The organism is Streptomyces sp. NPDC016677 (assembly GCF_055562815.1).
This window is the reverse complement of the sequence record NZ_JBVHEO010000009.1, coordinates 113,106-225,900: the sequence shown is the minus strand read 5'-3', so window position 1 is coordinate 225,900 and position 112,795 is coordinate 113,106. Positions and strand designations below refer to the sequence as shown.

102 protein-coding genes, 7 tRNA genes and 2 pseudogenes (2 of these 111 only partly in view) are annotated in these 112,795 nt (G+C 72.4%); 80 read left to right on the top strand and 31 right to left on the bottom strand.

Annotated elements, in window-relative coordinates; all coding sequences use genetic code 11:
- The 3 genes from ACZ3IG_RS24200 to ACZ3IG_RS24190 form a co-directional block, all read left to right on the top strand.
- Positions 1-1,001, top strand: the 3' portion of a protein-coding gene (locus tag ACZ3IG_RS24200) for a PP2C family protein-serine/threonine phosphatase (protein WP_467434606.1). The gene continues 46 nt to the left of window position 1, outside the view; 1,001 of the gene's 1,047 nt are visible here — the last part of the coding sequence; the start codon falls outside the window, past its left edge; it ends in the stop codon at positions 999-1,001.
- A gap of 251 nt (positions 1,002-1,252) precedes the next feature.
- The gene (locus tag ACZ3IG_RS24195) at positions 1,253-2,593 is read left to right on the top strand and encodes a transcriptional regulator (protein ID WP_467434604.1); all 1,341 of its coding nucleotides are present in this window, start codon (positions 1,253-1,255) and stop codon (positions 2,591-2,593) included.
- Positions 2,594-2,725: 132 nt separating this feature from the next.
- Entirely contained in the window at positions 2,726-3,271 is a 546-nt protein-coding gene (locus ACZ3IG_RS24190) for an NUDIX domain-containing protein (RefSeq protein ID WP_467434603.1), read from the top strand.
- Between the two features lie 27 nt (positions 3,272-3,298).
- Here ACZ3IG_RS24190 and ACZ3IG_RS24185 read toward each other — a convergent pair whose 3' ends face one another.
- Both ACZ3IG_RS24185 and ACZ3IG_RS24180 read right to left on the bottom strand, forming a co-directional pair.
- Positions 3,299-3,556 carry a hypothetical protein gene (locus ACZ3IG_RS24185; protein ID WP_403540969.1) on the bottom strand — a complete coding sequence of 86 codons (258 nt, stop codon included), beginning with the start codon at positions 3,554-3,556 and terminating at the stop codon, positions 3,299-3,301.
- Positions 3,557-3,748: 192 nt separating this feature from the next.
- Positions 3,749-4,621: a 3-hydroxybutyryl-CoA dehydrogenase gene (locus ACZ3IG_RS24180; RefSeq protein WP_467434602.1), complete on the bottom strand. Its 873-nt coding sequence runs from the start codon at positions 4,619-4,621 to the stop codon at positions 3,749-3,751.
- 182 nt (positions 4,622-4,803) lie between these two features.
- On the opposite strand from ACZ3IG_RS24180, the gene ACZ3IG_RS24175 reads away from it, so the two are divergent.
- On the top strand, positions 4,804-6,072 hold the full coding sequence (locus ACZ3IG_RS24175; protein WP_467434668.1) for a glycoside hydrolase family 10-like protein: 1,269 nt from the start codon (positions 4,804-4,806) through the stop codon (positions 6,070-6,072).
- A 6-nt stretch (positions 6,073-6,078) separates the two neighbouring features.
- On the opposite strand, the gene ACZ3IG_RS24170 is transcribed toward ACZ3IG_RS24175, so the two are convergent.
- Both ACZ3IG_RS24170 and ACZ3IG_RS24165 read right to left on the bottom strand, forming a co-directional pair.
- Positions 6,079-6,273: a DUF1918 domain-containing protein gene (locus tag ACZ3IG_RS24170; RefSeq protein ID WP_215169742.1), complete on the bottom strand. Its 195-nt coding sequence runs from the start codon at positions 6,271-6,273 to the stop codon at positions 6,079-6,081.
- A 79-nt stretch (positions 6,274-6,352) separates the two neighbouring features.
- A complete protein-coding gene (locus ACZ3IG_RS24165) occupies positions 6,353-7,273 on the bottom strand; it encodes a DMT family transporter (RefSeq protein WP_467434600.1) in 921 nt (306 codons plus the stop codon).
- On the opposite strand from ACZ3IG_RS24165, the gene ACZ3IG_RS24160 reads away from it, so the two are divergent.
- The 3 genes from ACZ3IG_RS24160 to ACZ3IG_RS24150 all read left to right on the top strand — a co-directional run bounded on the left by ACZ3IG_RS24160 (position 7,272) and on the right by ACZ3IG_RS24150 (position 9,872).
- A complete protein-coding gene (locus ACZ3IG_RS24160) occupies positions 7,272-8,744 on the top strand; it encodes an aminotransferase-like domain-containing protein (RefSeq protein ID WP_467434599.1) in 1,473 nt (490 codons plus the stop codon). The genes ACZ3IG_RS24165 and ACZ3IG_RS24160 overlap by 2 nt on opposite strands.
- A gap of 40 nt (positions 8,745-8,784) precedes the next feature.
- A complete protein-coding gene (locus ACZ3IG_RS24155) occupies positions 8,785-9,225 on the top strand; it encodes a GNAT family N-acetyltransferase (RefSeq protein ID WP_467434597.1) in 441 nt (146 codons plus the stop codon).
- A gap of 71 nt (positions 9,226-9,296) precedes the next feature.
- On the top strand, positions 9,297-9,872 hold the full coding sequence (locus ACZ3IG_RS24150) for a histidine phosphatase family protein (RefSeq protein ID WP_467434596.1): 576 nt from the start codon (positions 9,297-9,299) through the stop codon (positions 9,870-9,872).
- On the opposite strand, the gene ACZ3IG_RS24145 is transcribed toward ACZ3IG_RS24150, so the two are convergent.
- On the bottom strand, positions 9,869-10,327 hold the full coding sequence (locus ACZ3IG_RS24145; RefSeq protein WP_467434595.1) for a DUF6314 family protein: 459 nt from the start codon (positions 10,325-10,327) through the stop codon (positions 9,869-9,871). The genes ACZ3IG_RS24150 and ACZ3IG_RS24145 overlap by 4 nt on opposite strands.
- 144 nt (positions 10,328-10,471) lie before the next feature.
- On the opposite strand from ACZ3IG_RS24145, the gene ACZ3IG_RS24140 reads away from it, so the two are divergent.
- The 7 genes from ACZ3IG_RS24140 (at position 10,472) to ACZ3IG_RS24110 (ending at position 18,283) form a co-directional block, all read left to right on the top strand.
- Positions 10,472-12,958, top strand: a complete 2,487-nt coding sequence (locus tag ACZ3IG_RS24140) for an alpha-L-arabinofuranosidase C-terminal domain-containing protein (protein ID WP_467434594.1) — start codon at positions 10,472-10,474, stop codon at positions 12,956-12,958.
- 26 nt (positions 12,959-12,984) lie between these two features.
- The gene (locus ACZ3IG_RS24135; protein WP_467434592.1) at positions 12,985-13,296 is read left to right on the top strand and encodes a hypothetical protein; all 312 of its coding nucleotides are present in this window, start codon (positions 12,985-12,987) and stop codon (positions 13,294-13,296) included.
- 61 nt (positions 13,297-13,357) lie between these two features.
- On the top strand, positions 13,358-14,386 hold the full coding sequence (gene argC / locus ACZ3IG_RS24130) for an N-acetyl-gamma-glutamyl-phosphate reductase (protein WP_467434591.1): 1,029 nt from the start codon (positions 13,358-13,360) through the stop codon (positions 14,384-14,386).
- A gap of 85 nt (positions 14,387-14,471) precedes the next feature.
- Positions 14,472-15,626, top strand: coding sequence for a bifunctional glutamate N-acetyltransferase/amino-acid acetyltransferase ArgJ (argJ, locus tag ACZ3IG_RS24125; protein ID WP_467434590.1), 1,155 nt, complete (start codon positions 14,472-14,474; stop codon positions 15,624-15,626).
- Complete coding sequence (gene argB, locus ACZ3IG_RS24120) at positions 15,623-16,534, top strand: acetylglutamate kinase (protein WP_467434588.1); 912 nt, start codon at positions 15,623-15,625, stop codon at positions 16,532-16,534. The genes argJ and argB overlap by 4 nt, the downstream gene beginning before the upstream one ends.
- A complete protein-coding gene (locus ACZ3IG_RS24115; protein ID WP_467434587.1) occupies positions 16,531-17,730 on the top strand; it encodes an acetylornithine transaminase in 1,200 nt (399 codons plus the stop codon). The genes argB and ACZ3IG_RS24115 overlap by 4 nt, the downstream gene beginning before the upstream one ends.
- A gap of 7 nt (positions 17,731-17,737) precedes the next feature.
- Positions 17,738-18,283, top strand: a complete 546-nt coding sequence (locus ACZ3IG_RS24110) for an arginine repressor (RefSeq protein ID WP_189418791.1) — start codon at positions 17,738-17,740, stop codon at positions 18,281-18,283.
- Positions 18,284-18,310: 27 nt separating this feature from the next.
- Here ACZ3IG_RS24110 and ACZ3IG_RS24105 read toward each other — a convergent pair whose 3' ends face one another.
- The 8 genes from ACZ3IG_RS24105 to ACZ3IG_RS24070 form a co-directional block, all read right to left on the bottom strand.
- Positions 18,311-19,048 carry an FAD:protein FMN transferase gene (locus tag ACZ3IG_RS24105; RefSeq protein WP_467434667.1) on the bottom strand — a complete coding sequence of 246 codons (738 nt, stop codon included), beginning with the start codon at positions 19,046-19,048 and terminating at the stop codon, positions 18,311-18,313.
- A 43-nt stretch (positions 19,049-19,091) separates the two neighbouring features.
- The gene (locus ACZ3IG_RS24100; RefSeq protein WP_467434585.1) at positions 19,092-19,562 is read right to left on the bottom strand and encodes an FMN-binding protein; all 471 of its coding nucleotides are present in this window, start codon (positions 19,560-19,562) and stop codon (positions 19,092-19,094) included.
- Between the two features lie 33 nt (positions 19,563-19,595).
- A complete protein-coding gene (locus tag ACZ3IG_RS24095; RefSeq protein WP_467434584.1) occupies positions 19,596-20,978 on the bottom strand; it encodes a ferredoxin reductase family protein in 1,383 nt (460 codons plus the stop codon).
- 92 nt (positions 20,979-21,070) lie between these two features.
- The gene (locus ACZ3IG_RS24090; RefSeq protein ID WP_467434583.1) at positions 21,071-21,694 is read right to left on the bottom strand and encodes a hypothetical protein; all 624 of its coding nucleotides are present in this window, start codon (positions 21,692-21,694) and stop codon (positions 21,071-21,073) included.
- Positions 21,694-22,107 (bottom strand): hypothetical protein, encoded by a 414-nt coding sequence (locus tag ACZ3IG_RS24085; RefSeq protein WP_467434581.1) that lies wholly within the window; start codon positions 22,105-22,107, stop codon positions 21,694-21,696. Before ACZ3IG_RS24085 ends, ACZ3IG_RS24090 begins: the two co-directional genes overlap by 1 nt.
- Entirely contained in the window at positions 22,100-27,091 is a 4,992-nt protein-coding gene (locus ACZ3IG_RS24080; RefSeq protein ID WP_467434580.1) for an HD domain-containing protein, read from the bottom strand. Before ACZ3IG_RS24080 ends, ACZ3IG_RS24085 begins: the two co-directional genes overlap by 8 nt.
- A gap of 107 nt (positions 27,092-27,198) precedes the next feature.
- On the bottom strand, positions 27,199-27,891 hold the full coding sequence (locus ACZ3IG_RS24075; RefSeq protein WP_467434579.1) for a L,D-transpeptidase family protein: 693 nt from the start codon (positions 27,889-27,891) through the stop codon (positions 27,199-27,201).
- A gap of 3 nt (positions 27,892-27,894) precedes the next feature.
- Positions 27,895-28,482 (bottom strand): pyridoxamine 5'-phosphate oxidase family protein, encoded by a 588-nt coding sequence (locus tag ACZ3IG_RS24070; protein ID WP_467434577.1) that lies wholly within the window; start codon positions 28,480-28,482, stop codon positions 27,895-27,897.
- Between the two features lie 212 nt (positions 28,483-28,694).
- On the opposite strand from ACZ3IG_RS24070, the gene argH reads away from it, so the two are divergent.
- From argH to ACZ3IG_RS24050, 4 genes are all read left to right on the top strand, one after another.
- A complete protein-coding gene (gene argH / locus ACZ3IG_RS24065) occupies positions 28,695-30,122 on the top strand; it encodes an argininosuccinate lyase (RefSeq protein WP_467434576.1) in 1,428 nt (475 codons plus the stop codon).
- A gap of 156 nt (positions 30,123-30,278) precedes the next feature.
- Positions 30,279-31,232: an aldo/keto reductase gene (locus ACZ3IG_RS24060; protein ID WP_467434575.1), complete on the top strand. Its 954-nt coding sequence runs from the start codon at positions 30,279-30,281 to the stop codon at positions 31,230-31,232.
- 89 nt (positions 31,233-31,321) lie between these two features.
- Entirely contained in the window at positions 31,322-31,873 is a 552-nt protein-coding gene (locus ACZ3IG_RS24055; RefSeq protein WP_467434574.1) for a TetR/AcrR family transcriptional regulator, read from the top strand.
- Positions 31,870-33,444: an MFS transporter gene (locus tag ACZ3IG_RS24050; RefSeq protein WP_467434572.1), complete on the top strand. Its 1,575-nt coding sequence runs from the start codon at positions 31,870-31,872 to the stop codon at positions 33,442-33,444. Before ACZ3IG_RS24055 ends, ACZ3IG_RS24050 begins: the two co-directional genes overlap by 4 nt.
- 120 nt (positions 33,445-33,564) lie before the next feature.
- On the opposite strand, the gene ACZ3IG_RS24045 is transcribed toward ACZ3IG_RS24050, so the two are convergent.
- Positions 33,565-34,197 (bottom strand): lysophospholipid acyltransferase family protein, encoded by a 633-nt coding sequence (locus ACZ3IG_RS24045; RefSeq protein ID WP_467434666.1) that lies wholly within the window; start codon positions 34,195-34,197, stop codon positions 33,565-33,567.
- Positions 34,198-34,691: 494 nt separating this feature from the next.
- Here ACZ3IG_RS24045 and ACZ3IG_RS24040 point away from each other — a divergent pair, with 494 nt between their 5' ends.
- The 3 genes and pseudogenes from ACZ3IG_RS24040 to ACZ3IG_RS24030 all read left to right on the top strand — a co-directional run bounded on the left by ACZ3IG_RS24040 (position 34,692) and on the right by ACZ3IG_RS24030 (position 37,061).
- Positions 34,692-35,873 (top strand): glycerophosphodiester phosphodiesterase, encoded by a 1,182-nt coding sequence (locus ACZ3IG_RS24040; RefSeq protein WP_467434571.1) that lies wholly within the window; start codon positions 34,692-34,694, stop codon positions 35,871-35,873.
- Between the two features lie 77 nt (positions 35,874-35,950).
- Positions 35,951-36,506, top strand: a pseudogene (locus ACZ3IG_RS24035) (RNA polymerase sigma factor).
- A gap of 57 nt (positions 36,507-36,563) precedes the next feature.
- The gene (locus tag ACZ3IG_RS24030) at positions 36,564-37,061 is read left to right on the top strand and encodes a GNAT family N-acetyltransferase (RefSeq protein ID WP_467434570.1); all 498 of its coding nucleotides are present in this window, start codon (positions 36,564-36,566) and stop codon (positions 37,059-37,061) included.
- A 26-nt stretch (positions 37,062-37,087) separates the two neighbouring features.
- Here ACZ3IG_RS24030 and ACZ3IG_RS24025 read toward each other — a convergent pair whose 3' ends face one another.
- Complete coding sequence (locus tag ACZ3IG_RS24025; protein ID WP_467434569.1) at positions 37,088-37,504, bottom strand: hypothetical protein; 417 nt, start codon at positions 37,502-37,504, stop codon at positions 37,088-37,090.
- A gap of 1 nt (position 37,505) precedes the next feature.
- Positions 37,506-37,865 carry a hypothetical protein gene (locus tag ACZ3IG_RS24020; RefSeq protein WP_467434567.1) on the bottom strand — a complete coding sequence of 120 codons (360 nt, stop codon included), beginning with the start codon at positions 37,863-37,865 and terminating at the stop codon, positions 37,506-37,508.
- A 70-nt stretch (positions 37,866-37,935) separates the two neighbouring features.
- Here ACZ3IG_RS24020 and ACZ3IG_RS24015 point away from each other — a divergent pair, with 70 nt between their 5' ends.
- The 9 genes from ACZ3IG_RS24015 (at position 37,936) to ACZ3IG_RS23975 (ending at position 50,365) form a co-directional block, all read left to right on the top strand.
- Positions 37,936-38,586, top strand: coding sequence for an HAD family hydrolase (locus ACZ3IG_RS24015; protein ID WP_467434566.1), 651 nt, complete (start codon positions 37,936-37,938; stop codon positions 38,584-38,586).
- 322 nt (positions 38,587-38,908) lie between these two features.
- A complete protein-coding gene (locus ACZ3IG_RS24010; protein WP_467434565.1) occupies positions 38,909-39,997 on the top strand; it encodes a methionine ABC transporter ATP-binding protein in 1,089 nt (362 codons plus the stop codon).
- Entirely contained in the window at positions 39,994-40,731 is a 738-nt protein-coding gene (locus tag ACZ3IG_RS24005) for a methionine ABC transporter permease (RefSeq protein WP_403540908.1), read from the top strand. Before ACZ3IG_RS24010 ends, ACZ3IG_RS24005 begins: the two co-directional genes overlap by 4 nt.
- Positions 40,732-40,798: 67 nt before the next feature.
- Complete coding sequence (locus ACZ3IG_RS24000; RefSeq protein WP_467434564.1) at positions 40,799-41,626, top strand: MetQ/NlpA family ABC transporter substrate-binding protein; 828 nt, start codon at positions 40,799-40,801, stop codon at positions 41,624-41,626.
- Positions 41,627-41,780: 154 nt separating this feature from the next.
- Complete coding sequence (locus tag ACZ3IG_RS23995; RefSeq protein ID WP_467434563.1) at positions 41,781-42,419, top strand: GNAT family N-acetyltransferase; 639 nt, start codon at positions 41,781-41,783, stop codon at positions 42,417-42,419.
- Between the two features lie 86 nt (positions 42,420-42,505).
- A complete protein-coding gene (cbiE, locus tag ACZ3IG_RS23990; protein ID WP_467434562.1) occupies positions 42,506-43,726 on the top strand; it encodes a precorrin-6y C5,15-methyltransferase (decarboxylating) subunit CbiE in 1,221 nt (406 codons plus the stop codon).
- A 344-nt stretch (positions 43,727-44,070) separates the two neighbouring features.
- Positions 44,071-48,129 (top strand): nicotinate-nucleotide--dimethylbenzimidazole phosphoribosyltransferase, encoded by a 4,059-nt coding sequence (cobT, locus tag ACZ3IG_RS23985; protein WP_467434560.1) that lies wholly within the window; start codon positions 44,071-44,073, stop codon positions 48,127-48,129.
- Positions 48,130-48,300: 171 nt separating this feature from the next.
- Positions 48,301-49,551 (top strand): uroporphyrinogen-III C-methyltransferase, encoded by a 1,251-nt coding sequence (gene cobA / locus ACZ3IG_RS23980; RefSeq protein ID WP_467434559.1) that lies wholly within the window; start codon positions 48,301-48,303, stop codon positions 49,549-49,551.
- Position 49,552: 1 nt separating this feature from the next.
- The gene (locus ACZ3IG_RS23975; RefSeq protein WP_467434558.1) at positions 49,553-50,365 is read left to right on the top strand and encodes a TrmH family RNA methyltransferase; all 813 of its coding nucleotides are present in this window, start codon (positions 49,553-49,555) and stop codon (positions 50,363-50,365) included.
- A 73-nt stretch (positions 50,366-50,438) separates the two neighbouring features.
- On the opposite strand, the gene ACZ3IG_RS23970 is transcribed toward ACZ3IG_RS23975, so the two are convergent.
- Positions 50,439-51,956: a serine/threonine-protein kinase gene (locus ACZ3IG_RS23970; protein WP_467434664.1), complete on the bottom strand. Its 1,518-nt coding sequence runs from the start codon at positions 51,954-51,956 to the stop codon at positions 50,439-50,441.
- A gap of 197 nt (positions 51,957-52,153) precedes the next feature.
- On the opposite strand from ACZ3IG_RS23970, the gene ACZ3IG_RS23965 reads away from it, so the two are divergent.
- The 4 genes from ACZ3IG_RS23965 (at position 52,154) to ACZ3IG_RS23950 (ending at position 54,430) form a co-directional block, all read left to right on the top strand.
- Positions 52,154-52,402 carry a hypothetical protein gene (locus ACZ3IG_RS23965; RefSeq protein WP_215168669.1) on the top strand — a complete coding sequence of 83 codons (249 nt, stop codon included), beginning with the start codon at positions 52,154-52,156 and terminating at the stop codon, positions 52,400-52,402.
- 237 nt (positions 52,403-52,639) lie between these two features.
- Complete coding sequence (locus ACZ3IG_RS23960; protein WP_467434557.1) at positions 52,640-52,849, top strand: hypothetical protein; 210 nt, start codon at positions 52,640-52,642, stop codon at positions 52,847-52,849.
- Between the two features lie 263 nt (positions 52,850-53,112).
- Complete coding sequence (locus ACZ3IG_RS23955) at positions 53,113-54,045, top strand: phosphotransferase family protein (RefSeq protein ID WP_467434556.1); 933 nt, start codon at positions 53,113-53,115, stop codon at positions 54,043-54,045.
- A 100-nt stretch (positions 54,046-54,145) separates the two neighbouring features.
- Positions 54,146-54,430: a TFIIB-type zinc ribbon-containing protein gene (locus tag ACZ3IG_RS23950; RefSeq protein ID WP_215168666.1), complete on the top strand. Its 285-nt coding sequence runs from the start codon at positions 54,146-54,148 to the stop codon at positions 54,428-54,430.
- A gap of 59 nt (positions 54,431-54,489) precedes the next feature.
- Here the strand turns inward: ACZ3IG_RS23950 and ACZ3IG_RS23945 are convergent.
- The 5 genes from ACZ3IG_RS23945 to ACZ3IG_RS23925 form a co-directional block, all read right to left on the bottom strand.
- Positions 54,490-54,564: transfer RNA gene (locus ACZ3IG_RS23945), tRNA-Val, on the bottom strand.
- Positions 54,565-54,585: 21 nt separating this feature from the next.
- Positions 54,586-54,657 (bottom strand) — tRNA-Val (locus ACZ3IG_RS23940).
- 35 nt (positions 54,658-54,692) lie between these two features.
- Positions 54,693-54,764: transfer RNA gene (locus ACZ3IG_RS23935), tRNA-Val, on the bottom strand.
- Position 54,765: 1 nt separating this feature from the next.
- Positions 54,766-54,839, bottom strand: a tRNA-Cys gene (locus ACZ3IG_RS23930).
- A 38-nt stretch (positions 54,840-54,877) separates the two neighbouring features.
- Positions 54,878-54,950 (bottom strand) — tRNA-Gly (locus ACZ3IG_RS23925).
- Positions 54,951-55,128: 178 nt separating this feature from the next.
- On the opposite strand from ACZ3IG_RS23925, the gene ACZ3IG_RS23920 reads away from it, so the two are divergent.
- The 3 genes from ACZ3IG_RS23920 to ACZ3IG_RS23910 all read left to right on the top strand — a co-directional run bounded on the left by ACZ3IG_RS23920 (position 55,129) and on the right by ACZ3IG_RS23910 (position 57,881).
- Entirely contained in the window at positions 55,129-56,175 is a 1,047-nt protein-coding gene (locus ACZ3IG_RS23920) for a chorismate-binding protein (RefSeq protein WP_467434555.1), read from the top strand.
- On the top strand, positions 56,172-56,993 hold the full coding sequence (locus ACZ3IG_RS23915; RefSeq protein WP_467434554.1) for an aminotransferase class IV: 822 nt from the start codon (positions 56,172-56,174) through the stop codon (positions 56,991-56,993). Before ACZ3IG_RS23920 ends, ACZ3IG_RS23915 begins: the two co-directional genes overlap by 4 nt.
- Before the next feature lie 63 nt (positions 56,994-57,056).
- Positions 57,057-57,881: a GNAT family N-acetyltransferase gene (locus tag ACZ3IG_RS23910; protein WP_467434553.1), complete on the top strand. Its 825-nt coding sequence runs from the start codon at positions 57,057-57,059 to the stop codon at positions 57,879-57,881.
- Between the two features lie 21 nt (positions 57,882-57,902).
- Here the strand turns inward: ACZ3IG_RS23910 and ACZ3IG_RS23905 are convergent, their stop codons facing one another.
- Positions 57,903-58,427 carry a DsbA family protein gene (locus ACZ3IG_RS23905; protein ID WP_467434551.1) on the bottom strand — a complete coding sequence of 175 codons (525 nt, stop codon included), beginning with the start codon at positions 58,425-58,427 and terminating at the stop codon, positions 57,903-57,905.
- Between the two features lie 209 nt (positions 58,428-58,636).
- Between ACZ3IG_RS23905 and ACZ3IG_RS23900 the strand changes: the two genes are divergently transcribed.
- A complete protein-coding gene (locus ACZ3IG_RS23900; protein ID WP_467434550.1) occupies positions 58,637-59,095 on the top strand; it encodes a hypothetical protein in 459 nt (152 codons plus the stop codon).
- 164 nt (positions 59,096-59,259) lie between these two features.
- A complete protein-coding gene (locus tag ACZ3IG_RS23895; RefSeq protein WP_403541070.1) occupies positions 59,260-59,472 on the top strand; it encodes a hypothetical protein in 213 nt (70 codons plus the stop codon).
- Positions 59,473-59,587: 115 nt separating this feature from the next.
- Here ACZ3IG_RS23895 and ACZ3IG_RS23890 read toward each other — a convergent pair whose 3' ends face one another.
- Together ACZ3IG_RS23890 and ACZ3IG_RS23885 are read right to left on the bottom strand one after the other, a co-directional pair.
- Positions 59,588-60,148, bottom strand: a complete 561-nt coding sequence (locus ACZ3IG_RS23890) for a CGNR zinc finger domain-containing protein (protein WP_467434549.1) — start codon at positions 60,146-60,148, stop codon at positions 59,588-59,590.
- A gap of 355 nt (positions 60,149-60,503) precedes the next feature.
- On the bottom strand, positions 60,504-60,917 hold the full coding sequence (locus tag ACZ3IG_RS23885; protein ID WP_004002642.1) for an SsgA family sporulation/cell division regulator: 414 nt from the start codon (positions 60,915-60,917) through the stop codon (positions 60,504-60,506).
- A gap of 191 nt (positions 60,918-61,108) precedes the next feature.
- Here ACZ3IG_RS23885 and ACZ3IG_RS23880 point away from each other — a divergent pair, with 191 nt between their 5' ends.
- The 9 genes from ACZ3IG_RS23880 to ACZ3IG_RS23840 all read left to right on the top strand — a co-directional run bounded on the left by ACZ3IG_RS23880 (position 61,109) and on the right by ACZ3IG_RS23840 (position 69,242).
- The gene (locus ACZ3IG_RS23880) at positions 61,109-61,561 is read left to right on the top strand and encodes a TIGR02611 family protein (RefSeq protein WP_467434547.1); all 453 of its coding nucleotides are present in this window, start codon (positions 61,109-61,111) and stop codon (positions 61,559-61,561) included.
- Between the two features lie 100 nt (positions 61,562-61,661).
- Positions 61,662-61,733: transfer RNA gene (locus tag ACZ3IG_RS23875), tRNA-Val, on the top strand.
- 344 nt (positions 61,734-62,077) lie between these two features.
- Complete coding sequence (locus ACZ3IG_RS23870) at positions 62,078-63,379, top strand: ABC transporter substrate-binding protein (protein WP_467434546.1); 1,302 nt, start codon at positions 62,078-62,080, stop codon at positions 63,377-63,379.
- 14 nt (positions 63,380-63,393) lie between these two features.
- Positions 63,394-64,350 (top strand): carbohydrate ABC transporter permease, encoded by a 957-nt coding sequence (locus ACZ3IG_RS23865; RefSeq protein WP_467434545.1) that lies wholly within the window; start codon positions 63,394-63,396, stop codon positions 64,348-64,350.
- On the top strand, positions 64,347-65,219 hold the full coding sequence (locus ACZ3IG_RS23860) for a carbohydrate ABC transporter permease (RefSeq protein ID WP_467434544.1): 873 nt from the start codon (positions 64,347-64,349) through the stop codon (positions 65,217-65,219). Before ACZ3IG_RS23865 ends, ACZ3IG_RS23860 begins: the two co-directional genes overlap by 4 nt.
- A 10-nt stretch (positions 65,220-65,229) precedes the next feature.
- On the top strand, positions 65,230-65,823 hold the full coding sequence (locus tag ACZ3IG_RS23855) for a hypothetical protein (protein WP_467434542.1): 594 nt from the start codon (positions 65,230-65,232) through the stop codon (positions 65,821-65,823).
- A gap of 97 nt (positions 65,824-65,920) precedes the next feature.
- Entirely contained in the window at positions 65,921-68,656 is a 2,736-nt protein-coding gene (locus ACZ3IG_RS23850; protein ID WP_467434541.1) for an exo-rhamnogalacturonan lyase family protein, read from the top strand.
- Positions 68,657-68,684: 28 nt separating this feature from the next.
- On the top strand, positions 68,685-69,131 hold the full coding sequence (locus ACZ3IG_RS23845) for an SRPBCC family protein (RefSeq protein WP_467434540.1): 447 nt from the start codon (positions 68,685-68,687) through the stop codon (positions 69,129-69,131).
- Positions 69,132-69,170: 39 nt separating this feature from the next.
- Positions 69,171-69,242, top strand: a tRNA-Val gene (locus tag ACZ3IG_RS23840).
- 57 nt (positions 69,243-69,299) lie between these two features.
- On the opposite strand, the gene ACZ3IG_RS23835 is transcribed toward ACZ3IG_RS23840, so the two are convergent.
- The gene (locus ACZ3IG_RS23835) at positions 69,300-70,025 is read right to left on the bottom strand and encodes an exonuclease domain-containing protein (RefSeq protein WP_467434538.1); all 726 of its coding nucleotides are present in this window, start codon (positions 70,023-70,025) and stop codon (positions 69,300-69,302) included.
- A gap of 170 nt (positions 70,026-70,195) precedes the next feature.
- Between ACZ3IG_RS23835 and ACZ3IG_RS23830 the strand changes: the two genes are divergently transcribed.
- From ACZ3IG_RS23830 to ACZ3IG_RS23815, 4 genes are all read left to right on the top strand, one after another.
- Positions 70,196-70,762 carry a DUF4365 domain-containing protein gene (locus ACZ3IG_RS23830; protein WP_467434537.1) on the top strand — a complete coding sequence of 189 codons (567 nt, stop codon included), beginning with the start codon at positions 70,196-70,198 and terminating at the stop codon, positions 70,760-70,762.
- Positions 70,759-71,976: a serine/threonine-protein kinase gene (locus tag ACZ3IG_RS23825; protein WP_467434535.1), complete on the top strand. Its 1,218-nt coding sequence runs from the start codon at positions 70,759-70,761 to the stop codon at positions 71,974-71,976. Before ACZ3IG_RS23830 ends, ACZ3IG_RS23825 begins: the two co-directional genes overlap by 4 nt.
- Before the next feature lie 102 nt (positions 71,977-72,078).
- The gene (gene thrS, locus ACZ3IG_RS23820; protein ID WP_467434534.1) at positions 72,079-74,058 is read left to right on the top strand and encodes a threonine--tRNA ligase; all 1,980 of its coding nucleotides are present in this window, start codon (positions 72,079-72,081) and stop codon (positions 74,056-74,058) included.
- Positions 74,059-74,140: 82 nt separating this feature from the next.
- Positions 74,141-74,689: an HIT family protein gene (locus ACZ3IG_RS23815; protein ID WP_467434532.1), complete on the top strand. Its 549-nt coding sequence runs from the start codon at positions 74,141-74,143 to the stop codon at positions 74,687-74,689.
- Positions 74,690-74,722: 33 nt separating this feature from the next.
- Here the strand turns inward: ACZ3IG_RS23815 and ACZ3IG_RS23810 are convergent, their stop codons facing one another.
- Complete coding sequence (locus ACZ3IG_RS23810; protein ID WP_467434663.1) at positions 74,723-76,381, bottom strand: hypothetical protein; 1,659 nt, start codon at positions 76,379-76,381, stop codon at positions 74,723-74,725.
- A 186-nt stretch (positions 76,382-76,567) separates the two neighbouring features.
- Complete coding sequence (locus ACZ3IG_RS23805) at positions 76,568-78,766, bottom strand: elongation factor G-like protein EF-G2 (protein ID WP_467434531.1); 2,199 nt, start codon at positions 78,764-78,766, stop codon at positions 76,568-76,570.
- 215 nt (positions 78,767-78,981) lie between these two features.
- Here ACZ3IG_RS23805 and pgsA point away from each other — a divergent pair, with 215 nt between their 5' ends.
- The 15 genes from pgsA (at position 78,982) to relA (ending at position 94,290) form a co-directional block, all read left to right on the top strand.
- On the top strand, positions 78,982-79,710 hold the full coding sequence (gene pgsA / locus ACZ3IG_RS23800; RefSeq protein ID WP_467434662.1) for a phosphatidylinositol phosphate synthase: 729 nt from the start codon (positions 78,982-78,984) through the stop codon (positions 79,708-79,710).
- Entirely contained in the window at positions 79,707-80,615 is a 909-nt protein-coding gene (locus ACZ3IG_RS23795; protein ID WP_467434529.1) for a phosphatidylinositol mannoside acyltransferase, read from the top strand. Before pgsA ends, ACZ3IG_RS23795 begins: the two co-directional genes overlap by 4 nt.
- On the top strand, positions 80,612-81,775 hold the full coding sequence (locus tag ACZ3IG_RS23790) for a glycosyltransferase family 4 protein (protein WP_467434528.1): 1,164 nt from the start codon (positions 80,612-80,614) through the stop codon (positions 81,773-81,775). Before ACZ3IG_RS23795 ends, ACZ3IG_RS23790 begins: the two co-directional genes overlap by 4 nt.
- A gap of 110 nt (positions 81,776-81,885) precedes the next feature.
- Positions 81,886-82,428, top strand: a complete 543-nt coding sequence (locus tag ACZ3IG_RS23785) for a LemA family protein (RefSeq protein ID WP_467434527.1) — start codon at positions 81,886-81,888, stop codon at positions 82,426-82,428.
- A 113-nt stretch (positions 82,429-82,541) separates the two neighbouring features.
- Complete coding sequence (gene pdxS / locus ACZ3IG_RS23780; RefSeq protein ID WP_467434526.1) at positions 82,542-83,453, top strand: pyridoxal 5'-phosphate synthase lyase subunit PdxS; 912 nt, start codon at positions 82,542-82,544, stop codon at positions 83,451-83,453.
- Between the two features lie 5 nt (positions 83,454-83,458).
- The gene (pdxT, locus tag ACZ3IG_RS23775) at positions 83,459-84,067 is read left to right on the top strand and encodes a pyridoxal 5'-phosphate synthase glutaminase subunit PdxT (protein WP_467434525.1); all 609 of its coding nucleotides are present in this window, start codon (positions 83,459-83,461) and stop codon (positions 84,065-84,067) included.
- 49 nt (positions 84,068-84,116) lie between these two features.
- A complete protein-coding gene (locus tag ACZ3IG_RS23770) occupies positions 84,117-84,869 on the top strand; it encodes a YebC/PmpR family DNA-binding transcriptional regulator (RefSeq protein ID WP_215168641.1) in 753 nt (250 codons plus the stop codon).
- A 108-nt stretch (positions 84,870-84,977) separates the two neighbouring features.
- On the top strand, positions 84,978-85,517 hold the full coding sequence (gene ruvC, locus ACZ3IG_RS23765; RefSeq protein ID WP_467434524.1) for a crossover junction endodeoxyribonuclease RuvC: 540 nt from the start codon (positions 84,978-84,980) through the stop codon (positions 85,515-85,517).
- Positions 85,514-86,119 (top strand): Holliday junction branch migration protein RuvA, encoded by a 606-nt coding sequence (ruvA, locus tag ACZ3IG_RS23760; protein WP_467434522.1) that lies wholly within the window; start codon positions 85,514-85,516, stop codon positions 86,117-86,119. Before ruvC ends, ruvA begins: the two co-directional genes overlap by 4 nt.
- Positions 86,120-86,191: 72 nt before the next feature.
- Positions 86,192-87,274 carry a Holliday junction branch migration DNA helicase RuvB gene (gene ruvB / locus ACZ3IG_RS23755; protein WP_467434521.1) on the top strand — a complete coding sequence of 361 codons (1,083 nt, stop codon included), beginning with the start codon at positions 86,192-86,194 and terminating at the stop codon, positions 87,272-87,274.
- 208 nt (positions 87,275-87,482) lie between these two features.
- Complete coding sequence (gene yajC / locus ACZ3IG_RS23750; RefSeq protein ID WP_467434519.1) at positions 87,483-87,968, top strand: preprotein translocase subunit YajC; 486 nt, start codon at positions 87,483-87,485, stop codon at positions 87,966-87,968.
- 129 nt (positions 87,969-88,097) lie between these two features.
- Positions 88,098-89,894, top strand: a complete 1,797-nt coding sequence (gene secD / locus ACZ3IG_RS23745; protein ID WP_467434518.1) for a protein translocase subunit SecD — start codon at positions 88,098-88,100, stop codon at positions 89,892-89,894.
- A 3-nt stretch (positions 89,895-89,897) separates the two neighbouring features.
- Positions 89,898-91,022, top strand: coding sequence for a protein translocase subunit SecF (gene secF, locus ACZ3IG_RS23740; RefSeq protein ID WP_467434516.1), 1,125 nt, complete (start codon positions 89,898-89,900; stop codon positions 91,020-91,022).
- The gene (locus ACZ3IG_RS23735) at positions 91,019-91,561 is read left to right on the top strand and encodes an adenine phosphoribosyltransferase (RefSeq protein WP_467434515.1); all 543 of its coding nucleotides are present in this window, start codon (positions 91,019-91,021) and stop codon (positions 91,559-91,561) included. The genes secF and ACZ3IG_RS23735 overlap by 4 nt, the downstream gene beginning before the upstream one ends.
- Before the next feature lie 191 nt (positions 91,562-91,752).
- Positions 91,753-94,290, top strand: a complete 2,538-nt coding sequence (relA, locus tag ACZ3IG_RS23730) for a GTP pyrophosphokinase (RefSeq protein WP_467434514.1) — start codon at positions 91,753-91,755, stop codon at positions 94,288-94,290.
- Positions 94,291-94,357: 67 nt separating this feature from the next.
- Here the strand turns inward: relA and ACZ3IG_RS23725 are convergent, their stop codons facing one another.
- Together ACZ3IG_RS23725 and ACZ3IG_RS23720 are read right to left on the bottom strand one after the other, a co-directional pair.
- Positions 94,358-95,587: a DUF349 domain-containing protein gene (locus tag ACZ3IG_RS23725; RefSeq protein WP_467434513.1), complete on the bottom strand. Its 1,230-nt coding sequence runs from the start codon at positions 95,585-95,587 to the stop codon at positions 94,358-94,360.
- Positions 95,588-95,722: 135 nt separating this feature from the next.
- A complete protein-coding gene (locus tag ACZ3IG_RS23720; protein WP_467434512.1) occupies positions 95,723-96,541 on the bottom strand; it encodes a peptidylprolyl isomerase in 819 nt (272 codons plus the stop codon).
- Between the two features lie 180 nt (positions 96,542-96,721).
- Between ACZ3IG_RS23720 and ACZ3IG_RS23715 the strand changes: the two genes are divergently transcribed.
- The 5 genes from ACZ3IG_RS23715 to rpsD all read left to right on the top strand — a co-directional run bounded on the left by ACZ3IG_RS23715 (position 96,722) and on the right by rpsD (position 102,230).
- Positions 96,722-97,429, top strand: a complete 708-nt coding sequence (locus tag ACZ3IG_RS23715; protein ID WP_467434511.1) for an MBL fold metallo-hydrolase — start codon at positions 96,722-96,724, stop codon at positions 97,427-97,429.
- A gap of 13 nt (positions 97,430-97,442) precedes the next feature.
- Positions 97,443-98,705 carry a histidine--tRNA ligase gene (gene hisS, locus ACZ3IG_RS23710; protein WP_467434510.1) on the top strand — a complete coding sequence of 421 codons (1,263 nt, stop codon included), beginning with the start codon at positions 97,443-97,445 and terminating at the stop codon, positions 98,703-98,705.
- Positions 98,706-99,212: 507 nt separating this feature from the next.
- Entirely contained in the window at positions 99,213-99,875 is a 663-nt protein-coding gene (locus ACZ3IG_RS23705) for a vitamin K epoxide reductase family protein (RefSeq protein ID WP_467434508.1), read from the top strand.
- A 93-nt stretch (positions 99,876-99,968) separates the two neighbouring features.
- Positions 99,969-101,324: a replication-associated recombination protein A gene (locus tag ACZ3IG_RS23700; RefSeq protein ID WP_467434507.1), complete on the top strand. Its 1,356-nt coding sequence runs from the start codon at positions 99,969-99,971 to the stop codon at positions 101,322-101,324.
- A gap of 291 nt (positions 101,325-101,615) precedes the next feature.
- Positions 101,616-102,230: a 30S ribosomal protein S4 gene (gene rpsD, locus ACZ3IG_RS23695; protein WP_215168626.1), complete on the top strand. Its 615-nt coding sequence runs from the start codon at positions 101,616-101,618 to the stop codon at positions 102,228-102,230.
- Here the strand turns inward: rpsD and ACZ3IG_RS23690 are convergent.
- A pseudogene (locus ACZ3IG_RS23690) lies at positions 102,218-104,433 on the bottom strand (ATP-binding protein). The gene rpsD and the pseudogene ACZ3IG_RS23690 sit on opposite strands and share 13 nt — an antisense overlap.
- A 202-nt stretch (positions 104,434-104,635) precedes the next feature.
- Here ACZ3IG_RS23690 and ACZ3IG_RS23685 point away from each other — a divergent pair.
- The 8 genes from ACZ3IG_RS23685 to ACZ3IG_RS23650 all read left to right on the top strand — a co-directional run.
- Positions 104,636-105,079, top strand: a complete 444-nt coding sequence (locus ACZ3IG_RS23685) for a DUF948 domain-containing protein (RefSeq protein ID WP_215168624.1) — start codon at positions 104,636-104,638, stop codon at positions 105,077-105,079.
- 7 nt (positions 105,080-105,086) lie between these two features.
- Entirely contained in the window at positions 105,087-105,449 is a 363-nt protein-coding gene (locus ACZ3IG_RS23680; RefSeq protein ID WP_437088669.1) for a hypothetical protein, read from the top strand.
- Complete coding sequence (gene alaS, locus ACZ3IG_RS23675; RefSeq protein WP_467434505.1) at positions 105,449-108,121, top strand: alanine--tRNA ligase; 2,673 nt, start codon at positions 105,449-105,451, stop codon at positions 108,119-108,121. The genes ACZ3IG_RS23680 and alaS overlap by 1 nt, the downstream gene beginning before the upstream one ends.
- Entirely contained in the window at positions 108,121-108,585 is a 465-nt protein-coding gene (gene ruvX / locus ACZ3IG_RS23670) for a Holliday junction resolvase RuvX (protein WP_437088671.1), read from the top strand. The genes alaS and ruvX overlap by 1 nt, the downstream gene beginning before the upstream one ends.
- 123 nt (positions 108,586-108,708) lie before the next feature.
- Entirely contained in the window at positions 108,709-110,499 is a 1,791-nt protein-coding gene (mltG, locus tag ACZ3IG_RS23665) for an endolytic transglycosylase MltG (protein ID WP_467434504.1), read from the top strand.
- Positions 110,480-111,319 carry a shikimate dehydrogenase gene (locus ACZ3IG_RS23660; RefSeq protein WP_467434503.1) on the top strand — a complete coding sequence of 280 codons (840 nt, stop codon included), beginning with the start codon at positions 110,480-110,482 and terminating at the stop codon, positions 111,317-111,319. The genes mltG and ACZ3IG_RS23660 overlap by 20 nt, the downstream gene beginning before the upstream one ends.
- A gap of 142 nt (positions 111,320-111,461) precedes the next feature.
- Positions 111,462-112,646 (top strand): chorismate synthase, encoded by a 1,185-nt coding sequence (aroC, locus tag ACZ3IG_RS23655; RefSeq protein ID WP_467434502.1) that lies wholly within the window; start codon positions 111,462-111,464, stop codon positions 112,644-112,646.
- Positions 112,643-112,795, top strand: the start of a protein-coding gene (locus ACZ3IG_RS23650) for a shikimate kinase (RefSeq protein WP_467434500.1). 363 nt of this gene lie beyond the right edge of the window; 153 of the gene's 516 nt are visible here — the first part of the coding sequence; the start codon lies at positions 112,643-112,645; the stop codon falls past the right edge of the window. The genes aroC and ACZ3IG_RS23650 overlap by 4 nt, the downstream gene beginning before the upstream one ends.

The window sequence follows — 112,795 nt, the reverse complement described above, 5'->3', positions numbered from 1 at the left end:
GAAGCCCGTTACGCCGGGTGCTCGCGCTGGGGCTGCCCACCGCGTGGGGCGCCACCGCCATCACGTACAAGCTGGCCTGCCCGCTCGCCCAACAGGACGGGCTGGGCGCCCGGCTCGTCTCCAGCGCCGTCTTCTTCGCCGTCGGCACCGGGCTCGTCCTGCACGTCCGGCGGACCCTGCTGCGCGAGCTGCGGCAGGCCCGCCGGATCGCGGGCGTCGCCCAGAGCGCGCTGCTGCGCCCGCTGCCCCCGAGGGTCGGCGGGCTGAACGTGGCCGCCGCCCAGCTCTCCGCCGAACGCGGCGCCGCGATCGGCGGCGACCTGTACGAGGTCGTCGGCACCGAGCACGGTGTGCGGGTGGTGATGGGCGACGCCCGGGGGCACGGCCTCGCCGCGGTCGGGACGGCCGCCGCCGTCCTCGGCAGCTTCCGCGAGGCGGTGCACGACGGGGACGACCTCGGCGACGTCCTGCGCCGCCTGGACCGCGCCCTCGCCCGGCATGTGCGCGAGCGGCCCCGGGACGGCACGGCGGGCGAGGAGTTCGTCACCGTCCTGCTGCTGGAGATCGGGCCCGACGGCGAGGTGCGGACGCTGAACTGCGGGCATCCCTGGCCCTGCCTGATCACCGCCACCGGCATCGAGCCGCTCTCCCGGACCGCCCCGCTGCCGCCGCTCGGCCTCTTCCCGCTCCCCGACGAGCTGCCGGCCGAGCGGCACGGGCGGCTGCTGCCGGGCCAGGCGCTGCTGCTCCACACGGACGGCGCCGAGGACGCCCGGGACAACCGCGGCCGGTTCTTCCCCCTGCGGCAGACCCTGGCCGACGCGGTACGCGAACAGCCGCTGTGCCCCCGGGCCGTACTGCACCGGGTCCTCGCCGCGCTGCTGCGCCACACCCACGACAGCCCGCCCGACGACGTCGCCCTGCTGATGCTGCACCGCGACGGCACCCGCGCCCTCGACGACATGTCCCTGGCCGGTCATGGCGCCGACTCGCTCCCCTGAGCCGGCGCCCGCCGCCCGCCCCGCCACGGAATGTCGGGCAGACGGCCGGGCGGGCGGCGCGGCAACGGGCCACCGCACTGTACGAGGGGGAGCCGGCGGCCCGGCCGGCCTCTGTTGCGAGGTGTTCCAGTCAAGCGGGCGAGAACTCTCCGCGACAGCGCGCACACGGTGCGGATTCGCGTACTCGGTTCACACCCCGTGTGAAGACACACCCACTACTCTCTACGACACCGAGCCACCGGGGGCCCGACATGCAGCCCAACACTCTGCTCGACGCGATCCTGGACGAGGCGGGCATCTCGCACGCCGGTCTGGCCGCACACGTCAACCAGGCGGGACGAGGCCGCGGACTCGCCCTGCGGTACGAACACACCGCCGTGGCGCGGTGGCTGAAGGGACAGCGCCCGCGCGGCCAGGTGCCCGACCTGATCTGCGAGGTGCTCGCGGCCCGGCTGCGGCGTCCCGTCACCCTCGACGACATCGGCCTCGGCGTGCCCGGCGAGCCGGCCGCCCCGCACACCGGCTCGCTGTCCGGGTTCGTCGAGCGCGCCACCGCGCTGTGGCGCTCGGACCAGCAGCAGCGCCCGCACATCCTCGGCGCGCCCGCGCTCACCGGCACCCCCGCCGTGATGCCCGTGTGGGAGTGGGAGAACCCGCCCGAGGACGTGGACGTCTCCCGCGGCGGCCGGCACCCGGTCACCTCGGCCGACCTGGACATGCTGCGTTCGGCACGGGCCCACTACGAGCAGATGTACCGCAAGGCCGGCGGCGTGGCGACCCGCTCCCGGATCGTCGGCTTCCTCAACGCCGAGGCGGCCCCGCTGCTGCGCGGCAGCTACACCGACGCCACCGGCCGCCAGCTGCACCGCGCCACCGGTGGCCTGGTCGCGGTGGCCGGCATCTGCGCCTACGACTCCGACGCGCACGGCCTGGCCCAGCGCTACTTCCACCAGGCCCTCAGGCTCGCCAAGGCCAGCGGCGACCGGGGCCTGGGCGCGTACATCATCGCGCTCCTCGTCAATCAGGCGCTCTACCTGCGGGAGTACCGCCAGGCCGTCGCCTTCGCCGAGGCCGCGCTGCGCACCGCGGGGCGGCACATCACCCCGGCGCTCGCCTCCGACCTCTACGCGATGCAGGCCAAGGCGTACGCCCACCTCGGCGACGGCACCAGCGCCCTGTCCTGCATCCGGCGGGCCGAGCAGGCAGCCGACCGCATCCGGCGCGGGCACGAGCCCGACGAGACCGGCTATGTGCAGCCGGGGCTGGTCAACGTACAGGTGGCCGAGGCGCTCCTCAGCCTCGGCGAGGTCGCCGCCGCCGCCGAGCACGCCGCGGCGGCCGTCGACACCCCGGCGCACGACCGGGGCCGGGTGCACCGGCTGGCCATGCTCAGCACGATCGAGCTGCGGCAGGGCAACGCCGACAAGGCCGTGGCGACCGCCGTGCGGATGACCGAACAGGCCCGGGGGATGGAGTCCCAGCGGCTGCGGGACAGACTCCGCGCGGTGCGCGAGCACCTGGTGCGCAGCGGTGGCGCGGGCACCGCCGAGGCCGCCGAACTCATCGACGGAGCACTGCGCGTACCGCTGTGACCCCGGTGCCCCGTGTGCACCCCGGAACGGCACCGCATGCCCGCCGTCGCCCCGCGCACGGCGGACGTGCGCCTCCTGCGGCACGGAGTCGGCTGTCATATTGCCACCTACTCAACGAAAGGTGGCATAACCGTGCAGTGGACGAAACGGTATGAGCAGGTTGTGTACTCAAATCGCTGGTTCAGCGTCAACCTCGCGGACGTCGAGCTGCCGGACGGCCGGCATCTCGACCACTTCCTCATACGGATGCGCCCGGTGGCCGTGGCCACGGTGGTGAACGAGGCCAACGAGGTGCTGCTGCTGTGGCGGCACCGCTTCATCACCGACAGCTGGGGCTGGGAGCTGGCGGCCGGTGTCGTCGAGGACGGCGAGGACCTCGCGGCGGCGGCCGCCCGGGAACTGGAGGAGGAGACGGGGTGGCGGCCGGGCCCCCTGCGGCACCTGATGAGCGTGGAGCCGTCCAACGGCCTCACCGACGCCCGGCACCACATCTACTGGGCCGACGAGGGCGAGTACGTCGGGCACCCCGTGGACGACTTCGAGTCCGACCGCCGGGAGTGGGTGCCCCTCAAGCTGGTTCCCGACATGGTCGCGCGCGGGGAGGTCCCGGCCGCCAACATGGCGGCCGCGTTACTGCTGCTGCACCACCTCAGGCTCGGGCAGGACGTCATGCCCTGACCCGCTGCGGCGCCGGTCCGTGGACCCTCAGCGGCCGAACGCCTGCCAGACGGCCACGACGAGCGCGCCCACGGCCGTGATCGCCGCGATCGAGGGCAGTGGCCAGCGGGCGTGCTCCAGGGTGGTCAGACGGGTGCTCAGTTCGTCCACCGTCTTGGCGGTCTCCTCGGTGCGGTGGTTGAGCAGCGTCAGTCCGCCCTCGACGCGGGCGTAGGCGACGTCGAGCCGGCGCCGCAGGTCGGCCAGTTCTCCGTTCACGACGGGCTGCTCGGAATCGGCGGTCACGAAACCGCTCCTTTCCGTGATCGGACGAGCGCGCACGCATCCCTTGCGTGCGCGTGAAGAGTCAACCGTCCGGCGGAGCGCGCGGGGAGCGTGTGCGCGGGGCATATGCGAGCCCGGCGTACACACGGTGTGTGAAAGCGGTGGGCCCGGCACCCTTGCCGGGTGCCGGGCCCACCAGGAGCGAGTGCCCGCTCAGCCGTACGAGTAGAACCCCGAGCCGCTCTTGCGGCCCAGCCGCCCCGCGTCGACCATCCGCTGGAGCAGCGGGGGAGCGGCGTAGAGCGGCTCCTTGTACTCCTCGTACATCGACGAGGCCACCGAGGCGACGGTGTCCAGGCCGATCAGGTCGGACAGCTTCAGCGGGCCCATCGGGTGGGCGCAGCCCAGTTCCATGCCGTTGTCGATGTCCTCGCGGCTGGCGATGCCCGACTCGAACATCCGGATCGCGGAGAGCAGGTACGGGATCAGCAGCGCGTTGACCACGAAGCCGGAGCGGTCCTGGGCCCGGATCGAGTGCTTGCCGAGTACCTTCTCGGTGAACAGCTGGGCCCGGCTGAGCGTGCCCTCGGAGGTGGTCAGCGCCGGGATCAGCTCGACGAGCTGCTGCACCGGGGCCGGGTTGAAGAAGTGGATGCCGATCACGTGGTCGGGCCGCGAGGTGGCGACCGCGAGGCGGACCAGCGGGATCGAGGAGGTGTTGGAGGCGAGGATCGCGTCCGGGCGGGTGACGACCTGGTCGAGGACCTGGAAGATCTCCGTCTTGACCTGCTCGTTCTCGACGACGGCCTCGATCACCAGGTCACGGTCGGCGAACTCGCCGAGGTCGGTGGTGAAACCGAGCCGGGCCTGCGTGGCCTCCCGCTCCTCCTCGGTGATCTTCCCGCGCTCGGCGGCCTTGGCCAGCGAGTTGAACAGCCGGGTACGGCCTATCTCCAGGGCCTCTCCGGTGGTCTCGGCGACCATCACCTCCAGACCGGCGCGGGCGCACACCTCGGCGATGCCCGCACCCATCTGACCGCAGCCGACCACGCCGACGCGCGCGATATCTCCCGAGAAGACGGTCACATCGTCCCTTTCGCTGTCCTACGGCACCGGCAGCGCGCCGGGGGTCCCGGCGTCTGCTCCGATCGTGCACGTTACCCTCGCCGTGACGTCGATCGGTCCTCCGGGTCGGGCATGCTGTGCCCCTGGGACGATCCGTGACCGAGCGGATCCGGAGCGTTTTGGGGTCTTTCATGAGTCTTCCCGTGCGCCGGCTGTCACGCCGGGCGTTCGCGGTGGCGGCGGTGTCCGCACTCACGATGGCGCCGCGTGCCTCGTCGGCACCGGGCAGCCGGGGCACCGGCACGGCGGAGGGGGCCGCGGGGGCCGGCGGCGGGGCCGCCGGTACGACCGCGATGCGGGGCATGTGGCTGGCCACCGTCGCCAACCGGGACTGGCCGTCCCGGCCGGGGCTGTCCGGCGCCGAGCAGCGCGAGGACCTGGTCGAGTACCTCGACACCGCGGTGAGGTACGGCCTGAACACGGTCTTCTTCCAGGTGCGGCCCGCCGCCGACGCGCTGTGGCCCTCCGCGTACGAGCCGTGGTCGGAGTGTCTGACCGGCGTCCAGGGCCGCGACCCGGGCTGGGACCCGCTGGGCACGGCCGTGGCCGAGGCGCACGCGCGCGGCCTGGAACTGCACGCCTGGTTCAACCCCTACCGGGTAGCCAACCACACCGACCGGTCCAGGCTGGCCGCCTCCCACCCCGCCCGCAAGCACCCCGGCTGGGTGGTGCCGTACGGCGGCAAGCTGTACTACAACCCGGGGCTGCCCGAGGTGCGCGCCTTCGTGCAGGACGCGATGTTCGACGCGGTGGGCCGGTACGACGTGGACGGCGTCCACTTCGACGACTACTTCTACCCGTATCCGGTGGCCGGACAGAGCTTCGGCGACGCGAAGACCTACGCCGCCTTCGGCGGGGGTTTCGAGTCGAAGGCCGCGTGGCGGCGGGACAACATCGACCGGCTGGTGCGGGAGACGGCGGCCCGGGTCAAGAAGGTCCGCCCCGCCGCGCGGTTCGGCGTCAGCCCCTTCGGCGTGTGGCGCAACTCCACCACCGACCCCCGCGGCTCGCGCACACAGGGCGGCGTCCAGACCTACGACGACCTGTACGCGGACACCCGTACATGGGTGCGGGAGGGCTGGATCGACTACATCGTGCCGCAGCTGTACTGGCACATCGGCATGGCCGCCGCCGACTACGCCGAGCTGCTGTCCTGGTGGTCCGCGACGGCCGCGGGCAGCCGCACCGAGCTGTACATCGGCGAGGCGCTCTACAAGGCCGGCGACAAGGCGCAGCCCGCGGCCTGGCAGAAGCCGGGCGAACTGTCCCGGCACCTGACGCTGGGCAAGGACCACCCGCAGGTGCGCGGGCACGTCTTCTTCGGCGCGCGGGACGTGGCCGCCGACCCCATCGGGGCGATGTCGCGGGTGGCCGCCGACCACTACGGGCAGCCGGCGCGCGCCACCCGCTGATCGCTCCTACAGCTGGGTCTCCCGGTGCCGGATCTCGGTGTCCGGGCCGGGTGAGCACACGGCCTCGTGCCCGTCCTCGAAACGGACGCGGTACGGGGGCGTGCCCGCCCGGCCCAGCACCTCGACGATCTCGGCCTTCTTGTCCTGCTGTCCGACCACCCTGCCGTGCTGGACAAGCTGGTCACCGACGTTCGCACGCATGGGCGCGGCCTCCTCACCGTCGCGGGGCAGCGGTCCGTGCTGTCGAGTCTACGGCGATGCGCTCCGGGTGGAGACCCGGTCAGCCCCGCGCCCGCTGGGTGACGGCGATGCACACCAGCACCGCCACGGCCGTGACCGGCGCGGCCACCGGCAGGTGCTCGCCCAGCAGCAGCACCGACCACACCAGGGTCAGCAGCGGCTGCGCCAGCTGCAACTGGCTGGCCTTGGGGATGCCGATGGCGGCCATGCCCCGGTACCAGACGACCAGACCGAGGAACTGCGAGCCCACCGCGACCCACAGCAGCCCGGTCACACTGTGCGCGGTCAGCTGCACGGGCTCCAGGGACAGCGCCACCGCCGTCGCGGGCACCGTCAGCGGCAGGCACAGCACCAGCGCCCAGCCGATCACCTGCCAGCCCGGCATGACCCGGGCCAGCCGGCCGCCCTCGGTGTACCCGGCCGCGCACACCAGCAGGGCCGCGAACAGATACGCGTCGGCCGCCGTCAGCGCCCCGCCGCTCTGCTGCACGGTGAAGGCGACCACCGCCGCCGCGCCCACCAGCGCCGCGACCCAGAACGTGCGCGAGGGGCGGGTCCCCATGCGCAGGGCGGACAGCAGCGCGGTGGTCAGCGGCAGCAGACCGACCACGACGGCGGCGTGCGCGGTGGTCGAGGTCCGCAGCGCCAGCGTGGTCAGGAGCGGGAAACCGAGGACGACGCCCGTGCCGACGACCGCCAGCCCCGCCCAGTGCCGCCGGTGCGGCAGCGGTACGCGCAGCCCCAGCAGACAGCTCCCCGCGATCGCGGCCGCGAGGACGCTGCGCACGGCGACCAGGGACCAGGTCCCGAACCCCTCCAGGCCCCAGGCGGTGGCGGGGAAGGTGAGGGAGAAGGCGACGACGCCGAGCGCGGCCTGGAGGGTGCCCGCCGCCGCGGAGACCTTGGCCGGGTCCCCGGCCGCTATCGCCGCCGTACTGGTAGCGCTACTCTGTGCTCTCATGCAAGAGCGTAGCAGTGTCGACGAGCTGGCGAATCTGCTGCGGCAGGAGCTGAACCGCTACTCGCCAGGTGGAAAGCTGCCGTCGAGCCGGGCGCTCGTCGAACGGTTCCGGGTGAGCCCGGTGACCGTCTCGCGGGCCCTGGCGAGGCTGGCCGCCGAGGGGCTGGTGGTCACCCGGCCCGGCGCCGGCGCCTTCCGCGCCGAGCGGCACGCCCCGGCCCCGGCCGCCGGGGACACCTCCTGGCAGGAGGTCGCGCTCAGCGCGGACGGCGCCACCGACCTCGTACCGCGCTCGGTGGACGCCTCGGGCGTGCTCGCGTCGCTCGCCGCGCCGCCGCCGGGTGTCATCGAGTTCAACGGGGGCTATCTGCACCCCTCGCTCCAGCCGGAACGGGCGCTGGCCGCCGCCCTGTCCCGGGCCGGCCGGCGGCCCGGCGCGTGGAGCCGGCCGCCGATGGAGGGGCTGTGGGAGCTGCGCGAGTGGTTCGCGCGCGCCATCGGCGGACCCGGCGGAACCGTCACGGCCGCCGAGGTCCTGGTCACCGCCGGCGGCCAGTCCGGGCTGACCACGGCGCTGCGCGCGCTCGCCCCGCCGGGGGCGCCGGTCCTCGTCGAGTCGCCGACGTACCCCGGCATGCTGGCCGTCGCCCGCTCCTCGGGACTGCGCCCGGTCCCGGTCCCGGTGGACGCCGACGGGGTCCGCCCGGCCCTGCTCGCCGACGCCTTCCGGGCCAGCGGCGCCCGCGTCTTCGTCTGCCAGCCCCTGTTCCAGAACCCGACCGGCGCGGTGCTCTCCGCCGGCCGGCGCGGCGAGGTGCTGCGCATCGCCCGGGAGGCGGGCGCGTTCGTGATCGAGGACGACTTCGTACGGCGCCTGGTGCACGAGGACGCCGGGCCGCTGCCGCCGCCGCTGGCCGCCGACGACCCGGACGGCGTGGTCGTCCACGTCTGCTCGCTGACCAAGGCGGCCTCGCCCAGCTTCCGGGTGAGCGCGCTGGCCGCGCGCGGCCCGGTGCTCCAGCGGCTGCTGGCCATCCAGGTCGTCGACAGCTTCTTCGTACCGCGCCCGCTCCAGGAGGCCGCCCTCGAACTCGTCGGCTCACCCGCCTGGCCACGCCATCTGCGGGCGGTCTCGGCGCGGTTGCGCACCCGCCGGGACACGATGACCGCCGCGCTGCGGCTGCGTCTGCCCGAACTCGCCCTCCCGCACGTCCCGTCGGGCGGCTACCACCTCTGGCTGCGGCTGCCCGACGGCGTCCCGGAGGCCGCGCTGACCGCCGCCGCCCTGCGCGCGGGCGTCGCGCTCACCCCCGGCCGCCCCTACTTCAGCGCCGAGCCGCCCGCCGGGCACCTGCGGCTGAGCTTCGCGGCGGTGGCGGGCCCGGGGGAGATCACCGAGGGGGTTCGGCGGCTGCGGGCGGCGCTGGACGAGGTGCCCGGCGGATCACCGGACGGTGTGCCCGGCCGATAACCCCTCGACGTCCGGGGACCTGACCTGCGAGCCTCCCCGCATGACCGGCACCCCGCCCCTCCCCGAGGGCTACGAGATCTCCACCGACCCCGCCCGCCTCGACGCCGACCGCGTGCACCGCTGGCTGTCCACCGACGCGTACTGGGCGACCGGCCGCCCCCGCGACAAGCACGACCGCGCGGTCGCCGGATCGCTCAACTTCGGCGTCTACGACGCGATGTCCGGCGAGCAGGTGGCGTACGCCCGGGTGGTCACCGACCGGGCGACCTTCGCGTACCTGTGCGACGTGTACGTCGATCCGTCGGTACGCGGCAAGGGGATCGGCACGGCGATGGCGGCGGCCGTGCGCGAGCACCTGCGGCCGTACGGGCTGCGGCGGATCGTCCTCGCCACGCGGGACGCGCACGGCGTGTACGCGCGGCTCGGGTTCACGCCGCTGGACAGGCCCGAGGAGTGGATGCTGTTCGCCTTCGGCCAATGAGCCCCGGTCACCTTCGGTGACCTCAGGTGACACCTCTTGACCCGTGTACGGCCCGGGCCGACGATCGGCGCATGCCGCTTCGCGTCACGTTCGTCGCGGCCGCCCGCGGCTCACCCCTGCGCGCGGAGCGGTTCGAGGACGACAGGCCGCTGGACCGGGAGGGCTGGGAGCAGGTCCAGCGCGCCGCCCCGGGGCTGCTGCCGCTCGCGGCGGCCGAGCTGCGCTACTGCTCCCCGACGCCCCGCAGCCGGGCCACCGGCGACGGACTCGGCTACACCCCGCTCGTCCAACTCGCCCTGCGCGACTGCGACATGGGCCGCTGGCGCGGGCTGACCCCGGGCGAGGCGATGGCCCGGGAACCACAGGCGGTGGACGCCTGGTTCACCGACGCCCGGGCCACCCCGCACGGCGGGGAGTCGCTGCTCGGCTTCATCGGCCGGGTCGGCGGCTGGCTCGACACCCGGCCCGCGCAGGACGGCGACCGCGTCGTCGCGGTGGCCGAGCCCTCCGTGATCCGCGCCGCCCTGGTGTACGCCCTGGGCGCGCCGCCCGCGGCGTACTGGAACATCGACGTCCACCCGCTGGCGACGGCCGTTCTCACCGGGGGCGCGGGGCGGTGGGTGGTGCGGTTCGGGGGCGGGCCCTAGGCGTTCCGCAGGGCCTGTCGTACGTACTCCGTCGTCAGCAGCAGGTCCTTCGCCGGGCCGGCCACCCGCCACACCGTCCGCCAGCGGTCCCGGTCCCGGACGGTGAACTCGCCGCGGTACAGGTCGGCCGCGCAGGGATGGTCGGCCACGTACCGGCCCGTGGTCAGGTCCAGGTCGTGGAAGGGGCGGCCGTCGGCGAAGCGCACGTCCGCCGTGCCGGGCGCGGAGCCCGGCAGGAAGCGCAGCGTCCGCTCGGCCGGCCGGGTCACGCCCTGCCAGGTGAACGCGCCCGACTCCAGGTGCAGCAGGCCACCGCCGTCCGCCAGCGGCCGGAACACCGTCGTGCCCTCGAACCGCCCCTCGTCGCCGCCCGCGAGATCCCGCACCGACCGCTCCACCCGCCACTCCCCGGCCAGGTGGGCCAGTACATCGGGTACCGGCCAGAACTCGTCCACCGAAATCCTCCTCCGTCCCGCCCGTCGTTGCGCGACCCATTGACGCTGCCCGGTCACCTCCCTATCTTGCCGTTCGAAGTGCTGATCAACATCCGATATTTCGAACACGGCTGGATCCGGTCCAGCCAGAGCCGCGGAGTATCCATGTCACGCAGGCACCGCAGCCGTCTCAGACTCGGTCTGACCGCGACGGCCCTCCTGACCGCCACCGCCCTGATCCCCGTCCCCGCGCACGCCGAGGCGGTCACCGACTACGCGATCACCGTCGACCCGGCCGCCGCGGGCGCGGCCATCGACTCCACGATGTACGGCGTCTTCTTCGAGGACATCAACCGCGCGGCCGACGGCGGCCTCTACGCCGAACTGGTGCAGAACCGATCCTTCGAGTACTCCACCGCCGACAACGCCGCGTACACCCCGCTCACCTCCTGGGCGGCCGACGGCGCCGCCGAGGTCGTGGACGACGCCGGGCGGCTCAACGAGCGCAACCGCAACTACCTGAAGCTGGGCGCCGGTTCGTCCGTCAGCAACGCCGGTTACAACACCGGCATCCGCGTCGAGCAGGGCAAGAAGTACGACTTCTCGGTGTGGGCCCGCGCCGAGTCCGGCACCACCCTCACCGTCGGCCTCAAGGACGCGGCGGGCACCCTCGCCGGCGCCCGCCAGGTCGCCGCGCAGGGCGGCTGGCGCAAGTACACCGCCACCTTCACCGCCACCCGCACCAGCAACCGGGGCCGGCTGGCCGTCGCGACCACCTCCGCCGCCGCCCTCGACATGGTGTCCCTCTTCCCCCGCGACACCTACAAGCGGCAGGACAACGGCCTGCGCAAGGACCTCGCCGAGAAGATCGAGGCCCTGAACCCCGGCTTCGTGCGCTTCCCCGGCGGCTGCCTGGTCAACACCGGCTCCATGGAGGACTACAGCGAGGCCAGCGGCTACCAGCGCAAGCGCGCCTACCAGTGGAAGGACACCGTCGGCCCGGTCGAGGAGCGCGCCACCAACGCCAACTTCTGGGGCTACAACCAGAGTTACGGCCTCGGCTACTACGAGTACTTCCGCTTCGCCGAGGACATCGGCGCCATGCCCCTGCCCGTCGTCCCCGCGCTGGTGACCGGCTGCGGCCAGAACAAGGCCACCGACGACGAGGCGCTGCTGGAGCGGCACATCCAGGACACCCTGGACCTCATCGAGTTCGCCAACGGCCCGGCGACCTCGCGATGGGGCGAGGTCCGCGCCGAGATGGGCCACCCCAGGCCCTTCGGCCTCACCCACCTCGCGGTCGGCAACGAGGAGAACCTGCCCGAGCGGTTCTTTGCCAACTTCCAGCGCTTCCGCGCCGCCGTCGAGGCGGAGTACCCGGACATCACCGTCATCTCCAACTCCGGCCCGGACGACTCCGGCACCACCTTCGACACCGCCTGGAAACTCAACCGCGAGGCCGGTGTCGACATGGTCGACGAGCACTACTACAACAGCCCGCGGTGGTTCCTCCAGAACAACGACCGCTACGACGGCTACGACAGGAACGGCCCCGCCGTCTTCCTCGGCGAGTACGCCTCCCAGGGCAACGCCTGGGAGAACGCCCTCTCCGAGGCCGCCTACATGACCGGCCTGGAGCGCAACGCGGACATCGTGAAACTCGCCTCCTACGCCCCGTTGCTCGCCAACGAGGACTATGTGCAGTGGAGCCCGGACATGATCTGGTTCAACAACCGGGCCTCCTGGAACTCGACGAACTACGAGGTCCAGAAGCTGTTCATGAACAACACCGGCGACCGTGTCGTCCCCTCGACGGCCACCACGACCCCGGACGTCAGCGGCCCGATCACCGGCGCCGTCGGCCTGTCGACGTGGGCGACCAGCGCCGCCTACGACGACGTGCGGGTGACGTCGGCCGACGGGACGGAGCTGCTGAGCGACGACTTCTCGGGTGACGCGTCGCGGTGGACCCGGGGCGGCACCGGCAGCTGGAGCGTCCAGGACGGGCAGTACGTGCAGACGGACGAGGCCGCCGAGAACACCCTGGTCACCGCGGGCGACCCGGCCTGGCAGAACTACGACCTGCACGTGAAGGCCACCAAGAAGTCCGGCAAGGAGGGCTTCCTCGTCGCCTTCGGCGTCAAGGACACCGGCAACTACTACTGGTGGAACCTGGGTGGCTGGAACAACACCCAGTCCGCCGTCGAGCAGGCCGTCGACGGCGGCAAGTCCACGCTGCTGTCCAAGGCGGGGTCGGTCGAGACGGGCCGCGCGTACGACATCGACATCAAGGTCCGGGGCCGCCAGGTCACCCTCTTCCTCGACGGCCAGGAGTGGGGTTCCTTCACCGACGACAAGCCGGCCGAGCCGTTCCGGCAGGTCGTCACCGAGGACGAGCGGACCGGCGACCTGATCGTCAAGGTCGTCAACGCCCAGGACGCGGCGGCCCGCACGGCGGTCGACCTCGGCGGCGCGAAGGTCGCTTCCCGGGCCCGGGTCACCACCCTGGCCGCCGACCAGGACGCGGTGAACACCGAGACGGACACTCCGGTCACGCCGGTGACGTCGACCTTCTCGGGGGTGGCGGCGGAGTTCACGTACACCTTCCCGGCGAACTCGGTCACCTTCCTGCGGATCAAGCAGCGGTCATGATCACGCGGGGCTAGGCTGCCCTGCCCATGAGTGTCATACGGCTGTGGAGACGGGTGCGACGGGCCGACCGGCCGGTCGCACCCGTCGTCGGTGCGGCGAACGTCCTGCTGAGCTTTCTGCTCTTCCTGCTGGCCATCGGCGTGCTCACCGCTCCCGCCACCGGAGAGCAGGAGAACGCCGCCGAAGGGCCGGCCCTGCGGGTCTTCTGCTGCTGGCTGCTGGGCGGGCTGGTGCTGTTCGCGGTGCTGGGCATGGCCCGGACCCTGCTCGGGCACCTCGTCACCCTGCTCTTCCCGCCGCTGCTGATGACCGCAGCCCTGCTGGCCCTGGGATCCTGAGGGCACATTGCATAAACGTGCAGGGAAACGTATAGTCATGCCATCAGGAGGAGGGTAATCCATGGTGGTACGTGCGGCGGTGGCCGGAGCGAGCGGATACGCGGGCGGAGAGCTGCTGCGTCTGCTCCTGGCCCATCCCGAGATCGAGATCGGCGCCCTGACCGGCAACTCCAACGCCGGGCAGCGCCTCGGCGCGCTCCAGCCGCACCTGCTGCCGCTGGCCGACCGGGTCCTGGAACCGACCGCCCCCGAGGTCCTCGCCGGGCACGACGTCGTCTTCCTCGCGCTGCCGCACGGGCAGTCCGCCGCCGTCGCCGAGCAGCTCGGCCCCGACGTGCTCGTCGTCGACATGGGCGCCGACTTCCGGCTGGCGGACGCCGGTGACTGGGAGGCGTACTACGGGTCCCCGCACGCCGGGACCTGGCCCTACGGCCTGCCCGAGCTGCCCGGTGCCCGCGCCCGGCTCACCGGGTCCAAGCGGGTCGCGGTCCCCGGCTGCTACCCGACCGCCGTCTCCCTGGCGCTGTTCCCGGCGTACACGGCCGCGCTCGCCGAGCCCGAGGCCGTGATCGTCGCCTCCTCCGGCACCTCCGGCGCGGGCAAGGCGCCCAAGCCGCACCTGCTGGGCAGCGAGGTCATGGGGTCGATGTCCCCGTACGGCGTCGGCGGCGTCCACCGCCACACGCCCGAGATGATCCAGAACCTCTCCGCCGCGGCCGGCGAGCGGGTCTCGGTCTCCTTCACGCCGACCCTCGCGCCGATGCCCCGCGGCATCCTCGCCACGTGCAGCGCGAAGGCGAAGCCCGGGGTGAGCGCGGAGTCGGTGCGCGCCGCCTACGCCAAGGCGTACGCCGACGAGCCCTTCGTCCACCTGCTGCCCGAGGGCCAGTGGCCCGCGACCGCGTCCGTCCACGGTTCCAACGCCGTTCAGATCCAGGTCGCGTACGACACCGCCGCCGGCCGCATCATCGCCATCAGCGCCATCGACAACCTGGCCAAGGGCACCGCGGGCGGTGCCGTCCAGAGCATGAACCTCGCCCTGGGTCTCGACGAGACCACGGGACTGACGACGATCGGAGTCGCGCCGTGAGCGACGCACGTGCAGCCGCCGGGCCGCAGACGACGAAAGCCGCACCTCTGCGCCGCACGGGCGGAGAAGCGAACAAGGAGACGCAGTGAGTGTGACGGCAGCCAAGGGATTCACGGCGGCGGGCATCGCCGCCGGGATCAAGGAGAACGGCAACCCCGACCTGGCCCTCGTGGTCAACACCGGCCCCCGCCGCGCCGCCGCGGGCGTCTTCACCTCCAACCGCGTCAAGGCCGCCCCGGTCCTCTGGTCCGAGCAGGTGCTCAAGGGCGGGCAGGTGAGCGCCGTCGTCCTCAACTCCGGCGGCGCCAACGCCTGCACGGGACCCAAGGGCTTCCAGGACACCCACGCCACCGCCGAGAAGGTGGCCGAGGTGCTCGGGGACATCGGCGCGGGCGAGGTCGCCGTCTGCTCGACCGGCCTGATCGGCGTCCTGCTCCCGATGGACAAGCTGCTCGCCGGTGTCGAGACCGCGGCGGCCAAGCTGTCCGAGCACGGCGGTGAGAAGGCCGCCATCGCCATCAAGACCACCGACACCGTCCACAAGACGTCGGTCGTGACGCGCGACGGCTGGAGCGTCGGCGGCATGGCCAAGGGCGCCGGCATGCTCGCCCCGGGCCTGGCCACCATGCTCGTCGTCCTCACCACTGACGCCGACCTGGAAGCCGAGGCCCTGGACCAGGCACTGCGCGCCGCCACCAAGGTCACCTTCGACCGGGTCGACTCCGACGGCTGCATGTCCACCAACGACGCCGTGCTGCTGCTCGCCTCCGGAGCCAGCGGGGTCACCCCCGGGCACGCCGCCTTCGCCGAGGCCGTACGCACCGTCTGCGACGACCTCGGGCAGCAGCTCATCCGGGACGCCGAGGGCGCCAGCAAGGACATCAAGGTCGAGGTCGTGAACGCCGCGACCGAGGACGACGCCGTCGAGGTGGGCCGCTCCATCGCCCGCAACAACCTCCTCAAGTGCGCCATCCACGGCGAGGACCCCAACTGGGGCCGCGTCCTGTCCGCCATCGGCACCACCAGGGCGGCCTTCGAGCCCGACGCGCTGAACGTCGCCATCAACGGCGTGTGGGTGTGCAAGAACGGCGGTGTCGGCGAGGACCGCGACAAGGTCGACATGCGCTACCGCGAGGTCCACATCGTCGCCGACCTGGCGGCCGGTGACGCCACGGCCACCATCTGGACCAACGACCTCACCGCCGACTACGTCCACGAGAACAGCGCGTACTCCTCATGAGCAGCCCCACGCGGAAGCACACCGCGCTCCCCAAGGCCCGGATCCTCGTCGAGGCGCTGCCCTGGCTGGTGCGGCACGCCGGCAAGACGGTCGTCATCAAGTTCGGCGGCAACGCCATGGTGAACGAGGAGCTGAAGTCCGCCTTCGCGCAGGACGTCGTCTTCCTGCGGCACGCCGGCCTCAGGCCCGTCGTCGTGCACGGCGGCGGCCCGCAGATCAGCGCCGCCCTCGACCGGCACGGCATCGTCAGCGAGTTCAAGGCGGGCCTGCGCGTCACCACCGAGGACGCCATGGACGTCGTACGGATGGTGCTGGCCGGGCAGGTGCAGCGCGAACTGGTCGGGCTGCTCAACCGGCACGGCCCGCTCGCCGTCGGCATCACCGGCGAGGACGCGCACACCATGACCGCCACCAAACACCGGCCCCGCATCGACGGCGAGCTGATCGACATCGGACGGGTCGGTGAGATCACCGAGATCGACACCGGCGCGATCGAGGCGCTGCTCGCCGACGGCCGTATCCCGGTCGTCTCGTCGATCGCCCGTTCCCAGGACGATCACCATGTCTACAACGTCAATGCTGATACGGCTGCTGCGGCACTCGCTGCGGCGCTGGGTGCCGAGACCCTCATGGTCCTCACCGACGTCGAGGGCCTCTACGAGGACTGGCCGAACAGCGACGAGGTGATCAGCCGCCTCACCGCCACCCAGCTGGAGAAGCTGCTGCCCGAGCTGTCCAGCGGCATGGTGCCGAAGATGGAGGGCTGTCTGCACGCCGTCCGCAACGGCGTCACCACCGCCCGCGTCATCGACGGCCGGGTCCAGCACTCGATCCTGCTGGAGATCTTCACCGACGAGGGCATCGGCACGATGGTCGTGCCGGACGAGACCGAGGGGGACCAGTCGTGACCGCCAACCAGGAGCTGACCGAGCGGTGGCAGGGCGCGCTCATGAACAACTACGGCACCCCGCGGCTGCCCCTGGTGCGCGGTGCCGGCGAGCGCGTGTGGGACGCCGACGGCAAGGAGTACCTGGACTTCGTCGGCGGCATCGCGGTCAACGCGCTCGGCCACGCCCACCCGGCGGTCGTCGAGGCCGTCCGCACGCAGATCGCGTCGCTGGGCCACGTCTCCAACCTGTTCATGGCCGAGCCGCCCATCGCGCTCGCCGAGCGGCTGCTCCAGCGCTTCGGCCGGGACGGCAAGGTCTTCTTCTGCAACTCCGGCGCGGAGGCCAACGAGGGCGCCTTCAAGATCGGCCGGCTGACCGGGCGGTCGCACATGGTCGCCACCGAGGGCGGCTTCCACGGCCGCACCATGGGCGCGCTGGCCCTCACCGGCCAGCCCGGCAAGCAGGAGCCGTTCCGGCCGCTGCCGGGCGACGTCACCCACGTCCCGTACGGCGACGCGCAGGCACTGGCCGCCGCGGTCACCGAGGACACCGCCCTGGTGATCATCGAGCCGATCCAGGGCGAGAACGGCGTGGTCGTGCCGCCCGCCGGCTATCTGAAGGCGGCCCGCGCGATCACCGCGGCCACGGGCGCGCTGCTGGTCCTGGACGAGGTGCAGACCGGCGTCGGCCGCACCGGGCACTGGTTCGAGTACCAGGCCCACGAGGGCGTCCTGCCCGACGTCGTCACCCTCGCCAAGGGCCTCGGCGGCGGGCTGCCGCTGGGCGCGACGGTCGCCTTCGGGCGGGCCGCGGAGCTGCTCCAGCCCGGCCAGCACGGCACCACCTTCGGCGGCAACCCGGTCGCCTGCGCCGCCGGGCTCGCCGTCCTGGACACCATCGCGGACGAGGGGCTGCTGGAGAACGTCAAGCGGCAGAGCGAGCGGCTGCGCGAGGGCATCGAGGCGCTCGGCCACCCGCTGGTCGACCATGTCCGGGGCGCGGGCCTGCTCCTGGGTATCGTGCTCACCGAGCCGCTCGCGCCGCAGGCGCAGCAGACGGCTCAGGACGCCGGAATCCTGGTGAACGCGCCCGCACCCGATGTCGTACGGCTCATGCCGCCGCTGACCCTCGGCGACGACGCGGTGGACGCGTTCCTCGGGGCGCTGCCCGGCATCCTGGACGCGGCAGGCGGGGACACACGATCCGGAGAATGAGACGACGATGAGCCAGGCGCAGGACCACGAGAGCGCGGGGGCCGCGGGGCCCGCCGTGCCGCAGACCCGCACCGCCCGCCACCGCCGGATCGTGGACATCCTCAACCGGCAGCCGGTGCGGTCGCAGAGCCAGCTCGCGAAGCTGCTCGCCGACGACGGGCTGACCGTCACCCAGGCGACGCTCTCCCGGGACCTGGACGAGCTGAACGCGGTCAAGATCCGCAACACCGACGGCGACCTGATCTACGCGGTGCCCAGCGAGGGCGGTTTCCGCACGCCCCGGGCGCCGCTGGGCGGGTCGGCGAAGGAGGAGCGGATGCGGCGGCTCTCCGCGGAGCTGCTGATCTCCGCGGAGGCGTCCGCCAACCTCGTGGTCCTGCGCACTCCTCCGGGGGCGGCGCAGTTCCTCGCCTCGGCCATCGACCAGGCGGAACTGCACGACATCCTCGGGACGATCGCCGGGGACGACACGGTGATGCTGATCAGCCGGAATCCCACGGGTGGTCAGGCGCTGGCGGATCATCTGCTGCGGTTGGCGCAGAACGGGCATTGAGGGTTCGTTGCCGGGACGTACCTCCGCTCACCCGAGCCGGGAGGCGAGGCCGTCCGTGCATCTCACCTCGTCGCCCGCCGTGATCAGGATGGCCTCCACGCCCTCCAGGGACTCCAGCCACCGCAGCCCCTGCCTCGACCCCATCGCGAAGGCCGCCGTCGCCCAGCAGTCCGCCCAGGTCAGGCTGTCGGCCACCACCGTGACCGAGACGAGGTCGGTGACGGCGGAGCGGCCCGTGCGCGGGTCGACGACATGGGCGCCGCGCTCGGCGGAGCCGGAGGTGGCGACGGCCAGTTCCGTCGCCCCGGCGGCGGACAGGACGGCCGCCAGCGTCCCCGGACGCAGCGGGTCCGACACGCCGACCCGCCACGGCCGGTCGGCCCCCGGCGCGCCGAGCAACTGCACGTCCCCGCCCCCGTTGACGCTGACGCCGTCCGGCCCGGCCGCCGCGATCCGCCGCGCGGCCCGCTCCACCGCCCACCCCTTCACGATCCCGGTGGGGTCGAGCCGGCCCTCGTACGACGTGCTGAACCAGCCCTCGCTCACCCGTTCCGCCTCGGCCGCCAGCTCCAGCACCCGGGCGACCTCGGGCGCGCACTCCCCGGTGGTCAGCTCGCCCCGGGCCAGCCGGGAGATCTGGCTGTCGCCGCGGTAGGTGCTGAACACCTCGTCGGCCCGGTGCAGCCCGGCGACCGCCTCCCGGAGGGCCGCCCGTACGGCGGCCGGTTCCCCGCCGCGGACGTCGAAGGAGAAGACGGTGCCCATCGCCTCCTCCGCGTGACGCACCGCGCCGGGACCCCCGCTGGGTTCAGCCACCGGCCTTGTCCAGGGCGGACTGGAGGGACTGTTTGTATCCGGCGCTGGTGTAGGTGGCTCCGGTGACGGTGTCGATGTCGGCGGTACCGGTGGTGAGGGCGGCCCGGTCGAGTCGGGGGACGGCGTCGGCGGTGACCTGGCTGCTGCGTCCGCCTTCGGGAGCCTGGACGGCCTCCACTTCGGTGATCCTGCCGTCGGTGAGGGTCAGGCGGACCTGGACGGGGCCGTACTGGGTACGGACCGCGTCGCCGAGGACCGTGCCGGCGGTGGTGTCCCGGCCACCGCCCTGTGCCGACCCCTGTGCCGACCCTTGCGCTGATCCCTGTGCTGTTCCCCGCGGAGACTGGGCGGCGGCGGGGGCGGCCGGGTCGGACGCCGGTTTCAGCGACAGCAGCAGCACGACGCCGGTCACCGTCGCGGCGCCCGCGAGCACGGCACGCCGTACGGGGTGGGTCTTCCTCATCTCGCGCGCTCTCCTTCGGCTCGTGACGTGCGCTCACATCGCGAACGACTCGTGATGGATACGGCGGGCCGGGACCCCGGCGCCGCGCAGTGCCTCGTAGACCGACCGCGCGAAACCGGGCGGCCCGCACAGGAAGACGTCGTGACCGGCCACGTCCGGGATCTTGCGGGCCAGCGACTCCGCGGAGATGTCCGGCCGCACCCCGTCGGGGCCGTTCACCGCGTACATCAGGCGGGCGCCGCGCGCGTCGGCGATCGCGGCCAGTTCGTCCCACAGCGCGAGGTCCTGGGTGCTGTTGGCCCGGTAGAGCAGCGTGATGTCACCGGACGAGCCGGGCAGCGTCTCGAACAGCGCCCGCATCGGCGTGATCCCGACCCCGCCCGCCACCAGCAGCACCTTGCCTCGGCTGCGACGCTGGGCGGTCAGCGCCCCGTAGGGCCCCTCCGCCCACACCCGGGTGCCCGGCGCCAGCTCCCGCAGCCGGGCGCTGTGGTCGCCGATCGCCTTCACCGTGATCCGCAGCATCTCCGGGCGGGGCGCCGCCGACAGCGAGTACGGGTGGGAGCTGAACCGCATGCCGGGCGCCATGAACCGCCACCGGAAGAACTGGCCCGCCTCCGCCCCCATCCGGTGCAGCTTCCGCCCGCCGATCAGCACCGACACGATGCCGGGCGTCTCCTCGACGACCGCCTCGACCCGCATCCGGTGCCGCAGGTTCAGCCTGAGCGGCGTGACGATCCGGTACCAGACCACCAGCGCCGTCACCGACCCGTACAGGGCGTACCAGACGGTCCGCGCGACGGGCTCCACGACGAAGTCGTTCCCGGCGGTCAGCTGGTGCCAGAAGGTCAGGAACACCGCCGCGTACGTCAGCAGGTGGACGTGGTACCAGAAGTCGTAGGGGACGCGGCGGCGCACCGGGCCGGCCGAGAGCAGGCCGATCAGCAGGAGCAGACCGGTGCCGACCGTGGCCTTGCCGAGGTCCGGGAGGCCGGTCACCGACTCCACCGTCTGCGCGGCCAGGCCGCCCAGGCCCCGTCCGGACTGGAGCGCGTACCCCCACATGACCAGGAAGACGTGCGCGAGGACCAGGCAGAGCGTGTAGCGGCCGGTCATGGCGTGCCAGCGGGCCACCCGGTCCGAGCCCACCCGCCGCTCCAGGGCGGGCACCCGGGCCATCTGGAGGACGACCAGCGCCATCAGGTAGCCGGCGAGCAGCCCGGTGATGCGGCCCGCGCCCAGGACCCGGGCGGTGCCGTCGGAGATGGCGGGCGTGTTGCGCCACCACAGCCACAACACGCCCGCCGCGCCCGCCCACACGGCGAGCAGCAGGGGGACGGCCGGGGAACGGCGCGGACGGATGCGGCGCATCGTCTGGCGGCGGGCGGCACGTCCGCCGGCGAGCGTGGTGGTCACGGTTCCTCCGTGGGGGACAAGACCCTTGGCCCACAGGTACGTGCCGTGCCCGCCGAGTGTTCACGGCCGGGCCGGATCCTGTGACCGGCCGCTCACCCCTGAGCCGGACAGGAGGAGACGGGCGTCACCGACGTCACGACGGAATCGGGCAGCGTGACCCGCTCGGTGCCGCCGCCGTCCGCCGCCTCGACGCCGAGGACGACCGCGTCGGGGCCCGAGGGCAGGAAGGCGCCGCAGCGCTCCCCGGCGGTCGTCCCGACCCGGACCAGATGGCCGGGGGCGGACTCGGTCGTCGACCAGGCCACCGCGAGAGCCGCCGCGGCGCACAGGACCCCGGCACCGCAGCAGAACGCGGCCCGGCGCAACGACCGGGTCAGCCGGTCCACCTCGCGGGCGGTCCAGCGGCGCAACGCCTGCCCGCCCATCAGCCGGGACCGCTCGTCCATCCGCCCGTGCGCCGCCCGGGTGGCCAGCACCGAACCGGTCACCAGGAGCAGGAACGCCAGCGCGACCAGTACGGAGGCGACGGCGCGCGCGGTCGCCGGCAACTGGGCCAGGTCGTCACGGCCCTTGAGGACCACGAGCACGGAGAGCAGAGCCGCCAGGCCGGTGAGCCCGGTGCGCCATCCTTCCGCCTGTTTCCGCAACTCACCCAGCTGGGTGAACTCCAGCTCGTCGGCGAGCTGGTCCCACCGCCGGTCGGACTCCAGGCTCATCAGGCGCCGCTCCCGTCGCCCGCGTCGCCCTGGTCGCTCCTGACGAGCACCCCCAGCGTCCAGCTGGCGCCGCACCCGACCCGGCCCGGATACGTCTCCGAGGGCCGGTTCGGGTGCGGGTGCCCGCACGCGCAGAAGTACCTCTCCGCCCTCAGCACCTCCTCGTCGGTCTCCGGCTCCGGCCGGGGAGCGTCGCGGCGCAGCCAGGAGGGCAGGCCCTTGGCGCCCGTGCCCGGCAGGACGCGCCGTATCTCCCGTGCCGTCCGGCCGCGGCACTGCGGGCAGTGGCCCTCGACGACGACGCCGAGCCCGTCGTCCGTGTCGCGCCAGGTGAAGCGGGTCGTCGCGCGTCCCTTGTCGAGGTCGGCGTAGACGGTGTCGAAGTCGTGGCCGCGGGCGGGTCCGTCAGACATCGTCCTCCTCCAGTCGCAGGTCGAACATGGCGGCGTACAGGCGCAGGCGGCCCCGGACCCACTCCTCGCTCCTCCCGGTGGCGTCGGAGGCGAGCGCGATGTGCCGGGCGCTCACCGTCCCCGCCACGGCGGGCAGCCGGCCGTCGAAGTGCCTGCTCAGCAGCGCGAGGTCCGGCCACAGCGGAACGATGCCGGGCACCGGAGGCAGCGTGGTGGGGACGGGCCACAGTGGAAGGTAGGGCTCGATGCGCCGCACGGTGTCGGGCAGCGGCTCACCCAGCTGGCCCGCGAGGCTGAGCAGGTCGAGCGGTGAGAGCGGGCCGTCCGGCGGGCTCACCCGGTAGTCGGGGTCCAGGGCCGTCAGGTCGTACGGCGTGGGCGGCGACGCGGGCAGCGCCGCGACCGCGGCCTCGGAGAGGTCCGGCACCAGGGCCCCCAGGGCACGGAAGACCGCGAGGCGGGCGTAGGCCGCGCTCGGGGAGATCTCCAGCTCCCTGGCGAACTTGGCCAGGACGACGGGCGTGACCGGCTGCCACACACTGGGCAGGTATTCGCCGTCCACCTCCGGCTGCACCGTGAGGACGTCGCACTCCTCGACGGACGGACGGTGCTCGGCCAGCTCCGCGGGCAGTGCGGGCACCGTCAGTGCGAACCGGGGCGCTTCCCGGTGCGCGATGCTCCAGATCGCGCCCAGGCTGTCGTGCAGGAACCCGGCGGACTGGAAGAGCGATGCCGTGGTCAGCCGGTCGGTGGGACTGTTCTCCCCGGACTCGGTCGCCTCCTTCCCGGACAGTACGAAGCGGGTGGGCAGCGGGAGCGTCGGCCAGGCCGCGATGAGCGTGGTGTCGGGCAGCGCGACACCGGCGGTCCTGAGCTGCTCCACCGCCTCCAGGCGCGCCCCCATGTCCGCCGTCCCCGCGGTCACCGCGCGGCCCAGGGTCTCCAGCGCCACGCCGTCCTCCAGCCGGCGGCCCTGGTCGGTGAGATGTCTGATGAGCCGGGTCAGCTCGCCGGTGGGGGTGATGCGGGCGGACGCGTGGTCCGGGGCGTGGTGGCGCTCGTGGGCCAGACCCAGCCGCGTCGCGGCCTGTGCCACGGCCTCCTCGGCCTCGGCGAGGCCGGTCCGGCGCGTGGCCGCCAGTTCGAACGTCGCGCTCCAGGGGAGGGTGCCCGGCCCGTCGCCGTCGCGCACGAGATGATCGTCGACGAGTGCGCGGACATCGGGGTCGAGTTCCTGCCAGGCGGCGACCTGTTCGACGGTGAACACCGGCCAGCCCAGCCACGCGAAGCGGGCGTGCGTCGAAAGGATCTCCTCGACCGGCAGCCCCAGACGCTGGACGACGGAGAGCACCTGGACCGGCGTCTGCACCCGTTCGTACGTGGAAGTGCCGTAGCTGCTGTGCGTGATCAGCAGCCGGTCGAGGTCCTCGGCCGTGCAGACGTACTCCTCGTGGTGGGCCGGTACGTCGGGCCAGGGCGCGGACCGGCCCAGCACGGCGTAGGGAGCGCACCGCCGGACGACCGTCCCCAGGGGGAGGGCGAGGTGCTCGGAGACGAGGATCAGGCGGAACAGGTCGTCCGCCTCCGGCCAGTCCTCATCCACGCCATGCTCCTCGAACCGGGAGATCGCGTCGATGATCACGTGGTCGTCCTGGTCCGGGACGCTGTCGGTGACCTCTTCGGCGACGGCGGGCGGCGTCTGCCGCGGATGGGCGATACGCATGCCACGAGCACGCCTGAGCACTTCGCTCACCGGCATGCCGGTCCGCGCGGCGAAGCGGGCGATGTGCCACCAGCTGTGGCCGAGGCCCGAGATGGCGGCGTCTCCCGGCCGGGCCACGGGATAGCCTTCCAGGCTCAGCGGACGGGGCAGGGGCGGCCGGCCGGGAGACAGGCCGAGCGCGGCAACCCGCCACGGCCTGACCTTGCCGCCAGACGAGCTGCTGGCCATGTACTGCTCGGATTCGTCCGTCCCCCGCTGGGCGGCCTGGTCGTGGTGGAACCAGCCCTGGCTGTCCAGGTCGTGCAGCGACGACGCGGTCCTGCGGACCTTCAGCCCCTTGCCCTGCCACTCCTGGTGCAGCACCGCAGCGGCGGTCAGATCCCGCTCCTCCAGCTGCCACAGCCACGACATGCTCAGCCGCGGCCACTCGGCGAGCGCCGCCGCCCCCTCGCGCCAGACCTGCTCGACGTACTCCTGGTCGTACTCCTGCAGTTCCTTGCGGTTGACACTGAGCCGTCCGGCGTGCGCACCGGTCAGGTTGACCACGTAACCGAAGCGCTCCTGGTCGGTGGCGACACCGTCGCACAGCAGGGCTCCGCGGTCAGGCACCCACCACAGTGCGTTGGGCACCGCCTCCAGTGCGTCGGCGACCACTCCGGTCTCCGGCAGATGCAGCTCGCGGGGGGCCCAGGTGTGGGTCAGCCCGGAGGCGTCGCCCACCTGGAGGTCGAACTCGCTGACCAGGACGAGGGAACGGAGCGTCTTGACGCACGACAGCCGGTCGGCCACCGGCCCGTCGCGCAGATAGAGCCGGATGCGGGTGCCGCCGTGCGGCAGGCCGCCCCCCGACCCGTCATGGCGCTTGATCCGGAACAGGCCCCCGCTGCTGGAGATGTCCACCTGGAGCGCCTGCTCGTCGGGGAAACCCTCCGGGTTCACCTGACGGGTCACGATGGTCATCTCGTCGGCGAGCATGAAGTAGCTGAAGACCCCGATCCCGAACCGGCTGTTGGGGTAGAGCCGCAGTTCCGGGTCGTGGCGCAGCCAGCGCGACTGCTCGCGGCGGAACGCCTTGGACTGCTCGAAGCGGCTGCCGGCGCGGGTGAACGTGTACTTCAGCTGCTCGTCGCTCATGCCGACGCCGTTGTCCTGGCACTCGACGTACCGGCCGCGGGAGTCCTCGCCCTGGCTGATGGTGATGCGGCCGGTCCAGGGGGCCGGGGGCGCTCCCGCCTTGCTGGTGAGGTACCTCCAGCGCATGGCCCGGTAGCGGCACGCGTCCATGGCGTTCTGGTACAGCTCGCGCAGCGCCAGTTGCGGTTCGCCGCCGTAGAGCTGCTCACCCATCAGCAGTTCACGGACCTCGGTCTGCGCCAGGTGGAAGCGCAGCGGCGGGGTCTCGTACAACGGCAGGCTGCCGTCGCGGGGCACCCGCACATGGCGTGCGGTGACCTTCTTCGGCACCGCCGTCAGCAGGGCCGATTCGGCCGCGGGCAGCTTGTCGGCCAGGGTGGCGATGTCCTCCGCCACCTGGTGGGTGTGTTCCGCCACCTCGGTGAGGGCCGCGTACAGGGCGGGATGCGGACACGGCACCTCCAGATGGAGGGCGTCGCGGTCCCGCTCCCAGCTGAGCTGGCGGGCGATGCCGATCACCTGGTGCGGCTCCACCGAGTCGCTCACCGCCAGGTGCTCGGCCACGATCTCCGGGAAGACGCGCACGTCCACGGCGAGCGCGCCCGCCAGCCGCAGCAGTGCGGCGAGCGGCTGTATGCGCAGCGTCTGGTGGTCACCGTCGAGCAGCACCTTGGCCGGGGCGGTGGGCGCGTCCTCCGGGAAGTGCAGCCCTCCGACGGCGGCGGCCGCGGCGCAGAGCACCGCGGACAGCTCGTGCGCCCGCGCGTCCGTCGGCTCCCGCCCGATGAGCAGCGCGGCCAGCTCGGCGGCACGGGCCGTGGGCACCGGCTCGCTGTCGGTCTCGAAACGCTCCGCGATCCACCGGTGCACCAGCCACATCGTCACCGACGTCGCGTCCTGGGTGTGCCGGGCGTCCCGGGCGTTGAGCGGATTGCGCGCGCGAGCACGGCACTCCGCCACCTTGCGGGCCATGCGGCCGTACTGCTCGACGATCTGCTCGTAGTGCCTGCGGTCCTCGTTCGGCCGGGTCTGCCGGACGAGCGTGAAGGGGTCGGCCTCGGTGGCGCGGCTCAGCCGGTCCGCCCAGGCGGCCTCGTGCAGGAAGGGAGCCGCGACGAGCACGGCCGCCTCGATGGCCGACAGCGTGTCGGTGTCCGGCAGCAGCCGGGGCAGCCGGCCGGCCAGCAGCCGGACGGGGAACAGGTCGTCGATCCACGGGTCCGGCGCCGGCAGCCGTCGGCGGGCCGTGTGCAGGGTGTCGGCACAGCGCTTCACCCAGGTCTCCAGCGACTCGCGCAGTCGGGGCACACCGGCCCGCTGCCCGTGTGCGACGCGGTCCCACAGCGGGCAGTCGCGGACGGCGTCACGCCAGGCGTCGAGCAGTTCCTGCCCCTCGCAGACCTCCGCGGCCCTGGTCTCGGCCTCCCGGTTGGTTCCGTAGCGCTTCATCGCCAGCTGGCGTGCGCCATGGCGTTCGGCCTCCGCCAGCGCGGTCAGCCGGGCCGTCTCGAAGACGTCCTCGACGGTGCGCGCGGAGGTCATCGCGTCGAAGGCGTCGACGAGTCCGGCGGTGAAGAAGCTGCCCTGGGACGCGAAACCGCTGAGCTGGCCGGGGGAGCACCCGGTCATGACGACGTATCCGCCGTGCGGCGGGCCGTTGTCGATGCCGTTGCCGAAGGGCACCCCGTCGTCGGGCAGCTCCGCCCGGCAGGCGTCGATCAGCCACAGCACCGTCGCCGCCCGGCAGTTCTTGAGCAGTGGACTGATCTTCGCCGACAGAAGGGAGCCGCTGTACGGCTCCTCCCACACCCCGTCCTCCGGCGGGGTGACGTCCCACGGGACCAGGAAGTCCTCTTCGCCCACCCGGATGCCGTGGCCGGTGAAGTACAGCAGCAGGGTGCCGCCCTCGGGTGCGGCGCGGGCCACCTCGCTGATGGTGGTCCGGATACGGGACCGGCCGGCCTGCGCGTTGTGCAGGGTCCGCACGTCGTAGTGCGAGGCACGGAGCACCGTCTCCATACGGGACAGATCGGCCGCGACCGCCGCGTCGAGCGAGTCCGCTCCCGGCGGTGTCGCCGGCGTGTCCCCGACCCCGATCAACAGTGCCGTGCGTCCCGGACGCCCCATGTCCGCCCCCTTTCCCCGGACCGACATCATGGCATCACCCGAGGACAGCCGGGGGAGCGAACGCGACGCGGGCCCGGGCCGGAGTGGCCGGTACCGCTTGATACCACTCAGTAGCGCGAGATCGCCGTCTCCCCGCCCGACGTACCGATCGCGATGTGCGGACGCTCGGCCGGGTCCGCCCAGGCGAGGATCTCCCGCATCGCGGCCCTCGGCACCGACACGCACCCGGCCGTCGCCCCCTCCCCGTTCACGTGCAGGAAGATGCCCGCGCCGCGCCCCCGTACCGGACGGTGGTAGTTGAAGCCGACGACCAGGGCGTGCGCGTACTGGGTCCCGTATGTGATCAGGTGCTCGGCCTCGGTGGCGGCGCAGTCGGCGGGGCGGGGCTCGGTCCAGCGGTTGTAGGAGCGGGAGCTGTTGTCCTGGCACCACCAGGAGTCCTGGCGCACGGGACGGTAGCGGTACGCGGTCCCGGGCGGCGCCGGTTCGATGCCGAAGGCGTAGGGGAGGCCGTACAGGCCGGTCGGGGTGGTGTTCGTGCCCTGCTTGCGGGTCGTCCCCTCCGTCAGCCCGCCCGCCCCGAACCGGGCGGGCGCCGAGCCGGCCCGCACCCAGCGGCCGCGCTCGCGGTCCCACCAGGTGACGGTGCCGGTGGTCGAGGCGGTGTCCGGGGCGACGGCGGTGATCAGCTGGGTGCCGCCGCCGGTGTCCGCCATCCGCGCGGGCAGTGGCTCCGGGGGAGCGGAGAAGGCCGGGAGCAGGAAGGACGCGAGGACGAGGGCGACGACACCGGGGCGCATGGGTCAGACCGTAGAGGGCGGCAACGGCAACGGCAGTCCGGGAAGTCCGTCCAGGCTGGTCGCGACGTGCTCCTTCCTGGTGAAGTAGGCGTCGAGCGAGGCGTCGTCCTCGCGGGCGAACCGCTTGGCGTGCAGATCGCGGTCGCGCCCGTACGCCATGAGGGGCACGGCGTACCCGCAGGTGTCGCGGATCAGTTCGGCCGTCACGACGATGACGGCGCGCAGGCCGTGCGCGGTGGCGTCGATGTCCGGGAAGCGGGCGAGCAGGCCGGGGAAACGGGGGTCGTCGCGGAAGACCGGCTCGCCGCGGCCGTGCACCCGGACGATGTTCGGCGGGCCCTGGAAGGCGCACCACATCAGCGTGATCCGCCCGTTCTCGCGCAGGTGGGCGATGGTCTCGGCGTTGGAGCCGGCGAAGTCGAGGTAGGCCACGGTGTGCTCGTCGAGCACCGCGAAGGAGCCCGTGAGTCCCTTGGGGGAGAGGTTGACCGTGCCGTCGGCGCCGAGCGGAGCGGTGGCGGTGAAGAAGACGGGCTGGGACTCGATGAAGGTGCGGAGTCTGCCGTCTATGCGCTCATAAGTCTTTCCCATGCCTAACGATTATGGGTGTCCGCGCGCCCCCTGTCCGGGGGTTCGCGCAGGCGCCGGCAGCCGTCCCGGCCGGCGCGAACGGGACGGCCCCGGCGCCCGGAGATACGCGGGCGCCTCCGTGTGTGTTCACGCGCCCACCAAAATTGACGAATCATGCAGCGCTCTGCATACTCATGCAGAACAGCGACCGACCGGCCCGAGGAGCGACGCAAGTGAGCAGCAACAGCGGTGACGTACGGCTCTGGGGCGGCCGTTTCGCCGACGGTCCCGCCGAGGCCCTGGCGAAGCTGTCCGCGTCCGTCCACTTCGACTGGCGGCTCGCGCCCTACGACATCGCCGGTTCGCGTGCCCACGCGCGCGTGCTGCACAAGGCGGGACTGCTCACCGAGGACGAGCTGACCCGCATGATCGCCGGGCTCGACCGGCTCGAAGCCGACGTGGCCTCCGGGGACTTCGTGGGCACCATCGCCGACGAGGACGTGCACACCGCCCTGGAGCGCGGCCTCCTTGAGCGGCTCGGCCCCGACCTCGGCGGCAAGCTGCGCGCCGGCCGGTCCCGCAACGACCAGGTGGCCACGCTCTTCCGGATGTACCTGCGGGACCACGCCCGCACCCTCGGCGGTCTGGTCGCCGACCTCCAGGACGCGCTGATCGGCCTCGCCGAGGCCCACCCGGACGTGGCGATGCCCGGCCGCACCCACCTCCAGCACGCCCAGCCGGTGCTCTTCGCCCACCACGTCCTCGCCCACGTCCAGGCGCTCTCCCGGGACGCCGAGCGGCTGCGCCAGTGGGACGAGCGGACCGCCGTGTCGCCGTACGGCTCCGGCGCGCTGGCCGGTTCCTCGCTCGGCCTGGACCCGGAGGCGGTCGCCGCCGACCTCGGCTTCGAGCGCGGCAGCGCCGCCAACTCCATCGACGGCACGGCCTCCCGGGACTTCGTCGCCGAGTTCGCCTTCATCACCGCGATGATCGGGGTGAACGTCTCCCGGATCGCCGAGGAGATCATCATCTGGAACACGAAGGAGTTCTCCTTCGTCACCCTGCACGACGCGTTCTCCACCGGCTCGTCGATCATGCCGCAGAAGAAGAACCCGGACATCGCGGAGCTGGCCCGCGGCAAGTCCGGCCGTCTGATCGGCAACCTGACCGGCCTGATGGCCACCCTCAAGGCCCTCCCGCTCGCGTACAACCGCGACCTTCAGGAGGACAAGGAGCCGGTCTTCGACTCCATCGACCAGCTGGAGATCCTGCTCCCCGCCTTCACCGGCATGATGGCCACCCTCACCGTGCACCGCGAGCGGATGGAGGAGCTGGCCCCGGCCGGGTTCTCGCTCGCCACGGACATCGCCGAGTGGCTGGTCCGCCAGGGCGTGCCGTTCCGCGTCGCGCACGAGGTCGCGGGCGAGTGCGTCAAGGCCGCCGAGTCCGAGGGCAAGGAACTGGACGAGCTGACCGACGAGCAGTTCGCCAAGATCTCCCCCCACCTCACCCCCGAGGTCCGCTCGGTCCTCGACGTCCCCGGCGCCCTGGCCTCCCGCGACGGCAGGGGCGGCACGGCCCCGAGCGCGGTGGCGATCCAGCTGGCAGAGGTGAAGCGGGACGTGGCGCAACAGCGCGGCTGGGCGCGGGCGAAGGCTTGAGGGGCGCGGGGCTGTGCCGATGTGCGGCTCCGCCGCGTGAGCGCGACAAGCCGCAGCGATCCCCCACCCGCCGCCCCCCGAACCCGCCCCTGATGCGAAGGTCAACGCGGGTTACGTTGGTCGAACTCGAACAGAGGCCGACCGAACGGACCCGCGATGCCCCTCTCTCTCCCTGAAAAGACCCTCGGCTTCGGCCTGGCCGCAGTGGCCCGCCCCGGCTACATCACCCTCGGCCGCGACGAAGACCTCGGAGAGAACCGCAGCGTCGAAACGCTGCGCGCCCGCACCCACACCCTCCTCGACACCGCCTACGCGGCCGGCGTCCGCTACTTCGACGCCGCCCGCTCCTACGGCCGCTCCGAGGAGTTCCTGGCCGGCTGGCTGACCGCCCGCCCGGAGATCGACGACGTCACCGTCGGCAGCAAGTGGGGCTACACCTACACCGCCGACTGGTCCACCGACGCCGAGAAGCACGAGGTCAAGGACCACTCCCTCGCCACCTTCGAACGGCAGCGCGCGGAGACCGACGCCCTGCTCGGCGACCGGCTCGACCTCTACCAGATCCACTCCGTGACCCCGGACAGCCCGGCCCTCACCGACAGGAACCTGCACGCCCGGCTCGCGGAACTGGCCGCGACCGGCGTCGCCGTCGGCTTCTCCACCAGTGGCCCCGCCCAGGCCGACGCCATCCGCGCCGCGCTCGCCGTGACCGTCGACGGCGCCCCTCTCTTCCGTACCGTCCAGTCGACGTACAACGCGCTGGAGACCTCCGCGGGGCCGGCGCTGGCCGAGGCGCGTGACGCCGGGCTCTCCGTGATCGTCAAGGAGGGCATGGCCAACGGCAGGCTCGCCGCCCCGCACGCGCCGGACGCGCTGCGGGCCGTCGCCGAGGAGACCGGCCTCGGCTGCGACGCGGTCGCCCTCGCGCTGGTCCTGCGGCAGCCCTGGGCGGACGTCGTCCTCTCCGGTGCCGCGACCGTCGCGCAGCTCGGCTCCAACCTGGACGCCGCGACAGCCGTCCTCGACGACGGCCAGGCGGCCCGCCTGGCCACGCTCGCCGAGGACCCGCGCGCCTACTGGGAGCGACGCGGGCAGCTGCCCTGGCACTGAGCCCTTCACCGCGCGACGTACGGCCGGGGTGAGGTCGTGCACACTCAGTGAATGAGACATCAATGTCTCATTCGGGTTATGGTTGTCTCATGGCTGTACATCGTGACCATGTGCTGCGCGCCGCCGCGGCCCTGCTGACCCGGAAGTCCACCGCGACCATGGACGAGGTCGCCCGTGCGGCCGGGATCAGCCGGGCCACGCTGCACCGCCAGTTCGCCGGACGGGACGCCCTGGTGCGGGCGCTGGAGGCGCTGGGCATCGCCGAGTGCGAGGCGGCCCTGGACGCCGCGCGCCTCGACGAGGGCCCGGCCGCCGACGCCGTACGCCGCACGGTCGGCGCGCTGGAACCCTCCGCCGCCCTGCTCGCCTTCCTGTACAGCGAGAACCAGCTCTTCGAGGGCGACCAGGTCGACGAGGGCTGGACCCGGCTCGACAGACGGCTCGCCGCCCTCTTCCGGCGGGGCCAGGAGAGCGGCGAGTTCCGCATCGACCTGCCCGCGGTCTGGCTCACCGAGGCGCTCTACGGGCTGCTGGCCTCCGGCGCCTGGGCGGTGCTGGACGGCCGCGTGGCACGCAACGACTACACCCACCTGATCGTCGAGCTGCTGCTCGGCGGCGCGCTCCGGAGGGAGGAAGCATGACCAGCACCCTTCGACCGGCCGGTCCGGACGAAGCGGTGACCCGCCCCGGCCGCTGGCTGGCGCTCGCCGTCCTCGTCCTGGCCGTGCTGCTGGTGGCCGTCGACGCGACCGTCCTGGGTCTCGCCACCCCCTACATCAGCGAGGACCTCGCGCCCTCCGGCACCCAGTTGCTGTGGATCGGTGACGTCTACTCGTTCGTCATCGCCGGTCTGCTCGTCACCATGGGCAGCCTGGGCGACCGCGTCGGCCGCAAGCGGATCCTGCTCGCCGGTGCCACGGCGTTCGGCGCGATATCCGTGCTCAACGCCTACGCGCACACCCCCGAGGTGATGATCCTCGCGCGGGCGCTGCTCGGCGTCGCGGGCGCCACCCTGATGCCCGCCACCCTGGCCCTGATCCGCAACCTCTTCCACGACCCGCGCGAGCGCAGCCTCGCCGTCGGCGTCTGGGGCGCCGCCGCCTCCGCCGGCGCGGCGGTCGGCCCGATGCTGGGCGGGTTCCTGCTCGAACACTTCTGGTGGGGTTCGGTCTTCCTGATCAACCTGCCCGTGATGGCCGTCCTGGTCGTCGTCGGCGTCAAGCTGCTGCCGGAGTCCAAGAACCCGGCCCCCGGGCCGTTCGACCCGCTCAGCGTCGTCCTGTCGCTGGCCGGCATGGTCGGTGCGGTGTACGCGGTCAAGGAGGCCGCCGCGCACGGGTTCGCCTGGGGCACGCTCGCGGCCGGCCTGCTGGGCGCCGCCGCGCTGTACGGGTTCGTCCGGCGCCAGCTCACCCTGCCGGTGCCGCTGCTCGACATGCGGCTGTTCCGCAGCCGGGGCTTCAGCGGGGCGGTGCTGGCCGACCTGCTGACCGTCCTGGGCCTGTCGGGGCTGGTGTTCTTCCTCTCCCAGTACCTGCAACTGGTGCAGGGCAGGCGGCCGTTCGAGGCCGGGCTGGCCGAACTGCCCGCCGCGCTCGGTGCGGTGGCGGCCGGTCTGGTCGCCGGCCGCGCGGCCCGGCGCTTCTCGGTACGGGCCGTGGTCGCGGGCGGTCTGGCCGCAGTCGGCCTCGCGCTGGCCGCGCTCACCGTCATCGGCCGGGACACCGGCTACCCGCTGCTCGGCGCGGCCCTGCTGGTGGTCGGCCTCGGCGCCGGGTTCGCGTTCACCGTCACCGCCGACGTGATCCTCTCCAGCGTGCCCCGCGACCAGGCGGGCACCGCCTCCGCGGTCTCCGAGACGGCGTACGAACTCGGCGCCGCGCTCGGCATCGCGCTGCTCGGCTCCATCGTGACCGGCGTCTACCGGGACTTCACCGGCCCGGCGGGCACGCCGCCCGAGGCGCACGAGTCCCTGGGCGGCGCCGTGGAGTCCGCCGCCCACCTGCCCACCGAGGCGGGCGCGGCGCTGCTGGACGCCGCCCGGCAGTCCTTCGTCGACGGGCTGGCACTCGCCGCGGGCATCGGCGCGGCCGTCCTGCTCGCCGCCGCGGTGGCGGCCTGGTTCCTGCTGCGCGGGCAGGTCCTGGAGGGCGGCGCGGGCAAGGAGCGGGACCCGTCACCGCAGACCGCCGGACACGAGGAGGGGCCGTAACCCGCCGGGCGCACCGGGCACGACGACGGCGGGCCGTCCGGGAAACGGCCCGCCGTCGTCGAAGCGCTGCCGGGTCAGGAAAGCCGGGACAGGGAACCGCCCCCGGCCCGGCGGGGCCGCCTACGCGGCCTTCCTGGCCTTCGTCGCGTACATGTCGACGTACTCCTGCCCGGACAGCCGCATGACCTCGGTCATCACCGAGTCCGTCACCGCCCGCAGCACATAACGGTCCCGGTCCATCCCCTCGTACCGCGAGAACTCCATCGGCTCGCCGAACCGGACGGTGACCCGGCCGGGACGGGGCAGGCCCCGGCCCCCCGGCTGAAGCTTGTCCGTGCCGATCATCGCGAACGGCACGACCGGCGCGCCGGTCATCAGCGTCAGCCGGGCACAGCCGGTGCGGCCCCGGTACAGGCGGCCGTCGGGGGAGCGGGTGCCCTCCGGGTAGATGCCGAACATCCGGCCCTCCTCCAGCACCCGGCGCCCGGTCATCAGCGCCGCCACACCGCCGCTCGCGCCGTCCCGGTCCACCGGGATCATGCCGACGCCGGTGAAGAACCAGGCCATCAGCCGTCCCTTGACGCCCTTGCCGGTGACGTACTCGTCCTTGCCGATGAAGAAGACCTGCCGCTTGGTGACGATCGGCAGGACGATGGAGTCGATGAACGTGAGATGGTTGCCGGCCAGGATCACCGGGCCGTCGCCCGGGATGTTCTCCGCACCTTCCACCTGTGGGCGGAACATCAGGCGCATGATCGGACCGAGCACTGCCTTGATGAGCGCGAAGCGGGACAACGGACCCTCCGGTGTCGGTGTGACGTGGGACGTCGGGGCATGCGGTATCAGTCTGTGCAGGTGAGGACATTACTCGCGGCCCCCAGGATCGCGCACGTCGGGCCACCGGGGTCTTACGTGTCGGTGACACGTGTTCACCTGGTGGGGCGCGGCGCCGCCCGCCGGAAACCCGGCCGGAACACATGCGACACCGTCCGCACCCGTCGAGCGGGGAGCCCGTGTGCCGTCCTCACCGTGTGCCACCGGCCGGGTACCCGCGCCGCCCGCCGGGAAGCCGGCGCGGCGTCAACCGTTCAGCCCCTCCAGGCCCTCCCGCCCCCTCCTCCCATATGACCCATACGACATCCCGTGTCGCCCCCGCGTTCGACGCGAGGTCTCCCTCCGGACACGTACGCGCCCCTACGATCGGCCCGCATCCGACCAGGCGACGGCCAGACGAACAAGGGGCGCTCATGGGAACGCGGGAGTCGAACGAGCACAGCGGCGGTACCGGACGGCGGGCCCTCCTCGGCGCCGCCGTGCTCGGCGCGGGCGGGGCGGCCCTGGGCCTGTCCGGCACGGCGAGAGCCGCCGGGTCCGGCCGGGGGAAGGGCAGCGGGAACGGCGGGGGCGTGCGGAGCCTGCCCGTGCCGACCATCGTCGGACACCGCGGGGCCAGCGGGAACCGGCCCGAGCACACCCTGGGCTCCTACCAACTCGCCCTCGACATGGGCGCCGACATCGTCGAGGCCGGCGACCTGGTGCCCACCAAGGACGGTCACCTCGTCTGCCGGCACGAACCGGAGATCGGCGGGACCACGGACGTCGCCGACCACCCCGAGTTCGCCGGCCGCAGGACCACCAAGGTCCTCGACGGCGTCTCCACCACCGGCTGGTTCACCGAGGACTTCACCCTCGCCGAGCTGAAGACGCTGCGCGCCACCGAGCGCATCCCGGCCAACCGCCCGCACAACACCCTCTACGACGGCCGCTGGGAGATCCCCACCTTCGAGGAGGTGCTGCGCTGGCAGGACGAGCAGACCCGCAGGACGGGGAAGCAGGTCTGGATCTACCCCGAGCTGAAGCACCCCACCTACTTCCGGGGGCTCGGCCTGCCCACCGAGGAGCGCCTCGCGAAGCTGCTGCGCAAGTACGGCAAGGACAAGAAGAACTCCCCGGTCATCGTCCAGTCCTTCGAGCCCACCAGCATCCAGCGGATGAACAAGCTGGTCGGCAACCCACTCGCCGTGCTGCTCTCCGGCGCCGGCTCGCGCCCCTGGGACTTCGTCGAGAGCGGCGACCCCCGCACCACGGACGACCTGATCACGCCCGAGGGGCTCGCGGAGATCGCCTCCTACGCCCAGGGCATCGGCCCCACCCTCGACCTGGTCATCCCGCGCGACTCGGCCGGCCGGCTCACCGCACCGACCACCCTGGTCCGCGACGCCCACCGGGCGGGCCTGATCCTGCACCCGTACACGATGCGCAACGAGAACCCCTTCCTCCCCGCCGACTTCCGCAAGGGCACCGCCCCCGATGCCTACGGCGACGCCTTCGGCGCCTTCCAGGCGTACTTCGCCACCGGCATCGACGGCGTCTTCACCGACAACCCCGACACCGGCCTGCTGGCCCGCGAGGACTTCCTCGCCGGCTGACGCGTCAACAGCCGAGCGCAACACCCCGGTTGGGGTGACATCCGACCGCCCGGGCCACCACCGCCCGGGCGGCGGTCGTGTCTCCGCATACGACGCACGACCCGCTCACCCTCCTGGGCCGCTGCTGACCGCCGAGGCATATGCGTCCGGAGTCGAGCCCGGTGACCTGGAGCAGGCGGTCTGACTGCGCCTCCTGGAGCGTCTGGAGCGCCTGGACGCCGACGACCCGCCCGCGGACCCGCGCCGCCGGCTGCGCGGCGCCGTGCGCGCCGAGGCCCGCCGCACCCGCCGTGCCGCCCGCGCCGAGCGCCCGTACGGCAGCGTCCCGGCCGGCGTCGCCGGCCGCGGCCCGGAGCAGCGCGCCCTCGTCGCCGCCCGCCACCGCGCCCTGCGCGACGCGGTGCACCGGCTGCCCGGCCGCTGCCCCCGGCTGATGACGGCGCCGCTGTCGCCGGAGGACCTGACCTGCCGCGAGAGCGCGGAGGACCTGACCTACCGCGAGATCGCGGGGACCTGACCTACCGCAAGATCGCGGGGCAGTTGGGTATCTCACAGGGCGGTCTTGGACCGGAACGCTCCCGATGTCTGGGATGTCTGCGCCGATTGCTGACGCCGGAGGTTGCGGGTGACTGACGGCGGGGATAGGAGTGAGGAACAACAGGCGATCAGGTGAGCGGGAGGCATGCGCACATGGGCATGAGCGTGACCATCTCGGCGGCGACCGAGCAGGATGCCGAGCAGATCTTCCGGCTGCAGTACCTCTGCTTCCAGAGCGAGGCGGCGTTGTACGGCAACTACCGCATCGACCCGCTCGTCCAGACCCTCGACTCCGTCCGCGAGGAGGTCGCCGAGGACTGCGTCTTCGTGGCGCGGCTCGGCGACGAGGTGGTCGGCTCGGTGCGCGGCCGGGAGACCGACGACGGCTCCGCGGCCATCGGCAAACTCTGCGTCCACCCCCGTCTCCAGGGGCACGGCATCGGCGCCCGCCTGCTGAAGGCGGCCGAGGCGGCCCTCACCGAGGAGCACGGCGCCACCCGCTTCCGCCTGCACACCGGCCACCGCAGCGAGAGCAACCTGCGGCTGTACCGGCGGGTCGGCTACGAGACGGTGGGCACCGCGCGGGGCGCGGACGGCGTCCCGATGATCATCCTGGAGAAGCAGGCCGGGGCGTACGCGACCACGGCGTGAGCGCCGCGCCGGGCGCCCCGCGGGGCTCACGCGGTGCGCGCCCGGCGCAGCCAGTACAGGGCGGACAGCGGCAGCAGCACCGGGATGAAGACGTACCCCATCCCGTAGTCCGACCACACGGTCGAGTCGGGGAAGGCGGACGGCTCCACCAGCGTCCAGGTGCCCACGATCAGCACCCCCGCCAACTCGGCGGCACAGCAGATCCGCGCCGCCCTGCGGGCCGTCTCCCCGCCGCGCACCAGGGTGTAGGTGATGAAGCCGTAGACCACGCCGGCCACCGCGGACAGCGTGTACGCGAGCGGCGCCCGGTCGAACTCGGTGGCGATCTGGTAGACGGACCGCGACACCGCGCCGACGACCATCACGCCGTACAGCCACACCAGCAGGATGCCGGGCCCGCCGATCAGCCGTGTCCGCTCCGGCTCGCTCCCGGCCGTCACCATCTCAGCCTCCCCAGATGTCATAGAGCCGCACCTGAAGGACGGCGAGGACGATTCCGCCGGCGGCCACCGTCACCGAGCCCCAGCGGGTCCGCTCGGCCAGTGACATGAACCCCGCCGCCGGGACGCACGCGAAAGCGCCGATCAGATAGGATACGAAGATCACCGTGCCCTGCTCCGGCTCCTCGCCCCGCGCCAACTGGACGACCCCGGTCACCAGCTGCGCCAGCGCCAGCACGGTCACCACGGCCATGCCGATGAAGTGCCAGTCCTTCGTCGGCTGGTCACGGTAGGCGGCCCAGCCGCACCAGGCGGCGAGCAGCAGCGCGGCGACGGCGGTCACCAGCGTCAGGACGTCAAGCATGCCAGTGACCTTATTACGGCCGAAACGGCCCGATGCGGCCGACCCCGGCGGGCACCGTAGGGTCGACGGCATGAAGATCCGCGCGCAGGCCCTGCTGTTCGACAACGACGGAACCCTCGTCTCCTCCCTGGAGTCCGTGAACCGCTGCTGGACCCGGTGGGCCCAGGAGTACGGGATCACCGCCGAGGAGTTCGGGAAGGTCGAGCTGCACGGGCGGACCGCCGCCGAGGTCGCCGCCGACCTGCTGCCCGCCGACGTCGTGCCCGGGGCCGTCGCGCGGATCGAGGACCTGGAGGTCGAGGACGTGCCCGGCGGGGGCGTGCGGCTGCTGCCCGGCACGCGCGACCTCCTCGGCGCGCTGCCCGCCGACCGCTGGGCCGTCGTCACCTCCGCCACCCGGCGCCTCGCCGAGGCCAGGCTGGCGGCCGTCGGCATCCTGCCCAAGACCCTGATAGCGGCCGACGACATCACGCGCGGCAAGCCCGACCCCGAGCCGTACCTGCTCGGCGCCCGCGCCCTCGGCGTCGACCCGGCCGCCTGCGTCGTCTTCGAGGACGCCCCCGCCGGACTCCGCTCGGGCCGCGCCGCCGGCATGGCGACCGTGGCGTTGGCCACAACCCACCTTGCCGGCGAACTGGACGCCGACCTCGTCGTCGAGGATCTGTCGGCCCTGTCCGTACTGGTCACCGACGGGGGAGTGGAGATCTCCGTACGCGACTGACGCGCGGCGCCCGCGTCCACCGCCGTATCACCACCGTCCACTATGCGGACAGTGGTCTCCTGGTCGAACGTATACGTCTGCTTTACTACTCGCATGACCACGACGAGCGACCGCACTGCTGCGACCGAGGCGACCATGACGCCCGGTGCTCGTTGTACGGGTCGAATGCGCGCCTGCTAGAGGGCCCCCGCACCACCGAGCCTCGCGCCCCGAAGCGAGGGCCGGCTCCGGTCGCCGCAGGCGGCCGAGCCCCGGCCGCGCGCACATGTCTCCTGTCGGTTCCACCGCCACCGCGAGAACCGTGCCGCGTCCTTCGAACCGCATGCACCCGTGCCCGGGCCCACCCGCGCCCGCGCACTCGACAGTGACGGAAACCCACGTGATCACCACCTCCGGCCTGACAAAGGTCTACCGCTCACGCGGTCGTGAGGTCACCGCCCTCGACGGCGTCGATCTGCATGTCCGCGAAGGCGAGGTCTACGGCGTCATCGGCCAGTCCGGCGCCGGCAAGTCCTCGCTGATCCGCTGCGTCAACCTGCTGGAGCGCCCCACCTCCGGCACGGTCACCGTCGCCGGACAGGACCTCACCGCCCTGGCCGGCCGCGGGCCCCGCGCCGGCAGGGAACTGCGGCAGGCGCGCAGCCGTATCGGCATGGTCTTCCAGCACTTCAACCTGCTCTCCACCCGGACCGTGCAGGACAACGTCGAGCTGCCGCTGGAAATCCTCGGCAAGTCGGGAAAGGAACGTTCCGCCAAGGCGCTGGAACTGCTCGACCTGGTCGGCCTCGCCGACAAGGCGAAGTCCTACCCCGCCCAGCTCTCCGGCGGCCAGAAGCAGCGCGTCGGCATCGCCCGCGCCCTGGCCGGCGACCCCAAGGTGCTCCTCTCCGACGAGGCCACCAGCGCCCTCGACCCCGAGACCACCCGCTCCATCCTCCAGCTGCTGCGCGACCTGAACCGGCAGCTCGGCCTGACCGTGCTGCTCATCACGCACGAGATGGACGTCGTCAAGAGCATCTGCGACTCGGCCGCCCTGATGGAGTCGGGCCGGATCGTCGAGTCCGGCACGGTGAGCGAACTGCTCGCCACCCCCGACTCCGAGCTGGCCGCCGCGCTCTTCCCGGTGACCGGCGAGCGCACCGGCCAGGACCGCACCGTCGTCGACGTCACCTTCCAGGGCGAGGCCGCCACCCAGCCGGTCATCTCCCAGCTCTCCCGCACCTACAACATCGACATATCGATCCTGGGCGCCGCCATCGACACCGTCGGCGGCCTCCAGGTCGGCCGGATGCGCATCGAACTGCCCGGCCGCTACGAGGACAACGTCGTGCCCGTCGGCTTCCTGCGCGAACAGGGCCTCCAGATCGACGTGGTGGACGGCTCCGAACCGGTGAAGGAAGGTGCGCGATGACCTGGTCCGAGATGCAGCCCCTGCTGGAGCAGGCGTGTCGGGAGACGCTGGTCATGGTCGGCTGGTCGACCCTGATCGCGGTCGTCGCCGGCCTGCCGATCGGCGTCCTGCTGGTCCTCACCGACCGGGGCGGCCTGCTCCAGAGCACCCCGGTGAACAAGGTCCTCGGGCAGATCGTGAACATCGCCCGCTCGATGCCGTTCATCATCCTCATGGTCGCCCTGATGAGCTTCACCCGCTGGATCACCGGGACCACCATCGGCTCCACCGCCGCGATCGTGCCGCTGGCCATCGGCGGCATCCCGTTCTTCGCGCGGCTGGTCGAGACGGCGGTGCGTGAGGTCGACGGCGGACTGGTCGAGGCCGTGCAGGCGATGGGCGGCAACACCTGGACCGTCGTCCGCAAGGTCCTGGTCCCCGAGGCCCTGCCCTCCCTGATCGCCTCCACCACGACCACGGTCATCGCCCTCATCGGCTACTCCGCCATGGCCGGCACCGTCGGCGGCGGCGGGCTCGGCGACCTCGCCGTCCGCTACGGCTACCAGCGCTTCGAGACCGGCCTGATGTGGATCACCGTGGCGGTCCTCGCCGTCGCCATCTCCGTCATCCAGTTCGCCGGCGACTACGCCGCCCGAGCCCTGCACCGGCGCGGCGCCCGCTCCGGTCCCGGCCCGAAGCTGAGGCTGCTGAAGGCGAAGGAGCCCGCGGCGGCCGACATCAGCAAGGTCGCCTGACCCGGCGCCCGTCCCCAAGAACGCCCCTCACCCGGGGCCGCTCCACCCTGAAGGAAAGGCACTTTTCGTGCGTAACACCGCCAAGTTCACCACCGCCGTCCTCGCCGCCGGAGCCCTCACTCTCGGGCTCACCGCCTGCGGCTCGGGCAGCGACTCCGCCTCCGACACCTCCGGCCCGCTGGTCGTCGCCGCGACGCCCGTGCCGCACGCCGAGATCCTGAACTACGTCAAGGACAACCTGGCGAAGAAGGCCGGCCTCGACCTGGAGGTCAAGGAGTTCACCGACTACGTCACGCCGAACACGGCGACCGAGGACGGCTCGGTGGGCGCCAACTACTTCCAGACCGAGCCGTACCTGGAGGACTTCAACAAGAAGAACGGCACCCACCTGAAGTCCGTCGCCTCCGTCCACCTGGAGCCGCTCGGCCTGTACTCGAACAAGGCCGACAAGGCGAGCGACCTCAAGAACGGCGCCACCATCGCCGTCCCCAACGACACCGTCACCGAGGCCCGCGCCCTCCAGTTGCTGGCCGACAACGGGCTGCTCACCCTCAAGGACGGCGTCGGCACCTCGGCCACCACCGCCGACATCACCGAGAACCCCAAGGACCTCAAGTTCAAGGAGCTGGAGGCGGCCCAGACCCCGCGCTCCCTGGACGACGTGGACGCCGCCGTCATCAACGGCAACTACGCGCTGGAGGCCGACCTCAAGCCGGCCGAGGACGCGCTGGTCCTGGAGTCCGCCGAGAACAACCCGAACGTCAACCTGCTGGTGGTCAAGGAGGGCAACGAGGACGACCCGCGGGTCGAGAAGCTCGCCGAGCTCCTCACCTCCGACGAGGTCAAGAAGTTCATCGACGAGAACTACTCCGGTTCCGTCATCGCCTCCTTCTGATCCCGCCGGCACCCGCACCACGGGGTCCGCTCCTGCCCGGAGCCGACCCCGTGGTGCGGTTCCGTGGCCGCATGCTGCATGCTGGGCAGTTCAGTGAGGCCCCTGACGGTGAGGCCCTGACGGTTTCGACGGTTCGAAGGTTACGGAGCGGCGCATGACGAGCAGCACCTTCCCCAACATCTCCATCAGCACGGAGCGGTTGGTGCTGCGTCCCCTCGACGAGGACGACGTCCCCGCCCTCGCCGCCATGATGAACGACGAACAGGTCGGCGCCTGGACCGACGTCCCGCAGCCCTTCAGCGAGGCGGGCGCCCGCACCTGGATCACCGAGCACGCTCCCGCCGAACGCGCGGCCGGCCGCGGACTCGACCTCGCCGTCACCGAGTTCCTCACCCAGCGCCTGGTCGGCATCGTCCAGCTCACCAGGACCAACTGGCACGTACGCTCCACCGAGCTGTCGTACATCGTCGCCCCCTGGGCGCGCGGCGAGGGCTACGCCTCCGAGGCCGCGCTCGCCACCGCCCAGTGGCTCTTCGGCGACCAGAAACTCGAACGCATCGAACTGCGCACCGCCGCCGACAACACCGCCTCCCAGCAGGTCGCCCAGAAGATCGGCTGCATCAGCGAGGGCGTCCTGCGCAACGCCTGCATAGCCCACGTCCGCGCCGAGGACGGCACCTGGTCCGACGTACGCACCGACTTCATCGTGTGGAGCCTGCTGCCCGAGGACCTCGAAGGCGCGGCCGAGCACCTGGCCGACACCGGCTTCACCACCTTCACCGACTGGAGCTGACCCGCTCCGTCGGCGGGTACGCTCACTGAGCTCCCTCGGGGACCAGCCCTCTACCACGACCTGCGAAAACCTGGAGACTGACGACGATGGCCGACCGCGTCACGGTGATCGGCTGGGACGGCTCGCCGCTGACCGCCGCGGCACGCTCCGCCCTCGGGGCCGCCACCCTGGTGGCCGGTGCCGGACACCATCTGGCGCTGCCCGAAGTACCCCCCGCCGCCGAGCGCGTCCGCCTCGGCAGCGTCGCCCTCGCCGCCCGCCGCATCGCCGCCCACCGGGGCACGGCGGTCGTGCTCGCCGACGGCGACCCCGGCTTCTTCGGCGTCGTACGCACCCTGCGGGCACCCGAGTTCGGCCTGGAGGTCGAGGTCGTCCCCGCGGTCTCCGCCGTCGCCGCCGCCTTCGCCCGCGCCGGGATGCCCTGGGACGACGCCCAGGTGGTCGTCGCCCACCCCCGCACCCTGCGGCGCGCGGTCAACGTCTGCCGGGCCCACACCAAGGTCGCCGTCCTCACCTCCCCGGGCGCCGGACCCGCCGAACTCGGCCTGCTGCTGGAGGGCGTGCACCGCACCTTCGTCATCTGCGAGGAACTCGGCACCACCCGGGAGCGGGTCGCCGTCGTCACCTCCGACAAGGCCGCCGACCACACCTGGCGGGACCCCAACGTCGTCATCGTCATCGGCGGTTCGCCCGGCACGGCGGACGGCACCGGCTGGATCGCCGGACGCGACCCGGCCACCGGTCCGCGCGGCTGGTCCCTGCCCGCCGAGGCGTACGGCGGCGGACTCGGCGAGGGCGAGACGGACCTGCTGCGCGCCGCCCAGCTCGCCCGGCTCGGCCCCCGCCCCGGCGACCTCGTCTGGGACATCGGCTGCGGCAGCGGCGCCTTCGCCACCGAGGCCGCCCGCGGCGGCGCCGCGGTCATCGCCGTCGACCGCGACCTGGCCGCCTGCGCCCGCACCGACGCCACCGCCCGCCGCTTCGGCGTCCAGCTCCAGATCATCCAGGGCACCGCCCCGCACGTACTGGAGGACCTGCCCGAACCGGACGTCGTCCGTGTCGGCGGCGGGGGAGCGGCCGTGGTCTCCGCGGTGGCCGACCGCCGTCCGCAGCGCATCGTCGCCCACGCCGCCACCCGCGACGAGGCCGAACTCGTCGGCCGGGACCTCACCGAGCACGGCTTCCGCGTCGAGTGCGCCCTGCTCCAGTCCGTCGGACTCGACACCCGCGCCTGGACGGAGACCGAGCGGAGCGTCGCGTTCCTGCTCAGCGGCGTCCTGCCGGAGCGGGAGGACCGCGCCCCGTGATCCGGTTGTCGTACCGCGCGCGGTAGGCTGGCCGATCGTTGTACCGCTCTCGGGCACCCGGCGCTTCGTCGGTCAATGTCCGGAAAACCCGACCGTTTTGGGCGGGGTGTGGTACGGCGAAGCTGAGGGCGCGCAACGTGGCGCAGTCCACAGCGGCCCGTCGCGGATCAAGCTGTCGTGGCGGGCGAACGACCGCGAGAATGCCACTCAATGGCTTTGTCGCCTTTTCCGGCGGGTCGTTCGTGCCGCTGGGCACGCACGCTCGTTCTTCACTACGGAGCGGTCGGTGCGCCGTTCCGGGTGAGCTGGTCGTAGGAGCACTAACCGATGGGCGAGGGGTACGCATGACCGACACCGGCCAGATCCCGGGCGAGGGGCTGCCGGAGAACGCAGGCATGGTGGAGCAGCCGGGCGTTGCCGCGCCGGGTGCGTACACCTACCTCTCCGAGACCACCGCCGAGGACGAGGACCTGTTGCTGCTGCCCGGTGCCCAGAGCGCCTGGGGCAACGAGGTCGCGCCGCCCGCCCCGGAGCCCGTCGTCGAGGCCGTCCACGAGCCCGAACCGCACGAGACGTCCGGCCGCGACAGCGGCGCGTTCGACCTCGGCGCGGTCCGCTCGCCGGGCCCGGCCCCGGTCGCCCCGCGCCGGCCCCTGCACCTCGGCCCGCCGATCCCCGACGCCTCCGCGAGCCCGGTCCGTTCCCTCGCCGACCGCGGCCCGGCCGTGGCGCCGAACCGGCCCGCCGGCCCCCCGGCCACCGGCCCCGAGTACCTCGACCCGTCGCAGACGGCGGCGCCCCAGCCCCGAGTGGGCACCGTCGCGGGGGCCGCCGAAACGGTTGCCCCGGCACCGGGTCCGGCGGGCGTGGCGGGCGTGGCGCAGGCCGTCGTGGCCCGGGTGGCGACCCAGGCGGAGCCCTCCGCGGAGCAGCCGGAGGACGCGCCGCAGGCCGGTGCGGAGGCCGGTGCGGAGGCCGGTGCGGTCTCCGCCGAGGCCGACGCGCAGGAGAGCGCGGGCCAGGTGCCCGAGGCGGAGGACCCGCAGGCTCCGGAGCCGGTGACCGCGCCCACAGAGACGCCCGGCACCCCCGCTACGGGGGCACCCGAGGCCGCCGCCGAGCCTTCGGAGGCGGGGGTGCCCGGTCCGGACGTGCCTGGTTCCTCAGAGGCGGAGGCACTGGAGGTGCCGGAGGCGTCGGAGGTGCCAGGTCCTGTCGAGGGCCAGGCGGCCGAGGCGGCCGGTGCCGCGGAGGGGCAGGGGGCTGAGGCTCCTGACTCCGTGGCGGGGCAGGTGACCGAGGTGCCCGGTTCCGTGGAGGAGCGGGTGCCTGCGGTCCCCGGCCCGGTGGCGGGCGAGGGCTCCGACGTGCCTGGTCCGGTGGAGACGCGGGCGCCGGAGACCGCTGAGGCACCGGCGACCCAGGAGGTCCGGACGCCGGACGAGCCGGAGGCAAGCGGCACCGACGCGGACCAGGTTTCCGGGGCTGCCGCCGAATCTGGGACTGCCGCCGAACCTGGCGTCACGGCCGCCCCCGAATCCGAGGCTGCTCCCGAGCCCGAGCCCGAGCCCGAGCCCGTGGCCGTGGCCGCCCCCGACCTCGCGTCGGCATCTGTCACCGAGCCCGGCCCCGAGGCGACCGCCGCCCCTGAAGGCGTAGCGCCCCCCGTGGCCGCCCCCGACCTCGCGTCGGCACCTGTCACCGAGCCCGGCCCCGAGGCGACCGCCGCCCCCGAAGGCGTAGCGCCCCCCGAGGCCGTACCCGCCCCCGCCGCTCCACTGCCCGACACCCCCGCCCCCCAGGCCCCCCAGACCTCCGAGGCACCGCCCGCCGCCCCCGCCACTCCGGAGGCGGCCCCCGTCCCCGGGGAACCCGTGGAGCCCGCCCCGGAGCAGACAGCCGTCGCCCCCCTCGCACCGGACGCGGCGGTGACGGTGGACGACGCGCAGCCCCAGCCCGCTCCGCAGGAGCCCGTACAGCAGTGGCCCACCCCGGAGCAGACGCCCGCAACGGCCACGGACGGCCCCGACGCACCCGCACCCGCACCCGCCCCGATCGTCCCGGAGCCCCCCGCCCCGGCCGGCGCCGAGCACCTCGCCCCGGCCGAGGCCACCCCGCCGCACCCCCCTGCGCCGCAGCCGTGGCCGCACCCGGAGACCACCCCGGACCCGCAGCAGCCTTACGCCGCCCAGCCGGCCCCCGACGCTTCCGTCGCCCCCGAGGCACCCGTCGCAGAACCCGTACCGTCCGCACCGCCCGCACCACCCGCCCAGGCTCCGCAGCCCCCGGCTCCGGTCCCGGGCCCCCAGTTCGTCCAGGAGCAGCACACAGTGGAGGGCGCCCCCCAGTCCGCCCCGGAGCAGGAACCGGTGGCCACGGCCCCGCAGCACGCCCAGGGACCCCAGTCGGCCGTGCCCGGGCCCCAGGAAGCGGCCCCCGCCGGTCCGCCGCCCGCCCCGGAGACGGAACAGGAAGCCGACGGCCAGGTCCAGCCCCCCGACCCCGCCGTCCTGGTGCCCGCCCCCCGCGAGGGCGACCCGGCGCCGGCCGCGCCCGACCCCGTACAGCACGCGGACGACCTGGACACCCGGGCCGACGCACAAGAAGACCAGGAAGACGCACAGGCAGTGAGCACGGCCCCCGTGGCAGAAGCGGTACGACAGCCCACCGGACCGGCCGCACCCGCCTACGACGACGCCGAGCGCGAGGCCGTGCTGAAGGTCATGCGCGAACGCCGGGACATCCGCAACGGCTTCCGCGGCGACCCCATCCCGCACGAGGTACTGCTCCGCGTCCTGGAGGCGGCCCACACCGCCCCGTCCGTCGGCCACTCGCAGCCCTGGGACTTCGTCGTCATCCGCTCCGCCGAGACCCGGCGCACGATGCACGAGCTGGCGATGCGCCAGCGCGAGGCGTACGCCAAGTCGCTCCCCAAGGGCCGCGCCAAGCAGTTCAAGGAACTCAAGGTCGAGGCCATCCTCGACACCCCGGTCAACATCGTCGTCACCGCCGACTCGACGCGCGGCGGGCGCCACACCCTCGGCCGGCACACCCAGCCGCAGATGGCGCCGTACTCCTCCGCGCTCGCCGTCGAGAACTTCTGGCTCGCCGCCCGCGCCGAGGGCCTCGGCGTCGGCTGGGTCAGCTTCTTCGACGAGCGCGAGATGGTCCGCGCCCTCGGCCTGCCCGAGCACCTCGACGTCGTCGCCTACCTGTGCGTCGGCTACGTCGACGAGTTCCCGGACGAGCCCGAGCTGACGCAGGCCGGCTGGTCCAAGCGCCGCCCGCTGTCCTGGGTCGTGCACGAGGAGACGTACGGCCGCCGCGCCCTGCCCGGCGAGGAGCCGCACGACCTGCTCGCGGAGACCGTCGCCCAGATCCGCCCGCTGGACGCCAAGGCGCTCGGCGAGGCGTGGGAGCGGCAGAAGCGGATGACCAAGCCGGCCGGCGCGCTCGGCATGCTGGAGATCATCTCCGCCCAGCTCTCCGGTCTGTCCCGGCAGTGCCCGCCGCCGATCCCGGAGCCCGCCGCCGTCGCGGTCTTCGCCGGCGACCACGGGGTGCACGCCCAGGGCGTCACTCCCTGGCCGCAGGAGGTCACCGCCCAGATGGTGGCCAACTTCCTCGGCGGGGGAGCGGTCTGCAACGCCTTCGCCACCCAGGTCGGCGCCGAGGTGTGCGTCGTGGACGTCGGTGTCGCCGCCGACCTGCCCGCCACCCCCGGCCTGCTGCCCCGCAAGATCCGCCCCGGTACGTCCGACATGACCACCGGCCCCGCGATGACCCGCGAGGAGGCCAAGCGGGCCATCGAAGTCGGCATCGAGACCGCCCGCGACCTGGTCGCCGCCGGCAACAAGGCACTGCTCACCGGTGAGATGGGCATCGCCAACACCACCGCGTCCGCCGCGCTGATCTCCGTCTTCACCGGCGCCGACCCGGCCGAGGTCACCGGCCGCGGCACCGGCATCAACGACGAGACCCTCGCCCGCAAGACCGAGGTGGTCCGCCGCGCCCTGGAGGTCCACCAGCCCGACCCGGCCGACCCGATCGGCGTGCTCGCGGCGGTCGGCGGCCTGGAGCACGCCGCCATGGTCGGCCTGCTGCTCGGCGGCGCCTCGCTGCGTACGCCGGTCATCCTGGACGGCGTCAGCGCCGGCGCCGCGGCCCTCGTCGCGCGCGCCGTCGCCCCCGAGGTGCTGGCCGCCTGCATCGCCGGTCACCGCAGCGCCGAGCCCGGCCACGTCGCCGCGCTCAACAAGCTGGGCCTGCGCCCCCTGGTCGACCTCGACCTCCGCCTCGGCGAGGGCACCGGCGCGCTGCTGGCCCTGCCGATGGTGCAGAGCACGGCCCGCGCCATGCACGAGGTCGCGACGTTCGACTCGGCGGGCGTCACCGAGAAGTAGCCCGGAGTACGGCCGGGGTGGCGGCGGTCACTCGCCGCCGCCCCGGCCGACTGCGTAAAATCGCACGTCAGGGCAGCTCCAGCGCCGCAGCGCCCACCGTACGCACCCTCCTGCCAGGACCTCCGCCAGGGTCCGAGCCAGGACCCCGCCAGGACGAGGAGCCGCACCCTCATGGCCGAACACCCCGCCTACCCCGTAGGCCTCCGCCTGACCGGCCGCCGCGTGGTCGTCCTCGGCGGCGGTCAGGTCGCCCAGCGCCGCCTCCCGGCCCTCGTCGCGGCGGGCGCGGACGTCCTCCTCGTCTCCCCGGAGGCCACCCCGTCGGTCGAGGCGATGGCGGACACCGGCGAGATCACCTGGGCGCGGCGGCCGTACGCGGACGGCGACCTCGCCGACGCCTGGTACGCCCTGATCGCCACCAGCGACCCGGAGGCCAACGCCGCCGCCTCCGCCGAGGCCGAACGGCACCGCGTCTGGTGCGTCCGCTCCGACGACGCCGACCGGGCCACCGCCTGGACGCCGGCCACCGGCCACAGCGAGGGCGTGACGGTCGCCGTCCTCACCACCAGCGCCCAGGGCCGCGACCCCCGCCGTACCGCCGCCATCCGCGACGCGGTCGTCGAGGGACTGCGCGACGGCACCCTGGTCGCCCCCCACCACCGCACCCGCACCCCGGGCGTCGCCCTGGTCGGCGGCGGCCCCGGCGACCCCGATCTGATCACCGTCCGCGGACGCCGCCTGCTCGCCGAGGCCGACGTCGTCATCGCCGACCGCCTCGGCCCCCGCGACCTGCTCGCCGAGCTGCCGCCGCACGTCGAGGTGATCGACGCGGCGAAGATCCCGTACGGCCGGTTCATGGCGCAGGAGGCCATCAACAACGCCCTGATCGACCACGCCAAGCAGGGCAAGGCCGTCGTCCGCCTCAAGGGCGGCGACCCGTACGTCTTCGGCCGGGGCATGGAGGAACTCCAGGCGCTCGCCGAGGCCGGCATCCCCTGCACCGTCGTCCCGGGCATCTCCAGCTCCATCTCCGTGCCGGGGGCGGCCGGCATCCCGGTCACCCACCGCGGCGTCGCCCACGAGTTCACCGTGGTCAGCGGCCACGTGGCCCCCGACGACGAGCGCTCGCTGGTCGACTGGCCGTCCCTGGCCAAGCTCACCGGCACCCTCGTCGTCCTCATGGGCGTCGACAAGATCGGCAAGATCGCCGAGACACTGGTCGCGCACGGCAAGTCCCCCGACACCCCGGTCGCCCTGGTCCAGGAGGGCACCACCGCGGCCCAGCGCCGCGTCGACGCGACCCTGGCGACGGTCGCCGAGACGGTCGTCGCCCGCGAGGTCCGCCCGCCCGCGGTCATCGTCATCGGCCCGGTCGTCGGTGTCGGTCCGGTCGTCGGTGCCGGCCCGCGCGAAAGGGCGTGACGTGGCCGAACCCGTCCTCGTCACCGACCCCGACGACCCCCGCCTGCACGACTACACCGACCTGACCGACGTCGCCCTGCGCCGCCGCCGCGAACCCGCAGAGGGCCTGTTCATCGCCGAGGGCGAGAAGGTCATCCGGCGGGCCGCCGACGCCGGATACCAGATGCGGTCCATGCTCCTGTCGGAGAAGTGGGTCGACGTCATGCGCGACGTCATCGAGGAGACCACCGCCCCGGTCCACGTGGTCTCCCCGGCCGTCGCCGAACAGGTCACCGGCTACCACGTGCACCGCGGCGCCCTCGCCTCGATGGCCCGCAGACCCCTGCCCGCCCTCGCCGACCTGCTGCCCGGCGCCCGCCGCGTCGCCGTCTTCGAGGACATCGTCGACCACGCCAACGTGGGCGCCGCCTTCCGCAACGCCGCCGCCCTCGGCGTCGACGCGGTCCTGCTCACCCCACGCTGCGCCGACCCGCTGTACCGCAGGTCCGTCAAGGTCTCGATGGGCAACGTCTTCCAGGTTCCGTGGACCCGTCTGGACGCCTGGCCGCACGACATCGAGGCCCTGCGCTCCGCCGGGTTCACCGTCGCCGCGTTCTGCCTGAGCGACCGCGCCATCACCCTCGACGACCTCGCCGCCCGCGACCACGACCGGCTCGCCCTGCTCTTCGGCACCGAGGGCGACGGCCTCACCCCAGGGGCCCTGGCCGCCGCCGACGAGCACGTCCGCATCCCGATGGACGCCGGCGTCGACTCCCTCAACGTGGCCGCCGCCTCCGCCGTGGCCTTCTACGCCACCCGACCACGCCCCGCCTGATCGGGTTACGGCACCGGGCCGCGTTCCGCCTGATCCGGTTGCGTCACCCGCCGACCGTGCCCGCCAGAGTCGGCTACGCCACCGGGTCACGCCCGGCCTGACCCGGTACGTCCGTCCGTACCTGCTGCGCCCGTACGCCGCCGCCGTGCCGGTCGTCGCCGAGTCCGCGCGACGGCCCCTGGCAGCCCTGCGCCGCCGCGATGGCCAGCGCCACCAGCAGCGTCACCACGACGAAGACGAACAGCCGCTGGCGCAGCAGCCGGGGGTTGGCGGGCCGCAGCCCGGTTCCCGTGGTGCGCGGGCCGCTCCGGCCGGCCCCGCTCCGCGGCGCGGGACGGCCTCCGTCACCGCCGCCGGGCCGGGTGTTGCGGGAGGCCGGCGTGGGCCGCGCCCCCGACCGGGAACCCGTACCGCCGCCCGACCGGGAACCCGTACCGCCACCCGGCCGGGGAGCCGGCGTACCGCCCCGCGCCGGTGGGCCCCCGCGCGACGGGCTGCCGTCCCGGGCGGAACCGCCGCGTGACGGCGTCACCCCCCGCGTCGCCCCGGACCCACGGGTCCCGCCGGACCCACGCGTACCGCCGGACCCCCGGGACCCGGCCGTGTTCCGCGTCCCGCCCGTGCCCCGGGGCGCGGGGGTGCCCGAGGGGCCGGGCCCCTGCGGACGCCGCCGCTCACGCTCCGGGTAGGTGTCGGCGAGCCGCCCCGTGGGCCGGTCCGCCTCTCCCGCACGCGGAGCGGGCGGCCGTACGTCCGCCAGGCCCTGGGCCTCGCGGGCGGCGATCTCCTTGAGCCGCAACGACAGTTGCAGGGTGCTGGGCCGCTCCTCGGGGTCCTTCGCCAGACACGCCCGCACCAGCGGGGCCAGCGCGTCCGGCACGCCGTGCAGCTGCGCCTCCTCGTGCACCACCCGGTACAGCATCACTTCCGAACTGCCGTGCCCGAAAGGCGAGTCGCCCATCGAGGCGTACGCGAGGGTCGCGCCGAGCGAGAACACGTCCGTCGCCGGGGTGACCGCCGCGCCGCGCACCTGCTCGGGGGCGAGGAACCCGGGGGAGCCGACCGCCGTGCCGACGTGGGTGAGCGTGGAGGCACCCGTCGCCCAGGCGATGCCGAAGTCGATGATCCGGGGGCCCTTGGGGGAGAGCAGGATGTTGGAGGGCTTCAGATCCCGGTGCACGACCCCCGCCTCGTGCACCGCGACCAGCCCTTCGGAGAGCGCGGCCCCCACGGCGGCGACGTCGGCCGCGCCGAGCGGCCCCTCGTCGGCGACCTTGTCGTGCAGCGACGGGCCGGGCACGTACTGCGTGGCGAACCACGGCCGGTCCGCGTCCAGGTCGGCGGCGACCAGTCGCGCGGTGCACCCGCCCCTGATCCGCCGGGCCGCCGAGACCTCACGGGCGAACCGCGAACGGAACTCCTGGTCCTCCGCCAGGTCCGGCCGGATGACCTTCAGCGCGACCCGCTGTCCCTTCTTGTCGGAGCCCAGGTAGACCACGCCCATTCCACCCGCGCCGAGCCGCCTGTGAAGCCTGAACGAGCCGACGACGCGCGGGTCCTCGCGCCTCAGGCGCATCATCGCCATGTTCATCCCCGCTGCCCGGTCCCTGTGACGAGCCACAGCTTACGTTTCCACGGCCGCCCGCGCGCAGAGGCCGCGCCCTCCGGGGCCGATCGATTGTCAGTGCCGGGTGGGAGAATCGAAGGGTGGTCAGGAAAGGGGCGAACTGGCCGGATTCGGTGCCGGCCGGGGTCTCAACGGACCGCAGGGGAAGGGGGATTGACTCCATGAAAGGTGATCGTGTGGAGATAGTCGTGGACGCGGGCGACACGACACGGACGTACGAGGTGGTGGCGAGCCGGGCGGGGCGCCGGGTGGAGACGGCGGTGCGCCGAGGGGTGGTGGAGGTGAGCGAAGTCACGCGCAACGGCTCGGTGGTGCGGACCGCACGGTTCATGGCCAACCGGGTGCTGGCCCTGGTCGAACAGCCGGTGCCCCGGGAGGACAGCTCGGAGAAAGCGGGACAGACCGGGTGAGGGGCCGTGTGCTCCCTGGGGGATGACCCCGAGACCCCGGCCGTCGTCTCCACCCACAGGAGTACGGCCCAGGTGGGGGCTCATCCTCCGGGAGGCCCGGCAATCGGTACGAGGGCATGACGCCCGCCGGGGGCCGGACGCCTAGATTTGAGGTCAAGCGGCGGGTGCAGCACTCGTCCCCCGAGGTCAGACGCCCGCCGCTGCCAGGCAACAACGGAACAGGTCAGGAGAGGGACCATGGCCCAGACGGCACCGCGGACGCTGGTCCGCACGCGGGAGCGCGGGGCGTACGCCGCCCCGTTCCGCACTCGTCGCCAGGGCCGTCGCCACCCACTGGTGGCAACGCTCATGGCCCTTCCCCTGGCGGCCCTGCTCCTCCTCGTCTTCGACGGGTGGGAGACGGTGGCCACACAGGCGTCGTCCGTGGGTGTGATGCTGGGGCGCTGAGCGGCGACCCCAGGCCCGGAAGAGCGGTCCGGGCGGGGACATCCATCCATGAAACCCCGTGGGGACGGGGGTGCGGCGGACGGCACAAATGCCGGCGCAGCTGGGGAGCTGCGCCGGCATTGCCCTGCCCGCAAGCCTCGATCAGGACCGCAACAGGCCCCGGAACGGCACCGGCACAGCGCACCGTCGGCCCCCCGGCACTTCGCGGCGGGCGGCCCAGGCCGGAGCCGCCCCGCGCCGGACCCACCCCGTACGCTCGCTCCGTGACGACGGCCCCCCTGCTCCCCGCCCTGACCGCCCGCGTCAGAGCCACGGCCCACGCCCGCACCCCGGCCTGCCGCTCCTGCGGTGCCGCCACGCTGGCCGACCGGCCGGACGGGACCGTCGTCCGGCACGGGGACGTCGTCGCCAAAGCGCACGCCCCGGACACCGACCCCGGGGCGCTGGCCCACCGCCTCGCCCTCGCCGCCCGCCTCCCCGGCATCCTCCTGCCCCCGCTCGCCCCGGCACCCGCCGACCTGTACGGACGGCTGGTGACCTGCTGGCCGTACGGCACCCCCGTGGACCCGGAGGACCCCGACGCCGCCCCCTGGGAGGCGGCCGGCGCGCTCCTCGCCCGCCTCCACCGGACCCCCGCCCCCGCCGCCCTGCCCCTGATGCGCGGTCCGGCCAGGACCGCCGCCGCCCTCGCCCGCCTGCGGGAGACCGCGCCCCACCACCCCGGCACCGCCCCCGTCCTGCGCGCCTGGACCGCGCTGCCCGCCTGGGCGCGCGGCGCGGCCCCGATGCCGGAGACCAGCACCCCGTGTCACGGCGACTTCCACCTCGGCCAGCTCGTCCGGCACCCCGCGCCCGACGGCCCGTGGCTGCTGATAGACGTCGACGACCTCGGCCGGGGCGTACCGTCCTGGGACCTGGCCCGCCCGGCCGCCTGGTACGCCTGCGGGATGCTGACGTCCGACGAGTGGACCCGCTTCCTGGCCGCCTACCGCGCCGCCGGCGGCCCGGCCGTCCCACCGGACGGCGACCCCTGGCCGGCCCTGGACGTCCCGGCCCGCGCCCTCACCGCCCAGACCGCGGCCCGTGCCCTGGCCAAGGCGGTCGCAGCGGGCCGGCCGCTGGACGACGTGGAGCGGGCCCTGATCGACGCCTGCGCGCGCATGGCCTCCGTTGCCGCGCGCGTCCCCGGGAGTTGAGGGACGGCCACGCCGAGTAGGGTGCAACCGACCGCAGCCGGACAGAGTCTGTCCTGGCGAAACACGAAGCAGGACCTACCGGCGAGGAGTTGAGCCGACCATGCAGTGTCCGAAGTGCCACGCACCGATGCACACGTACAACCGCAACGGCGTCCAGATCGAGCAGTGCAGCGGCTGCCGCGGGATCTTTCTCGACTACGGCGAGCTGGAGTCGCTGACCCGCCTGGAGGCCCAGTGGTCCCAGCCGGCCCCGCCGCCCCCGCCCGCCCCGCAGGCCTACCCCGCCGCCCCGGCCCCCGCCTGGGGCGCCCCGCACGGCGGCCACGGCCACCACCACGGCCACCACCGCAACAAGGGCTTCGGCCACATGCTGTTCTCCAGCTGACAGCTGGCAGACGGCAGACGACGAAACCCCCGGCCGTAGAGACGGCCGGGGGTTCCGGGTGGTGGACGATACTGGGATTGAACCAGTGACCTCTTCCGTGTCAGGGAAGCGCTCTCCCGCTGAGCTAATCGTCCGGGAGTACTGCGAGTACTGCGTGCGCGATACTGGGATTGAACCAGTGACCTCTTCCGTGTCAGGGAAGCGCTCTCCCGCTGAGCTAATCGCGCGGGGATCCTCGCGGATCAAGGTCCTTGCGGACCAGTGGACGATACTGGGATTGAACCAGTGACCTCTTCCGTGTCAGGGAAGCGCTCTCCCGCTGAGCTAATCGTCCTTGGAGGTGGAGACGGGATTTGAACCCGTGTAGACGGCTTTGCAGGCCGTTGCCTCGCCTCTCGGCCACTCCACCAGGAGTGTAGGGGATCTTGTGGAACCCCTGTTCCTGCGAGCGGACGACGAGGCTCGAACTCGCGACCTCAACCTTGGCAAGGTTGCGCTCTACCAACTGAGCTACGTCCGCCTGTCGTTTCGGTCCGCTTGCGCGTCCCGGCGACGTGATGAACTCTAGCGGATTCCGGAGCCAGTACAAAAACGCGTTTGCGCAGCGTGCTGCGCTGCCCCCGCTCGCTTGCCTGGTCAGGGTGGGCGGAAGGACACGTTCGGGTCACCTCGCGGTCACCCCGCCTAGACTCGGCCATGTGTCCGATCTTCCGCCCCTGGCCCGGTTCGGCGACCGGATTGCCACCGGTCTCCTCGACGTCACGGCCGATCCCGCCGCACTCGGGTCCAGCGGGTTCTGGGCCGTCTGCGCGGACTTCGAGGGCCGCCTGACCTGCGCCCGTTTCGCGGAGGTCCGCGAAGCGCCGGTGCCCGCGCCCCGGCCGGGACGGTGGCGCGGACCGGCCGCCGGCGACTGGGTGTCCTCGCTGGACCACGACGCGTACACGCGCGCCGTACGCCGCATCCGCGCGCACATCGCGGCCGGCGAGGTCTACCAGGCCAACCTCTGCCGTGTCCTGTCCGCGCCCGTCCCGCCCGACGCCGACGTGGACGCCCTCACCGCGCTGCTGGCCCGCGGCAACCCGGCGCCGTACGCGGGAACCCTCCGGCTTCCCGGGCACGGGGTGGAGGTGGCCACCGCCTCTCCCGAACTGTTCCTGCGCCGCGCGGGACGGACGGTGGAGTCGGGGCCGATCAAGGGCACCGGCCGCACCGAGGCGGACCTCCTGGACAAGGACCACGCCGAGAACGTGATGATCGTGGACCTGGTCCGCAACGACCTCGGGCGGGTCTGCGCGACCGGCAGCGTGACCGTGCCCGACCTGTGCGTGGTGGAGAAGCACCCGGGGCTGGTGCACCTCGTGTCGACCGTACGGGGCGAACTGCCGGCCGGCGCCGGCTGGCCGGAGCTGTTCGCCGCCACCTTCCCGCCCGGCTCGGTCACCGGCGCGCCCAAGGCGAGCGCCCTCAGCATCATCGAGGCGCTGGAGACCGTGCCCCGGGGCCCGTACTGCGGGGGCGTGGGCTGGGTCGACGCCGACCGGGGCACCGGCGAGCTGGCCGTCGGCATCCGCACCTTCTGGATCGACCGGGCCGAGGGCCTGCTGAAGTTCGGCACCGGAGCCGGGATCACCTGGGGCTCGGACCCGGAGCGGGAGTGGCGGGAGACCGAACTGAAGGCGTCCCGGCTGCTCGCGGTAGCGTCGGGGAGGTACGAAGCGATCGGGGAGGGGCCGGGAACATGAAGATCTGGCTGGACGGCGGGCTGCGGGACGCGGAGGCCGCCCGGGTCTCCGCCTTCGACCACGGACTGACCGTGGGCGACGGCGTCTTCGAGACCGTGAAAGCGGTGGACGGGCGGCCCTTCGCCCTGACCCGGCACCTGGACCGGCTGGCCCGCTCGGCGAGGGGCCTCGGCCTGCCGGAGCCCGACCTCGACGAGGTGCGCCGCGCCTGCGCCGCCGTACTGGAGGCCAACCCGGTGCCGCTGGGCCGGCTGCGGATCACCTGCACCGGAGGACACGGCCCGCTCGGCTCCGACCGCGGCGAGCACGGTCCCACCCTGCTGGTCGCCCTCGGCGCCACCGCCCGCCGCCCGGACTCCACAGCCGTGATCACCGTCCCGTGGACCCGCAACGAGCGCGGCGCGCTCACCGGCCTGAAGACCACCTCGTACGCCGAGAACGTCGTCGCTCTGGCCCGCGCCCGCGAACGGGGCGCCTCCGAGGCGCTGTTCGCCAACACGGTGGGGCGGCTGTGCGAGGGCACCGGGTCGAACGTCTTCGTCGTCCTCGACGGCGAGCTGCACACCCCGCCGGTCGCCTCGGGCTGTCTCGCGGGCATCACCCGCGCCCTGACCGTCGAGTGGACCGGCGCGGTCGAGACGGACCTGCCACTGGACGTCCTGGAACGCGCCGACGAGATCTTCCTGACCTCCACGCTGCGCGACGTCCAGGCCGTGCACCGGGTCGACGGCCGGGAACTGCCGGGCGCCCCCGGGCCGGTGACGGCCAAGGCCATGCGGATCTTCGCGGAACGGTCCGGCGCCGACCTCGACCCCTGACCGGCACGGACCGACCGTCAATCCGGCTGCACCCGGGCGGTGGCGCGGGGTAGAACACCCCTGATGACCACCACCCTGCGGCCGACCGAGCCGCTTCAGCGCGCCGCCGACGGAACGCGTTCCCGCCACTACCAGGTGTGCGTGAACAGCCGTCCCGTCGGCGCGGTCCACCTCGGCACCTCTCCCGCCTTCGGCGACGCGGTCGCCGTCATCCACGACCTGCGCGTCGACGAGGCCGACCGCCGGCGCGGCCGGGCCACGGTGGCCGCGCTCGCGGCGGAGGAGGTGGCGCGCGGCTGGGGCTGCGGACAGCTCACCGTCACCGTCCCCGCCGACGCCGGGGCGGCCCTGCGGCTCGTCGAGTCGCTCGGTTACCTGCCGCGCAGCCGCGGCATGGAGAAGCGGCTCGGCGACACCCCGCCCGCCCTGCCGGCGGACAGCCGTCCGCGGCCGATGACCCGGGCGGAGTTCGACGCCTGGCGGGCCCACGAGTCCGAGCAGTACGCGCGTACCTGGATCGAGCGGGGCATACCCGAGGACGTGGCGTACGCCAGGTCCCGGCGCGACCACGAGACGCTGCTGCCGCGGGGGCCCGAGACCGAGGACATGCTCTTCAGCGTGCTGGAACACGAGGGCGAGCGGGTCGGCACGCTGTGGCTGGCGCTGCACCCCGAGTCCGCGTACGTCTACGACGTCGAGGCCGACGCCGCCCACCGGGGCCGGGGGCACGGCCGGTCGCTGCTGCTCCTCGCGGAGGCGCAGACGATCACCACCGGACGCCGGCTGCTCGGCCTCAACGTGTTCGCCGGCAACACCCCGGCCGAACGGCTGTACGAGTCGCTCGGCTACGAGACGACCCGGTACTCCTTCTACAAGCCGCTGCTGTAGGCACGGGCGAGGGGGCCGGCGTCAGCCCCGGTCCCCGCCCAGCAGCCGGTCCGCGATCTCCTCGACGCGGGCGCGCAGCCCTTCCTGGCTCTTGCCGCCGTCGAGCCGCTCGCCGTCGATGACGTACGTCGGGGTCCCGGTCACGCCGATCGCCTTGCCCTCGGCCTGGTCGGCGTCGACGACCAGGATGTGCCGGCCGTCGATCAGGGCCGTGTCGAACTCCTCGGCGTCCAGGCCGAGTTCCCGGGCCACGTCGACGAGGAGGCCCTCCCCCCGGCGGTCCAGCTCCGCCAGCCGGCCGAGCACCGCTTCGACGTACGCCCAGCCCTGCCCCTGCGCGGCGGCCTCCTCGGCGGCCTGCGCGGCGGCGAAGGCGTGCTTGTGCTTCTCCAGCGGGAAGTGCCGCAGCCGCAGCTCCAGGCGGTCCCCGTAGCGGGCGCGCAGGGCGCGCAGGTCGTCCAGGGAGGTCCGGCAGTCCGGGCACTGGAGTTCGCACCAGACGTCGAGGACGGGCGTGGCGGGGACGGCGGGGGTGGAGTCGCTCATGCGACCAGTGTCCCAGCCCCGCTCCCGGCCTCCCAAACCCGCCCGCGCCGGCGGGCACCGGGCTCTGGGACCTGAGCAGGAGACGCCCCCGAGGCGACCCGGAGATGTCCCTGATGTCGGGCCGGAGCATGGCCGCACCGGGTGGGGACGGTGCAGGATGGAAGGGACGAAAGTGCCTGCCCGACGGCGCCCGAGCCCTGGAGGACCGGATGATTGCCGAGACCGTCTGTTCCGCCGTGTCCGCGGCCGGCCTGGGCATCGCGGCGATCACCGCGTACCGCAGGCGCTTCCTGGCGGCGGTCCGCGTCGCCGCCTACTCGCTGATCCCCGTCGGCCTGGTGATGACCGGTGTCGTCGAGTGGCTCGCCGACACCGCCTTCAGCCCGATGGCCTGGGCGGGCTTCGCGGTGCTGGGCCTGGCGTGGCTGCTGTTCATGGTCACGCGCGCCGTGGAGCGCCGCCGCGGCGGCACCCGCCCCACCCGCAAGGAGCGCAAGGAGGCCGCCCGGGCGGCCGCCCGGCAGGACGCCGTGGCTCCGGGAGCCTCGGCGCCCTCACTGGGCGCCGGTTCCGCCCCGCGTCCGGCGCCGGCCCGCCCCGCGGGCAAGCCCCGCTCGGAGGACGACTTCAGCGACATCGAGGCCATCCTGAAGAAGCACGGCATCTGAAGACCGCCCGTCCGCCGTGGGGGACCACCGCCCCGCGCGCCGCTCGTCCCGCCGAAACGGCCCCGTTTCACTGAAACGACACAGTGAGCTGGTCAAACGTCCGGAAATGATCACAACTCGAACCGAAGATCATGTATTCCGGCGAACACAGGTGCCTTGCGGGCGTGTTGATCGCGTCGGGCTCCGAACTGCGCCATCATCGCCGCGAGATGCTGGACACGACACAGCTGGACACCACAGAGAGCGATACCGCCTCCCGGCCCCAAGAGCCACGCGGATGCCTCTTCGCCCTTTCCCAGCCACCGCTGATGATCTTCCTTGCGGTGATCGGGTTCCTGCTGCTCATGGCTTCGCTGCACGACCTGCTGTTGCTGTGAGCCGTACCCGCGTTCCCCGGCGCCACCCGCCGGGGGGCGCGTCGGGACTGTGTCCTGCCGGAGCCTGCGGGCCGCCCCGGGAATCCCGGGACCGCCCGGGAAGCCCCGGGCCGGCTCAGCCCGCCGCTTCCTTGCGCCGCGCCCGGTAGGCCGCCACGTGCAGCCGGTTGCCGCAGGTCCGGCTGTCGCAGTACCGCCGTGAGCGGTTGCGCGACAGGTCGACGAAGGCGCGCCGGCAGTCGGGCGCCTCGCAGCGCCGCAGCCGCTCCCGCTCCCCGGCGACCACGAAGAAGGCCAGGGCCATCCCGCAGTCGGCCGCCAGATGGTCGGCTACGGAGGCACCGGGGGCGAAGTAGTGGACGTGCCAGTCGTAGCCGTCGTGGTCGGTGAGCCGGGGGGTGGTGCCCGCGGCGGCGACCAGCTCGTTGATCAGGCCGGCGGTGGCGCGGGTGTCGGTGGCCGCGAAGGCGGAGGCGAACCGGCCGCGCACCTTGCGCACCGCCGAGAGATCGAACTCCGAGAGCACGCCGACATCGCTGATCTTGTGGTTCCGCACGAAATCCGTGAGGGCGGCGACGTCCGGCAGCCCGTCCGGCGACGACTCGTCCTCCGGTGCGGTGTTCACCAGATCCACCACGGTGTCGAGCGCGCACCGGGTGTCGTGGGTGATCAGCACGTTTCGCTCCCTGGCCTGGGGACGGGCGGGTGCCCGCGGATGCTGGCCGATGGTAGTGGCATCCGCGGCCGGCCGTACGGCCCCGATGCCGCCTCTCGTGCCCGCTCCGTGCCCGCCCGCTCCGCCGCCGCCCGTTCCGTGCACGTCTGTGCCGTGCCCGCCGTCTCGCGGGCCCGCCGTCTCTCGTGCCCGTACAACGGTGGCGGCCCGGCCGTGGTTCCCGGTGGGAGTACGCACACCGGCGCCGCCCCGCGGTGGTCCGCGGCGGCGACGCCGGTGTGTGTGCCGTGAACGGCTGTCCTGGCCCGGTCCGTCACCCCGAGTCGACGGCGCCGGGCGGTTCGGGGGTCTCGCCCTAGCTTTCCGCCAGGATGTGCGAGAGTTCCTGATCGAGGTCGAAGTGCCGGTGTTCCGTGCCGGGCGGCACGGCGGCGTCTGTGCGCTTCAGGAAGGACTCCAGAGCCCGCGCCGGGGCTTCGAGCAGGGCCTCGCCCTCCGGAGAGCTCAGGGCGATGCACACGACGCCCTGACCGTGACTGCGCGACGGCCAGACACGGACGTCGCCGGTGCCGGTGGGGCGGTGCAGCCCCTCGGCGAGGAGATCACGGGCGAACACCCACTCGACGGTCTCCTCGGCTCCGGTGTGGAAGGTGGCGTGCACGGCGTAGGGATCGGCCGTGTCGTACCGCAGGCCTGCGGGGACAGGCAGGGAGGACTCGCTCGACACAACGAGGCGCAGGTGCAGCTCGCAGCTGACCGTGGTGTTCATAAGCGCCAGGGCCTTTCGCTCAGTGTGCGCTCGGGGATTCGCACGTCGGCGAAATCGACATGCCACCTACGGTGCCGTTGTAAACCCCTCTGAGTGTTTTGCGTGCCTTTACGTACCCCTTCCGGCCGAGGAATCGCGGGCGGGCTGCGTCCATTCCGGTGACTCGTTTCGCTCCGGTAGGGTTTGGCCGTATGAACACGGGGCGTAGCGAGCCGGTCGAGGTGGCCGCGATGGCGGACGGGACGAAGGCGGAGAAGGCGGAGGACGAGCGGGGCCTCGGGTCGCGGGCACCCGAATTCGTCAGGGCGCGCCGCGTACTGCACATGAGCTGGCAGGTCGGGGTCTTCGTCGTCGGTCTCGCGGTCGTGGTGGCCGGCGTCATCATGCTGCCGCTGCCCGGACCCGGCTGGGTGGTGATCTTCGGGGGCATGGCGATCTGGGCCACCGAGTTCGTCTGGGCCCAGCTGGTGCTGCGCTGGACCAAACGGAAAGTGACCGAGGCGGCGCAGCGGGCGCTCGACCCCAGGGTGCGGCGGCGCAACATCATTCTCACGGTGATCGGCCTGCTGATCATCGGGGCGATCGCCGGCTTCTACCTGTGGAAGTTCGGCCTGGTGATGCCGTGGAAGATCGAGGACCAGTGAGCTGAGCCGAGCGGGCCCCGGGGGTGCCCCGGGACCCGCTCGCGAGCGGGTGGCTGGTCACGGGCACCCCCTGACATGCGGTAATGTTCTTTCCGCACCCGGGCGATTAGCTCAGTGGGAGAGCGCTTCGTTCACACCGAAGAGGTCACTGGTTCGAACCCAGTATCGCCCACCGGGATCATCAGGCGGCCCGGCTCACGATCGTGAGCCGGGCCGCCTCGTCGTTGCGGCGGCCACGCAACGGCTTGGCCGGCCTTCACCCAACCGTGACCTTGCCGCGTGGTCGGCCGGCCCGGTCCGGCGCTGTTCGGTCCGTCGACCGCGCGACGCGGACCTGGGTCTTCACGGCCGGCGCGCACCCGCACGGCGGTGGCCGCCGTGCGGTGGCCCGGCTTCTCCCGCACATCAATTCCTGTCCGAATCATTGACGCGCCCCTGGGCCCTCCGTACCTTGTGCCAGCAAGCGCTTACTTGAAACGATTCATGGGGCGAACGCAACGTCGCGGGGAGGCTCATATGCAGCAGGGCGGGAATGTCGAGGGGCGGGTCGGAAGGCGGACGGTCCTCAAGGCGACGGGGGCCTCGCTGGCCGTCGCGGGGCTGGCCGCGACGGCCACCGCGTGCGGTGGCGGCAGCGGCTCGGGGGACGGCACGGTGACGATCCGTTATGCCTGGTGGGGCGGCGAGCCGCGGGCCATCGCCATCAAGAAGACGATCGCCCTCTTCGAGAAGAAGTACCCGAAGATCAAGATCAAGCCGGAATTCACGGACTACGAGGCGTTCTGGGAGAAGTTCCAGACGCAGGCTTCCGGTGGAAATCCGCCGGACGTTTTCCAGAATTCCGTCACCTTCCTGCGCAAGTACGACAAGCGCGGTGTCCTGATGGACCTCAAGACGCAGGCCGACGCGGGAAATCTCGGCCTGGAGAACTTCCGCAACAATGTCCTGACCGTCGGTCAGGTCGACGACAAGCAGGTCGGCATACCCGTCGGCGCCAACACCATGGCCCTCGTCATCGACCTCAAGGCCTTCCAGAAGGCGGGCCTGGAGCCCGAGCTGGGCTGGACCTGGGACGAGTACTTCGACGCGCTCCAGACGATCCAGGACAAGCTGAAGATCGCCGGCGACACCGGCTACTTCACCATCATGTACCTCTACGACCTGTATCTGCGCCAGAACGGCAAGGCCTTCTACACCGACACCGGTCTCGGCTTCACCGAGGACGACCTGACGCAGTGGTGGGAGGACGGCTACAAGCGCGTACGGTCCGGGCTCGTCGCCGACCCGAAGAAGATCGAGCAGGTCAAGCCCAAGTCGGGCCTGTCGGCGGGGCTCGCCGCGGGCGAGTTCACCTGGGACAACTTCTCCATCCGCTACGAGGGCGAGGGCGAGTCGGACTACGGGCTCGCGCCGATCCCGACCACGAACGGCAAGGACACCGGGCAGTACCTCGGTTCGCTGATGCTCAGTGCCTTCAGCGGCACCGAGCACCCCGAGGAAGTCGCCCAGTTCATCGACTTCATGGTGCACGACCCCGAGGTCGGCAAGATCATGGGCTACGACCGCGGCATCCTGGCCACCAGCGAGCAGTACGAGGCGTTCACCCCCACCGACGACAACAACAAGGGCGTCAAGGCGTACGAGGAGGAGGTCGCCGCCGCCGGGCTGCTCGGGAAGATCACCCCGCACCCGTCCGGCTCCGACGTCATCGAGGCGGCGTTCCTGCGCATCGGCGGTGAGGTCGCCCAGGGCAAGGCCAAGCCGGCCGACGCCGCCAAGACGCTGTTCAACGAGGCCAAGGCCGCTTTCGCGGGCTGAGGGGACGTACGACCATGACGCTCGTCAAGGAAGCGCCCGCACCCCCGGCCGGGAAGCGGTCCGCCGTTCCCGCGGCCGGGCGGCGCGGGCGGCGCCGCGAGAACCTCGCCGGCTACCTCTTCATGTCGCCGTGGCTCGCCGGGTTCGTGCTGCTCACGGCGGGGCCGATGATCGCGTCGCTGTACTACGCGTTCACCAGCTACAACCTGTTCACGGCGCCGCAGTGGGTGGGGCTGGACAACTTCACCACGATGTTCCAGGACCCGCGCTGGCAGAAGTCGGTCGAGGTCACCCTGAAGTACGTCGTCGTGGCCACCCCGCTGAAACTGCTGCTGGCGCTCGGCGTCGCGATGCTGCTCGCCCAGAAGCGGCGCGGACAGGGACTGTACCGGGCCGCCTTCTACATGCCCTCGCTCATCGGCGCCAGCGTCTCCGTCGGCTTCGTGTGGCGGGCGCTGTTCTCGGACGACGCGATCGTGGACCGCGGCCAGAAGATCTTCGGCCTGGACGTCGGCGGCTGGATCGGCAACCCGGACTACGTCCTGTACGCCCTGGTGGCGCTGAGCATCTGGCAGTTCGGCGCGCCGATGGTCATCTTCCTGGCCGGCCTCAAGCAGGTCCCCCGGGAGCTGTACGAGGCGGCCGAGGTGGACGGGGCCGGGCCGCTGCGGCGGTTCTGGAACATCACGCTGCCGATGATCTCGCCGGTGCTGTTCTTCAACGTACTGCTGGAGTCCATCCACGCCTTCCAGGTGTTCGGCTCCGCCTACGTCGTCTCCGACACCCGGTGCGGACCGGCCGACGCCACCCTGGTCTACACCTGCTACCTCTACCAGAAGGGCTTCAAGGAGGCCCAGATGGGCTTCGCCTCCGCGATGGCCTGGACCCTGGTGGTCGCGGTGGCGCTGGTGACGGCGGTGCTGTTCTGGTCGCAGAAGAAGTGGGTGCACTACGAGGAGGCCGCCAAGTGACCACCGCCACCAGCCCCGCCGCGCGCACCGCGAACGACCGGCGGCGCACCGGGTCGATCGCCTGGCACGTGGGCGCGCTCGTCGTCCTCGCGGTCGTCCTGTATCCCGTGATCTGGGTCGTCGGCGCGGCGTTCAAGCCGAGCAAGGACATCATCGCCAGCCTCGACCTGCTGCCCACCGAGCCGGTCTGGGCCAACTTCTCCGGACTGGCCGACGGCATCTCCGGCATCTCCATCAGCAGCTTCTTCGTCAACTCGCTGACGTACGCGGTGCTCGCCGTGGTCGGTGTCGTACTCTCCAGCTCGCTGACGGCCTACGCCTTCACCAAGATCCGGTTCGCCGGGCGGAACCTGCTGTTCACCCTGATGATCGGCACGCTGCTGCTGCCGTACCACGTGCTGCTCATCCCGCAGTACGTGATGTTCCGCAAGCTCGAACTCGTCGACACCCTCGTGCCGCTGGTGGCCGGCAAGTTCCTGGCCGTGGAGGCGTTCTTCGTCTTCCTCATGGTGCAGTTCATGCGCGGGCTGCCGCGCGAGCTGGACGAGGCCGCCAAGCTCGACGGCTGCGGGCACCTGAGGACCTACTGGTCCATCGTGCTGCCGCTGTGCCGTCCCGCCCTCATCACCAGCGCCATCTTCACCTTCATCAACGCCTGGAACGACTTCATGGGGCCGTTGATCTACCTCAACACCCCTTCCAAGTACACCGTCTCGCTCGGCCTGATGATGTTCCGCGACCAGGAGGGCATCTCCAACTACGGCAGCATGATCGCGATGTCGCTGGTCGCGCTGGTCCCGGTCGTCGCCTTCTTCATGGCCTTCCAGCGCTATCTCATCGACGGCATGGCGACCTCCGGACTGAAGTGAGGCGGCCGGTATGGCTGGGACACCTGTGAAGGCGCGCAAGGAGCCGGTGTTCGGCGGCGAACGCTTCGCCGTCTTCGCCGAGTGCATGCTCACCGGGGTGTGGATCGCCGTGGCCTGTCTCGGCGTCGTCACCTACCCCGCGGCCTTCGCCGCCGGCGCCCGGCACCTGCGCCGCCGGACCGCCCACGAGGGCGGTGGCCGACGGGAGTTCACCGCCGACTTCCGGGCGGCCGTGCGCCGCGGATGGGCCGTGGGGCTCGCCGGGTGGGTCGCGGCGGGCGCGGTCTGGGTGGATGTCCAGGCCGCGCGGGCCGGGCTGCCCGGCGGCCCGTTCGCCGGGGCGGTCGGTCTGACGGCGCTGCTCGCCCTGGTGGTGACGGGACTGCGCGCGGCGGCGGTGTGGACGCCCGGCGCCTCCTGGCGCGCGCTGCTCGCCGCCGCCGGGCGCCGGACCCTGCGCGACCCCGCCGGCTCCCTGCTGATCGTCTGCGGACTGGCGGTCGTCGCCGGTTCCGCGCTGCTCGTCGCGCCGCTGGCGGTCCCGGTCCTCGGGGCCGTCGCGGCGGCGGCCGTCGCCGTGGAGCGGCGGTACGGCCGCGGCTGAACCTCCCCCTGGGGAGCGGCGCCCCGCGCGCCGTGCCTCTCTCTGTCATGCCCTTGACATATCCCTGCACCCGCAAGGAAGGAAAAGCTGATCCCTGATGGCTTCCATCCCCCGCAGATCCCTCCTCAAGGCCGCCGCCGTCGCCGGAGCCGCCGCCCAGTTCAGCTGGGCCCTGGGCACCCGCGAGGCCCAGGCCGCGCCCGCCGCCGGCACCGCCGACGACGCCCCCGTCACCCTCGACTGGCTGGAGGACGGCGGCCTGGGCGCCGCCCCCGGCTCCACCGTCGGCGTCCCCTGGCCCAAGGGCACCCACCAGCCGGACCAGACCTTCGCCGTCACCGACGCCGACGGCAAGGCCGTACCCACCCAGTCCTGGCCGCTGGCGTACTGGCCGGACGGCTCCCTGAAGTGGACGGCGCACGCGGTCGGTTCGGGCTCCGGCAGGCTCACCCTCACCACCGGCACCCCGGCCGCCCCCGAGAGGAAGGTCACCGTCACCCGGCGCGGCGGGGGGATCGACATAGCGACCGGTGTCATCACCGCGCGGATCGGCACCGACGGCTCCACCCTCGTCAAGTCCGTCACCCGAGGCTCCACCGAGATCGCCAGGAACGGCCGCCTCGTCCTGCTGCGCCAGCCCGAGATCGAGGACGGCGACCAGGGCACGGTCAAGTACGAGCGCTTCGACGGCGCGATCTCACAGGTGGCGGTCGAGCAGGAGGGCCCGGTCCGTGCCGTCGTCCGGATCGACGGCAAGCACCGCAAGGGCGGCCGCAGCTGGCTCCCCTTCTCCCTGCGCCTCTACTTCTACGCGGGCGCCGACTCCTTCCGCATGGTGCACACCATCACCTTCGACGGCACCCAGGAGCCCGGAAAGGCCTCCGGCGACTTCATCCGGGGTCTCGGCGTCCGCTTCACCGTGCCGATGCGCGACGCCGCCTACGACCGGCACATCCGCATCGGCGGCGAGGGCACCGGCCTGCTGCGCGAAGCCGTCAAGGGCATCACCGGACTGCGCCGCGACCCGGGCGCCGCCGTCCAGGCCGCGCAGTACGCGGGGGAGAAGCTGCCCGACCCGGCCACCTGGGACCAGCGGGTCACCACCCGGCTCCCGTACATCCCCGAGTGGGGCGACTACACCCTCTCCCAGCTCTCCGCCGACGGCTTCACCCTGCGCAAGCGCACCAAGAAGGGCCACGGCTGGATCGGCGCCGGCGGCGGACGGCGCGCCTCCGGCTTCGGTTACGTCGGCGGTGTGAGCGGCGGGCTCTCCTTCGGCCTGCGCGACTTCTGGGAGAAGTACCCCGCCCAGCTCGACATCCGCGACGCGCAGACCGACGAGGCCGAGGTCACCCTCTGGCTCTGGTCACCCGAGGCCCAGCCCATGGACCTGCGCTTCTACCACGACGGCCTGGGCCAGGACACCTACGCCGAGCAACTGGAGGGCCTCAACATCACCTACGAGGACTACGAGCCGGAGTTCGGCACCCCCTACGGCATCGCCCGCACCTCGGAACTCCTCTTCTGGGCCAACGCCGCCACCCCCACCCCCGAGACGCTCGCCGAGCAGGTCGAGGCCGTCCGCGTCCTGCCGCAGCTCGCCGCCCCGCCGGCCCAGCTCGTCAAGGCGGGCGTCTTCGGCAAGGGCCTGTACGCCGAGCCCGACCGCTCCACCCCGGCCAAGGCCAGGATCGAGGACCACCTCGACTTCCTCTTCACCTACTACAAGGACCAGGTGGAGCAGCGCCGCTGGTACGGCTTCTGGGACTACGGCGACATCATGCACACCTACGACACCGTCCGGCACCAGTGGCGGTACGACGTCGGCGGCTACGCCTGGGACAACTCCGAACTCTCGCCCGACCTGTGGCTCTGGTACGCGTACCTGCGCAGCGGCCGGGCCGACATCTTCCGCTTCGCCGAGGCGATGACCCGGCACACCGGCGAGGTCGACGTCTACCACCTGGGCCAGTGGGCGGGCCTGGGCACCCGGCACGGCGTCCAGCACTACGCCGACAGCGCCAAGCAGCAGCGCATCGCCAACACCACCTACCGCCGCTTCTACTACTTCCTCACCGCCGACGAACGCGTCGGCGACCTCATGCACGCCAACGTCGACTCCGACGAGACCTTCCTCGTCCTCGACCCCACCCGCAAGATCCGCACCGAGCCCTACACCCCCGACCGGCACGCCCTGTCGATCGGCTTCGGCACCGACTGGAGCGGCCTGGTGTCGGCCTGGCTCACCGAGTGGGAACGCAAGGGCCCCAAGTGGGAGAAGGCCAAGGCCCGGGTGCTGTCCACCATGAAGGGCATCGCCGCCCAGCCCAACGGCTTCGTCCAGGGCAGCGGCCTGTACGACCTCGACACCGGCGAGTTCGCCGTGGCCGAGCAGCCGGTGGTCGGCGTCTCGCACCTGTCCGCGGTCTTCGGCCTCAACGAACTGTGCGCCGAGCTGATCGACCTGGTCGACATCCCGGACTTCAACGAGGCGTACTACGACTACTGCCGCTACTTCAACGCCTCCAAGACCGAACAGGCGGCGCGCTACGGCAGCAACTTCGGCTCCCTGATCCTCTTCCAGGGCCACTCCCGCCTCGACGCCTTCGTCGCCGTACGGACCGGCGACGAGAAGCTCGCCACGCGCGCGTGGGAGAAGTTCTACAACTCCGACGGCTACAAGGAATCGTCCCCCTGGACGACGGAGAAGATCAGCGGCCCGATGGCGCTGGTGCCCGGCAGCGAGGCGGCCTGGGTCTCCACCAACGACACCGCCCTCTACGGCCTCGCCGCCATCGAGAACCTCGCCCTGCTGGGCGACCGGATGCCGTAACCCGCTCCCGCCCGGGCAGGCTGCGGACGTGGACTGGAACCATTACCGCTTCCGCAGCCTGTGGACGCTGCCCGCGCCCGCGCCGGCCGTGTACCGCGCCCTGGAGCGGATCGAGGACTATCCCCGCTGGTGGCCGCAGGTCCGCGAGGTCACCCGCCTCGACGGCACCAGCGGCACCCTCCGCGCCCGCTCGCTCCTCCCGTACGACCTCACCCAGGTCCTGCGGGAGGGGCGGCGCGATCCGGAGGCCGGCGTACTGGAGGTCTCGCTCCGCGGCGACATCGAGGGCTGGGCGCGCTGGACGGTCACCCCCGAGGGGACCGGCACCCTCGTCCGCTACGACCAGGAGGTCGACGTCCGCAAGCCGCTGCTGCGCCGGCTCGCCGTCCCCGGGAGGGCCCTCTTCCGCGCCAACCACGCGCTGATGATGCGGGCCGGGCGGCGCGGACTGGCCGCCCACCTGGCAGCGGTTTGAAGGAAGCGTGCCGGGACCTGTATTGTTCAGTGCGTTCCCGGGCGATTAGCTCAGTGGGAGAGCGCTTCGTTCACACCGAAGAGGTCACTGGTTCGAACCCAGTATCGCCCACCGGGAGAACCGGCCCGCCGTACGGCGGGCCGGTTTTTCGCTGTTCCCGCCGTGTCCTCAGGCCGCCGCCGGCAGGTCCGGACGCAGCGGCCACGCCGGGTCCACCGCCTCCTCCGTGCCACTGGCCGCGAACCACGCCTGCAGCCCCCGCGCCTGTGCCGCGTGCCACACCGCCTGGAGCGTGTGCAGCTCGGCGGGGGAGAGGCGCTCCAGCCGCCCCGCGAACCGGTGCCCCACCGCCCGTACCACCTCCAGCGCCGCCTGCGCGTCGGCCGCCGCGTCGTGCGCCCCCTCCAGCGGGACGCCGTAGTGCGCGCACAGGGCGGTGAGGGTGCGGCGGCCCTTGCGGTAGCGGTCCAGGTGTTTGTCGAGCACCCGCGGATCGAGGACGTGCAGCGGCGTCCGCTCCAGCCAGCGCCCCAGCGACGAGGCGCGATGACGCCGCAACTCCCGGTCGAGGAGCGTCAGGTCGAACGGCGCGTTCATCACCACCAGCGGCCGCCCCGTCCGGGCCTGCTCCGCCAGCGTCTCCGCCACCTCGTACATCACCGGCGCCGGCCAGCGGCCGTTGCGCCGCAGATGCTCCTCCGTCAGCCCGTGCACCGCGGTCGCCGCCTCGGGCACCGGAACGCCCGGGTTGACCAGCCAGCGGCTGACCCGCGGCCGGAGGCCCGGGGCGTCCTGGACGACGACGGCGGCCGACACGATCCGGTCGGTCTCGACGTCGACACCCGTGGTCTCCGTGTCGAACGCGGCCAGGGGTCCTTCGTACCAGCCCGTCATACCACCACAACCCCTCGATCACCCTCGGCAGTTGACGTTCCGTCCGCTGCCCGCTCGGGTGATACCCGGGCTGTTTGCGCCGTACGCCGGAAGGACACAACAGAAGTGTGGGTCCTCGCAGTTCAGCGGCCCACGGCGCGAACACACCAGTTCTGGAGGGCTGCCCGCTCATGGCCGTAGCGCAGCCCGAACGGGGCGGGCTGCTGCCCGAGCGCACGGCGCCCGTCCGCGGGTCCCTCGCCGTCACCGCCTGCATGGAGACGCTCCAGGTCGGCTATCTGCACGCGGTCGCCGCGGCGGCCGGCTGCTCACTGTCCCAGCCGTTCCCCGACAACGGCGTCGACTGGCACGTCAGCCACAGCGCCCCCGGGCACACCGTCGACGACGAGGTCACCATCAAGGTGCAGCTCAAGGCGACGTACCAGATCCCGCCGGACCCGCCGGGCCGCTCCTTCTCCTTCACGCTCGACAACGCGCACCTGGCGAAACTCGCCCGCACCCCGGTCTCGGTCCACAAGATCCTCGTCGTGATGATCGTCCCCCGCTCCCAGGACCAGTGGCTGCGGGCCGGCCACGACCGCCTCGACCTCAGACACTGCTGCTACTGGATCAACCTGGCCGGACATCCCGTCACCGGCCGGCACCGCACCACCGTGCGGGTGCCGACCGCGCGCGTCTTCGACGACCGGGCGCTGTGCGAGATCATGACGCGGGTCGGGACGGGAGGGAGACCATGACGCACCGCCCCGCCGGCCGGCCACTGCGGCCGGTGCGCCCGCACCCCGCCGCTTCCTGGGACGGCCCGCCGCCCGCCCCGGCCGACGTCGACCCGGCCGTACTCGCCGCCCTGCTGCGCCGGCACGGCTGGCAGCGCCGCGGCGGCGCCCCCGGACGCTACGGCCGCTGGACCCCGCCGGGCCCGGCCGGCGCCGCCACCAGCCTGCTGGTGCCCGAGAGCCGGGCCTTTCCCGACAGCGACGACCTGCTGGCCGAGGCCCTGCTGGCCCTCACCCGCGCGGGCACCCCGTCCGCCCGCGAGGTGCTGCTCGGCCTCGCGGTGCCCAGCGACGAGATCCACTGGTGGCGGGAGGCACCGGCCGGACCCGGCGAGACCACCGCGTGGACCGCGGCGGAACAGCTGCGCACCGCCGCCCGCCGCATGCTGCTCGCCGGCGCGCTCGCCACCCACGCGCGGGCCGGCTACTACGGCGCCCGGCACCGCCGCGCCGCCGCCGAGACCCTGGCCGGCGTCCTGGTCGGCCCCGCCCCCGGCGGCCACCGCCTCACCGCGCGCCTGCCCGTCTCCACCGGCCGCCCCCTCGCCGTCCGCCTCCACCAGGCCCTCCACGCGGCCCGCGAGGCCGTCGACTACCAGCGGGCCACCGGCGGCCTGGACGCCTTCGACACCGCCGTCGGGGCCGGCGTCAGCCATGAACTCACCGAGGCGCTCGTCGCCCTCGTCCAGGGCACCGAGGGCGCCCGGATCGCCGTCGACTGGGCCCCGGCGGCCGGGGCCCCCGAGGGCCGTGCCGCCCCCGCCGAGCCCGTCGAGTTCTCGCCCGGAGACCTGCCCGTCCTGCGCGAGGCCGGCGCCCGCTACCTGCGCGCCGAACCCTCCGTACCGGTGCGTCTCACCGGCACCGTCGTCCGGATGCGCAGGTCGGGACCGCGCGGCGCGGGCACCGTACGGCTGCGGGTGCTGTCCGGCGCCGACGTCCCGCACGTCCGGATCGCCCTCGACGAGGACGCGTACCGTATCGCCGGCCACGCCCACCTCGTCGGACTGCCGGTGCGGGTGGACGGCCGGCTGGAGAGCCGGGGCGGCTTCCGCCGGCTCAGCGGCGCGGGCGGGGTCGTGCCCGTGCAGGTGGACGACGCCGACCGGGACCGGATGCTCAAGGCCCTCCAGGAGGACCTCGACTTCTTCGAGGAGGCCTGCGCCGGCGACTGAGCCGGGTATCTGTTTCGCCCGCGGAGGGGACGGGTCGGTACGATCGCCCTCATGCGTGCGCTCCGGTATGGCGCCGCGACCCACTTCAGTCAGGAGAGACCGGTGTCAGACGTCCGTGTGATCATCCAACGCGATTCCGAGCGGGAAGAACGCGTGGTGACGACGGGCACCACGGCCGCCGACCTCTTCCCCGGCGAGCGCTCGATCGTCGCCGCCCGCGTGGACGGCGAGCTGAAGGACCTCGCGTACGAGGTGCGGGACGGCGAGACCGTCGAGGGCGTCGAGATCTCCTCCGAGGACGGCCTCAACATCCTGCGCCACTCCACCGCGCACGTCATGGCACAGGCGGTGCAGGAGCTGTTCCCCGAGGCGAAGCTGGGCATCGGCCCGCCCATCCGGGACGGCTTCTACTACGACTTCGACGTCAAGGAGCCCTTCACCCCGGAGGACCTCAAGCGCGTCGAGAAGAAGATGCAGGAGATCCAGAAGCGGGGCCAGCGCTTCTCCCGCCGGGTCACCAGTGACGACGCCGCCCGCGAGGAGCTGGCCGACGAGCCGTACAAGCTGGAGCTGATCGGCCTCAAGGGCAACGCCGCGCAGGCCGCCGACGGCGCCGACGCGGAGGTGGGCGGCGGTGAGCTGACCATCTACGACAACCTCGACGCCAAGACCGGCGAGCTGTGCTGGAAGGACCTGTGCCGCGGCCCGCACCTGCCGACCACCCGGAACATCCCGGCGTTCAAGCTGATGCGCTCCGCCGCCGCCTACTGGCGCGGCAGCGAGAAGAACCCGCAGCTCCAGCGGATCTACGGCACCGCCTGGCCGTCCAAGGACGAGCTGAAGGCGCACCTGGACTTCCTCGCCGAGGCCGAGAAGCGCGACCACCGCAAGCTCGGCGCCGAGCTGGACCTGTTCTCCTTCCCCGACGAGCTGGGCCCCGGCCTCGCGGTCTTCCACCCCAAGGGCGGTGTGATCCGCAAGGTCATGGAGGACTACTCGCGCCGCCGGCACGAGGTCTCCGGGTACGAGTTCGTGAACACCCCGCACATCTCGAAGGAGCACCTGTTCGAGATCTCCGGGCACCTGCCGCACTACGCGGAGGGCATGTTCCCGCCCATCCAGTTCGACGAGCAGAACTACCGCCTCAAGGCGATGAACTGCCCGATGCACAACCTGATCTTCAAGTCGCGCGGCCGTTCCTACCGTGAACTGCCCCTGCGCCTCTTCGAGTTCGGGACCGTGTACCGGTACGAGAAGTCGGGCGTGGTGCACGGCCTGACCCGCTCGCGCGGCTTCACCCAGGACGACTCGCACATCTACTGCACCAAGGAGCAGATGCCCCAGGAGCTGGACACGCTCCTGACCTTCGTGCTCGACCTGCTGCGGGACTACGGCCTGACCGAGTTCGAGCTGGAGCTGTCCACCCGCGACGACTCCGACAAGTTCATCGGCTCGGACGAGGACTGGGAGGAGGCCACCGAGGCCCTGCGCCAGGCCGCCGAGAAGCAGAACCTCCCGCTGGTCCCGGACCCGGGCGGCGCCGCCTACTACGGGCCGAAGATCTCCGTGCAGGCCAAGGACGCGATCGGCCGCTCCTGGCAGATGTCCACCCTCCAGGTCGACTTCAACCAGCCCAAGCGGTTCGGCCTGGAGTACACCGCCGCGGACGGCTCCCGCCAGCAGCCGGTCATGCTGCACCGCGCGTTGTTCGGCTCCATCGAGCGGTTCTTCGGCGTCCTGCTTGAGCACTACGCCGGTGCCTTCCCGGCGTGGCTGGCGCCCGTCCAGGCGCTCGGCATCCCGATCGGCGACGCGCACGTGCCCTACCTCCAGGAGTTCGCGGAGAAGGCGCGGGCGGCGGGGCTGCGCGTCGAGGTCGACGCGTCCTCGGACCGTATGCAGAAGAAGATCCGCAACGCCCAGAAGCAGAAGGTGCCGTTCATGGTCATCGCGGGCGACGAGGACATGGCGGCCGGCGCCGTCTCCTTCCGCTACCGCGACGGCTCCCAGGAGAACGGCATCCCCGTCGAGGACGCCATCGCGAAGATCGCCAAGGTCGTCGAGGAGCGCACGCAGGTCTGACCGGCCGACCTGCCGACGGCGAGGCCCCCGGGCAACCGGGGGCCTTTCCCGTCGCCTAAGGCGGACGCCATATGCTGCACGCATGACGAGTGAGCCGGAGCAGCAGTTGGGAGTGGGGACGCAGGACGCGTTCCAGCGCCTGTGGACGCCCCACCGGATGGCGTACATCCAGGGCGAGAACAAGCCGAGCGGCCCGGGCGCCGACGACGGCTGTCCCTTCTGCTCGATCCCGGCCGCGTCCGACGAGGACGGCCTGGTCGTCCGGCGCGGCGAGCACGTCTACGCGGTGCTCAACCTCTACCCGTACAACGGCGGCCACCTGATGGCCGTGCCCTACCGGCACGTCGCCGACTACACCGAGCTGACGGGCGAGGAGACCGCCGAGCTGGCCGAGCTGACCAAGCAGGCGATGACGGCCCTGCGTACCGCCTCCGGCGCCCACGGCTTCAACATCGGCATGAACCAGGGCTCGGTGGCCGGCGCGGGCATCGCCGCCCACCTCCACCAGCACGTCGTGCCCCGCTGGGGCGGCGACACCAACTTCATGCCGGTGGTCGGCCACACCAAGGTGCTGCCGCAGCTGCTGGGCGACACCCGCAAGATGCTGGCGGAGGCGTGGCCGACGGCGTAGCCGCCGGACCGGGCCTCCGCGTCGGACCAGGGCCTACGCGTTGTACGTGTCGGCCTTCCCCGGCGTCGGGTCCTGCACCGCCCCGCTGAGGAACGCCGACCGCGCGCCGAACTTCTCCGTGTTCACGCCGTTCTCCTCCAGCACCTTGATCGCCGCCCGGTGCACCACCCGCAGCACCGGCGTCGCCGCCCGCAGCGCGTCGTCGGCCATGAACCGGTGCCGCCACGGCTGGTCGGCCCAGGCGTGCCGCAGGCCGAACGGCTCGGGCAGCGAGATCGTGCCGCCCAGCCAGTTCAGCGCCGGCGTGTAGAAGGTCAACGGGGCGCGGACGGCCAGCCGTACCACTTCCTGGGTGTTGACCAGCGGGAGCATCACCTTGCGGGTCTCCCACGGCTTGAACGACTTGGTGACCGTCTTGGAGGGAGCCGAGGGACCGCCCATGAACAGGCCGTTCACCGGACCCAGGGCGTGGCCGGTGACCTCGATCCGCAGTGTCGAGTGCAGCACCGTCACCGTGATCATCATGGTGATGATCAGCTGCCCGTCCCACAGGGTCCACTGCACGCCCAGGTAGTGCCGGTCGCCGGCGCCGAACTGCTGGTTGTTGCAGATCTCCTGGATGGCGTGCGGCTTGACCTGGTACGCCTCGACGTCCGCGCCCTCCGGACGGGACACCGCTCCCGCGCCCTCCGCGATCGGCGTGACGATCCAGTGCCGGACCGACGGCTTGGTGAAGCCGTTGGTGTTCAGCGGGCCGCGCTCCAGCTGGCTGAGCTGGTCGTGGATGGACCGTATGACGTCCCAGCTGCGGAACGGGTGGATCTCCCGGGCCGGGTCCGCCGGGAGCAGCTCCTCGGCCAGCTGCCAGCTGCCCCAGCGGGTGCCCATGCCGAGGATGCCCTTGGGGCCGGCGTAGAAGACCGAGTTGGACTGCTGCTCGGCGCCCAGCCTGGCCAGCGACTGGCGCAGCTGCTCGGCGGCGGTCTCGTTGGGGTTGCTGGGCACCGCCTCCGGGATCTTGGCGGCGACGCTGGCGCCCTTGACCAGGCTGCCCCAGCGCTCCCTGAGGTCCTTCGCCGTGCTCTCGCAGATCCGCTTGGCCCAGAACCAGCCGACGACCGGCATCACGGCCGCCAGCCGCCCGTACCAGCCCCAGAAACCGCCGAACGGCATCTTGAGGACGAAGAGCACGGCCAGCGCGCCCACCGCGACGAGCACGGCGGTGCCGAGGGCGCCGGCCTGCTTGTTCTCCGACTTGGCGACCGTGCTGCGGATCTGGAAGACGAGCAGCCAGACCAGCAGACCGGGCAGGAAGAGCAGCCCGCACACCGCCATGACGGCGGTCAGCTTCCGGTCGCGCTCCTTGCGGATGCGGTTGGCCGCCAGACAGTGCTCGACGACGACCTGCGGCTCGGTGCCGAAGGACTGGATGAGGGGCTTGCGCCCGCTGCCCAGCATGCGGCCGACCACCGCCTGGGCGAACGCCTCGCCCAGGTTGGGCTTGAAGATCGTGGCCCAGGAACGGCCCGCGTTGACGGCCGTCTGGTGCCATTCGTTGTCGGCCTTCTTGATGTCCTCCACGGGACTGTCCCGGTAGGCCGCCGACGCCAGCGCCAAGGTGGCCGTCTGGCTCGCGTCTCCCGTCCGGGGCACCTGAGGCCCGAAGAAGTCCGCGTAACCGCCGTCGGTCATTCCCGCCCCCAGATCGAAGCCGCTCTCGCTCAAGCGGCTTTCCCGACTTCCGTGCTCCGCACACCTGTTGATCAGGTCATCAGCGTATCTCCCGGCGCGGGTGCCCGTCGGCGGACGGTGCGAACCGCCCGCCGGTCTGGAGCGCGGCACGGGGCGCGCGGACCGCCGGAGTGCGCCCGGCGCTGGTCAGCCGCCGCCTCGCGCCTCTTGCCCGACCCGCGCCGCGACCTGCGGCGGCATCGGCTCGTGCCGCGCGTAGCGGCGGTCGAAACGGGCCGTGCCGTGCGAGAGGGAGCGCAGGTCCACCGCGTACCGGCCGATCTCGATCTCCGGCACCTCGGCCCGTACCAGGGTGCGTCGGCCCGCCGTCTGCTCGGTGCCGAGCACCCGGCCGCGCCGCCCGGACAGGTCGCTCATCACCGCGCCCACGTAGTCGTCGCCGACCAGCACACCGACCTCGGCCACCGGTTCCAGCAGACGGATCTCGGCGTCGGCGGCGGCCTCCCGCAGCGCCAGCGCGCCGGCCGTCTGGAAGGCGGCGTCGGAGGAGTCCACCGAGTGCGCCTTGCCGTCCACCAGCGTGACCCGCACGTCGATCAGCGGATGGCCCGCGGCGACGCCCTTGGCGGCCTGCGCGCGCACGCCCTTCTCGACGGACGGGACGAACTGCCGGGGCACCGCGCCGCCGACCACCTTGTCGACGAACTCGATGCCCGAGCCGCCCGGCAGCGGCTCCACCTCGATCTCGCAGATGGCGTACTGCCCGTGCCCGCCGGACTGCTTGACGTGCCGCCCGCGTCCGGCCGCCTTCGCACCGAACGTCTCCCGCAGCGCCACCCGGTGCGGTACGACGTCGACCTGGACGCCGTACCGGCCGCGCAGCCGCTCCAGCGCGACGTCCGCGTGCGCCTCGCCCAGGCACCACAGCACCACCTGGTGGGTGTCCTGGTTCTGCTCCACGCGCATCGTCGGGTCCTCGGCGACCAGGCGGGCCAGTCCCTGGGAGAGCTTGTCCTCGTCGGCTTTGCTGTGCGCCTGGATGGCGAGCGGCAGCAGCGGGTCGGGCATCTGCCACGGCTCCATCAGCAGCGGGTCGTCCTTCGCGGACAGCGTGTCGCCGGTCTCCGCGCGGGCCAGCTTCGCCACGCACGCCAGATCGCCCGCGATGACGTGGGAGACCGGCCGCTGCTGCTTGCCGAAGGGCGTGGACAGGGCGCCGATGCGCTCGTCGACGTCATGGTCCTCGTGCCCGCGGTCGGCCAGACCGTGCCCGGAGACGTGCACCGTCTGGTCGGCGCGCAGGGTGCCGGAGAACACCCTGACCAGCGAGATCCGGCCGACGTACGGATCGGAGGACGTCTTGACGACCTCCGCGGCCAGTGACTCGTCGGGATCGCACGGCCGCAGCGCGCGGGTCCGGCCGTCGGGGGTGGTCACCCGGGGCGCCTCGCGCTCCAGCGGCGTCGGGAAGCCGCGGGTGATCAGCTCCAGCAGTTCCACCGTGCCCAGGCCCTGCCGGGCGCCCCCGGCGGCGGGGGCGGCGGCGAGGACGGGGAAGAACACCCCGCGCGCCACGGCCCGCTCCAGGTCCTGGATCAGCGTCTTGACGTCGACCGGTTCGCCGCCCAGATAGCGGTCCATGAGGGTCTCGTCCTCGCTCTCCGCGATGACCCCCTCGATCAGCCGGTCGCGGGCCTCCTCGATCAGCGGCAGCTGGTCCTCGCCCGGCTCGGACTCCTTGCGCTCGCCGGTCGAGTAGTCGAACAGCTTCTGCGTCAGCAGGCCGATCAGACCGGTCACGGGCGCGTGTCCGTCGGGCTGCCGCGGTCCGCGCAGCGGCAGGTAGAGCGGCAGTACGGCGTCGGGGTCGTCGGCCCCGAACGCCTCGGCGCAGATCCGGGTCGTCTCCTCGAAGCCGGCCCGCGCGGCCTCCAGGTGCGTGATCACGAGGGCGCGCGGCATGCCGACGGCCGCGCACTCCTCCCACACCATGCGCGTCGAGCCGTCCACGCCGTCCGAGGCCGAGACGACGAAGAGGGCCGCGTCCGCCGCCCGCAGACCGGCCCTCAGCTCACCGACGAAGTCGGCGTACCCGGGGGTGTCGAGGAGGTTCACCTTGATGCCGTCCCAGGTGACGGGGACCAGCGAGAGCTGCACGGAGCGTTGCTGCCGGTGTTCGATCTCGTCGTAGTCGGAGACGCAGCCGCCGTCCTCGACGCGGCCCGCCCGGTTCAGCGCCCCCGCGGTCAGCGCGAGGGCCTCCACCAGAGTCGTCTTGCCCGATCCGGAGTGGCCGACCAGCACCACGTTCCGTACGGACGCGGGATGGTCGGCCGCCTGTGCCCTGCCGGCGGCTCCGGGATGTGTGTGTGCCTTGTCGCCCATAACCCTGCCTCCCGTGCACGGTGAGGTCACTGTGGGCGCGGACACGCGTCGGCCGCGTGCGAGCGGCTCCTGCGACGCCCGCGGTCCTTCGAGCTTTCCACTCCCGTCACGCCGCGTCCATACGAAGGACGACGAGGGGCCCGGCCCCGCCGCGCGCCCGGCCCCGGCCGGCGGTCCGGGTGCCCGTCCGTCGCCCACGCGCGCGCGTGGCTACGATGGGCCAGCCGGTGGCCAGCAGGGGCCGCGCGGCGACACCGACCGTCGGGAAGGCCATGCTGAACAAGTACGCGCGTGCATTCTTCACGCGTGTCCTCACACCGTTCGCCGCGTTTCTCATCCGCCGGGGGGTCAGCCCGGACACGGTCACGCTCATCGGGACCGCGGGTGTGGTCGCGGGGGCGCTGGTCTTCTACCCCAGGGGCGAGTTCTTCTGGGGCACGGTGGTGATCACCCTCTTCGTCTTCTCCGACCTGGTCGACGGGAACATGGCCCGCCAGCTCGGCCGCTCCAGCCGCTGGGGCGCCTTCCTGGACTCGACCCTCGACCGGGTCGCCGACGGGGCGATCTTCGGCGGCTTCGCGCTCTGGTACGCGGGCGGCGGCGACGACGGCATGCTGTGCGCCGTCTCGATCTTCTGCCTGGCCAGCGGCCAGGTGGTGTCGTACACCAAGGCGCGCGGTGAGTCGATCGGCCTGCCGGTCGCCGTCAACGGACTGGTGGAGCGCGCCGAGCGGCTCGTCATCTCCCTGGTCGCGGCCGGCCTCGCGGGCCTGCACGCGTTCGGCGTGCCCGGCATCCAGTACCTGCTGCCCGTCGCCCTGTGGATCGTCGCCGTCGGCAGCCTCGTCACGCTGATCCAGCGGGTCGTCACGGTCCGCCGGGAGTCCGCCGAGGCGGAGGCCGCGGCCGCGCGCGAGGCGCAGGGGAGCGAGGCGGCCAAGTGAGCGCCCAGGAGCGGCTGACCGACGCGCTGTACGGCGCCGGCTGGAGCACCGTGAAGAAGCTCCCCGAGCCCGTCGCGGCACGGCTCGGCCGCACCGCCGCGGACCTCGCCTGGAAGCGGCGCGGCCAGGGCGTGCTGCGGCTGGAGCGCAACTACGCGCGCGTGGTGCCCGGCGCGAGCCCCGAGCGGCTCGCGGCGCTCTCCCGCGCGGGGATGCGTTCGTACCTGCGGTACTGGATGGAGTCCTTCCGGCTGCCCGCCTGGAGCCGCGAGCGGATCGCGGCCGGCGTCACCGTCAAGGACCTGCACCACCTCACGGAGGCCATGGACGCGGGCAAGGGCGTGGTGGTCGCCCTGCCGCACCTGGCCAACTGGGACCTCGCCGGCGCCTGGCTCACCACCGAGCTGGGCATTCCCTTCACCACGGTCGCCGAGCGCCTGAAGCCGGAGACCCTCTACGACCGCTTCGTCGCCTACCGCGAGGGCCTCGGCATGGAGGTCCTGCCGCACACCGGCGGCGCGGCGTTCGGCACGCTGGCCCGGCGGCTGCGGGCCGGCGGCCTGGTCTGCCTGGTCGCCGACCGCGACCTGTCCGCCTCCGGCGTCGAGGTCGAGTTCTTCGGCGAGCCGGCCCGGATGCCGGGCGGCCCGGCGCTGCTCGCCCAGCAGACCGGCGCGGCCCTGCTGCCCGTGACCCTCTGGTACGACGACTCGCCGGTCATGCGGGGCCGGGTCCACCCGCCCGTCGGGGTACCCGAGTCAGGCAACCGGCGCGAGAAGGCGTCCGTCATGACACAGGCGCTGGCCGACGCCTTCGCCACGGGGATCGCCGAACATCCGGAGGACTGGCACATGCTGCAGCGCTTGTGGCTCGCCGACCTCGGCCCCGCGAAGGGGACCTCATGAGGATCGGCATCGTCTGCCCGTACTCCTGGGACGTGCCGGGCGGCGTCCAGTTCCACATCCGCGACCTCGCCGAGTACTTCATCCGGCTCGGCCACGAGGTGTCCGTCCTGGCCCCGGCCGACGACGACACCCCGCTGCCGCCCTACGTGGTCTCCGCGGGCCGCGCGGTGCCGGTGCCGTACAACGGCTCGGTGGCCCGGCTGAACTTCGGGTTCCTGAGCGCCGCGCGGGTACGGCGCTGGCTGCACGACGGCGCGTTCGACGTCATCCACATCCACGAGCCGACCTCGCCGTCGCTGGGCCTGCTGGCCTGCTGGGCGGCGCAGGGCCCGATCGTGGCCACGTTCCACACGTCCAACCCGCGCTCCCGCGCGATGATCGCCGCGTACTCCATCCTCCAGGCGGCCCTGGAGAAGATCAGCGCCCGGATCGCGGTGAGCGAGTACGCCCGCCGCACCCTGGTCGAGCACCTGGGCGGCGACGCGGTCGTCATCCCCAACGGCGTCGACGTCGACTTCTTCGCCAAGGCCGAGCCCCGGCCCGAGTGGCAGGGCGGCACCATCGGCTTCATCGGCCGCATCGACGAGCCCCGCAAGGGCCTGCCGGTGCTGATGAAGGCCCTGCCGAAGATCCTCGCCGCCCGCCCGGGGACCCGGCTGCTGATCGCCGGCCGCGGTGACGAGGAGGAGGCGGTCGCCTCGCTGCCCGCCGGGCTGCGCGACCGGGTGGAGTTCCTCGGCATGGTCAGCGACGAGGACAAGGCCCGCTTCCTGCGCAGCGTCGACCTGTACGTGGCCCCCAACACCGGCGGCGAGAGCTTCGGGATCATCCTGGTCGAGGCGATGTCCGCGGGCGCTCCCGTGCTCGCCTCCGACCTCGACGCCTTCGCCCAGGTCCTGGACCGGGGCGCGGCCGGTGAGCTGTTCCCCAACGAGGACGCCGAGGCGCTGGCCGCGACCGCCGTACGGCTCCTGGAGGACCCGGCGCGGCTGGCGGAACTGCGGGCGCGGGGCAGCGCGCACGTGCGGCGCTTCGACTGGTCGACGGTCGGCGCGGACATCATGTCCGTCTACGAGACGGTGACGGCGGGCGCGGCGGCGGTGGCGGCGGACGAGCGGGCGACGGGGCTGCGGGCCCGGTTCGGGCTCGCCCGCGATTGAGCGGGAGGGGAGCCCGCGGTGCCGCACGGCCGAGCCCGGCTCTCCAGCCCGTCCGGTGTTCGCGGACGAGGCCGCTCGGCCCGGCACGGCGCCAGGTAAGTTAGCGCAGCGTGACCGCAACCCTGATCTGGATCGCCGTGGCCCTCGTGGCGATCGGCCTCTACCTGAGCTGGACGGCGGGCCGTCTCGACCGCCTGCACGCCCGGATCGACGCCGCCCGCGCCGCGCTCGACGCCCAGTTGCTGCGCCGGGCCTCCGTCGCCCAGGAACTGGCCACCTCCGGCGTCCTCGACCCGGCCGCCTCGATCGTCCTGTACGAGGCCGCGCACGCCGCCCGGCAGAGCGAGGAGGAGCAGCGGGAGGTCGCCGAGAGCGAGCTGAGCCAGGCGCTGCGGGCGGTGTTCGGGGACGCGCACCAGGTGGCGGCCCTGCGCGAGGCCCCCGGCGGCGAGGAGGCGGCCGGTGAGCTGACCGAGGCGGTGCGCCGCGTGCCGATGGCCCGCCGCTTCCACAACGACGCCGTGGGCGCCGCCCGGCGGCTGCGCGAGCACCGCAAGGTCCGCTGGTTCCGGCTGGCCGGCCACGCCCCGTTCCCACTGGCCTTCGAGATGGACGACGAGCCGCCGACGGCCCTGGTCGCCCGGGCCGCCTGACCGAAATCGCCGGAAAACGATCCACCGCCTTCCTATTGGCCCTTGCTGTGGCCTGCTCCGTTCACGTTTCCTCAGTGCTGCAGAAACCCTTCATCTCTTCAGCGAGGTCTTCCGTGTCCAGCACCCACTCCGAGAACCAGGCACCCGAGACCGGCACCGCGCGCGTGAAGCGCGGCATGGCCGAGCAGCTCAAGGGCGGCGTGATCATGGATGTCGTCACCCCGGAGCAGGCGAAGATCGCCGAGGACGCGGGTGCCGTCGCGGTCATGGCCCTGGAGCGCGTCCCGGCCGACATCCGCAAGGACGGCGGCGTGGCCCGCATGTCCGACCCGGACATGATCGAGGGCATCATCGGCGCGGTCTCCATCCCGGTGATGGCCAAGTCCCGCATCGGCCACTTCGTCGAGGCGCAGGTCCTGCAGTCCCTCGGCGTCGACTACATCGACGAGTCCGAGGTCCTCACCCCGGCCGACGAGGCCAACCACTCCGACAAGTGGGCGTTCACCACCCCCTTCGTCTGCGGCGCCACCAACCTCGGCGAGGCGCTGCGCCGCATCGCCGAGGGTGCCGCGATGATCCGCTCCAAGGGCGAGGCCGGCACCGGCAACGTCGTCGAGGCGGTGCGCCACCTGCGCCAGATCAAGAACGAGATCGCCCGGCTGCGCGGCTGCGACAACCACGAGCTGTACGCCGCCGCCAAGGAGCTGCGCGCCCCCTACGAACTGGTCAAGGAGGTCGCCGAGCTGGGCAAGCTCCCGGTGGTGCTGTTCTCCGCCGGCGGTGTGGCCACCCCGGCCGACGCCGCCCTGATGCGCCAGCTCGGCGCCGAGGGCGTCTTCGTCGGCTCCGGCATCTTCAAGTCCGGCGACCCGGCCAAGCGTGCCGCCGCCATCGTCAAGGCGACCACCTTCTACGACGACCCCAAGGTCATCGCGGACGCGTCCCGCGACCTCGGCGAGGCCATGGTCGGCATCAACTGCGACACCCTCCCCGAGGCCGAGCGGTACGCCAACCGCGGCTGGTGAGCACCGTGAGCGAGACACCTGTCATCGGCGTCCTCGCCCTCCAGGGCGACGTACGGGAGCACCTCGCCGCCCTGGCCGCGGCCGGCGCCGAGGCCAGGCCCGTACGGCGCCCCGGCGAACTCGCCGAGGTCGACGGCCTGGTCCTGCCAGGCGGCGAGTCCACCACCATCTCCAAACTGGCCGTCCTCTTCGGAGTGATGGAACCCCTCCGCGCGCGCGTGCGGGACGGCCTGCCCGTCTACGGCACCTGCGCCGGCCTGATCCTGCTCGCCGACAAGATCCTCGACCCGCGCTCCGGCCAGGAGACCATCGGCGGCATCGACATGATCGTGCGCCGCAACGCCTTCGGCCGGCAGAACGAGTCCTTCGAGGCGGCGGTCGACATCCAGGGCGTCGACGGCGCTCCTGTGGAGGGCGTCTTCATCCGCGCGCCCTGGGTGGAGTCCGTCGGCGCGGCGGCCGAGGTGCTGGCCGAGCACGACGGCCACATCGTCGCGGTCCGTCAGGGCAACGCGCTGGCCACCTCGTTCCACCCGGAGCTGACCGGGGACCACCGCGTGCACCGCCTGTTCACCGACATGGTGCGCGCCCGGGGCGCGGTGGATGCCTTGTAGGATCTCTGGGGTTCGTTCAGTAGATGGGTTACGCGAAGGAGACAGGCAGATGTCCGGCCACTCTAAATGGGCCACGACGAAGCACAAGAAGGCCGTCATCGATGCCAAGCGTGGCAAGCTCTTCGCGAAGCTGATCAAGAACATCGAGGTCGCGGCCCGCATGGGCGGTGCCGACGTCGACGGCAACCCGACGCTGTACGACGCCATCCAGAAGGCGAAGAAGCAGTCGGTCCCGAACAAGAACATCGACTCCGCGGTCAAGCGCGGCGCCGGTCTCGAAGCCGGTGGCGCCGACTACGAGACGATCATGTACGAGGGCTACGGGCCGAACGGCGTCGCGGTGCTCATCGAGTGCCTGACCGACAACCGCAACCGCGCCGCCTCCGACGTGCGCGTCGCCATGACCCGCAACGGCGGCAACATGGCCGATCCGGGTTCGGTGTCGTACCTGTTCAACCGCAAGGGCGTGGTCATCGTCCCCAAGGGCGAGCTGACCGAGGACGACGTCCTCGGCGCCGTCCTGGACGCGGGCGCCGAGGAGGTCAACGACCTCGGCGAGACCTTCGAGGTGATCAGCGAGGCCACCGACCTGGTCGCGGTCCGCACCGCCCTCCAGGACGCCGGCATCGACTACGAGTCGGCGGACGCCAACTTCGTCCCGACCATGCAGGTCGAGCTGGACGAGGAGGGCGCGCGCAAGATCTTCAAGCTGATCGACGCCCTGGAGGACAGCGACGACGTGCAGAACGTCTTCGCCAACTTCGACGTCAGCGACGAAGTCATGGAGAAGGTCGACGCGTAACGCGCGCACGGGCTCGAACGGGCCGGCGGGACACACCCCGTCGGCCCGTCGCTCTGTCAGTGGCACCCGATAGCCTGCACAAACAGGTGATCGAGGGGAGGGAGCGGCGTGCGCGTACTGGGAGTCGACCCAGGACTGACCCGCTGCGGGGTCGGCGTGGTCGAGGGAGTCGCGGGCCGCCCGCTGACCATGATCGGCGTCGGGGTCGTGCGCACCCCCGCCGACGCGGACCTCGGCCGCCGCCTCGTCGCCGTCGAGCAGGGCATCGAGCAGTGGCTCGACGAGCACCGCCCGGAGTACGTCGCGGTGGAGCGCGTTTTCAGCCAGCACAACGTGCGCACGGTGATGGGCACCGCCCAGGCCAGCGCCGTCGCCATCCTGTGCGCCTCCCGGCGCGGCATCCCCGTCGCCCTGCACACGCCCAGCGAGGTCAAGGCCGCCGTCACCGGCTCGGGACGCGCCGACAAGGCGCAGGTCGGCGCCATGGTGACCCGGCTGCTGCGGCTCGCCGCCCCGCCCAGGCCGGCCGACGCCGCCGACGCCCTCGCCCTCGCGATCTGCCACATCTGGCGGGCTCCCGCGCAGAACCGGCTTCAGCAGGCGGTCGCCCTGCACACCCGCTCCGTACCGAAAGGCCACCCCGCATGATCGCCTTCGTCAGCGGCACGGTCGCCGCCCTCGCCCCCGACGCCGCGGTGGTCGAGGTCGGCGGCGTCGGCATGGCCGTCCAGTGCACGCCGAACACGCTCTCCACGCTGCGCGTCGGCGACCCGGCCAAGCTCGCCACCTCCCTGGTGGTCCGCGAGGACTCCCTCACCCTGTACGGCTTCGCCGACGACGACGAGCGCCAGGTCTTCGAACTGCTCCAGACCGCCAGCGGCGTCGGCCCCCGCCTCGCCCAGGCCATGCTGGCCGTGCACAGCCCCGACGCCCTGCGCCGGGCCGTCTCCACCGGCGACGAGAAGGCGCTGACCGCCGTCCCCGGCATCGGCAAGAAGGGCGCCCAGAAGCTGCTCCTGGAGCTGAAGGACCGCCTCGGCGAGCCGGTCGGCGCCCCCGCCGTCGGCGCCCCGGTCTCCGCCGGCTGGCGCGACCAGCTGCACGCCGCCCTCATCGGCCTCGGGTACGCCACCCGCGAGGCCGACGAGGCCGTGACCGCCGTCACCCCGCAGGCGGAAGCGGCGGGCGGTACGCCCCAGGTGGGCGCGTTGCTCAAGGCGGCCCTGCGGACGCTCAACCGCGCCCGATGACCGCCCGGACAGCCGCCCCGCCGGCTGTCCCCCAGCCGTAGCGACCGTAGCGAGAACCGAGGCAGACCACTCATGAACTGGGACGACGACACCGCCGCCGGCGACACCGGCGCCGCCGCCGAGCGGCTGGTGGGCCCGGCCGCCGACCGCGACGACCAGGCCGTCGAGGCCGCCCTGCGCCCCAAGGACCTGGACGAGTTCATCGGCCAGGAGAAGGTCCGCGAGCAGCTCGACCTCGTCCTGCGCGCCGCCCGCGCGCGCGGCGCCACCGCCGACCACGTGCTCCTCTCCGGCGCCCCCGGCCTCGGCAAGACCACCCTGTCGATGATCATCGCGGCCGAGATGGAGGCCCCGATCCGGATCACCTCCGGGCCCGCCATCCAGCACGCCGGCGACCTCGCCGCGATCCTCTCCTCCCTTCAGGAGGGCGAGGTCCTCTTCCTCGACGAGATCCACCGCATGTCCCGGCCCGCCGAGGAGATGCTCTACATGGCGATGGAGGACTTCCGCGTCGACGTCATCGTCGGCAAGGGCCCCGGCGCCACCGCCATCCCCCTGGAGCTGCCCCCGTTCACCCTGGTCGGCGCCACCACCCGGGCCGGCCTGCTGCCGCCTCCGCTGCGCGACCGCTTCGGCTTCACCGCCCACATGGAGTTCTACGAGCCGGCCGAGCTGCGGCGCGTGATCCACCGCTCGGCCGGCCTCCTCGACGTCGAGATCGACACCGACGGCGCCGCCGAGATCGCCGGCCGCTCCCGCGGCACCCCCCGCATCGCCAACCGCCTGCTGCGCCGGGTCCGGGACTACGCCCAGGTCAAGGCCGACGGCGTGATCACCCGTGACATCGCGGCGGCGGCCCTGGCGGTCTACGAGGTCGACGCCCGCGGCCTGGACCGCCTCGACCGGGCCGTCCTGGAGGCCCTGCTGAAGCTGTTCGGCGGCGGGCCGGTCGGGCTGTCGACGCTGGCGGTGGCGGTGGGGGAGGAGCGCGAGACGGTCGAGGAGGTCGCCGAGCCGTTCCTGGTCCGCGAGGGCCTGCTGGCCCGTACGCCGCGTGGCCGGATCGGCACCCCCGCCGCATGGGCGCACCTCGGTCTCACCCCGCCCGGCTCGGCCGCCGCGGGAAACGGACAAGGGGACCTGTTCGGGGCATGAGAGAGGCCCGGGAGGGGTGCGAGAGGGCCGTGAGAGATCCGTGACGGCGAGGGCATTGGCCCGAGAGGGAACCCCGGTGCCATCCTGTGCGTTGTTCCCTGCGCGCGGACTCGCTTAGACTCCGCCGATGCCGCCCTTGTCGGCTGCGTACGACACCCCCAACCATCAGGCCGCTCACATCGCGGTCGTGTGAAGGAAGTACCGACCCGTGAGTCTCATGACCCTCCTCCCGTTCATCGTGCTCATCGGGGCCATGTTCCTGATGACCCGGTCGGCGAAGAAGAAGCAGCAGCAGGCCGCCGACATGCGGAACCAGATGCAGCCCGGCTCCGGTGTCCGCACCATCGGGGGCATGTACGGCACGGTCAAGGAGGTCAGCGAGGACACGGTCCTCCTCGACGCCGGTCCGGGCGTCGAACTGCTCTTCGCGAAGAACGCCATCGGTGCCGTCCTGAGCGACGACGAGTACAACCGCATCGTCCACGGCATCGAGCACGACCTGAAGTCCGACGAGGACCTCGTCCCGGACGACGCCTCCTCCCTCACCGGGCCCGACGACTCCGCCGCCTCCGACGCCCCCGGCGACAAGGTCGAGCTGGGCAAGAAGGACGAGCCCGCCGCGGACGCCGCGCCCGCCGAGGCGAAGACGGACGAGCCGCTGAAGAAGTCCGAGGGCGACTCCGAGGCGAAGTAACCGTGCCCCGGGGCGCGCGGGCCGTGCCCGCGTGCCCTTGGACATGCGCGGTTCCCGCGGGATCCCGACACCATGTCATGGCCGTCGGCGCACCGACGCGCGAGGCGGCCCGAGAGGGAGTACGAGAAGGTGGCAGCACCTAAAAAGGGCCGGAACGCGAGCGCCCAGAGCAAGCCGGGGCGCTCGCTGGCCCTGATCCTGATCGCCATCGTGGCGCTCACCGGAGGGATGTTCGCCTCCGGGCACACCACTCCGCGTCTCGGTATCGACCTGGCCGGTGGCACGAGCATCACGCTCCGGGCCGAATCGGAGCCCGGCCAGGAATCCGCGATCAACAAGACCAACATGGACACCGCGGTCGAGATCATGGAACGCCGTGTCAATGGTCTGGGTGTCTCCGAGGCCGAGGTACAGACCCAGGGCGACCGGAACATCATCGTCAACATTCCCAAGGGGACGAACTCCGAGGACGCCCGGAAGCAGGTCGGTACCACCGCCAAGCTCTACTTCCGCCCGGTCCTGGCCACCGAGGTCTCCGGCGTGGCCGCCACGGCCAGCCCCTCGGCGAGCGCCTCCGGCAGCGCCTCCGCGTCGCCCGACGCCTCCGAGAGCGCCTCGGAGAAGGCCACCGACGGCGACGAGAGCGCCTCGCCCTCCGACAGCGCCTCGGCGTCCGCCACCTCCCAGGGCCGCGCCCTCACCGACGCCCTGAAGGCCGACGCCACCCCGTCGGCGACCGACTCCGCGAGCGCCGCCGCCTCCGACTCCGCGTCCCCGAGCGCCGGCGCCTCCGCGTCGGCGTCCGCGGACGACAGCGCGCTGCAGGCCGCGTACACCAAGCTGGACTGCACCGACGCGGCGCAGCGCGCCAAGGCCGGTGACGGTGCCAAGGACGACGAGTCCATGGTGGCCTGCGGCCAGAACGCGCAGGGCCAGTGGCAGAAGTACATCCTCGGCGCCGCCGAGGTCGACGGCACGGACGTCGACAAGGCCTCGGCCGTCTTCAACACGCAGACCGCCGCCGGCTGGACCGTCACGATGGACTTCACCGACGGTGGCGCCAAGAAGTTCGCGAGCATCACCGGCAAGCTGGCGCAGAACCAGTCGCCGCAGAACCAGTTCGCGATCGTCCTGGACAACGAGGTCGTCTCCGACCCGTACGTCAGCCAGGCGCTGACCGGCGGCAACGCCGAGATCTCCGGCAGCTTCACGCAGGAGGAGGCGCAGAACCTCGCCAACATGCTCTCCTACGGCGCCCTCCCGCTGAGCTTCAAGGAGGACAGCGTCAACACCGTCACCGCCGCGCTCGGCGGTGACCAGCTGGAGGCCGGCCTGATCGCCGGCGCCATCGGCCTCGCCCTGGTCGTGCTCTACCTGCTGTTCTACTACCGGGGCCTGTCGTTCATCGCCCTGCTCTCGCTGCTGGTCTCCGCGATCCTGACGTACGTCATCATGTCGCTGCTCGGCCCGACCATCGGCTTCGCGCTGAACCTGCCGGCCGTCTGCGGCGCCATCGTCGCCATCGGCATCACGGCGGACTCGTTCATCGTCTACTTCGAACGGGTCCGGGACGAGATCCGCGAGGGCCGCTCGCTGCGCCCCGCGGTCGAGCGCGGCTGGCCGCGCGCCCGGCGCACCATCCTGGTCTCCGACTTCGTGTCGTTCCTCGCCGCCGCGGTCCTCTTCATCGTCTCCGTCGGCAAGGTCCAGGGCTTCGCGTTCACGCTGGGTCTGACCACCCTGCTCGACGTGGTGGTCGTGTTCCTCTTCACCAAGCCGCTGCTGACGCTCATGGCCCGCCGGAAGTTCTTCGCGAGCGGCCACAAGTGGTCCGGGCTCGACCCGAAGAGCCTCGGCGCGAAGCCGCCGATCCGCCGCACGCGCCACCCCCGTCCCGCCGGCCCTGTCGACCCGAAGGAGGCGTGAGCGATGTCGAAACTCGGCGAGCTCGGCGCCAAGCTGCACCACGGCGAGGTCGGCTACGACTTCGTCAAGAACCGCAAGCTCTGGTACGGCATCTCGATCCTGATCACCATCACGGCCATCGTCGGCCTGGCGGTGCGCGGCCTGCACATGGGCATCGAGTTCCAGGGCGGCGCGGTCTTCACCACACCCAAGAACACCAGCGTCTCGATCTCCCATGCCGAGGAGCGCGCGGAGACCGCCTCCGGCCACGACGCGATCGTGCAGAAGCTCGGCGACGGCAGCCTGCGCATCCAGATCGCCGGCATCGACACCGGCACGTCGGACCAGATCAAGAAGGAACTCTCCGAGGACCTGAAGATCGACTCCGAGCAGATCAACGCCGAACTGGTCGGCCCCAGCTGGGGTGACCAGATCGCCAACAAGGCGTGGCAGGGCCTCGGGATCTTCCTGGTCCTGGTGGTGATCTACCTGGCGATCGCCTTCGAGTGGCGGATGGCGCTCGCCGCCTTCGTCGCCCTGATCCACGACATCACCATCACCGTCGGCATCTACGCCCTCGTCGGCTTCGAGGTCACGCCGGGCACGGTGATCGGTCTGCTGACCATCCTCGGCTACTCGCTGTACGACACGGTGGTCGTCTTCGACAGCCTCAAGGAACAGACGAAGGACATCACCAAGCAGAGCCGCTGGACCTACGCCGAGATCGCCAACCGGTCGATCAACAGCACCCTGGTCCGCTCCGTCAACACCACCGTGGTCGCGCTGCTGCCGGTGGCGGGCCTGCTCTTCATCGGTGGCGGTGTGCTCGGCGCCGGCATGCTCAACGACATCTCGCTGTCGCTGTTCGTCGGCCTCGCGGCCGGCGCGTACTCCTCGATCTTCATCGCCACGCCGCTCGTCGCCGACCTCAAGGAGCGCGAGCCGCAGATGAAGGCGCTCAAGAAGCGCGTCCTGGCCAAGCGCGCCCAGGCCGCCTCGAAGGGCGAGCCCGTCGAGGAGACCGACGCCCCCGCGGACGGGCCCTACGACGACGACCCCGAAGACGTCGCCCCCGCCGTCGTCGGCCCCCGCAACCAGCCCGCGTCCCGCACCCGGGGCCGCGGCCGACCCTCCGGGAAGCGCCGATGAGCGACATCCAGGAGCTGCTGCTCAGCCGCATCCGGGACGTGGCGGACTACCCGGAGCCGGGCGTGGTCTTCAAGGACATCACCCCGCTGCTCGCCGACCCGGAGGCGTTCGGCGCCCTCACCGACGCCCTGGCCGGGATCGCCAAGGACACCGGCGCCACCAAGGTCGTCGGTCTGGAGGCCCGGGGCTTCATCCTCGGCGCCCCGGTCGCCGTCCGCGCCGGCCTCGGCTTCATCCCCGTACGCAAGGCCGGCAAGCTCCCCGGAGCCACCCTCGGCCAGGCGTACGACCTGGAGTACGGCTCGGCCGAGATCGAGATCCACGCCGAGGACCTCGGCCCCGACGACCGCGTCCTGGTCGTCGACGACGTCCTCGCCACCGGCGGCACCGCGCGGGCGTCGCTCCAGCTGATCCGCCGGGCCGGCGCGCGCACCGCGGGTGTGGCCGTCCTGATGGAGCTGGGCTTCCTGGACGGGCGGGCCCGGCTGGAGCCGGAGCTGGACGGCGCCCCGCTGCACGCGCTGCTCACCGTCGGATAACCCCGGCGCGGCCGCCAGGACACCGGCCGGACACGGAAGGGGCGGGCCCGGAGGAATCCGGCGCCCGCCCCACGCGTTCCTCCCGTAGACGGGCCTCACAGCGGCCTGCGGGCCATCCCGGGACCCGGGATGGCTACCATGGGGTTTCCGGAGCCTGACCGGGGGACCCGGATCGCGCACGAGGAGTCCTCTTGCCAGACGAGGCCCAGCCACTGACAGCCGCCAAGCCCGAGTCCGCCTCGGCGTCCGCGGCCAAGCCCGCGCCCAGCACCCCGCACGCGAAGAACGACAGCCGCGGGACGCTCCAGCACACCCAGTCCGCGCCCGTCGACAAGACCGCGGACCAGCAGGCACGCCCCAAGCCGGTCCCTCCCGAGCGCTCGCGGAACGCGCCCGTGGTGCGCGCTCCCGCGGGCCAGCCCGCCCGCACCGGCTCCTCCAACCGCGTCCGCGCCCGTCTGGCCCGCCTCGGCGTTCAGCGCGCCAACCCGTACAACCCGGTCCTGGAGCCCCTGCTGCGCATAGTCCGCGGCAACGATCCCAAGATCGAAACGGCGACTTTGCGCCAGATCGAGCGCGCCTACCAGGTCGCCGAGCGCTGGCACCGAGGCCAGAAGCGCAAGAGCGGCGACCCGTACATCACGCACCCGCTCGCCGTCACCACCATCCTCGCCGAGCTGGGCATGGACCCGGCCACCCTCATGGCGGGCCTGCTGCACGACACCGTCGAGGACACCGAGTACGGCCTCGACGACCTGCGCCGCGACTTCGGCGACGTCGTCGCCCTCCTCGTCGACGGCGTCACCAAGCTGGACAAGGTCAAGTTCGGCGAGGCCGCGCAGGCCGAGACCGTGCGCAAGATGGTCGTCGCCATGGCCAAGGACCCCCGCGTCCTGGTCATCAAGCTCGCCGACCGGCTGCACAACATGCGCACCATGCGCTACCTCAAGCGCGAGAAGCAGGAGAAGAAGGCGCGCGAGACCCTGGAGATCTACGCGCCGCTCGCCCACCGCCTGGGCATGAACACCATCAAGTGGGAGCTGGAGGACCTCGCCTTCGCGATCCTCTACCCCAAGATGTACGACGAGATCGTCCGCCTGGTCGCCGAGCGCGCCCCCAAGCGCGACGAGTACCTCGCCGTCGTCACCGACGAGGTCCAGCAGGACCTGCGCGCCGCCCGTATCAAGGCGACCGTCACCGGCCGCCCCAAGCACTACTACAGCGTCTACCAGAAGATGATCGTCCGCGGCCGGGACTTCGCGGAGATCTACGACCTGGTCGGCATCCGCGTCCTGGTGGACACCGTCCGCGACTGCTACGCGGCGCTGGGCACGGTCCACGCCCGCTGGAACCCGGTCCCGGGGCGGTTCAAGGACTACATCGCGATGCCCAAGTTCAACATGTACCAGTCGCTGCACACGACGGTCATCGGGCCCAGCGGCAAGCCGGTCGAACTCCAGATCCGTACGTTCGACATGCACCGCCGCGCCGAGTACGGCATCGCCGCGCACTGGAAGTACAAGCAGGAGGCCGTCGCCGGCGCCTCCAAGGTGCGTTCCGACGCGCCCCGGACCACCGGCAAGGACGACCACCTCAACGACATGGCGTGGCTGCGCCAGCTGCTCGACTGGCAGAAGGAGACCGAGGACCCCGGCGAGTTCCTGGAGTCCCTGCGCTTCGACCTGTCCCGCAACGAGGTCTTCGTCTTCACCCCCAAGGGCGACGTCATAGCGCTCCCGGCCGGTGCCACCCCCGTCGACTTCTCCTACGCCGTCCACACCGAGGTCGGCCACCGCACCATAGGGGCACGGGTCAACGGGCGTCTGGTCCCGCTGGAGTCCACCCTGGACAACGGCGACCTGGTGGAGGTCTTCACCTCCAAGGCGCCCGGCGCCGGGCCGTCCCGCGACTGGCTGGGCTTCGTCAAGTCACCGCGGGCCCGCAACAAGATCCGCGCCTGGTTCTCCAAGGAGCGCCGCGACGAGGCCATCGAGCAGGGCAAGGACGCCATCGTCCGCGCCATGCGCAAGCAGAACCTCCCCATCCAGCGCATCCTCACCGGCGACTCCCTGGTCACCCTCGCGCACGAGATGCGCTACTCCGACATCTCCGCGCTGTACGCGGCGATCGGCGAGGGCCATGTCTCCGCGCAGAACATCGTGCAGAAGCTGGTCCAGGCCCTCGGCGGCGAGGAGGCGGCCAGCGAGGAGATCGACGAGGCGGTGCCGCCGTCCCGTGGCCGTGGCCGCAAGCGGCGCAGCAACGCCGATCCGGGCGTGGTGGTCAAGGGCGTCGACGACGTCTGGGTCAAGCTGGCCCGCTGCTGCACCCCCGTGCCCGGCGACCCGATCATCGGCTTCGTCACCCGCGGCAGCGGCGTCTCCGTGCACCGCAGCGACTGCGTCAACGTGGACTCGCTCTCCCGCGAGCCCGAGCGCATCCTGCAGGTCGAGTGGGCGCCCACCCAGTCCTCGGTCTTCCTGGTCGCCATCCAGGTCGAGGCGCTCGACCGCTCCCGGCTGCTGTCGGACGTCACCCGTGTCCTGTCCGACCAGCACGTCAACATCCTCTCCGCGGCCGTCCAGACCTCCCGTGACCGCGTCGCCACCTCCCGGTTCACCTTCGAGATGGGCGACCCCAAGCACCTCGGGCACGTCCTGAAGGCCGTACGGGGTGTCGAGGGCGTCTACGACGTGTACCGGGTGACCTCGGCGCGCAGGCCGTCGTAGGCACCAGGAGGACACACGAGAGGGGCTCCCGTACGGCGTGTACGGGAGCCCCTCTCGTGTACGGGTGTCAGCCGCCGAACTCCTGCAGCCCCTTCAGGGCCTGGTCCAGCAGCGCCTGGCGGCCCTCCAGCTCACGCTGGAGCTTGTCCGCGCGGGCGTTGTTGCCCTGCGCGCGGGCCTGGTCGATCTGCTGGTGGAGCTTGTCCACGGCGGCCTGGAGCTGACCGGTCAGCCCCTCGGCACGCGCGCGTGCCTCCGGGTTGGTACGGCGCCACTCGGACTCCTCGGCCTCCTGGAGCGCCCGCTCCACCGCGTGCATCCGGCCCTCGACCTTCGGCCGGGCGTCGCGCGGAACGTGCCCGATGGCCTCCCAGCGCTCGTTGATCGCACGGAACGCGGCGCGGGCCGCCTTCAGGTCCGCGATCGGCAGGAGCTTCTCGGCCTCCTCGGCCAGCTCCTCCTTGAGCTTGAGGTTCTCGGACTGCTCCGCGTCCCGCTCGGCGAAGACCGAGCCGCGCGCGGCGAAGAAGACGTCCTGGGCGCCGCGGAAGCGGTTCCACAGGTCGTCCTCGTGCTCGCGCTGGGCGCGGCCCGCCGCCTTCCACTCGGCCATCAGCTCGCGGTAGCGGGCGGCCGTCGGACCCCAGTCCGTCGAACCCGACAGTGCCTCGGCCTCGCCTACCAGCCGCTCCTTGATCCGGCGGGCCTCCTCGCGCTGCGCGTCGAGCTGCGCGAAGTGCTGCTTGCGCCGCTTGGAGAACGCCGACCGGGCGTGCGAGAAGCGGTGCCACAGCTCGTCGTCGGACTTGCGGTCCAGCCGGGGCAGCCCCTTCCAGGTGTCCACCAGCGCCCGCAGCCGCTCACCGGCGGCCCGCCACTGGTCGGACTGGGCGAGCTGCTCGGCCTCGGTGACCAGCTCCTCCTTGGCCCGGCGGGCCTCGTCGGACTGCTTGGCCCGCTGCGCCTTGCGCTCCTCGCGCCGCTTGTCCACCAGCTCCACGAGCTGGTCCAGCCGCTTCCTGAGCGCGTCCAGGTCGCCCACCGCGTGGTGCGCGTCGACCTGCTCGCGCAGGTGCTGGATCGCGGCCTGGGCGTCCTTCGACGACAGGTCGGTGGTCCGCACCCGCTTCTCGAGGAGGCCGATCTCGACCACCAGGCCCTCGTACTTGCGCTCGAAGTAGGCCAGCGCCTCATCGGGCGAGCCGGCCTGCCAGGAACCGACCACCTGCTCGCCGTCGGCCGTACGCACGTACACGGTCCCCGTCTCGTCGACGCGGCCCCACGGGTCGCTGCTCACAGCGCCTCCTCCACATGATGCCTGCGGAGGGCTTTCCCACCCCCGGGCATCGTCCACAGTTTCGTCACCGCCAACATAGGCGACCGGCGGGGGGCCTGTCCGCATCCCGCACGACCGAAATTCCGCAGTTGACAGTCAGGATTTCGCGACGGTCGCCTTGTCGATCACGACCGTCGCGTTCGGCGCTCCGTCACCGGCGCCGGTGCTCTCGCCCGCGGCGGCGATCTTCTTGAGCACCTTCATGCCGGCGTCCGAGATGGTGCCGAACGGTGTGTAGCTGGGTGGCAGCTCACTGTCCTGGTACACCAGGAAGAACTGGCTGCCGCCGGAGTCCGCCTGCCCGGTGTTGGCCATCGCCACCGTGCCCGCCGGGTAGATGTTGTCCTTCAGGCTTTTGTCCTTCAGGTTCTCGTCCGGGATCGTGTAGCCGGGACCGCCGGTGCCCTGCCCGGTCGGGTCGCCGCACTGCAGCACGTAGATGCCGCTGGTGGTGAGCCGGTGGCACGTGGAGTGGTCGAAGAAGCCCTTCCCGGCGAGGAAGTCGAACGAGTTCACCGTGTGCGGCGCCGCCGACGCCTTCAGGGCGATGTCTATCTCGCCGCACGTCGTGTCCAGCGTCATGGTGTAGTCCGCCGACTTGTCGATGGACATCGCCGGCTCCTTCTTCCAGGTCTTCGTCGAGACCTTGCCCGCCGCGGCCTTGTCGCACGGGTCGGCGGCCTTGGACGCCGACGCGCTGGGCGACGCCTCGGTGCTCGCGTTCTCCTTGTCGTCGTCGCCCTTGAGTGTGCCGGTCGTGTACAGCGCGAGGCTGCCCACCAGCACCACGCCGAGCACCGACGCGATCACCGAGTTCCGCACCCGCGCCTTGCGTCGCGCGGCGGTGCGCCGCTGCTGCTGCCGCAAGAACTTCTCCCGGGCGAGCTGACGCCGCCGCTGTTCCTGGCTGACCACCGGGTTGTCTCCTATGCGTCTTCGTGTGCCGACCGGTACGCGTGCGTGCCCGTGGGCCGACCGCCTGCGTTAGCCCCGTACCGTATATGGGTTCGCTGAGGAATCGGCACCGCCGGTAGGCTCTGACCACGGGCGCAGCCCGCTCACAAGCCACCCGTATCGACACAACGAAGGACGATCGTGCTCATTGCCGGGTTCCCCGCCGGGGCCTGGGGGACGAACTGCTACCTCGTCGCCCCGGCCGCCGGTGAGGAGTGCGTGATCATCGACCCCGGCCACCAGGCCGCCCAGGGAGTCGAGGAGACGCTGAAGAAGCACCGGCTCAAGCCGGTCGCCGTCGTCCTCACGCACGGCCACATCGACCACGTGGCCTCGGTCGTCCCGGTGTGCGGAGCCAGTGACGTACCCGCGTGGATCCACCCGGCGGACCGCTACATGATGAGCGACCCCGAGAAGGGCCTCGGCCGGTCCATCGGGATGCCGCTGATGGGTGAGCTGAGCGTGGGGGAGCCGGACGACGTACGGGAGCTGACCGACGGCGCGAAGCTGGAGCTGGCGGGCCTGGAGCTGACCGTGGCGCACGCGCCGGGCCATACCAAGGGGTCGGTGACCTTCGGCCTGCCCGAGGCGGCGGACATCCCGCCGGTGCTGTTCTCGGGCGACCTGCTGTTCGCCGGCTCCATCGGACGCACCGATCTGCCCGGTGGCTCCATGGACGACATGCTCGAGTCCCTGACCCGCGTGGTCCTGCCGCTCGACGACACGACCGTGGTGCTGTCCGGACACGGCCCCCAGACGACCATCGGCCAGGAGCGCGCCGCCAACCCGTATCTGCGGCAGGCGGCTTCCGGCCAGGAGGCCCCCGGGGCTTCCCGACGAGGAATGTGACGAGAGACCTTCCGTGAGCACCTTCAAGGCCCCCAAGGGCACGTACGACCTGCTGCCGCCCGACTCCGCGAAGTACCTGGCCGTTCGCGAGGCGATCGCGGCCCCGCTGCGCGACTCCGGCTACGGCTACATCGAGACGCCCGGCTTCGAGAGCGTCGAGCTGTTCGCGCGCGGTGTCGGGGAGTCCACCGACATCGTCACCAAGGAGATGTACGCCTTCGAGACCAAGGGCGGCGACCGGCTCGCCCTGCGCCCCGAGGGCACGGCCTCCGTGCTGCGCGCGACGCTGGAGGCCAACCTGCACAAGACGGGCAACCTCCCCGTCAAGCTCTGGTACTCCGGCTCGTACTACCGCTATGAGCGCCCCCAGAAGGGCCGTTACCGCCACTTCTCGCAGGTCGGTGCCGAGGCGATCGGCGCGGAGGACCCGGCGCTCGACGCCGAGCTGATCATCCTGGCCGACCAGGCGTACCGCTCGCTGGGCCTGCGCGGCTTCCGCATCCTGCTCAACTCCCTGGGCGACAAGGAGTGCCGTCCTGTCTACCGGGCCGCCCTCCAGGAGTTCCTGCGCGGCCTGGACCTGGACGAGGACACCCTGCGCCGGGCCGACATCAATCCGCTGCGCGTCCTGGACGACAAGCGCGAGTCCGTGCAGAAGCAGCTCGGGGACGCGCCGCTGCTGCGCGACTACCTCTGCGACGCCTGCAAGGCGTACCACGAGGAGGTCCGCGAGCTGATCACGGCGGCGGGCGTCGTCTTCGAGGACGACCCGAAGCTGGTGCGCGGCCTGGACTACTACACGCGCACCACCTTCGAGTTCGTCCACGACGGGCTCGGCTCCCAGTCCGCGGTGGGCGGCGGCGGCCGCTACGACGGCCTCTCCGAGATGATCGGCGGCCCCGCGCTGCCGTCCGTCGGCTGGGCCCTCGGCGTCGACCGCACGGTCCTGGCCCTGGAGGCCGAGGGCGTCGCGCTGGACCTGCCCGCCACCACCTCCGTCTTCGCCGTACCGCTCGGCGAGGAGGCCCGCCGCGTGCTGTTCGCCAAGGTCACCGAGTTGCGCAAGAACGGCGTCGCCGCCGACTTCTCCTACGGCGGCAAGGGCCTCAAGGGCGCCATGAAGAACGCCAACCGCAGCGGCGCCCGTTACACGATCGTGGCCGGCGAACGCGACCTCGCCGAGGGCGTCGTCCAGCTCAAGGACATGGAGTCCGGCGAGCAGACCGCGATCGGCGTCAACGAGATCGTGGCGGAGCTGGAGTCCCGGCTCGGCTGAGCCCGCCGCGCGCCCGGTGCGGCACGGTCACTGCTCCAGTGGCCCGTGCCGCATGGCGCTGGTGACGGCCCCTGTGCGGTCGTCGGTGTCCGGCCGAAGCGGCGCGTCAGCGCGGCGGCCTCCTCGGCGGGGGCGCCGGCGCGCACCGCGCGCGGGGTGCCGTCGAGGTCCGTCAACCCCGCGGGCTCCGATTCGTCCTGCCGGACGAACCCGATCCGAGAGCGCCACGCGCGCGTGCCGTGCGCCGGGTGCGCGCCCGGACCTCGCCGCCGTCCCTGGAGCGGTTGCCCTGGAGGATCCTCACCACAGTGCGTGCCCGCCCCGTCGGGCCCGAGCACGGCCGGTTCGTTCGCCTGTGCGCTCATGGTGCAAGCGTTGTCCGGAACAGCGTCCTCGGGGAGGACCGAACGTCCTTCCTTATGTCCACCGAACGGTGGACACGCGCGTGCGTGCGGCACAATGACCGTGCCCGAAGAAGATGAGACCTCAAGTGACGGAATCGGCGTGATGAGCAAGACGACAGTCAGAGACGTCTCCACGGACCCCGAGCCCGCGTCCGGAGCCGGTGCCGTCGCGCCGGGTGCGGCGGGCGGCAGCCGCGCGTTCGCCGTGCTGCTGGTGATCACCGGCGCCGCCGGACTGCTCGCCGCGTGGGTCATCACGATCGACAAGTTCAAGCTGCTCGAAGCCAAGGTCGCCGGCACCACGTTCGTCCCCGGGTGCAGCCTGAACCCCGTCGTCTCCTGCGGCAGCGTCATGGAGAGCGACCAGGCGTCCGTCTTCGGCTTCCCCAACCCGATGCTCGGCCTGGTCTGCTACGGCATCGTGATCTGCGTCGGCGTGAGCCTGCTCGCGCGGGCCCGCTTCCCGCGCTGGTACTGGCTCACCTTCAACGCGGGCACCCTGTTCGGCGTGGGCTTCTGCACCTGGCTGCAGTTCCAGTCCCTGTACCGGATCAACGCGCTGTGCCTGTGGTGCTCGCTGGCCTGGGTCGCCACGATCATCATGTTCTGGTACGTGACCTCCTTCAACGTGCGCAAGGGCTTCCTGCCCGCGCCAGGCTGGCTGCGCGGCTTCTTCGGCGAGTTCACCTGGGTGCTGCCGGTCCTGCACATCGGCATCATCGGCATGCTGATCCTGACCCGCTGGTGGGACTTCTGGACCAGCTGACCCGCGCCATCCCTCGGGCGCCGTCGGCCGGACCCACGGGCCCGGCCGACGGCGCCCGTCGCGTTGTCAGTGCGGTCATTTAGGGTTTCGAGCGTGGAGCCCGATCTGTTCACCGCCGCCGCAGAAGAACGCCAGGAGAAAGACCCCTCCGGCAGCCCCCTGGCCGTCCGGATGCGCCCGCGCACCCTCGACGAGGTCGTGGGCCAGCAGCACCTGCTCAAGCCGGGCTCACCGCTGCGCCGCCTGGTCGGAGAGGGCGCCGCCGGCCCCGCCGGCCCCTCCTCGGTGATCCTCTGGGGCCCGCCCGGCACCGGCAAGACGACCCTGGCGTACGTCGTCTCCAAGGCCACCAACAAGCGGTTCGTGGAGCTGTCGGCGATCACCGCGGGCGTCAAGGAGGTCCGCGCGGTCATCGACGGCGCCCGGCGCGCGGTCGGCGGGTACGGCAAGGAGACCGTCCTCTTCCTCGACGAGATCCACCGTTTCAGCAAGGCCCAGCAGGACTCCCTCCTGCCCGCGGTCGAGAACCGCTGGGTGACGCTGATCGCCGCGACCACCGAGAACCCGTACTTCTCGGTGATCTCCCCCCTCCTCTCCCGCTCGCTCCTGCTCACCCTCGAACCCCTCACCGACGACGACGTCCGCGGCCTGCTCCGCCGCGCCCTCACCGACGACCGGGGCCTCAAGGGCGCCGTCACCCTCCCCGGGGACACCGAGGACCACCTGCTGCGCATCGCCGGCGGCGACGCCCGCCGCGCGCTGACCGCCCTGGAGGCCGCCGCCGGGGCCGCGCTCGACAAGGGCGAGCCGGAGATCACCCTGGCCACGCTGGAGGAGACCGTCGACCGGGCGGCGGTCAAGTACGACCGCGACGGCGACCAGCACTACGACGTCGCCAGCGCCCTGATCAAGTCCATCCGCGGCTCCGACGTCGACGCCGCCCTGCACTACCTGGCCCGCATGATCGAGGCCGGCGAGGACCCCCGCTTCATCGCCCGCCGCCTGATGATCTCCGCCAGCGAGGACATCGGCCTCGCCGACCCGAACGCCCTGCCGATCGCGGTCGCCGCCGCCCAGGCCGTCGCCATGATCGGCTTCCCCGAGGCCGCCCTCACCCTCAGCCACGCCACCATCGCCCTCGCCCTGGCGCCCAAGTCCAACGCCGCGACCACCGCGATCGGCGCCGCCCTGGACGACGTACGCAAGGGGCACGCCGGGACCGTCCCGGCCCACCTGCGCGACAGCCACTACCAGGGCGCGGGCAAGCTGGGCCACGGGCAGGGGTACGTCTACCCGCACGACCTGCCCGAGGGCATCGCCGCCCAGCAGTACGCCCCGGACGCCCTGAAGGACCGCGAGTACTACATCCCGACCCGGCACGGCGGCGAGGCGCGGTACGCGGACGCCGTGGAGTGGACCAGGAAGCACCTCGGTCGAAAGAGGCCCTGAGCACCCTGTAAACTCGATCGGAGTGCCGAGTCCCGTGCCGTCAGAGCGGGACAACCGGCCGGAACCCCAGCGGGTTCCAGGAGCGTCGCGCACCGTCGAAGGTGTCGCGGGCAGCCCACCACCCCTCGTCGCAGGACGGGACCGGTCGGTGGGCCACTCGCGTGCTGCACGTATGTGCCCAGACCAGGGAGCGGCTGCCCGGCAGGTCCCACGCGGACCCGGCGGGTTTCCCCGGCTGCGGATGCGACCTCCCTCAACCCTGGCAAGCCGAACACTAGGAAATGAGAGACAGTGGCGAACCAGTCCCGCCCCAAGGTCAAGAAGTCGCGTGCCCTCGGCATCGCGCTGACGCCGAAGGCCGTCAAGTACTTCGAGGCCCGCCCCTACCCGCCGGGTGAGCACGGCCGCGGCCGCAAGCAGAACTCGGACTACAAGGTCCGTCTGCTGGAGAAGCAGCGTCTGCGTGCCCAGTACGACGTGTCCGAGCGCCAGCTCGTCCGCGCCTACGAGCGTGCCTCCAAGGTCCAGGGCAAGACCGGTGAGGCCCTGATCGTGGAGCTGGAGCGCCGGCTCGACGCGCTGGTCCTGCGCTCGGGCATCGCCCGCACGATCTACCAGGCCCGCCAGATGGTCGTCCACGGCCACATCGCGGTCAACGGTCAGAAGGTCGACAAGCCGTCCTTCCGCGTCCGCCCCGACGACGTCGTGCAGGTCCGCGACCGCTCCAAGGAGAAGACGCTGTTCCAGGTCGCGCGTGAGGGTGGCTTCGCCCCCGACGGCGAGACCCCGCGTTACCTCCAGGTGAACCTCAAGGCCCTGGCGTTCCGCCTGGACCGCGAGCCGAACCGCAAGGAGATCCCGGTGATCTGCGACGAGCAGCTCGTCGTCGAGTACTACGCCCGCTGATCCCAGCCGGCCGCGGTACTCGGGCCCGCCGTCTCCCCGCCCTCGTGGGCGGGCGGGGCGGCGGGCCTCGTCATGTGCCCGGCGTCCCCGGCGTCCTCGTCGGCCGCACGGGACGACGCGGCCCCGGCAGCGCCGCCGGCTCCCCGGACCGCCGCAGCGCCCGGGCCACCGCCTCCTCCTGGCCCAGCCGCGCCCCCCGCCGCAGGCACTCCTCGTACGCCTCGCCGCCCAGCCGGTCGCGGGCCGCCGCCTCGCACAGCTCGCGCGGCGCGTTGTAGTGCGCCGAGCCGAACAGTTGCAGGCCCACCGCGGGCCACATCCGCCCCGCCGCCCCCTGGAGCACTGCCGCCTCCGCCGCGTCCCCCTCCGTCACCGTGACCAGGGCCAGCAGTTCCAGCGACAGCACCGCACCCAGCAGGTCACGGAAGCCGTGGGCGTCGCCCAGGCAGACGGTCAGCAGCCGCCGGGCCCTGCCCGGATCGCCGTCGCTCCAGGCCGCGTACGCCAGCACGTACAGCGCGTAGGCGCGGGCCCAGCGCTCGCCGTGGTCGTCGCACACCCGGCGCACGTCCTGGCACAGCCGCACCGCGTCCGCCAGATCGCCCTGGAAGGCCCGCGCCATCGCCAGCTCCACCTGGGCCATCAGCACATTGCTGTTCAGCTCGCCGGTCTTCCGGTACCGCGCCAGCGCGGAGCGCAGCAGCGTCTCGGCGCCCGTCACGTCATCGGTGATCAGCGCCAGACAGCCCGAGCGGTGCACCGCGTACGCCAGCGCCGCCGGATTGCCGGCCCGCTCCGCCTCCCGGTGGCACTCCTCCAGCGTCGCCCGCGCGCACACCGTGTCGCCCTGCAGGATCGCCACGTACGCCAGCACCCACAGGGCCTTGAGCCGGGACTGCTCGTGCGCGGTCCGCTCCGCGTCCAGCCGCACCGCCTGCTCCAGCCAGTGCCGCCCCTCCGCCAGCCGCCCGCAGCCCACCCAGTGGAACCACAGGGAACCCGCCAGATACTGGCCCAGGTGCGCCCCGTCCGGATCGGACAGGCAGTGGTCCAGGGCGGCGCGCAGATTCGGCAGCTCGGCCTCGACACGCGCGGCGACCTCCGACTGGCGGGGCGAGAACCACTCCAGCTCGCACCAGGTCGCCAGGCCCACGTACCAGTCGCGGTGCCGCCGCCGCAGCCGCGCCGCGTCGCCCGTCGCCTCCAGCCACTCGGCGCCGTACGCCCGCACCGTGCCGAGCATCCGGTAGCGCACCCCGGCCGGTGTCTCCTCGCGGGTCAGCACGGACTGGGCGAGCAGCGCGGAGAGCACGTCCAGCACCTCGTCGGCGGGCAGGCCGTCGCCGCCGCACACGTACTCCGCGGCCTCCAGGCCGAACCGTCCCGCGAACACCGAAAGACGCGCCCACAGCAGCCGCTCCCCGGGCGTGCACAGCTCATGGCTCCAGCCGATCGCGGTGCGCAGCGCCCGGTGCCGGGGCAGCGCCGTCCGGTTCTCCCCGGCCAGCAGCCGGAACCGGTCGTCCAGCCGACCGAGCACCTGCTCCGGCGTCAGCGCGTCCAGCCGCCCCGCGGCCAGCTCGATCGCCAGCGGGATGCCGTCCAGCCGCCGGCACAGCTCCCGCACCTCGGCGCCGTCCCCGCCGCCGATCTCCACCCCGTGCTGGGCGGCGCGCACCATCAGCAGGGACACCGCCTCCTCCCCGGTCAGCGGCGCCAGCGGGAACAGCCGCTCGCCGGAGACGGCCAGCGGCCGGCGCCCCACCGCCAGCACCCGCAGCCCGGGGGCCCGGCCCAGCAGCTCCGTCACCAGCCGGGCACACGCGTCCACCAGGTGCTCGACTCCGTCGAGCAGCAGCAGGACCTCACGGTCGGCGAGGTGGCCGAGCAGGGTCTCGCGGGGCGCCCGGGTGGTGTGGTCGGTCAGGCCGAGCGCCTCCACCACCGCGTAGTCCACGAACTCCGGATCGCGCACGGGCGCCAGCTCCACCCGCCAGACCCCGTCCCGCGGCGCCGACCGGGCGGCGGCCCGCTCCGCCAGCCGCGACTTGCCGACCCCGCCCACCCCGGTGACCGTCACCAGCCGCGCGCCGCGCAGCGCGTCGTCCAGCTCGGAGAGTTCCGCCACGCGTCCGACGAAGGCGTCCAGTTCCAGCGGCAGATTCCCGGCCGGAAACGTTCCGTCATGCCGTTGATCACGCATAGGGAACGCAGCGTACTGAAGCGTGCGCACCGCGTACAAACGTCTCGCACATCCGCGCCGCACGCGGACGGTAATCCGGTACGGACCCCTATCCCCGGCGCGATAGGCTCGGTGCACGACTTTTCGTGTTCTCGATGGTCTCGATGGTCATGACGGGCGTGAAGTCGACGTACGCGAAGTTCCGGCACGTTTCAGGGAGCGGGTGCACACAGTGTCCGGTGGCGAGGTGGCCGGGATCCTGGTGGCCGTGTTCTGGGCGATCCTGGTCTCCTTCCTCGCCGTCGCACTGGTGAGGCTGGCCCAGACGCTCAAGGCGACCACCAAGCTCGTGGCGGACGTGACCGACCAGGCCGTCCCGCTGCTGGCCGACGCCTCCACGGCGGTGCGCTCGGCGCAGACCCAGATCGAACGGGTCGACGCGATCGCCTCCGACGTCCAGGAGGTCACCTCCAACGCCTCGGCGCTCTCCACCACCGTCGCCTCCACCTTCGGCGGCCCCCTGGTCAAGGTCGCGGCCTTCGGCTACGGCGTGCGCCGGGCGATGGGCGGTCGCAAGGAGGACGTGCCGGCCAAGACAGCCAGGCGCACCGTCGTGGTGGGCCGTACCGTCCCGGCGACGCGGCGGGCGAAGCGGAAGAAGGACTGAGCAAGCGATGTTCCGCCGTACGTTCTGGTTCACCACCGGCGTCGCCGCCGGAGTGTGGGCCACCACCAAGGTCAACCGGAAGCTGAAGCAGCTCACCCCCGAGAACCTCGCCGTGACCGCGGCGAACAAGGCGATCGAGGCCGGCGGCCGGCTCAAGGACCGCGCCGTGGACTTCGCGCTCGACGTCCGCCACAACATGGCCCAGCGGGAGGCCGAACTGGGCGACGCGCTCGGTCTCGACGCCCCCGTCGACCGGGAGCTCCCGGCACCCCGGCGGTACGCCGCCATCGAGAACCGCAACGACCCGATGCCCACTTCGAAGTACATCGACAGGACGACGTACTCGTACAACCGGAATGAGGACCACTGATGGAGTCGGCCGAGATCCGCCGCCGCTGGCTGAGCTTCTTCGAGGAGCGCGGGCACACCGTCGTCCCTTCGGCGTCGCTCATCGCGGACGACCCGACTCTGCTGCTGGTCCCGGCCGGCATGGTGCCCTTCAAGCCGTACTTCCTCGGTGAGGTCAAGCCGCCCTTCGACCGCGCCACCAGCGTGCAGAAGTGCGTGCGCACGCCGGACATCGAAGAGGTCGGCAAGACCACCCGGCACGGCACGTTCTTCCAGATGTGCGGCAACTTCTCCTTCGGCGACTACTTCAAGGAAGGCGCCATCAAGTACGCCTGGGAGCTGCTCACCAGCCCCCAGGACAAGGGCGGCTACGGCCTCGACCCCGAGCGCCTGTGGATCACCGTCTACCAGGACGACGACGAGGCCGAGCGCATCTGGCACGACGTCGTCGGCGTCCCCTCCGAGCGCATCCAGCGCCTCGGCAAGAAGGACAACTACTGGTCGATGGGTGTCCCCGGCCCCTGCGGCCCCTGCTCCGAGATCAACTACGACCGCGGCCCCGAGTTCGGCGTCGAGGGCGGCCCGGCCGTCAACGACGAGCGGTACGTGGAGATCTGGAACCTCGTCTTCATGCAGTACGAGCGGGGCGAGGGCACCTCCAAGGAGGACTTCGAGATCCTCGGGGACCTGCCGAGCAAGAACATCGACACCGGGCTCGGCCTGGAGCGGCTCGCCATGATTCTGCAGGGCGTGCAGAACATGTACGAGATCGACACCTCCATGGCCGTCATCAAGAAGGCCACCGAGCTGACCGGCGTCTCGTACGGCGACGCCCACGAGTCGGACGTCTCGCTGCGCGTGGTCACCGACCACATGCGCACCTCCGTGATGCTCATCGGCGACGGCGTCACCCCCGGCAACGAGGGCCGCGGCTACGTGCTGCGCCGCATCATGCGCCGCGCCATCCGCAACATGCGGCTGCTCGGCGCCACCGGTCCGGTCGTCAAGGACCTGATCGACACCGTCATCGAGATGATGGGGCAGCAGTACCCCGAGCTGGTCACCGACCGGGAGCGGATCGAGAAGGTCGCCGTCGCCGAGGAGAACGCCTTCCTCAAGACGCTGAAGGCCGGCACCAACATCCTCGACACCGCCGTCGCCGACACCAAGGCCGCCGGCGGCTCGGTCCTCTCCGGCGACAAGGCGTTCCTGCTCCACGACACCTGGGGCTTCCCGATCGACCTCACCCTGGAGATGGCCGCCGAGCAGGGCCTGTCCGTGGACGAGGACGGCTTCCGGCGGCTGATGAAGGAGCAGCGGGAGCGCGCCAAGGCCGACGCCCAGGCCAAGAAGACCGGCCACGCCGACCTCGGCGCCTACCGCGAGATCGCCGACCGCGCCGGACAGACCGACTTCATCGGCTACACCGACACCGAGGGCGAGTCGACCGTCGTCGGCATCCTGGTCGACGGCGTCTCCTCGCCGGCCGCCACCGAGGGCGACGAGGTCGAGATCGTCCTGGACCGCACGCCCTTCTACGCCGAGGGCGGCGGCCAGATCGGCGACACCGGCCGGATCAGGACCGACTCCGGTGCCGTCATCGAGGTCCGCGACTGCCAGAAGCCGGTCCCGGGCGTCTACGTCCACAAGGGCGTCGTCCAGGTCGGTGAGATCACCGTCGGCGCCAAGGCCCACGCCGCCATCGACGACCGGCGCCGCAAGGCCATCGCCCGTGCCCACTCGGCCACCCACCTCACCCACCAGGCGCTGCGCGACGCCCTGGGCCCGACGGCCGCCCAGGCCGGTTCCGAGAACCAGCCCGGCCGCTTCCGCTTCGACTTCGGTTCCCCGTCCGCCGTCCCGACGGCCGTGATGACCGACGTCGAGCAGAAGATCAACGAGGTGCTCGCCCGTGACCTGGACGTCCGCGCCGACGTCATGGGCATCGACGAGGCCAAGAAGCAGGGCGCCATCGCCGAGTTCGGCGAGAAGTACGGCGAGCGGGTGCGCGTCGTCACCATCGGCGACTTCTCCAAGGAGCTGTGCGGCGGCACCCACGTGCACAACACCGCCCAGCTGGGCCTGGTGAAGCTGCTGGGCGAGTCGTCCATCGGCTCCGGTGTGCGCCGCATCGAGGCCCTGGTGGGCGTCGACGCCTACAACTTCCTCGCCCGTGAGCACACGGTCGTCGCCCAGCTCCAGGAGCTGATCAAGGGCCGTCCGGAGGAGCTCCCGGAGAAGGTCTCCGCCATGCTCGGCAAGCTGAAGGACGCCGAGAAGGAGATCGAGAAGTTCCGCGCCGAGAAGGTCCTCCAGGCCGCCGCCGGTCTCGCCGAGTCCGCCAAGGACGTACGGGGCGTCGCCCTGGTCACCGGCCAGGTCCCGGACGGCACCACCGCCGACGACCTGCGCAAGCTGGTCCTCGACGTGCGCGGCCGTATCCAGGGTGGCCGGGCCGCCGTGGTCTCCCTGTTCACGACGGTGAACGGCAAGCCCCTCACCGTCATCGCCACCAACGACGCCGCCCGCGACCGCGGCCTCAAGGCCGGTGACCTGGTCCGTACCGCAGCCAAAACCCTCGGCGGCGGCGGTGGCGGCAAGCCGGACGTCGCCCAGGGCGGCGGCCAGAACCCGGCCGCCATCGGTGACGCCGTGGCCGCCGTGGAGCGCCTGGTCGCGGAGACGGCCAAGTAATGCGCAGAGGACGTCGGCTCGCCATCGACGTCGGGGACGCCCGGATCGGGGTCGCCTCGTGCGACCCCGACGGGATCCTCGCCACCCCCGTCGAGACGGTCCCGGGCCGGGACCTCCCGGCGGCCCACCGTCGGCTGCGCGCGCTCGTCGAGGAGTACGAGCCGATCGAGGTCGTCGCCGGCCTGCCCCGCTCCCTCAAGGGGGGCGAGGGTCCGGCGGCGGCCAAGGTCCGCCGTTTCGCCCAGGAACTGGCCCAGGGCATCGCCCCCGTCCCGGTCCGGCTCGTCGACGAGCGGATGACGACCGTGACGGCGAGCCAGGGGCTGCGCGCCTCCGGGGTGAACTCCAAGAAGGGCCGTTCGGTCATCGACCAGGCCGCCGCTGTGATCATCCTTCAGCAGGCGCTTGAATCCGAACGGGTGTCAGGTAATCCTCCTGGCGAGGGCGTCGAAGTGGTCATCTGATCGCTGTACGGTAACGTTCCGCGCGATGCGGCGGTCTTCGAACAGCCTCCGCACAGAGAGAGGCGGAACGGTAAGTGGTCCGTGAAAGCCGCGTGACCGCCGCCTCGCGGCTCTAGGGGATCCATGACTGAGTATGGCCGGGGCCAGGGCTCCGAACCGTGGCACCCGGAGGACCCGTTGTACGGGGACGGCGGGTGGGGAGGGCAGCAGGCCCACGCGGGACAGCAGCCCTTCGACGGCGGCCAGCCGCAGCACCAACCGCAGCATCAGCAGCACGGTGACTGGGGCGACGGCGGAGGCCAGGCCGGCTACGGCCAGGCCCAGCAGCAGTACCCGCACGGCGGACAGCAGTACGACGGGCAGCAGTTCGACGGCGGGCAGGGCGGGCAGTACGGCCAGCAGCAGTACGACCCGCAGTACGGCGGGCAGCAGTACCCGGCGCAGCAGCACCAGGACCAGCACCAACAGGGCCAGCCGCACCAGGACCAGCACCAACAGGGCCAGCAGCACCAGGATCAGCAGTACGGCACCGAGGACTGGTCCACCGGACAGCAGCAGCCCGTGTACCCGGCCGATCCAGCCGACCCGTACGCCCAGCAGGCGGCCGCCTCCTACGGCACGGAGCAGCCCGACCACTACGGCACCCCGGAGGCGTATCCGCCCCCCGAGCCGCCGAGCCGGCGGCGCACCGAGCCGGAGCCGGAGAAGACCGACTGGGACCCGGGTCCCGACCAGGGGGAACACGCCTTCTTCGCGGGCGGTGACGGTGACGACGACGCCGCCGACGACGCTCCCGGCCGCGGTGACCGCAGGAACCGCGGGGGCAAGCCGAAGAAGCGGCGGAACGGTTGCGCGTGCCTCGTGGTCTGCCTGGTGCTGGGCGGCGGCGTGGCGGGAATCGGCTATTTCGGCTACCAGTTCTACCAGGACCGTTTCGGCGCGGCCCCGGACTACGCGGGCGACGGCAACGGCACCCAGGTGACCATCACCGTCCCCAAGGGGGCGGGCGGTTCGGCCATCGGCCAGGAGCTGAAGCGCAAGGGCGTGGTCAAGAGCGTCGACGCGTTCGTCGCGGCGCTGCAGAGCAACCCGAACGCCAAGGGCATCCAGGACGGCGTCTACACGCTGCAGAAGGAGATGTCCGCCGAGAGCGCCGTGAAGCTGATGCTCAGCCCCGAGAGCCGCAACACGCTGATCATCGCCGAGGGCAGGCGCAGCGCCGCCGTCTACGAGCTCATCGACGAACGCCTCGACGTCGACAAGGGCACCACCGCCAAGGTCGCCAAGACCGAGTGGAAGGACCTCGGCCTGCCCGACTGGGCGATGAACCACGCCGACGTCAAGGACCCGCTGGAGGGCTTCCTCTACCCGTCCAGCTACTCCGTGGCCAAGGGGCAGAAGCCCGAGGCGGTGCTCAAGGAGATGGTGGCGCGGGCCACCGACAAGTACGAGGAGCTCGGCTTCGAGAAGAAGTCGAAGGAACTGGGGCTCGACGGGCCGTGGCAGCTCGTGACGGTCGCCAGCCTGGTGCAGGCCGAGGGCAAGACCCACGAGGACTTCCGCAAGATGGCCGAGGTCATCTACAACCGCCTCAAGACCGACAACTACGAGACCAACCAGAAGCTCCAGTTCGACTCGACCTTCAACTACCTGATGGGTCAGAGTGAGATCCACATCAGCGAGTCCGCGATCAACAGCAACCCGGACCCGTACAACACCTACTACCACAAGGGTCTGCCGCCCGGCCCCATCGGCAATCCGGGTACCGAGGCGCTGGAGGCCGCGCTCAAACCCACGGACGACGGCTGGATCTACTTCGTGGCCACCGATGGCGTGAGCAACACGGAGTTCGCCAAGACCAACGCCGAGTTCGAAAGACTGAAGGACGAGTTCAATGCCAACACCGGCGACTGACGGCCGCCGGGCCGCCGTCCTCGGCTCCCCGATCGCCCACTCCCTCTCCCCGGTGCTGCACCGCGCCGCGTACGCCGCGCTGGGCCTGGAGGGATGGACGTACGACCGCTTCGAGGTGGACGAGGCGGCCCTGCCGGGCTTCGTCGCCAAGCTGGGGTCCGAGTGGGCCGGGCTGTCGCTCACCATGCCGCTGAAGCGGGCCGTGATCCCGCTGCTCGACGAGGTCAGCGACACGGCGGCCGCCGTGGACGCGGTGAACACGGTCGTCTTCACCGAGGACGGCCGCCGCACCGGCGACAACACCGACATCCCCGGCATGGTCGCCGCCCTGCGCGAGCACGGCGTCGAGAAGGTGGAGTCCGCCGCGATCCTGGGCGCCGGCGCCACCGCCTCCTCCGCGCTGGCCGCGCTGGCCCGGATCTGCACCGGCGAGGTCACCGTCTACGTGCGCAGCCAGGCCCGGGCCGCCGAGATGCGCGAGTGGGCCGAGCGGCTCGACGCCGACGTGCGCGTCGTGGACTGGGCGCGCGCCGAGGAGGCGCTGCGCTCCCCACTGGTCGTCGCCACCACCCCGGCCGGCACCACCGACGCGCTGGCCGCCGCCGTGCCGGAGATGCCCACGACCCTCTTCGACGTGCTCTACGAGCCCTGGCCCACCGCGCTGGCCGCCCGCTGGTCGGCGCACGGCGGCGCCGTCGTCAGCGGCCTCGACCTGCTGGTGCACCAGGCGGTGCTGCAGGTGGAGCAGATGACGGGGCGCGGCCCGGCCCCGCTGGCCGCCATGCGCACCGCGGGCGAGCGGGCCCTGGCGGACCGTTAGGCGCCCGCGGGCGGTCCGCTGTCCGGCTGGTGGACCGCCGCCCAGGTCACATCGGGGGACATGGGAGGATTGGGAGCGGCGGATCAGGGCCGCGCACCCGGTCGCGCCGTGATGGACAGGGCGCGAACACCGAGGAGCACTGTTGAGCAGGTTGCGCTGGCTGACCGCGGGGGAGTCGCACGGCCCCGCACTCGTCGCGACGCTGGAGGGTCTTCCCGCCGGCGTGCCGATCACCACGGAGATGGTGGCGGACCACCTGGCGCGGCGGCGGCTCGGCTACGGGCGCGGCGCTCGGATGAAATTCGAGCGGGACGAGGTCACCTTCCTCGGCGGTGTCCGGCACGGCCTGACCCTGGGCTCCCCGGTCGCGATCATGGTCGGCAACACCGAGTGGCCCAAGTGGGAGCAGGTCATGGCCGGCGACCCGGTCGACCCGGAGGTCCTCGCCGGGCTCGCCCGCAACGCCCCGCTGACCCGGCCGAGGCCCGGTCACGCCGACCTCGCGGGCATGCAGAAGTACGGCTTCGACGAGGCCCGGCCGATCCTGGAGCGTGCCTCCGCGCGGGAGACCGCGGCCCGGGTCGCGCTCGGCGCGGTGGCGCGGTCCTACCTGAAGGAGACGGCCGGCATCGAGATCGTCAGCCATGTCGTCGAGCTGGCCGCCGCGAAGGCGCCCTACGGCGTGCTGCCGACCCCGGCCGATGTCGGGAAGCTGGACGCCGACCCGGTGCGCTGCCTGGACGCGGACGCCTCCAAGGCGATGGTCGAGGAGATCGACCAGGCCCACAAGGACGGCGACACCCTCGGTGGCGTCGTGGAGGTGCTGGCGTACGGGGTCCCGGTCGGCCTCGGCTCGCACGTGCACTGGGACCGGCGGCTCGACGCCCGCCTCGCCGCCGCGCTCATGGGCATCCAGGCGATCAAGGGCGTCGAGGTCGGGGACGGCTTCGACCTGGCCCGGGTGCCCGGTTCGAAGGCGCACGACGAGATCCTCACCACCCCCGACGGCATCAAGCGGGCGTCCGGCCGCTCCGGCGGCACCGAGGGCGGGCTGACCACGGGCGAGCTGCTGCGGGTGCGGGCGGCGATGAAGCCGATCGCGACCGTGCCGCGCGCCCTGAAGACCGTGGACGTCGCCACCGGTGAGGAAGCCGCCGCCCACCACCAGCGCTCCGACGTCTGTGCCGTCCCGGCGGCCGGCATCGTCGCCGAGGCCATGGTCGCGCTGGTCCTGGCGGACGCGGTGGCGGAGAAGTTCGGCGGCGACAGCGTGCCCGAGACCCGGCGCAACGTCACCTCGTTCCTCGACGCCCTGGCCATCCGATGAGCGCACCGCTGCTCGTCCTGGTCGGCCCGATGGGGGTCGGCAAGTCCACCGTCGGCGCGCTGCTCGCCGAGCGGCTCGGGACCGGTTACCGCGACACCGACGAGGACATCGTCGCCGCCGAGGGCCGCGCCATCGCCGAGATCTTCGTG

Excerpts from the sequence above, each read along its gene's own strand:
- ACZ3IG_RS23965 (WP_215168669.1), top strand. The coding sequence starts at position 52,154 with ATGAAAGGTGATCGTGTGGAGATAGTCGTGGACGCGGGCGACACGACA.
- ACZ3IG_RS23880 (WP_467434547.1), top strand. The coding sequence starts at position 61,109 with ATGAACACGGGGCGTAGCGAGCCGGTCGAGGTGGCCGCGATGGCGGAC.
- ACZ3IG_RS23865 (WP_467434545.1), top strand. The coding sequence starts at position 63,394 with ATGACGCTCGTCAAGGAAGCGCCCGCACCCCCGGCCGGGAAGCGGTCC.
- ACZ3IG_RS24155 (WP_467434597.1), top strand. The coding sequence starts at position 8,785 with ATGACCGGCACCCCGCCCCTCCCCGAGGGCTACGAGATCTCCACCGAC.
- ACZ3IG_RS23850 (WP_467434541.1), top strand. The coding sequence starts at position 65,921 with ATGGCTTCCATCCCCCGCAGATCCCTCCTCAAGGCCGCCGCCGTCGCC.
- ACZ3IG_RS24055 (WP_467434574.1), top strand. The coding sequence starts at position 31,322 with ATGGCTGTACATCGTGACCATGTGCTGCGCGCCGCCGCGGCCCTGCTG.
- ACZ3IG_RS23870 (WP_467434546.1), top strand. The coding sequence starts at position 62,078 with ATGCAGCAGGGCGGGAATGTCGAGGGGCGGGTCGGAAGGCGGACGGTC.
- ACZ3IG_RS24040 (WP_467434571.1), top strand. The coding sequence starts at position 34,692 with ATGGGAACGCGGGAGTCGAACGAGCACAGCGGCGGTACCGGACGGCGG.
- pgsA (WP_467434662.1), top strand. The coding sequence starts at position 78,982 with ATGGGCCAGCCGGTGGCCAGCAGGGGCCGCGCGGCGACACCGACCGTC.
- ACZ3IG_RS24090 (WP_467434583.1), bottom strand. The coding sequence starts at position 21,694 with ATGAGCCTGGAGTCCGACCGGCGGTGGGACCAGCTCGCCGACGAGCTG.
- ACZ3IG_RS24170 (WP_215169742.1), bottom strand. The coding sequence starts at position 6,273 with ATGCGTGCGAACGTCGGTGACCAGCTTGTCCAGCACGGCAGGGTGGTC.
- ACZ3IG_RS24015 (WP_467434566.1), top strand. The coding sequence starts at position 37,936 with ATGAAGATCCGCGCGCAGGCCCTGCTGTTCGACAACGACGGAACCCTC.
- ACZ3IG_RS23680 (WP_437088669.1), top strand. The coding sequence starts at position 105,087 with ATGTTCCGCCGTACGTTCTGGTTCACCACCGGCGTCGCCGCCGGAGTG.
- ACZ3IG_RS24030 (WP_467434570.1), top strand. The coding sequence starts at position 36,564 with ATGGGCATGAGCGTGACCATCTCGGCGGCGACCGAGCAGGATGCCGAG.
- argC (WP_467434591.1), top strand. The coding sequence starts at position 13,358 with ATGGTGGTACGTGCGGCGGTGGCCGGAGCGAGCGGATACGCGGGCGGA.
- ruvA (WP_467434522.1), top strand. The coding sequence starts at position 85,514 with ATGATCGCCTTCGTCAGCGGCACGGTCGCCGCCCTCGCCCCCGACGCC.
- ACZ3IG_RS24160 (WP_467434599.1), top strand. The coding sequence starts at position 7,272 with ATGCAAGAGCGTAGCAGTGTCGACGAGCTGGCGAATCTGCTGCGGCAG.
- ACZ3IG_RS24045 (WP_467434666.1), bottom strand. The coding sequence starts at position 34,197 with ATGCGCCTGATGTTCCGCCCACAGGTGGAAGGTGCGGAGAACATCCCG.
- ACZ3IG_RS24135 (WP_467434592.1), top strand. The coding sequence starts at position 12,985 with ATGAGTGTCATACGGCTGTGGAGACGGGTGCGACGGGCCGACCGGCCG.
- ACZ3IG_RS24075 (WP_467434579.1), bottom strand. The coding sequence starts at position 27,891 with ATGCGCCCCGGTGTCGTCGCCCTCGTCCTCGCGTCCTTCCTGCTCCCG.
- ACZ3IG_RS23810 (WP_467434663.1), bottom strand. The coding sequence starts at position 76,381 with ATGACCGACGGCGGTTACGCGGACTTCTTCGGGCCTCAGGTGCCCCGG.
- ACZ3IG_RS24070 (WP_467434577.1), bottom strand. The coding sequence starts at position 28,482 with ATGGGAAAGACTTATGAGCGCATAGACGGCAGACTCCGCACCTTCATC.
- ACZ3IG_RS23790 (WP_467434528.1), top strand. The coding sequence starts at position 80,612 with ATGAGGATCGGCATCGTCTGCCCGTACTCCTGGGACGTGCCGGGCGGC.
- ACZ3IG_RS23855 (WP_467434542.1), top strand. The coding sequence starts at position 65,230 with ATGGCTGGGACACCTGTGAAGGCGCGCAAGGAGCCGGTGTTCGGCGGC.
- ACZ3IG_RS23960 (WP_467434557.1), top strand. The coding sequence starts at position 52,640 with ATGGCCCAGACGGCACCGCGGACGCTGGTCCGCACGCGGGAGCGCGGG.
- ACZ3IG_RS23915 (WP_467434554.1), top strand. The coding sequence starts at position 56,172 with ATGAAGATCTGGCTGGACGGCGGGCTGCGGGACGCGGAGGCCGCCCGG.
- ACZ3IG_RS24020 (WP_467434567.1), bottom strand. The coding sequence starts at position 37,865 with ATGCTTGACGTCCTGACGCTGGTGACCGCCGTCGCCGCGCTGCTGCTC.
- ACZ3IG_RS24105 (WP_467434667.1), bottom strand. The coding sequence starts at position 19,048 with ATGGGCACCGTCTTCTCCTTCGACGTCCGCGGCGGGGAACCGGCCGCC.
- ACZ3IG_RS24025 (WP_467434569.1), bottom strand. The coding sequence starts at position 37,504 with ATGGTGACGGCCGGGAGCGAGCCGGAGCGGACACGGCTGATCGGCGGG.
- ACZ3IG_RS23995 (WP_467434563.1), top strand. The coding sequence starts at position 41,781 with ATGACGAGCAGCACCTTCCCCAACATCTCCATCAGCACGGAGCGGTTG.
- ACZ3IG_RS24010 (WP_467434565.1), top strand. The coding sequence starts at position 38,909 with ATGCACCCGTGCCCGGGCCCACCCGCGCCCGCGCACTCGACAGTGACG.
- ACZ3IG_RS24110 (WP_189418791.1), top strand. The coding sequence starts at position 17,738 with ATGAGCCAGGCGCAGGACCACGAGAGCGCGGGGGCCGCGGGGCCCGCC.
- ACZ3IG_RS23950 (WP_215168666.1), top strand. The coding sequence starts at position 54,146 with ATGCAGTGTCCGAAGTGCCACGCACCGATGCACACGTACAACCGCAAC.
- ACZ3IG_RS24085 (WP_467434581.1), bottom strand. The coding sequence starts at position 22,107 with ATGTCTGACGGACCCGCCCGCGGCCACGACTTCGACACCGTCTACGCC.
- ruvB (WP_467434521.1), top strand. The coding sequence starts at position 86,192 with ATGAACTGGGACGACGACACCGCCGCCGGCGACACCGGCGCCGCCGCC.
- mltG (WP_467434504.1), top strand. The coding sequence starts at position 108,709 with ATGACTGAGTATGGCCGGGGCCAGGGCTCCGAACCGTGGCACCCGGAG.
- alaS (WP_467434505.1), top strand. The coding sequence starts at position 105,449 with ATGGAGTCGGCCGAGATCCGCCGCCGCTGGCTGAGCTTCTTCGAGGAG.
- ACZ3IG_RS23825 (WP_467434535.1), top strand. The coding sequence starts at position 70,759 with ATGACGCACCGCCCCGCCGGCCGGCCACTGCGGCCGGTGCGCCCGCAC.
- ACZ3IG_RS23900 (WP_467434550.1), top strand. The coding sequence starts at position 58,637 with ATGATTGCCGAGACCGTCTGTTCCGCCGTGTCCGCGGCCGGCCTGGGC.
- argB (WP_467434588.1), top strand. The coding sequence starts at position 15,623 with ATGAGCAGCCCCACGCGGAAGCACACCGCGCTCCCCAAGGCCCGGATC.
- ACZ3IG_RS24150 (WP_467434596.1), top strand. The coding sequence starts at position 9,297 with ATGCCGCTTCGCGTCACGTTCGTCGCGGCCGCCCGCGGCTCACCCCTG.
- ACZ3IG_RS23660 (WP_467434503.1), top strand. The coding sequence starts at position 110,480 with ATGCCAACACCGGCGACTGACGGCCGCCGGGCCGCCGTCCTCGGCTCC.
- ACZ3IG_RS23885 (WP_004002642.1), bottom strand. The coding sequence starts at position 60,917 with ATGAACACCACGGTCAGCTGCGAGCTGCACCTGCGCCTCGTTGTGTCG.
- ACZ3IG_RS24165 (WP_467434600.1), bottom strand. The coding sequence starts at position 7,273 with ATGAGAGCACAGAGTAGCGCTACCAGTACGGCGGCGATAGCGGCCGGG.
- ACZ3IG_RS23805 (WP_467434531.1), bottom strand. The coding sequence starts at position 78,766 with ATGGGCGACAAGGCACACACACATCCCGGAGCCGCCGGCAGGGCACAG.
- ACZ3IG_RS23735 (WP_467434515.1), top strand. The coding sequence starts at position 91,019 with ATGAGCGACATCCAGGAGCTGCTGCTCAGCCGCATCCGGGACGTGGCG.
- ACZ3IG_RS24050 (WP_467434572.1), top strand. The coding sequence starts at position 31,870 with ATGACCAGCACCCTTCGACCGGCCGGTCCGGACGAAGCGGTGACCCGC.
- secF (WP_467434516.1), top strand. The coding sequence starts at position 89,898 with ATGTCGAAACTCGGCGAGCTCGGCGCCAAGCTGCACCACGGCGAGGTC.
- ACZ3IG_RS24080 (WP_467434580.1), bottom strand. The coding sequence starts at position 27,091 with ATGGGGCGTCCGGGACGCACGGCACTGTTGATCGGGGTCGGGGACACG.
- cobA (WP_467434559.1), top strand. The coding sequence starts at position 48,301 with ATGGCCGAACACCCCGCCTACCCCGTAGGCCTCCGCCTGACCGGCCGC.
- cobT (WP_467434560.1), top strand. The coding sequence starts at position 44,071 with ATGACCGACACCGGCCAGATCCCGGGCGAGGGGCTGCCGGAGAACGCA.
- ACZ3IG_RS23905 (WP_467434551.1), bottom strand. The coding sequence starts at position 58,427 with ATGAGCGACTCCACCCCCGCCGTCCCCGCCACGCCCGTCCTCGACGTC.
- ACZ3IG_RS24100 (WP_467434585.1), bottom strand. The coding sequence starts at position 19,562 with ATGAGGAAGACCCACCCCGTACGGCGTGCCGTGCTCGCGGGCGCCGCG.
- ACZ3IG_RS24195 (WP_467434604.1), top strand. The coding sequence starts at position 1,253 with ATGCAGCCCAACACTCTGCTCGACGCGATCCTGGACGAGGCGGGCATC.
- ACZ3IG_RS24140 (WP_467434594.1), top strand. The coding sequence starts at position 10,472 with ATGTCACGCAGGCACCGCAGCCGTCTCAGACTCGGTCTGACCGCGACG.
- ruvX (WP_437088671.1), top strand. The coding sequence starts at position 108,121 with ATGCGCAGAGGACGTCGGCTCGCCATCGACGTCGGGGACGCCCGGATC.
- ACZ3IG_RS23815 (WP_467434532.1), top strand. The coding sequence starts at position 74,141 with ATGACGAGTGAGCCGGAGCAGCAGTTGGGAGTGGGGACGCAGGACGCG.
- ACZ3IG_RS23835 (WP_467434538.1), bottom strand. The coding sequence starts at position 70,025 with ATGACGGGCTGGTACGAAGGACCCCTGGCCGCGTTCGACACGGAGACC.
- ACZ3IG_RS24005 (WP_403540908.1), top strand. The coding sequence starts at position 39,994 with ATGACCTGGTCCGAGATGCAGCCCCTGCTGGAGCAGGCGTGTCGGGAG.
- cbiE (WP_467434562.1), top strand. The coding sequence starts at position 42,506 with ATGGCCGACCGCGTCACGGTGATCGGCTGGGACGGCTCGCCGCTGACC.
- ACZ3IG_RS24060 (WP_467434575.1), top strand. The coding sequence starts at position 30,279 with ATGCCCCTCTCTCTCCCTGAAAAGACCCTCGGCTTCGGCCTGGCCGCA.
- ACZ3IG_RS23770 (WP_215168641.1), top strand. The coding sequence starts at position 84,117 with ATGTCCGGCCACTCTAAATGGGCCACGACGAAGCACAAGAAGGCCGTC.
- ACZ3IG_RS23830 (WP_467434537.1), top strand. The coding sequence starts at position 70,196 with ATGGCCGTAGCGCAGCCCGAACGGGGCGGGCTGCTGCCCGAGCGCACG.
- ACZ3IG_RS23705 (WP_467434508.1), top strand. The coding sequence starts at position 99,213 with ATGAGCAAGACGACAGTCAGAGACGTCTCCACGGACCCCGAGCCCGCG.
- ACZ3IG_RS23970 (WP_467434664.1), bottom strand. The coding sequence starts at position 51,956 with ATGAACATGGCGATGATGCGCCTGAGGCGCGAGGACCCGCGCGTCGTC.
- ACZ3IG_RS23910 (WP_467434553.1), top strand. The coding sequence starts at position 57,057 with ATGACCACCACCCTGCGGCCGACCGAGCCGCTTCAGCGCGCCGCCGAC.